The 115,343-nt window shown below is 37.3% G+C and carries 108 protein-coding genes and 4 riboswitches (2 of these 112 only partly in view); of the genes, 98 read left to right on the plus strand and 10 right to left on the minus strand.

Going from position 1 to position 115,343, the window contains the following annotated elements; all coding sequences use genetic code 11:
• Positions 1-165: the start of a tryptophan synthase subunit beta gene (gene trpB, locus KGF86_RS15820; RefSeq protein WP_211742429.1), read on the minus strand. Its footprint begins 1,002 nt before the window's first position; 165 of the gene's 1,167 nt are visible here — the first part of the coding sequence; the start codon lies at positions 163-165; its stop codon lies off the left edge, out of view.
• 118 nt (positions 166-283) lie between these two features.
• On the opposite strand from trpB, the gene KGF86_RS15825 reads away from it, so the two are divergent.
• The 3 genes from KGF86_RS15825 (at position 284) to KGF86_RS15835 (ending at position 1,428) form a co-directional block, all read left to right on the plus strand.
• The gene (locus tag KGF86_RS15825) at positions 284-754 is read left to right on the plus strand and encodes a DUF2691 family protein (protein ID WP_211742430.1); all 471 of its coding nucleotides are present in this window, start codon (positions 284-286) and stop codon (positions 752-754) included.
• Between the two features lie 142 nt (positions 755-896).
• Entirely contained in the window at positions 897-1,055 is a 159-nt protein-coding gene (locus tag KGF86_RS15830; protein ID WP_186870376.1) for a hypothetical protein, read from the plus strand.
• A gap of 13 nt (positions 1,056-1,068) precedes the next feature.
• Positions 1,069-1,428 (plus strand): carboxymuconolactone decarboxylase family protein, encoded by a 360-nt coding sequence (locus KGF86_RS15835; protein ID WP_186870375.1) that lies wholly within the window; start codon positions 1,069-1,071, stop codon positions 1,426-1,428.
• Positions 1,429-1,448: 20 nt separating this feature from the next.
• Here the strand turns inward: KGF86_RS15835 and KGF86_RS15840 are convergent, their stop codons facing one another.
• Together KGF86_RS15840 and KGF86_RS15845 are read right to left on the minus strand one after the other, a co-directional pair.
• Positions 1,449-3,509 carry a thioredoxin domain-containing protein gene (locus KGF86_RS15840; protein WP_186870374.1) on the minus strand — a complete coding sequence of 687 codons (2,061 nt, stop codon included), beginning with the start codon at positions 3,507-3,509 and terminating at the stop codon, positions 1,449-1,451.
• A gap of 705 nt (positions 3,510-4,214) precedes the next feature.
• Positions 4,215-5,219 (minus strand): SEL1-like repeat protein, encoded by a 1,005-nt coding sequence (locus KGF86_RS15845; protein WP_186870373.1) that lies wholly within the window; start codon positions 5,217-5,219, stop codon positions 4,215-4,217.
• Between the two features lie 314 nt (positions 5,220-5,533).
• On the opposite strand from KGF86_RS15845, the gene KGF86_RS15850 reads away from it, so the two are divergent.
• Together KGF86_RS15850 and KGF86_RS15855 are read left to right on the plus strand one after the other, a co-directional pair.
• Positions 5,534-7,027 carry a peptide MFS transporter gene (locus KGF86_RS15850; RefSeq protein WP_186870372.1) on the plus strand — a complete coding sequence of 498 codons (1,494 nt, stop codon included), beginning with the start codon at positions 5,534-5,536 and terminating at the stop codon, positions 7,025-7,027.
• A 194-nt stretch (positions 7,028-7,221) separates the two neighbouring features.
• Positions 7,222-7,977 (plus strand): acyl-[acyl-carrier-protein] thioesterase, encoded by a 756-nt coding sequence (locus KGF86_RS15855; protein ID WP_211742431.1) that lies wholly within the window; start codon positions 7,222-7,224, stop codon positions 7,975-7,977.
• Positions 7,978-8,122: 145 nt separating this feature from the next.
• Here the strand turns inward: KGF86_RS15855 and KGF86_RS15860 are convergent, their stop codons facing one another.
• Complete coding sequence (locus KGF86_RS15860) at positions 8,123-9,883, minus strand: glycoside hydrolase family 13 protein (RefSeq protein WP_211742506.1); 1,761 nt, start codon at positions 9,881-9,883, stop codon at positions 8,123-8,125.
• Positions 9,884-10,293: 410 nt separating this feature from the next.
• On the opposite strand from KGF86_RS15860, the gene KGF86_RS15865 reads away from it, so the two are divergent.
• The 13 genes from KGF86_RS15865 (at position 10,294) to KGF86_RS15925 (ending at position 26,098) form a co-directional block, all read left to right on the plus strand.
• Positions 10,294-11,562, plus strand: coding sequence for an extracellular solute-binding protein (locus tag KGF86_RS15865; RefSeq protein ID WP_186870370.1), 1,269 nt, complete (start codon positions 10,294-10,296; stop codon positions 11,560-11,562).
• Positions 11,563-11,627: 65 nt separating this feature from the next.
• A complete protein-coding gene (locus KGF86_RS15870) occupies positions 11,628-12,935 on the plus strand; it encodes an ABC transporter permease subunit (RefSeq protein WP_186870369.1) in 1,308 nt (435 codons plus the stop codon).
• Between the two features lie 2 nt (positions 12,936-12,937).
• On the plus strand, positions 12,938-13,789 hold the full coding sequence (locus KGF86_RS15875) for a sugar ABC transporter permease (RefSeq protein WP_186870368.1): 852 nt from the start codon (positions 12,938-12,940) through the stop codon (positions 13,787-13,789).
• A gap of 41 nt (positions 13,790-13,830) precedes the next feature.
• Positions 13,831-14,670, plus strand: coding sequence for a DUF1189 family protein (locus KGF86_RS15880; RefSeq protein ID WP_211742432.1), 840 nt, complete (start codon positions 13,831-13,833; stop codon positions 14,668-14,670).
• 47 nt (positions 14,671-14,717) lie between these two features.
• On the plus strand, positions 14,718-17,051 hold the full coding sequence (locus tag KGF86_RS15885) for a glycoside hydrolase family 31 protein (RefSeq protein ID WP_211742433.1): 2,334 nt from the start codon (positions 14,718-14,720) through the stop codon (positions 17,049-17,051).
• A 29-nt stretch (positions 17,052-17,080) separates the two neighbouring features.
• Positions 17,081-18,100, plus strand: a complete 1,020-nt coding sequence (locus tag KGF86_RS15890) for a substrate-binding domain-containing protein (protein ID WP_186870365.1) — start codon at positions 17,081-17,083, stop codon at positions 18,098-18,100.
• Positions 18,101-18,884: 784 nt separating this feature from the next.
• Positions 18,885-20,180 (plus strand): ABC transporter substrate-binding protein, encoded by a 1,296-nt coding sequence (locus tag KGF86_RS15895; RefSeq protein ID WP_186870364.1) that lies wholly within the window; start codon positions 18,885-18,887, stop codon positions 20,178-20,180.
• Positions 20,181-20,424: 244 nt separating this feature from the next.
• The gene (locus KGF86_RS15900) at positions 20,425-21,291 is read left to right on the plus strand and encodes a carbohydrate ABC transporter permease (RefSeq protein ID WP_186870363.1); all 867 of its coding nucleotides are present in this window, start codon (positions 20,425-20,427) and stop codon (positions 21,289-21,291) included.
• A 12-nt stretch (positions 21,292-21,303) separates the two neighbouring features.
• Entirely contained in the window at positions 21,304-22,149 is an 846-nt protein-coding gene (locus tag KGF86_RS15905) for a carbohydrate ABC transporter permease (protein ID WP_186870362.1), read from the plus strand.
• A gap of 14 nt (positions 22,150-22,163) precedes the next feature.
• Positions 22,164-23,330 (plus strand): exo-beta-N-acetylmuramidase NamZ family protein, encoded by a 1,167-nt coding sequence (locus KGF86_RS15910; RefSeq protein WP_186870361.1) that lies wholly within the window; start codon positions 22,164-22,166, stop codon positions 23,328-23,330.
• A gap of 12 nt (positions 23,331-23,342) precedes the next feature.
• Entirely contained in the window at positions 23,343-24,218 is an 876-nt protein-coding gene (murQ, locus tag KGF86_RS15915; protein ID WP_186870360.1) for an N-acetylmuramic acid 6-phosphate etherase, read from the plus strand.
• A gap of 11 nt (positions 24,219-24,229) precedes the next feature.
• Entirely contained in the window at positions 24,230-25,195 is a 966-nt protein-coding gene (locus KGF86_RS15920) for an N-acetylglucosamine kinase (protein ID WP_186870359.1), read from the plus strand.
• Positions 25,196-25,219: 24 nt separating this feature from the next.
• On the plus strand, positions 25,220-26,098 hold the full coding sequence (locus tag KGF86_RS15925) for a MurR/RpiR family transcriptional regulator (RefSeq protein ID WP_186870358.1): 879 nt from the start codon (positions 25,220-25,222) through the stop codon (positions 26,096-26,098).
• A gap of 341 nt (positions 26,099-26,439) precedes the next feature.
• Here the strand turns inward: KGF86_RS15925 and KGF86_RS15930 are convergent, their stop codons facing one another.
• Positions 26,440-28,008, minus strand: coding sequence for a SpoIID/LytB domain-containing protein (locus KGF86_RS15930; protein ID WP_186870357.1), 1,569 nt, complete (start codon positions 28,006-28,008; stop codon positions 26,440-26,442).
• Positions 28,009-28,329: 321 nt separating this feature from the next.
• Here KGF86_RS15930 and KGF86_RS15935 point away from each other — a divergent pair, with 321 nt between their 5' ends.
• The 13 genes from KGF86_RS15935 to KGF86_RS15995 all read left to right on the plus strand — a co-directional run bounded on the left by KGF86_RS15935 (position 28,330) and on the right by KGF86_RS15995 (position 41,542).
• Complete coding sequence (locus KGF86_RS15935; RefSeq protein WP_186870356.1) at positions 28,330-29,046, plus strand: PIG-L deacetylase family protein; 717 nt, start codon at positions 28,330-28,332, stop codon at positions 29,044-29,046.
• A gap of 21 nt (positions 29,047-29,067) precedes the next feature.
• Positions 29,068-30,666, plus strand: coding sequence for a beta-N-acetylhexosaminidase (gene nagZ, locus KGF86_RS15940; protein WP_186870355.1), 1,599 nt, complete (start codon positions 29,068-29,070; stop codon positions 30,664-30,666).
• A 5-nt stretch (positions 30,667-30,671) separates the two neighbouring features.
• Positions 30,672-31,862 (plus strand): anhydro-N-acetylmuramic acid kinase, encoded by a 1,191-nt coding sequence (locus KGF86_RS15945; protein ID WP_186870354.1) that lies wholly within the window; start codon positions 30,672-30,674, stop codon positions 31,860-31,862.
• A gap of 70 nt (positions 31,863-31,932) precedes the next feature.
• The gene (locus KGF86_RS15950) at positions 31,933-33,291 is read left to right on the plus strand and encodes an extracellular solute-binding protein (protein ID WP_246521626.1); all 1,359 of its coding nucleotides are present in this window, start codon (positions 31,933-31,935) and stop codon (positions 33,289-33,291) included.
• Positions 33,292-33,635: 344 nt separating this feature from the next.
• The gene (locus tag KGF86_RS15955) at positions 33,636-34,553 is read left to right on the plus strand and encodes a carbohydrate ABC transporter permease (RefSeq protein WP_246521628.1); all 918 of its coding nucleotides are present in this window, start codon (positions 33,636-33,638) and stop codon (positions 34,551-34,553) included.
• Positions 34,554-34,565: 12 nt separating this feature from the next.
• Positions 34,566-35,531 (plus strand): carbohydrate ABC transporter permease, encoded by a 966-nt coding sequence (locus KGF86_RS15960; RefSeq protein WP_186870353.1) that lies wholly within the window; start codon positions 34,566-34,568, stop codon positions 35,529-35,531.
• 128 nt (positions 35,532-35,659) lie between these two features.
• Complete coding sequence (gene murQ, locus KGF86_RS15965) at positions 35,660-36,577, plus strand: N-acetylmuramic acid 6-phosphate etherase (protein WP_425516498.1); 918 nt, start codon at positions 35,660-35,662, stop codon at positions 36,575-36,577.
• Positions 36,578-37,525 (plus strand): GNAT family N-acetyltransferase, encoded by a 948-nt coding sequence (locus tag KGF86_RS15970; RefSeq protein ID WP_186870351.1) that lies wholly within the window; start codon positions 36,578-36,580, stop codon positions 37,523-37,525.
• Positions 37,526-37,571: 46 nt separating this feature from the next.
• Positions 37,572-38,414, plus strand: a complete 843-nt coding sequence (locus KGF86_RS15975) for a MurR/RpiR family transcriptional regulator (protein WP_246521630.1) — start codon at positions 37,572-37,574, stop codon at positions 38,412-38,414.
• Positions 38,415-38,689: 275 nt separating this feature from the next.
• On the plus strand, positions 38,690-39,643 hold the full coding sequence (locus KGF86_RS15980; RefSeq protein WP_186870349.1) for a GNAT family N-acetyltransferase: 954 nt from the start codon (positions 38,690-38,692) through the stop codon (positions 39,641-39,643).
• Positions 39,644-39,645: 2 nt separating this feature from the next.
• Complete coding sequence (locus KGF86_RS15985) at positions 39,646-40,695, plus strand: serine hydrolase domain-containing protein (RefSeq protein WP_211742435.1); 1,050 nt, start codon at positions 39,646-39,648, stop codon at positions 40,693-40,695.
• A 15-nt stretch (positions 40,696-40,710) separates the two neighbouring features.
• Positions 40,711-41,259 (plus strand): ribonuclease FAU-1 family protein, encoded by a 549-nt coding sequence (locus KGF86_RS15990; RefSeq protein ID WP_186870347.1) that lies wholly within the window; start codon positions 40,711-40,713, stop codon positions 41,257-41,259.
• Positions 41,260-41,359: 100 nt separating this feature from the next.
• The gene (locus KGF86_RS15995) at positions 41,360-41,542 is read left to right on the plus strand and encodes a hypothetical protein (protein WP_186870501.1); all 183 of its coding nucleotides are present in this window, start codon (positions 41,360-41,362) and stop codon (positions 41,540-41,542) included.
• 232 nt (positions 41,543-41,774) lie between these two features.
• On the opposite strand, the gene KGF86_RS16000 is transcribed toward KGF86_RS15995, so the two are convergent.
• Positions 41,775-42,581 (minus strand): alpha/beta fold hydrolase, encoded by an 807-nt coding sequence (locus KGF86_RS16000; protein ID WP_186870649.1) that lies wholly within the window; start codon positions 42,579-42,581, stop codon positions 41,775-41,777.
• Positions 42,582-42,774: 193 nt separating this feature from the next.
• On the opposite strand from KGF86_RS16000, the gene KGF86_RS16005 reads away from it, so the two are divergent.
• From KGF86_RS16005 to KGF86_RS16120, 24 genes are all read left to right on the plus strand, one after another.
• Positions 42,775-44,103, plus strand: coding sequence for an ABC transporter substrate-binding protein (locus tag KGF86_RS16005; RefSeq protein ID WP_211742436.1), 1,329 nt, complete (start codon positions 42,775-42,777; stop codon positions 44,101-44,103).
• 64 nt (positions 44,104-44,167) lie between these two features.
• Complete coding sequence (locus tag KGF86_RS16010) at positions 44,168-45,061, plus strand: carbohydrate ABC transporter permease (protein ID WP_186870659.1); 894 nt, start codon at positions 44,168-44,170, stop codon at positions 45,059-45,061.
• A 17-nt stretch (positions 45,062-45,078) separates the two neighbouring features.
• A complete protein-coding gene (locus tag KGF86_RS16015) occupies positions 45,079-45,921 on the plus strand; it encodes a carbohydrate ABC transporter permease (protein ID WP_211742437.1) in 843 nt (280 codons plus the stop codon).
• Between the two features lie 736 nt (positions 45,922-46,657).
• Positions 46,658-47,734: an ABC transporter ATP-binding protein gene (locus KGF86_RS16020; RefSeq protein ID WP_186870646.1), complete on the plus strand. Its 1,077-nt coding sequence runs from the start codon at positions 46,658-46,660 to the stop codon at positions 47,732-47,734.
• Positions 47,735-47,770: 36 nt separating this feature from the next.
• Positions 47,771-48,841, plus strand: a complete 1,071-nt coding sequence (locus tag KGF86_RS16025; protein ID WP_211742439.1) for an ABC transporter substrate-binding protein — start codon at positions 47,771-47,773, stop codon at positions 48,839-48,841.
• A 158-nt stretch (positions 48,842-48,999) separates the two neighbouring features.
• Positions 49,000-49,791 carry an ABC transporter permease subunit gene (locus KGF86_RS16030; RefSeq protein WP_186870644.1) on the plus strand — a complete coding sequence of 264 codons (792 nt, stop codon included), beginning with the start codon at positions 49,000-49,002 and terminating at the stop codon, positions 49,789-49,791.
• Complete coding sequence (locus KGF86_RS16035; protein WP_186870643.1) at positions 49,784-50,635, plus strand: ABC transporter permease; 852 nt, start codon at positions 49,784-49,786, stop codon at positions 50,633-50,635. The genes KGF86_RS16030 and KGF86_RS16035 overlap by 8 nt, the downstream gene beginning before the upstream one ends.
• 163 nt (positions 50,636-50,798) lie before the next feature.
• Positions 50,799-50,884: riboswitch (cyclic di-GMP riboswitch) on the plus strand.
• Between the two features lie 203 nt (positions 50,885-51,087).
• Positions 51,088-51,648 carry a PilZ domain-containing protein gene (locus KGF86_RS16040; RefSeq protein ID WP_186870642.1) on the plus strand — a complete coding sequence of 187 codons (561 nt, stop codon included), beginning with the start codon at positions 51,088-51,090 and terminating at the stop codon, positions 51,646-51,648.
• 245 nt (positions 51,649-51,893) lie between these two features.
• Positions 51,894-52,730, plus strand: coding sequence for a flagellin Hag (hag, locus tag KGF86_RS16045; RefSeq protein ID WP_186870641.1), 837 nt, complete (start codon positions 51,894-51,896; stop codon positions 52,728-52,730).
• Positions 52,731-52,905: 175 nt separating this feature from the next.
• A complete protein-coding gene (locus KGF86_RS16050; protein WP_186870640.1) occupies positions 52,906-55,434 on the plus strand; it encodes a YheC/YheD family protein in 2,529 nt (842 codons plus the stop codon).
• Positions 55,435-55,699: 265 nt separating this feature from the next.
• A riboswitch (cyclic di-GMP riboswitch) is annotated at positions 55,700-55,785 on the plus strand.
• Positions 55,786-55,862: 77 nt separating this feature from the next.
• Entirely contained in the window at positions 55,863-56,654 is a 792-nt protein-coding gene (motA, locus tag KGF86_RS16055) for a flagellar motor stator protein MotA (protein ID WP_211742440.1), read from the plus strand.
• Entirely contained in the window at positions 56,641-57,399 is a 759-nt protein-coding gene (motB, locus tag KGF86_RS16060) for a flagellar motor protein MotB (RefSeq protein WP_211742441.1), read from the plus strand. The genes motA and motB overlap by 14 nt, the downstream gene beginning before the upstream one ends.
• 26 nt (positions 57,400-57,425) lie before the next feature.
• Entirely contained in the window at positions 57,426-59,120 is a 1,695-nt protein-coding gene (locus KGF86_RS16065; RefSeq protein WP_211742442.1) for a methyl-accepting chemotaxis protein, read from the plus strand.
• 140 nt (positions 59,121-59,260) lie between these two features.
• Positions 59,261-59,346, plus strand: a riboswitch (cyclic di-GMP riboswitch).
• Positions 59,347-59,465: 119 nt separating this feature from the next.
• Entirely contained in the window at positions 59,466-60,098 is a 633-nt protein-coding gene (locus KGF86_RS16070) for a response regulator transcription factor (protein ID WP_211742443.1), read from the plus strand.
• A 260-nt stretch (positions 60,099-60,358) separates the two neighbouring features.
• Positions 60,359-60,892: a sigma-70 family RNA polymerase sigma factor gene (locus KGF86_RS16075; RefSeq protein WP_246521632.1), complete on the plus strand. Its 534-nt coding sequence runs from the start codon at positions 60,359-60,361 to the stop codon at positions 60,890-60,892.
• Positions 60,873-62,201: a DUF4179 domain-containing protein gene (locus KGF86_RS16080; protein WP_211742444.1), complete on the plus strand. Its 1,329-nt coding sequence runs from the start codon at positions 60,873-60,875 to the stop codon at positions 62,199-62,201. The genes KGF86_RS16075 and KGF86_RS16080 overlap by 20 nt, the downstream gene beginning before the upstream one ends.
• A 314-nt stretch (positions 62,202-62,515) precedes the next feature.
• Positions 62,516-63,715 carry a CynX/NimT family MFS transporter gene (locus tag KGF86_RS16085; RefSeq protein WP_281413793.1) on the plus strand — a complete coding sequence of 400 codons (1,200 nt, stop codon included), beginning with the start codon at positions 62,516-62,518 and terminating at the stop codon, positions 63,713-63,715.
• Positions 63,716-63,736: 21 nt separating this feature from the next.
• Positions 63,737-64,336: a pyroglutamyl-peptidase I gene (locus KGF86_RS16090; RefSeq protein ID WP_186870634.1), complete on the plus strand. Its 600-nt coding sequence runs from the start codon at positions 63,737-63,739 to the stop codon at positions 64,334-64,336.
• Positions 64,337-64,651: 315 nt separating this feature from the next.
• The gene (locus tag KGF86_RS16095) at positions 64,652-65,839 is read left to right on the plus strand and encodes an MDR family MFS transporter (protein WP_211742445.1); all 1,188 of its coding nucleotides are present in this window, start codon (positions 64,652-64,654) and stop codon (positions 65,837-65,839) included.
• 12 nt (positions 65,840-65,851) lie between these two features.
• Positions 65,852-66,589, plus strand: coding sequence for a Cof-type HAD-IIB family hydrolase (locus KGF86_RS16100; protein WP_211742446.1), 738 nt, complete (start codon positions 65,852-65,854; stop codon positions 66,587-66,589).
• 137 nt (positions 66,590-66,726) lie between these two features.
• Positions 66,727-66,909 carry a cold-shock protein gene (locus KGF86_RS16105; protein ID WP_186870631.1) on the plus strand — a complete coding sequence of 61 codons (183 nt, stop codon included), beginning with the start codon at positions 66,727-66,729 and terminating at the stop codon, positions 66,907-66,909.
• Positions 66,910-67,047: 138 nt separating this feature from the next.
• Positions 67,048-68,094 (plus strand): hypothetical protein, encoded by a 1,047-nt coding sequence (locus KGF86_RS16110; RefSeq protein ID WP_211742447.1) that lies wholly within the window; start codon positions 67,048-67,050, stop codon positions 68,092-68,094.
• Between the two features lie 170 nt (positions 68,095-68,264).
• Complete coding sequence (locus KGF86_RS16115) at positions 68,265-68,702, plus strand: IDEAL domain-containing protein (RefSeq protein WP_186870629.1); 438 nt, start codon at positions 68,265-68,267, stop codon at positions 68,700-68,702.
• Between the two features lie 145 nt (positions 68,703-68,847).
• Positions 68,848-69,282 carry an IDEAL domain-containing protein gene (locus tag KGF86_RS16120; RefSeq protein WP_186870628.1) on the plus strand — a complete coding sequence of 145 codons (435 nt, stop codon included), beginning with the start codon at positions 68,848-68,850 and terminating at the stop codon, positions 69,280-69,282.
• 417 nt (positions 69,283-69,699) lie between these two features.
• Here KGF86_RS16120 and KGF86_RS16125 read toward each other — a convergent pair whose 3' ends face one another.
• Both KGF86_RS16125 and KGF86_RS16130 read right to left on the minus strand, forming a co-directional pair.
• On the minus strand, positions 69,700-71,721 hold the full coding sequence (locus KGF86_RS16125) for a penicillin-binding transpeptidase domain-containing protein (RefSeq protein ID WP_186870627.1): 2,022 nt from the start codon (positions 71,719-71,721) through the stop codon (positions 69,700-69,702).
• Positions 71,722-71,824: 103 nt separating this feature from the next.
• A complete protein-coding gene (locus KGF86_RS16130; protein ID WP_425516499.1) occupies positions 71,825-72,769 on the minus strand; it encodes an LCP family glycopolymer transferase in 945 nt (314 codons plus the stop codon).
• Between the two features lie 648 nt (positions 72,770-73,417).
• On the opposite strand from KGF86_RS16130, the gene KGF86_RS16135 reads away from it, so the two are divergent.
• From KGF86_RS16135 to nagB, 10 genes are all read left to right on the plus strand, one after another.
• The gene (locus KGF86_RS16135; protein ID WP_211742448.1) at positions 73,418-74,119 is read left to right on the plus strand and encodes a TasA family protein; all 702 of its coding nucleotides are present in this window, start codon (positions 73,418-73,420) and stop codon (positions 74,117-74,119) included.
• Positions 74,120-74,243: 124 nt separating this feature from the next.
• Positions 74,244-75,047: an amyloid fiber anchoring/assembly protein TapA gene (gene tapA / locus KGF86_RS16140; RefSeq protein ID WP_186870624.1), complete on the plus strand. Its 804-nt coding sequence runs from the start codon at positions 74,244-74,246 to the stop codon at positions 75,045-75,047.
• Complete coding sequence (gene sipW, locus KGF86_RS16145; RefSeq protein ID WP_186870623.1) at positions 75,048-75,635, plus strand: signal peptidase I SipW; 588 nt, start codon at positions 75,048-75,050, stop codon at positions 75,633-75,635.
• A 37-nt stretch (positions 75,636-75,672) separates the two neighbouring features.
• Positions 75,673-76,368: an LPXTG cell wall anchor domain-containing protein gene (locus KGF86_RS16150; protein ID WP_186870622.1), complete on the plus strand. Its 696-nt coding sequence runs from the start codon at positions 75,673-75,675 to the stop codon at positions 76,366-76,368.
• Positions 76,369-76,503: 135 nt separating this feature from the next.
• Positions 76,504-76,579, plus strand: a riboswitch (cyclic di-GMP riboswitch).
• Between the two features lie 30 nt (positions 76,580-76,609).
• Complete coding sequence (locus KGF86_RS16155; RefSeq protein WP_246521669.1) at positions 76,610-76,720, plus strand: anti-repressor SinI family protein; 111 nt, start codon at positions 76,610-76,612, stop codon at positions 76,718-76,720.
• Positions 76,721-76,801: 81 nt separating this feature from the next.
• Positions 76,802-77,128, plus strand: coding sequence for a helix-turn-helix domain-containing protein (locus KGF86_RS16160; protein WP_186870620.1), 327 nt, complete (start codon positions 76,802-76,804; stop codon positions 77,126-77,128).
• Positions 77,129-77,207: 79 nt separating this feature from the next.
• Positions 77,208-77,696 carry a VanZ family protein gene (locus tag KGF86_RS16165; protein WP_343221470.1) on the plus strand — a complete coding sequence of 163 codons (489 nt, stop codon included), beginning with the start codon at positions 77,208-77,210 and terminating at the stop codon, positions 77,694-77,696.
• A gap of 82 nt (positions 77,697-77,778) precedes the next feature.
• Positions 77,779-77,934 (plus strand): hypothetical protein, encoded by a 156-nt coding sequence (locus tag KGF86_RS16170; RefSeq protein WP_186870618.1) that lies wholly within the window; start codon positions 77,779-77,781, stop codon positions 77,932-77,934.
• A 125-nt stretch (positions 77,935-78,059) separates the two neighbouring features.
• Entirely contained in the window at positions 78,060-79,238 is a 1,179-nt protein-coding gene (gene nagA, locus KGF86_RS16175) for an N-acetylglucosamine-6-phosphate deacetylase (protein ID WP_186870617.1), read from the plus strand.
• 1 nt (position 79,239) lies between these two features.
• Complete coding sequence (nagB, locus tag KGF86_RS16180) at positions 79,240-79,995, plus strand: glucosamine-6-phosphate deaminase (RefSeq protein WP_186870616.1); 756 nt, start codon at positions 79,240-79,242, stop codon at positions 79,993-79,995.
• A 14-nt stretch (positions 79,996-80,009) separates the two neighbouring features.
• On the opposite strand, the gene KGF86_RS16185 is transcribed toward nagB, so the two are convergent.
• Positions 80,010-80,660: a YigZ family protein gene (locus tag KGF86_RS16185; protein ID WP_186870615.1), complete on the minus strand. Its 651-nt coding sequence runs from the start codon at positions 80,658-80,660 to the stop codon at positions 80,010-80,012.
• A gap of 191 nt (positions 80,661-80,851) precedes the next feature.
• Here KGF86_RS16185 and KGF86_RS16190 point away from each other — a divergent pair, with 191 nt between their 5' ends.
• The 27 genes from KGF86_RS16190 to KGF86_RS16320 all read left to right on the plus strand — a co-directional run bounded on the left by KGF86_RS16190 (position 80,852) and on the right by KGF86_RS16320 (position 106,742).
• Positions 80,852-81,994, plus strand: a complete 1,143-nt coding sequence (locus KGF86_RS16190) for a sensor histidine kinase (protein ID WP_186870614.1) — start codon at positions 80,852-80,854, stop codon at positions 81,992-81,994.
• A 74-nt stretch (positions 81,995-82,068) separates the two neighbouring features.
• Positions 82,069-82,764 (plus strand): response regulator, encoded by a 696-nt coding sequence (locus KGF86_RS16195; RefSeq protein ID WP_211742449.1) that lies wholly within the window; start codon positions 82,069-82,071, stop codon positions 82,762-82,764.
• Between the two features lie 297 nt (positions 82,765-83,061).
• The gene (locus KGF86_RS16200) at positions 83,062-83,904 is read left to right on the plus strand and encodes a DegV family protein (protein ID WP_186870612.1); all 843 of its coding nucleotides are present in this window, start codon (positions 83,062-83,064) and stop codon (positions 83,902-83,904) included.
• 322 nt (positions 83,905-84,226) lie between these two features.
• Positions 84,227-85,354: an ATP-dependent helicase ComFA gene (locus KGF86_RS16205; RefSeq protein ID WP_246521634.1), complete on the plus strand. Its 1,128-nt coding sequence runs from the start codon at positions 84,227-84,229 to the stop codon at positions 85,352-85,354.
• A 3-nt stretch (positions 85,355-85,357) separates the two neighbouring features.
• Positions 85,358-86,038, plus strand: coding sequence for a ComF family protein (locus KGF86_RS16210; protein ID WP_186870610.1), 681 nt, complete (start codon positions 85,358-85,360; stop codon positions 86,036-86,038).
• Positions 86,039-86,053: 15 nt separating this feature from the next.
• On the plus strand, positions 86,054-86,506 hold the full coding sequence (locus KGF86_RS16215; RefSeq protein WP_343221471.1) for a TIGR03826 family flagellar region protein: 453 nt from the start codon (positions 86,054-86,056) through the stop codon (positions 86,504-86,506).
• Between the two features lie 74 nt (positions 86,507-86,580).
• A complete protein-coding gene (gene flgM, locus KGF86_RS16220) occupies positions 86,581-86,844 on the plus strand; it encodes a flagellar biosynthesis anti-sigma factor FlgM (RefSeq protein ID WP_186870609.1) in 264 nt (87 codons plus the stop codon).
• Positions 86,845-86,860: 16 nt separating this feature from the next.
• On the plus strand, positions 86,861-87,349 hold the full coding sequence (locus tag KGF86_RS16225) for a flagellar protein FlgN (protein WP_211742451.1): 489 nt from the start codon (positions 86,861-86,863) through the stop codon (positions 87,347-87,349).
• Between the two features lie 28 nt (positions 87,350-87,377).
• Positions 87,378-88,850 (plus strand): flagellar hook-associated protein FlgK, encoded by a 1,473-nt coding sequence (flgK, locus tag KGF86_RS16230; protein WP_186870607.1) that lies wholly within the window; start codon positions 87,378-87,380, stop codon positions 88,848-88,850.
• Positions 88,851-88,859: 9 nt separating this feature from the next.
• On the plus strand, positions 88,860-89,744 hold the full coding sequence (flgL, locus tag KGF86_RS16235; RefSeq protein ID WP_186870606.1) for a flagellar hook-associated protein FlgL: 885 nt from the start codon (positions 88,860-88,862) through the stop codon (positions 89,742-89,744).
• 103 nt (positions 89,745-89,847) lie between these two features.
• Positions 89,848-90,423 (plus strand): DUF6470 family protein, encoded by a 576-nt coding sequence (locus tag KGF86_RS16240; protein ID WP_186870605.1) that lies wholly within the window; start codon positions 89,848-89,850, stop codon positions 90,421-90,423.
• 6 nt (positions 90,424-90,429) lie between these two features.
• The gene (fliW, locus tag KGF86_RS16245; protein ID WP_343221472.1) at positions 90,430-90,882 is read left to right on the plus strand and encodes a flagellar assembly protein FliW; all 453 of its coding nucleotides are present in this window, start codon (positions 90,430-90,432) and stop codon (positions 90,880-90,882) included.
• Between the two features lie 2 nt (positions 90,883-90,884).
• Complete coding sequence (csrA, locus tag KGF86_RS16250; RefSeq protein WP_186870603.1) at positions 90,885-91,112, plus strand: carbon storage regulator CsrA; 228 nt, start codon at positions 90,885-90,887, stop codon at positions 91,110-91,112.
• Positions 91,113-91,179: 67 nt separating this feature from the next.
• A complete protein-coding gene (gene flaG, locus KGF86_RS16255) occupies positions 91,180-91,527 on the plus strand; it encodes a flagellar protein FlaG (protein WP_186870602.1) in 348 nt (115 codons plus the stop codon).
• A 15-nt stretch (positions 91,528-91,542) separates the two neighbouring features.
• Positions 91,543-93,075, plus strand: coding sequence for a flagellar hook-associated protein 2 (locus KGF86_RS16260; RefSeq protein ID WP_246521636.1), 1,533 nt, complete (start codon positions 91,543-91,545; stop codon positions 93,073-93,075).
• 29 nt (positions 93,076-93,104) lie between these two features.
• Positions 93,105-93,506 (plus strand): flagellar export chaperone FliS, encoded by a 402-nt coding sequence (gene fliS, locus KGF86_RS16265; protein ID WP_186870601.1) that lies wholly within the window; start codon positions 93,105-93,107, stop codon positions 93,504-93,506.
• A complete protein-coding gene (gene fliT / locus KGF86_RS16270) occupies positions 93,506-93,859 on the plus strand; it encodes a flagellar protein FliT (RefSeq protein ID WP_211742453.1) in 354 nt (117 codons plus the stop codon). Before fliS ends, fliT begins: the two co-directional genes overlap by 1 nt.
• 201 nt (positions 93,860-94,060) lie before the next feature.
• Positions 94,061-94,609: a ribosome hibernation-promoting factor, HPF/YfiA family gene (gene hpf / locus KGF86_RS16275; protein ID WP_186870599.1), complete on the plus strand. Its 549-nt coding sequence runs from the start codon at positions 94,061-94,063 to the stop codon at positions 94,607-94,609.
• 262 nt (positions 94,610-94,871) lie between these two features.
• Positions 94,872-97,385: a preprotein translocase subunit SecA gene (gene secA, locus KGF86_RS16280; RefSeq protein WP_186870598.1), complete on the plus strand. Its 2,514-nt coding sequence runs from the start codon at positions 94,872-94,874 to the stop codon at positions 97,383-97,385.
• Positions 97,386-97,475: 90 nt separating this feature from the next.
• A protein-coding gene (gene prfB, locus KGF86_RS16285) for a peptide chain release factor 2 (RefSeq protein ID WP_246521637.1) occupies positions 97,476-98,574 on the plus strand; the annotation gives its coding sequence in 2 pieces (ribosomal slippage) (positions 97,476-97,538 and positions 97,540-98,574; 1,098 coding nt in all).
• 162 nt (positions 98,575-98,736) lie between these two features.
• Positions 98,737-99,090: a c-type cytochrome gene (locus KGF86_RS16290; RefSeq protein ID WP_186870596.1), complete on the plus strand. Its 354-nt coding sequence runs from the start codon at positions 98,737-98,739 to the stop codon at positions 99,088-99,090.
• A gap of 680 nt (positions 99,091-99,770) precedes the next feature.
• Positions 99,771-100,457 (plus strand): cell division ATP-binding protein FtsE, encoded by a 687-nt coding sequence (ftsE, locus tag KGF86_RS16295; protein ID WP_186870595.1) that lies wholly within the window; start codon positions 99,771-99,773, stop codon positions 100,455-100,457.
• Positions 100,447-101,340, plus strand: coding sequence for a permease-like cell division protein FtsX (ftsX, locus tag KGF86_RS16300; RefSeq protein ID WP_186870594.1), 894 nt, complete (start codon positions 100,447-100,449; stop codon positions 101,338-101,340). Before ftsE ends, ftsX begins: the two co-directional genes overlap by 11 nt.
• A 114-nt stretch (positions 101,341-101,454) precedes the next feature.
• Positions 101,455-102,801, plus strand: coding sequence for a murein hydrolase activator EnvC family protein (locus KGF86_RS16305; protein ID WP_211742454.1), 1,347 nt, complete (start codon positions 101,455-101,457; stop codon positions 102,799-102,801).
• A 189-nt stretch (positions 102,802-102,990) separates the two neighbouring features.
• On the plus strand, positions 102,991-104,466 hold the full coding sequence (locus KGF86_RS16310) for a S41 family peptidase (protein ID WP_186870592.1): 1,476 nt from the start codon (positions 102,991-102,993) through the stop codon (positions 104,464-104,466).
• A 419-nt stretch (positions 104,467-104,885) separates the two neighbouring features.
• Positions 104,886-106,055: a PDZ domain-containing protein gene (locus tag KGF86_RS16315; protein ID WP_211742455.1), complete on the plus strand. Its 1,170-nt coding sequence runs from the start codon at positions 104,886-104,888 to the stop codon at positions 106,053-106,055.
• 138 nt (positions 106,056-106,193) lie between these two features.
• Entirely contained in the window at positions 106,194-106,742 is a 549-nt protein-coding gene (locus KGF86_RS16320; protein ID WP_186870590.1) for a YkoP family protein, read from the plus strand.
• Here the strand turns inward: KGF86_RS16320 and KGF86_RS16325 are convergent.
• The gene (locus tag KGF86_RS16325) at positions 106,735-107,550 is read right to left on the minus strand and encodes a metallophosphoesterase (RefSeq protein ID WP_211742456.1); all 816 of its coding nucleotides are present in this window, start codon (positions 107,548-107,550) and stop codon (positions 106,735-106,737) included. The genes KGF86_RS16320 and KGF86_RS16325 overlap by 8 nt on opposite strands.
• A 97-nt stretch (positions 107,551-107,647) precedes the next feature.
• Here KGF86_RS16325 and KGF86_RS16330 point away from each other — a divergent pair, with 97 nt between their 5' ends.
• The 6 genes from KGF86_RS16330 to bshB2 all read left to right on the plus strand — a co-directional run.
• Positions 107,648-108,754: an MGDG synthase family glycosyltransferase gene (locus KGF86_RS16330; RefSeq protein WP_246521639.1), complete on the plus strand. Its 1,107-nt coding sequence runs from the start codon at positions 107,648-107,650 to the stop codon at positions 108,752-108,754.
• A 134-nt stretch (positions 108,755-108,888) separates the two neighbouring features.
• Entirely contained in the window at positions 108,889-109,086 is a 198-nt protein-coding gene (locus tag KGF86_RS16335; protein ID WP_211742457.1) for a helix-turn-helix transcriptional regulator, read from the plus strand.
• A 382-nt stretch (positions 109,087-109,468) separates the two neighbouring features.
• Positions 109,469-111,454: an excinuclease ABC subunit UvrB gene (gene uvrB, locus KGF86_RS16340; protein WP_186870587.1), complete on the plus strand. Its 1,986-nt coding sequence runs from the start codon at positions 109,469-109,471 to the stop codon at positions 111,452-111,454.
• A 7-nt stretch (positions 111,455-111,461) separates the two neighbouring features.
• Positions 111,462-114,338, plus strand: coding sequence for an excinuclease ABC subunit UvrA (uvrA, locus tag KGF86_RS16345; RefSeq protein ID WP_211742458.1), 2,877 nt, complete (start codon positions 111,462-111,464; stop codon positions 114,336-114,338).
• A gap of 170 nt (positions 114,339-114,508) precedes the next feature.
• On the plus strand, positions 114,509-114,862 hold the full coding sequence (locus KGF86_RS16350; RefSeq protein WP_186870585.1) for a YojF family protein: 354 nt from the start codon (positions 114,509-114,511) through the stop codon (positions 114,860-114,862).
• Between the two features lie 27 nt (positions 114,863-114,889).
• On the plus strand, positions 114,890-115,343 hold the 5' portion of the coding sequence (bshB2, locus tag KGF86_RS16355; RefSeq protein WP_211742459.1) for a bacillithiol biosynthesis deacetylase BshB2. It continues 218 nt past the right edge of the window; only the first 454 of its 672 coding nucleotides appear in the window; it begins with the start codon at positions 114,890-114,892; its stop codon lies off the right edge, out of view.

Consider the following 115,343-nt stretch of genomic DNA (forward strand, 5'->3'; position numbering starts at 1 on the left):
ATACTCCCTAAGATAGAACCGGAATTCCCTTTGAAATTCTGGATCATCCTTGTACTTCTCGAATTCCAGTGCTAAATGATCTAACACCTTCTGCAAATCTTCAGGGATGAAGCTACCTCCAAATTCACCATAAAATCCTGTCTCCACTACACTCTGCTCTCTCATCTCTCTAAACTCTCCTCTATTCTATTTTTTTGTATTCTATTCAGAATACTTGCTCATTATTGTAACATAAAAGTGGGCCAACACCAATAAGCATTTAGTTCGAAAGGGGGGCGTTACATTGGAAAAGATAGGTCTATTTTTTCGGGTACCAAATACGTACGGAAAAGTACTATCAGATCTGTTAGGTAGTTTATTAGAAGAAGATAAGTATATATGGAGAAAAGGGAATCATATAGAAATATTGTTTTCTGACGATTTTAATTCTGAAATGAAAAATATAGAGAGGCTAAAGACGCTGAATAATGATCAAATGAAAAGATATGTTTCGTTTGGAAGTTACTATCCCATAATAGCTACATTTTCCGGATATTTAACGAATGGAGAAATTGGTAGTTCAATATTAAATGGGAAAGAATTCTTGAATTCACCTTGCAATGTGTTAATTAGTATTGTAGATACTACAGAAGTGACATTTCTATCAAAGGATAATGATGTTATTACAGATATGGAGAAAAAATACTTTCAATATAATTTCTCTGATCTTAGATATATGGATGTAGAGGATTGTGTAAAGTTACGTTTCGATTAGTTCTATCATCAAATGTTGCTGCTACTAAAGTATAAAATCTTTTATCGACAGTCTATTTTTGCTTAACACTAAATGGGAGGATTGACAATTTATTTGTTGGGTATTGGATGCATTGTAAAATAACGGTGTAAGAGGGGGACTAGTGGACGCTATTAATTTCTTTCTAATTGGTATAACAGTTGTCTTTGTGGCAGAGAGGACAGAAGTGTCGAATAGAAAACAGCTTTATAAATTAATTAATTTAACGACTATGCTGATTGTTTTCGTTCATACTAACAGTAGACTTTCAAATCTGGAATAATGGAGATGATCAAATGGAAGCAAGAAATCTTACAGAAGAGGCTTTAATAGACTATAAAGAAGGAATAGGCATGTTCACGAAAAAGATGCCAAAGCTAGCCGAATTATATAATGCTTTTACAGAAGAATGCTTCAAAGAAGGTGCGTTATCTAAAAAGCATAAACAATTAATTGCATTAGCAGTTAGTTTATACGCACAGGATGAGTATTGTATGATCTATCATACAAAAGGTTGCCTGGATCAAGGATGTACAGAAGAGGAAATCCTAGAGGCAATTGGTGTTACGGCTGCCTTTGGTGGCGGAGCAGCAATGAGCCAAGCGGTTACCCTTGTACAAGATAGTATTCAAGATTTAAATCAGTTAAAACAATAAGAGGTGCACTTGCACCTCTTTTACTTTGTAGTGATCGAATCTAGAGCGATGTCCATATTGTTTGTTGGCTGCTGACAGGCAAAATTCTCACATACATATACAGTTGTTTGTCCATTTAGTGTTTTATATTCTGCTGCAAATGGAGCAATATTTCTAAATTGTTCTGGTTCATTTGCTACTAGTAATGCTATCTCCGGTATAAAACGATCATGGAGTAATTGTAAGAGTTTAGCTCTGGAAGAATCAGATTCACCTAGAACAACAACTTCTTTTGACGGATTCTCAGTAAGTAGTACGCTTTGGAGAAAGAATACCCCAGCAGAAGGTTGTCTGGTGATATCTTCATAAAAGGTGGAGGACATCTCCGCTACTCTATCTAAGTAACTTGTTTCTCCAGTTAGGCTCCCCATTTGGACGAGCATTAGTGCTGCAACGCTATTTCCAGAAGGAGTTGCCCCGTCATAAATTTCTTTATCATTCGAGATTAGCTGTTCATTATTTTTACCACTAAAGAAGAACCCACCATCTTGCTTGTCCCAAAATAAATCAATCATTACATCCAGTTGATGTTTTCCTTTGGATAGATATTCTAGGTTGAAATCAACTTGATACAATTCTAAATATGCCCAAACTAAATAGGCATAATCATCTAGATAAGCATGGTATTTTGTTTCCCCATCACGATAGCGGGCCATGAGCTTATCGCCCTCATAGAGCTTTTTCTCTACAAATGAAATTGCTGTTTTCGCCATATCTAAATATTGATTGTTTTGAAATACTCTACTAGCCTTGGCTAAGCCAGCAATCATCATAGCATTCCATGAGGTTAGTATTTTATCATCTACATGTGGATAGACACGTTTCTCCCGTTCTTGGAGGAGCTTTTGTCTTGCTTCTTCCAGTTGTGTTTCTAAAGCTTCTACTGTTATATCATATTCTTCTGCTACACTTTGAAGACTCGAGCGAATTAGATTCGGGATATTCTTTCCTTCAAAGTTACCATAAGGAGTGATACCGTAAGCGGTCGTATAAATATCTCCTAAATCCTCCCCGAGAATGTCAAATATCTCTTCATCGTCCCAAACATAATACTTACCTTCTACCCCTTCCGAGTCAGCATCAATAGCGGAGTAAAAAGCACCTTCCGTACTCATCATTTCCCGTTTCACAAAATCGATAATTTGCTCGGCAATTTTTCTATAAAACGGTTTCTTTGTTACTTGATAACATTCGGTATAGGCGATGAGTAGAAGCGCATTATCATATAACATTTTCTCAAAATGAGGTACAAGCCACTTTTCATCTGTTGAATATCGAGCAAAACCAAAACCTATGTGATCCCATATCCCACCGGCAGCCATGTTTTGCAAGCTACTTTCCACCATTTTTAAAGCAGCCGTTTTCCCAGTAAAATGATAATAACGGAGTAAAAATAGTAAATTCTGTGGCTGCGGAAACTTAGGTGCTTCAAAGAACCCACCATAATTAAAGTCAAACCCTCTTCCTAACTGCTGATAGGCCTGATCAGCTGCTTCTTTTGTTAAACGATGTTCGCTTTTGGCACGAGTAGAGCTATCTAAGGCTTGTTTCACACTTTCGGTTACCTCAGAAATGTGCTCAGGATCTGAGGTATATTTGATATGCAGTTGTTCTAATGCTTCTAATAAACCAGGTCTCCCGTACTTGCTTTCTTTAGGAAAATAAGTTCCCGCATAAAACGGTACTTTTTCTGGAGTCATAAAAATCGTAAGTGGCCATCCACCATGACCAGCCATCATTTGACATACCTTCATATAAATAGAATCCACATCTGGGCGTTCCTCACGATCCACCTTAATGGAAATATAATGCTCATTTAATATTTGTGCTACTTCCTCATCCTCAAATGATTCATGAGCCATGACATGGCACCAATGACATGTGCTATAGCCGATAGATAGAAAGATTGGTTTATTTTCTTGTTTTGCTTTTTCAAATGCCTCATCACCCCAAGGGTACCAGTTTACGGGGTTGTAGGCATGTTGTAGTAGGTAAGGTGATTTTTCGTTAATCAAGTAGTTAGGATTAGTATTTTCTTGCATGGAATCCGCCTTTCATTCATTCTTGTTTTAAGTATATCCTATGTGCGCGATTGGTACACGGAAAGTAAATGAATAGTCTTGGTTGGGAATATGACATTATTTCTGGGGAGGGTAAGAGAGATTTTTTCCTTTAATGAGGAAAGGTAAAGGGATGAGAAGGTAGATAGAATGTCCGTTCCCTTACTGGGGTGGAATATCGGAAAAGGGTAACAGAGAGCGGTTATCAGTTCCCTTACTGGGGTGGAGTATCGGAAAAGGGTAACAGAGAGGAGTTGTCAGTGCCGTTACTGGGGTGGAATAGGGAAAAAAGGTAACAGAGAGAGGTTATCAGTTCCCTTACCGGGTAGGAAAAGCGGAAGAAGGTAACAGAGAACAGTCATCAGTGCCCTTAATGGGTAGGAAAAGCGGAAGAAGGTAACAGAGAGCAGTTGGTCAGTGCCCTTACTGGGATGGAATAGTGGAAAAAGGTAACAGAGAAGCGTCATCAGTGCCCTTACTGGGATGGAATAGCGAAAAAAGGTAACAGAAGCTTATAGCGGGGGATTGTCTTGTATAAAATCTCTCCCGCCAGAATAAGAAAAACTAACACATTCACGAAAGGAAGTATGTGTTAGTTTTTCATTCATAATCGGCTCATTTTATCGTTCTAATCTATTTTGTTATACAAGAAAGACAATAGAACATATTGTCATTCATCAAAGGTAATTATAATCCTTTCAGTCTCTCCTTAGCTTGTTCATCTCCTTTTAACGCCGCTTTTTGGTACCAGATTCTTGCCTTCTTTATGTTCATAGGAGTTCCGATTCCGTTCTCATAGCATAGTCCGAGATTAAATTCCCCATAGGAATCGCCTTGTTCTGCCGCCATTATATACCAAGAAATCGCCTCTTCGCCTTTTCCATTTTCTACTGCCTCATGACCTAGGCGGTTTGCTGCATAAACATCGCCAGCTAGGGCAGATTTCGTAAACCATGCTTTGGATTGTTCTAAATCAATATCTGTTCCGACACCATTTTCATACATATAACCTAATGTATACATCGCCTCAGGTACTCCATGTTCTGCCGCTTTTTTGAATAGTTTAAGAGCCCTCTTATTATCCTTTTCAACATATTCACCACGTAAGTACATATCGGCATAATTGTTAATCGCATCTGGATAGCCTTTTTCGGCTGCCTCTTTATAGCATAAAAATGTCTTCTCTAAATCCTTTTTCACTACCTTACCCATGTAATAATAATTACCTAGCCAATAGAGGGCTTCAGGACTTCCAGCTTGAGCAGCGATATTAAACCACGGAAAAGCCCATTCGTTCCGTTCTATTAGTCTGTACAAATGCCCGAGCTGAACCTGTGCCTCTTGAACCCCATTTGCTGCTTCGCTATAAAGGGAAACCGCTTCATCTAATTCCTCATCTTCCATATAAATAATGGACTCTTCATCTGAAGGCATCACTATTTCCATGACAATTGTCCGCAAATCTTGAATAACCATCGGTTTCGTTTCTTCTTGTATAGAGGATACATGATGCAATTGCTTGTACAACATATAGATATCATCTGGTAATTCTATATTAGGAGAAATACATTCGTTTAATATTTGCTGTATCTCAACGATAGGGTTGTTCCTAAATGCTATATTTTGCAAATTATGTGCCGTATAGGTAAAGCCTTTGTTCAATAATTCTCTCTGTAATTCCTGCTTGTCCACCGAAAAGACACCTTTCTACAATTCATTTTTATAGAGTATCTCATATTTCATGTTTAGAATCACGTATTACAATTGTAGGGAACAATTAATATGATTACCATATTTTACTATACGAAAAAAAGTAAAACGTTATAATATCGGTGTGTTAATCGATTACATTAAAATGATTGGCTATTTTACTATTTTTTAGAACAATTTCATTTCATTAAAACCCCTTTACGTCAATACTAATTTGTCCTAAAATGTTTAAGTCGACTTCGAAATAGTTTTCAGTTTATTTAAGAAATTTAAAAACATCAGGAGGCTTTTCATCAATGAAAAAACTAGATAGAGATGCCATTCTAAAGACCATTCCTCAGAAGGGATTTTTCGGGCATCCAAAAGGTTTATCGACGCTATTTTTCACTGAGTTCTGGGAACGTTTTTCCTATTACGGAATGCGTGCTATCCTACTATTTTATATGTATTATGAGGTTTCCGACGGTGGACTTGGTATCGATCAAACAACAGCTAATTCCATTATGGCGATATATGGCTCACTTGTTTATATGTCCGGTATCATTGGTGGTTGGATTGCTGATAGAATATTAGGTACTGCACGGACTGTTTTCCATGGTGGAGTACTTATTATGATTGGTCATATTATTCTTGCTCTACCATTTGGAGCACCTGGTCTATTCGTATCCATGGGATTCATTATCATCGGTACTGGTCTACTTAAACCGAATGTCGGTGGTATGGTTGGGGATCTATACAGTAAGACAGACCCACGTCGTGATTCAGGATTTAGTATTTATTATATGGGAATTAACATGGGTGCATTTATTGCGCCATATATTGTAGGAACATTAGGGGAAGGTGTTAGCTTCCACTTAGGATTTGGTGTTGCTGCAGTAGGGATGTTAGTTGGACTAATTGTATATGTTGTAACACGTAAGAAATATCTAGGTTTAGCAGGTACAATTGTTCCTAATCCATTGAAGAAAGAAGAAAAGGGTCGCCTATTATCTATTATCTTAACGGTCATAGTGATATTAGGTATAGTTGGCTGGTTAGGTATAAACGGTGGTTGGCTAACTGTTGATCGCGTTATTTTCTCTATTAGTATTCTTGGGGTTATTATTCCGACTGCATATTTTATCTTTATGTTCCGCAGTCCTAAAACAACTTCAGAGGAAAAGTCACGCTTACTTGCTTATATCCCTTTGTTCGTTGCCGCAATGATGTTCTGGGCAATCCAAGAACAGGGATCAACCATTCTTGCAACCTATGCTAATGAGCGTACCGATTTGAACTTCCTCGGAATTGAATTGAAAGCATCATGGTTCCAGTCACTTAATCCATTATTCATTATCATGTTTGCTCCTTTATTCGCAGGCATGTGGACAAAATTAGGAGATAGACAACCATCTGTTGCACAGAAATTCTCGTTTGGATTAGTTTTTGCAGGATTATCCTTTATTGTGATGATGTTCCCTGCTTACTTCAACGGAACCGAATCATTAGTAAGTCCTTTATGGTTAGTACTAAGTTTCTTCCTAGTAGTATTAGGTGAATTACTATTATCACCAGTTGGGTTATCTGCATCAACGAAACTTGCTCCAGCTGCCTTTGCTGCACAAATGATGAGTTTATGGAACCTTTCCAACTCATCAGCACAAGCAATCAATGCACAGGTCGTGAAATTTTACTCAACTGAAACAGAAGTTATGTACTTCGGTGTTATTGGTGGTATTGCTATTCTATTGGGTATTATTCTATATTTGTTCTCTCCTAAGCTGAAAGAATTTATGAGAGGGTTAAACTAGTAATGAAAGAGCTGATACGTGAATGGATACCGTTCCATTTACGTATCAGCTCTTTTGGGTATAAGAAGCTAATCCACTAACTGTAAAATGGAGGGGGAATAGGGTACAAGTGAAAGATAGAATGCCATGGCCCACTTTCTCAACCAGTTTATGGTAATCTATTGATAGGGAAATTATTTAGGAGAGCGATAAACATGCAACCAACAATTCGATATAAGAAAAACTACCATGTAGACTTAAGCGATGTCGATTTTCAAAAGGAATTAAGGCTAAGTGCATTATTTGGGTATTTTCAAGATATAGCAAATTTAGCAGCTGAGAATCTGGGAGTAGGAATCAATCAACTATTGGAAAAGTATGGTGTAGCATTTGTAATAATGCGAATTCGGGTTGATATGATCCGTAATCCAATATTAGACGAGGAGATTACGATTGAAACGTGGCCACTGAGGCCAGGGAAGCTCGAGTTTGAACGGGATTATCTGGTCCGTGACCAAAATGGTGAAGTGATTGCCCGTGCTGTATCTGTCTGGGTTATTATGGACTTGAAAAAGCGTCGTTTAAAACGAAGTGAAGCAATTAATTTAGATTACCCGGAATATACGGAGGATAGAGCAATTAACATAACGTTAGGGAAGATAAAAGCATCAGCGAATCTAGAAGATGTTTATCAGAAAACGATTGGCTATAGTGATATTGATTTTAATGGACATTTGAATAATGCCAAATATGTCGATTTTATTATGGATTGCTTCTCTTTAGAGGATCTTCATACCTATCCTATTCGTTCGATTGAGGTGAATTATTTAAATGAAGTCTTACCTGGTGATAGACTTGTTTTAAAGAAAGATTCTACTAATAAGTCGAATCATACATTTTTCGTAGATGGTGTTCGCGAATCGGATGAAAAGATTGTTTTTCGTTCTAAAGTGATCGTAGAGGGAAAATAAACATATGTGAGTGTTGATAGCTAACCAAGTACCAGGTAACAATTCACCGGCAATGGGATTTAGTCTAACGACACTAATTAGCAATATAATAGCAAAGAAAAGTACCCGAATACCTTATGGCATATATTCGGGTACTTTTCATCCTCTATGATAATTCGAAAATACGAAAACTTAGTGGGCTAACATGAATCGTTGAACCTAAAGTGAATTCTTTCTTCTGGTCACTTTCTATATCCCACTCCTGAATGGTAGCCATATTCAACGCATCACTAGAGACTTCGACGGGATTTAGACTATTATTGATAATAAATCGTAAACAAGTATCCTGATTGAATTTCTCATAAATGATATAGTTCTTTTCGTTATTAACATCGATGAAGCGGATATCTGCATGGTTCCCAAAGACTGGCTCGGTTCTACGCCATTTTAATAAAGATCGGACGTATTCAAATAAGTCTCTATCCTGCTTTTTCTCATCCCATTCCATACAACTACGACAGCCAGGATCCTGTCCTCCGTCCATTCCAATTTCGTCACCATAATAAATACATGGAGATCCTATGAAGCTTAATTGGAATAAGTACAAGAGTTTAACTCGGTCACGATTTCCATTAGCGAGTGTTAGAATACGTGGTGTATCATGGCTATCCAATAGGTTAAACGCTACCTCATTTACATTTTTAGGGTACATATGAAGCACTTTTACAATTGAATCGGCAAAATCTTGTGCAGAAATACAATCCTTTGCTAGGAAATCGATTGCACTATTTGTGAATGGGTAATTCATAACGGCATCGAATTGATCTCCTTGCAACCATGGCATCGAATCATGCCAAATTTCACCTAGAATATAGGCATCCGGCTTCACACTTTTTACAGCCTTGCGAAACTCCCGCCAAAATGCATGGTCTACCTCATTCGCTACATCTAAACGCCATCCATCGATATCAAATTCCTCCACCCAGTAACGAGCTACATCTAGTAAATAGGCTTTAACCTGAGGGTTTTCTGTATCAAGCTTTGGCATGGAAGGAACAAACCCAAATGTATCATAATTCGGTCTAGGTTCAGTCACAACTGGGAAGTTCCATAGATGAAACCAGTTCGTATACTTAGATTCCTCTTGCTGTGTTAAGACATCCTGAAATGGAGGAAAATAATAGCCACTATGGTTAAATACAGCATCTAGCATGACACGGATTCCTCGCTTATGACATGCTTGGACAAGGCGACGGAATGTTTCTTTGTCTCCAAATTGTGGGTCTATTTCCATATAATCAATCGTGTCATATTTGTGATTGGAGTATGCTTTGAAAATAGGCGTAAAATAGATTCCGGTAATGCCTAATTCCTCCAAATGATCTAAATGATTGATGACTCCTTGGAAATCCCCGCCGAAAAAGTTAGATGGAGTCGGGTCAGTACTCCCCCATGGTAATGTACCTTCTGGATTAATAGACGGATCCCCGTTTCCAAATCGCTCAGGAAATATTTGGTACCAGACTGTATCTTTAACCCACGCTGGTGCTTGAAATACATCAATATTATTTACATAAGGGAAACAGAAATAATTCGCGATGTCAGTTGGAGCAGAGGTGAAGAAGCCTCCTTCCATATAATATAAAGTCTCGTTTGAATCAGAGCATTTGAATCCGTAACGCATACGGTGAAATTCAGGCTTAACTGCAATTACCCAATAATCATAAAGAGAGGTCGAACCTGATTTGGTCATAGGTTTAGTAATAGTTTGCCAACTCCCATCTACCCAATCATATGGATCACCAAATAAGAGTTCAACAGAATACATATCATCCTTTTTCGTTTGCAACATGATGTGTAGTGTATCGTTGTCATAGGCATAGGCGTAATTGTTTTTTGGTCTGTGAAAAATGGCTTCCTTAATCATCACAATTCTCCTTTTCATAAAAATAACCCCGTTTACTTTTATTTGTAAACGGGGTTGTTGTTTAATAACAAAGCATTGCCCTTAAATTTATACTATTAATCTACTGTAAGCGTTTTATAAAGTCAAATAAAATTTGAAACGTAAAGTAGTTGTAAAAAAATTTAAAGAAAAAATTATGAAAACGATTGCATAAAAAATAAAATAAGGGTACAATTTCATTGTAAGGTTGCGCAAACGTTTTCACTGTACCAAGTAAACAATTTTAGAAGGGGGCAATATTAGTTTGTAATAAAGTGGACTTTTATTTGTCTGATGCATTACCTTACAAGATAAATAGATATTGCGTTTTACAAAAATAATAATCTATTGGTTACGTGATAACCAAAAATGAAAGAGAGGACTTGTAAATTATGAAAATCAAATGGAAGAATCTTGCTTTTGTAGCAATGTTAACGAGTTTACTTGTATTAGCTGCATGTGGAGGCGGAGATAAAGATGGTGATAACTCTAGTTCTGAGAAGGATGGCGGCAGTAGTGCTGGTACATTAGAAATTGGTGTAGAGGATGGATATATTGATTATGTAAAATCAATCGTTCCGGCATTTGAAGAAGAGACAGGAATTAAAGTAAAAGTAACAGAAAGAGATTTATTCGAAACATTGGAAGCCCTTCCATTGGATGGACCTGCTGGAATAGCTCCTGATGTTATGGTTGCCCCTTATGACAGAGTTGGTAACTTAGGTCAACAAGGTCATTTAGCGGAGTACACGTTTCCTGATGATGGTCGCTATGATGACTTAGATAAACAACAGGTTACGATTGACGGCAAAATTTACGGTGCTCCATTCGTAATTGAGTCACTAGTACTCTACTACAATAAAGATTTAGTTGATCAAGCTCCTCAAACATTTGCAGATTTAGAAGCGTTAGCAGAGGATGATCGTTTCGCTTTTTCTTCGGAATCTGGAAGAACAACAGCATTTTTAGCTAATTGGTTAGATTTCTATAGCACATACGGATTACTTTCTGCTTACGGTGGTTATGTATTCGGTGACAATGGTTCTGATCCATCTGATATTGGACTAAATACAGAAGGTGCCATTGAAGGTATTGAATATGCAACAGAATGGTTCAACAAATGGCCACAAGGGATGTTAGATTCTACAACAGCAGGTAACTTTATTGATGAACAATTCACAACTGGTAAAGCTGCTGCTATTATCGGTGGACCATGGTCCGCTTCCAACTATAATGAAGCTGGTATAAATTATGGTGTTTCCATGATTCCTACATTACCCAATGGTGAAGAATATCAACCATTTGCTGGTGGTAAAGCTTGGATTGCAAGCAACTATGCTAAAGACCCTGAAGCTGCACAAAAATGGTTAGACTTTGTGACTAACCAAGAAAATCAACAAAAGCTATATGATGATAAAGGTGAGGTACCAGCGAATCAAATGACAAGAGCAACAGTTGCAGAAGCTGGAGATGAGCTGACTGCTGCGGTGATTAACCAATATAATAATGCAATTCCTATGCCAAATATTCCTCAAATGGCTGAAGTTTGGACAGGTGCAGAAACATTAATGTTTGATGCTGCTTCTGGTAACAAAACTGCAGAAGAATCAGCAAATGATGCGGTAGACGTTATTAGTGAAAATATCTCTCAAAAATACTAATAATGTAATCTAATTGGCAGAGATCAGCTCTCTGCCAAAGTTTATTTAAAAGGGAGTGAGAACTGGTGGATTATACAGAAACAGATGGCAAACAACGCATTAGAAAAGCAACATTACTCTCGATCATTCCTGGTATAGGACAAATGTATAACAAACAGATGTTTAAAGGGATAGCCTTTCTTGCCATATTTGTTTTATTTATTATAGAAATGATTAATTTTGGTGCAGAAGCGCTAGTAGGCTTAGTAACACTAGGTAGTACTGCTGGTACAGACCATTCACTGTTTATGTTAATTGAAGGTTCACTGCAACTATTAATTCTTCTGCTATTTATACTTTTTTACGTAATTAATTTAAATGATGCTAGAAAAGTTGCAAGATTATGGGCTGAGGGCAAGAAAGTAAATACTAAGACGAAAACCATTCTAACGAATATGGTGGATAAAGGTTTTCCATATTTATTTACTATACCTGCTTATATCGCGATGATATTTGCAATTGTATTTCCGGTATTAGTTACCATATTTATCGCTTTTACAAACTATGATTTCTATCATATTCCACCAGCTAAGCTAATTGACTGGGTTGGTTTTTCTAACTTTACCGATATATTTTTCTTAAGCTCTTATCGGGATACTTTTTTTGCAGTTTTTGGATGGACTGTAATATGGACCTTAGCAGCAACCACACTACAAATCGTAATTGGTATTTTTACAGCGCTTGTATTAAACCAGAAATTCATTAAATTCAAGCGTGTATTCGGTATTATTTTCTTATTACCGTGGGCAGTACCAGCATTTATTACGATTATGAGTTTTTCCAATATGTTCAATGATAGTATTGGCGCCATTAATACACAAGTTATTCCGCTAATCGATGCCTTAGTACCTTTTGTTGAGATCGGAAGTCTTCCATGGAAGACAGATCCATTTTTCACTAAAATAGCTATCATCTTAGTTCAAGGGTGGCTTGGATTTCCGTTTATTTATGTACTTGTATCTGGTATTTTACAATCCATTCCGGAAGAACAGTATGAAGCTGCACGAATTGATGGGGCTGGTATGATACAGCGCTTTAAACATATTACGATGCCAGCAATATTTACGATTGCTGCTCCAATTTTTATTACACAGTATACCGGTAACTTCAATAACTTCTCGATGATTTATCTATTTAATGAGGGAGGACCTGGAAGTATAGGAGCTGGTGCCGGTTCAACCGATATTCTTATTTCATGGATTTATAAGCTGACAACAGGAACATCTCCACAGTATTCGATTGCTTCTGCTGTGACATTGTTTATTTCCTTATTTGTCATTATTATTTCGTTAATTGTCTTTAAGAAAACGAGAGCATTTGAAATGGAGGATTAGATATGAGCAGAATAATGAAATCGCAAAAAACCTCCCGGATCATCAACAAAATATTCACTTATTTTTATTTAATCCTATTAGCGGTAATCATCATTTATCCGCTACTTATTACAGCAAGTTCTGCTTTTAAAGCTGGTAACGTAACTGCATTTAATTTAAACTTTAATGCGGAATGGACACTAGTCAATTTCCAAAGACTATTTACAGAAACGTTATATGGTAGTTGGTATGTAAATACATTAATCATTGCTTTCGTGACCATGATTGTTCAGGTTACCTTTATTACACTGGCAGGTTACGTCTATAGTAGATATCGTTTCGTTGGTCGGAAGAAGAGTTTGCTCTTTTTCTTAATTATACAAATGGTTCCAACGACTGCAGCGTTAACTGCTTTCTATGTTATGGCGTTATTGATGGGAGCTTTAGATCAAAGCTGGTTCTTAATGTTCCTATATATTGGTGGTGGTATTCCGATGAACACCTGGTTAATGAAAGGATATTTCGATACAGTTCCATATGATTTAGACGAATCAGCAAAACTGGATGGTGCGGGCCACTTCCGCATTTTCGCCCAAATCGTACTACCATTGGTTAAACCGATGATTGCTGTGCAATCATTATGGGCCTTTATGACACCGTTCGGTGAGTACATGTTAGCGAAGTTCTTACTACGAACGCCAGAAAACTATACGGTTGCAATTGGTTTACAGACATTTATTAACAACCCACAAAATCAAAAGGTAGCTCTATTTGCAGCGGGTGCGATTTTAATCGCTATTCCTATCACCATATTATTCTTCATGCTGCAAAAACATTTCGTTGCTGGGTTAACATCAGGTGGTACCAAAGGATAGTCCTAGGTGAAAACAGAATCTCTGAAGGAATGAAGTGAACAATGAAAAAAGATATATTTCCAATCAATTATTTTAAAAGCATTATATCGCCGAAGCGCGTGTTTACTGGTAGAAAACAACTGAATTGGTTTCAAATCATCATTGTCTTATTATTTTTGAATGGATTGATGATGATTCCGTTATCCATTAATATAGCGAAAATGGAATCCTATCCTGTAGAAGAGACCTATCCAAATGCCTTTTCGTTACTAAATGAAGCTGTGATTGGTGAGTTGCAGGATGCAGCATATGCACAAGGTCAACTGACTTTGCCAAATAGGTTTTTAGTAGAAAATGAACATGGAATAGTTGGGGGAAATATATCCACTTCTGATGAAGAGCATGCTTTAAAAGCAGAAAATGCACTGATTTTTCAAGAGGAAGAAATTATTATAAAGGACCAGGAAAATCCAGTAACATCGGTAAGGTATACGAATGATTTTGCCATTGAAGAGATAACGACGGTTCAGATGTTAAAGGACGAACTGTCAAGACAATGGTTTATTCAAAATAAAGGTTTCATTGTTGGCAGTCTATTATTATCTTTATTTAATTTATTGCTTGTAAGTATTGTCGTTATAAGCTTAGGATCTTCTATCTTTGTTTATCTTACGAAGAAAGGACAGATATCTACGATTCGAACGTATAAAGAATCGGTGAATTTAATTGTGAATACGTTAGGAATGCCGACAGTAGTGGCTTTGATCCTTGGTTTAATTCATTTTAATATTATTACGATGATTATGATACAAACATTCGGTTTTATTATGATGCTACTTTTCGTATTTATGAAAACTCGCTTCAGTGATGAGGTCGTAGCACAACTGGGGAACAACAGATGACCGGTTATGAATGATTACTTAACATTATATTTTTAGGAGGTACATCCATGCTTCAAGATACAAGCTTTGCCATACACCCAGGAAAAGAAAAAAAGGATGGGGCAGTCGTCTACCGTGATATTGGAAACGTAGATTCTTATTCAACAAGCTCTGATGGATATTTATTTTCTTGTCGTAACGGATTTGTTCACATACAGTTTTATACGGATTCAATCGTTCGCATAATCATGAACCCAGAGGATAAACCGTTATTGACTAATTCCAAGGCGGTAGTTGGACAACCTCAAGATGTAGCGATTGAAGAAGTGAATACAGAAGACACCCTATTACTTCGTACAGATAAACTGGTACTTCGTATAACGAAGTCACCATTTCGTTTAACGATAGAAGATACGACCGGTAGGGTAATCGTATCCGAGGACAAACACGGTATGGCTTTCCGAGAAAACGGTGAAGTAATAGCCTTTAAAGAAATGTATGATCACGATCACTTCTATGGCTTTGGTGAAAAGTCAGGGCATTTAGATAAACGTGGTGAAAAATTAGAAATGTGGAATACCGATGTGTATGCACCGCATAATCCAGAAACGAATGCACTTTACGAGTCCATTCCTTATTTTATGACACTTCGAGATGGGAAGGCTCATGGGATTTTCCTTGATAATACGTTTAAAACATACTTTGATATGCAATCATCGGAGGAATACTATTCCTTCTCGGCAGAGGGTGGGCAGCTAGACTATTATGTAATGGCTGGACCTCATCCAAAAACAGTACTTGAGCAATATACCTTTTTAACAGGTAGAATGCCACTACCGCCAAAGTGGTCACTCGGCTATCACCAGTCTCGTTATAGCTATGAAACAGAAAAGGAAGTTAGAGAACTTGCGAAAACATTTATTGAAAAAAATATACCAATAGATGTTATTCATTTAGATATTCATTATATGAATGGGTACCGGGTATTTACCTTTGATAAAGAAAGATTCCCTAATCCTAAACAGCTAATTGCCGATTTAAAAGAAATGGGTATTCGTGTTGTGCCGATTGTTGATCCAGGTGTTAAAAAGGATTCTGAATATCAGATTTATCAAGAGGGTGTCTTAGAGGACAATTTCTGTAAGTATATCGAAGGCGATATTTACTATGGTGATGTTTGGCCAGGAGTGAGTGCTTTCCCTGATTTCACAGAGGAAAGGGTTCGTAAATGGTGGGGGGATAAGCATGCCTTCTATACCTCCATCGGGATAGAGGGAATCTGGAATGATATGAACGAGCCGGCAGTGTTTAATGAAACGAAAACAATGGATTTAACCGTTATGCACCGTAATGATGGGAATCCGACTACCCACCGAGAACTACACAATGTGTATGGGCTATTAATGGGGAAAGCAACCTATGAAGGAATGAAAGAGCAGCTAAATGGTAAACGTCCATTCCTATTAACTCGTGCTGGTTATGCTGGTGTACAGCGTTATGGCTCTGTGTGGACAGGTGACAATCGAAGCTTTTGGGAGCATTTACAAATGTCTTTACCAATGGTGATGAATTTAGGCTTATCTGGCGTTCCATTTACTGGTCCTGATGTTGGTGGTTTTGCCCATGATACAAATGCAGAATTATTAACGCGCTGGACACAGGTCGGGGCATTTACACCATTCTTCCGTAACCATTCAGCAATTGGTTTCCGTTATCAAGAACCATGGCAATTCGGTGAGAAATATGAAACCATTATGAAAAAATATATTCAAATGCGTTATCAATGGATGCCGCAGCTCTACTCACTATTCTATCAAGCTAGTAAAGAAGGGTTACCAGTGATGCGACCATTATTAATGGAGTATCCAGAGGATGAGAAAACCTATAACTTGAATGACCAATTCATGATAGGAGATAACGTTATTATGGCACCAATTTTAAATCCTTCTGTAACAGATCGAGTGGTCTATCTTCCTAAAGGTGAATGGATAGAATATACTACTAAAGAATCCTATGAAGGGGAAAGGGTGCACCTTATACATGCAGAATTAGAGGATTTACCAGTCTTTGTTCGTAAAGGTACAGCCCTGATGCAAGGTGAATGGAGCTTCAATCACGATAAACAAACAAAGACGCTTACGATGAAAGTAGCTCCATCTGATTTGGAAGAGAAGTATTCCTTCACATTCTATGATGATGATGGTGAAACATTTGCTTATGAAGCCTTAGAATTTGTTAAAATGACGTTTGATATTCAATCTTTTGCCGATAAAGTAGATATCCAGGTGGTCTCAAAAGAAGGAAATTATCAGCCTGCATATAATGAAATAAAGGTAGAACTAATCGGTACAGATCGTACGATATTCGTTAATGGGAAACCAAGTAGTATAATTAAACTATAAAATTACGTTCAGAGGTAGAGGTGGGAAGAGTGGTAACAATTAAAGATGTAGCAAAAGTTAGTGGGGTTTCCCCCTCTACAGTTTCTCGTGTTATTGCCAATAACCCAAGAATAAGTGAAGACACAAAGAAGAAAGTCCGTAAAGCAATGAAAGAGTTAGGCTATCACCCCAATGTAAATGCTCGGAATTTAGTCGCAAAATCGACTAAAGCAATAGGGGTTATTATGCCATCTTCTGCAAATGTAGCTTTACAAAACCCCTTTTTTCCAGAAATTTTAAGAGGAATTGGCTCGGTTATTCATGAAGCGGAGTATTCCATGTATCTATCAACAGGGGAGACAGAAAAAGAGATTCTAAGTGAAGTTCAGCGAATGGTGTACGGTAGCTATGTGGATGGTGTTATTCTTCTTTATTCCCGTATTAATGATAAGGTTACCAATTTTTTAAGGGAGCAAGGGTTTCCATTTGTTATGGTTGGTAAGCCCCAAGAGCATGATACCGAAATAACCCACGTCGATAATGATAACGTTAGAGCAGGAAAAGAGATCACGCAGCATTTAATAGATATGGGGCATGAGAAGATTGGATTTATCGGTGGTTCTAGAGATTTACTAGTTACACGTGACCGTGAAAGTGGCTATGTCGCTGCTTTAGAAAAGGCAGGAATTCAGGAGTGTGAAGGCTATAAAATTCATACGGAATTTCTAAAATCTGGTGGACGAGAAGCTGTAGAGCATCTAATGTCTTTATCAACACCACCGTCCGGCTTAGTAGTTAGTGACGATTTAATAAGTTTAGGGATTTTAAGTATGCTAGAGAGCTACGGTTTACGAGTCCCACAGGATATTTCATTAGTAAGCTTTAACAATGTCTATCTTTCCGAAATCACAAGACCGGCACTTACAACGGTTGACATTCAAATCTATACACTAGGTGCGCAATCAGCTAAGGCGCTTATTGAAAAAACATTAAATAAAAATGAGCCCGCCAAACGAATCATTATTCCATATGAAATTGTTTATCGGGACTCGGTTAGTCAGCTATCTTAAGGGAATTCCTTAGGATAGCTTTTTTTAGTAGGAAAGAATGGCGTCTGGTCTATTTCCTTGTGTGGGGAAACAAAGGAAAAAGGTAATCGAGGAGTTTGCTCGGAGCCCTTTTTGGTGAGGAACAAGGAGAAAGGTAACAGAGGGAGGTTGTCAGTGCCCTAAATGAGGAAGGAAAGCGGTAAAAGGGCACAGAGGGAGGTTATCAGTGCCCTAAATGAGGAAGGAAAGCGGAAAAAGGTAACAGAGAGAGGTTGTCAGTGCCCTAAATGAGGAAGGAAAGCGGAAAAAGGGCACAGAGAGAAAGCCTCAGTTCCCTAAATGGAAAGGAAGGGAGTTTGCTCGGAGCCCTTTTTTGGTGGAGAACAGGGAGAAAAGGTAACAGATAGAGCTTCTCCGTGCCCCAAATTAGAAAGGAAAAGAAGAAAATGTAACAGAGAAATCCCCCTCGTGCTCCTTTGGATGGGAGTCAGATAACCGCCCTCTATACAAAGAAAAAGCTTCTAAAAAATCATTTCAATATAATGAAAGATTGATAAAACAGATAGACTTCGAATATAGCCAATTATTATATAAAGGTTCTTATATAATCTAATTTAATCTATCATGAATGAAATATTATTTCAAAAATACAGTTTGACTATTGGAATAATATTTAATATAATGGGTTATGTTTGAAAGGGTTTTCAATTTTGCGTTGAAAAGCGTTCTATCGAGATTAAATAGTAGATTGGTAGATTATCCACTATTTAATACAAATTTGATATGGATCAAAGGGGGAAAAAGCATGAAGAAGAAATTAGGTTTCTTAGCCTTTTTGCTGGCTATGTCTATGGTGGTTTTAGCTGCATGTGGAAATGATGACAGTGCCTCAGACAAGAGTGGGGATTCAGATGGTGAGCAAATTACACTTGAATTTTGGACGATGCAATTGCAACCAACATTCACCGATTACATTAATGGTATTATTGAAGACTTCGAAGCAGAAAATCCAAACATAAAAATCGATTGGCTAGATGTACCGGCTGCAGATCTAGATAAGAAAATTCTTTCAGCGGTAAGTACAGACACAGCGCCTGATGTTGTCAACTTGAATCCGACATTTGCATCTCAGCTTGCAGAACTTGATGCACTTGTTAATATGGAAGAAGCTGTATCTGAAGATGATAAAGCATTATATGTAAAAGGTGCTTGGGAAGCAAACCAAATTGGCGATGTTACATTTGCGATTCCTTGGTATCTATCAACTTCTGTTACATTAAACAATAAACAAATATTTGAAGAAGCAGGACTTGATCCTGAAAAACCAGCAACTACGTATGAAGAAGCAGCAGAATATGCCAAAATCATTAAAGATGAAACAGGAAAGTATGGATATTTCCCATCTCTTGACCTATCTTTAGTTCTACAGCATATGGTTATGATGGGTGCTGAATTAACGAATGAAGATGGAACAGAAGCAGCTTTCAATACTCCAGAAGGTCTTTATGCTTTTGAATATTTCACTGATTTATATAACGAAGGACTAATCCCGCGTGAAGCATTAACTGGCGATCAACGTGCTACAATCGATATGTACCAAGCTGGACAAGTAGCATTCTTTGATGGATCTCAGTTCATCGTACAGGTTAAAGAAAATGCACCTGAAATCTATGAAAATACATTACCTTCTGAAGCAATTACAGGTAAATCTGGCAAGAAAACCATGTCCGTACAAAACGTGGTTGTACCAAAACAAACTAAAAATCAAGAGGCAGCAGTTAAATTTGCATTATTCTTAACGAATGGTGAAAACCAATTAGAATTCTCCAAATTAACACCAATTCTACCATCAAATGTAGAATCGTTAGCTGATCCTTACTTTACAGAAGCTGATGATGATGCGGAGCCTACGGATTTAGTGCGTATTGTATCAGCATCACAATTAGAAAGTGCTGAACTATTAGTTCCTCCAATGAACAATTATACGGAATTAAGACAAGCGATGTATGATGCTATTTCAGCTGCGATGCTTGGTGAGATGACTCCACAAGAAGCACTGGATAAAGCAGAAGCAGAGTGGAATGAGATTTTAGCACAATAACTTAACAAGGGAGGGGATTATCCCCTCTCTATTAGTTTAGTAAGTAGAAATTTTCCGATCTGGATAAGAACAAATTACGAGGTTAGGACGCATCGAAAAAGCTGTGCATAAGAAACGAATGATGCATGATATTTCCGGTTCGGGGGCAATGTTATTCATTCGGTTTTTCTTTTAATCGAAACAGTTGTGTTCTAAACTTAACTGTTTTAAATATAGAACCGCTTAAGAGAACGGGGTGGAATCCTTGAGAACGAATAAGCTTACACCATATTTATTTTTATTACCTGGCTGTCTTATATTAGGAGCATTTATTTTCTATCCAATGCTACAGGCGATTTGGTTGAGTTTTACTGATTATAATATGATAACGGAAGCGTCATTTGTAAAGTTTGATAACTATCAAAATCTTTTCCAAGATGCATTATTTTGGAAAACATTAACGAATACCTTGATTTACTTAGTAGGGGTAGTACCTGCATTAGTTGTCATTCCGATATTTTTAGCTGTACTAGTCAATCAAAAATTAAAAGGGATTGCTTTTTTCCGTAGTGCCTACTATATCCCTGTTGTAACATCTTTAGTAGTCGCAGGTATTGCTTGGGACTGGGTGTATAAAGAAAATGGGCTACTTAATTATGTACTTGAACTATTGAATATAATTACTGAACCTATTCCTTGGTTAACTTCAACCCAGACTGCTTTATTTGCCGTCATGGTGGTGACGGTGTGGAAAGGTTTAGGTTACTATATGATTATTTACTTAGCTGGCTTGCAATCTATTCCAGAGAGTTTATACGAAGCAGCTGATATTGATGGGGCAAACTGGTGGCAGAAGATGACGCGTGTAACTATTCCAATGCTGATGCCATTTGTTCTTATCGTTACGATTATGTCTTCCATTGCGGCGATGAAAGTGTTTGAAGAAATTTATGTGATGACAGGTGGCGGACCGCTACATAGCTCGGAAACGTTAGTGTTTTATATTTACACACAAGCATTTGAGCGTCTGAACATGGGCTATGCTAGTGCTGCAGGCGTAATTTTATTCTTATTAACCTTAGTATTCTCACTCATTAACTTAAAAGTTATGGGTAAGGATAATTCGGAATAAGGGGGAATCATGATGGCGAAACAATCAAACTCATCTAGAAAAGCAGTTAAAAAGATATCCTCATATATTCTTTTAGTATTAATCACGCTCTTTATGATTGGTCCATTTCTATGGTTACTGTCCACTGCATTAAAATCAGGTAGTGAAAATATCTTCCAATATCCACCGAAATTATTACCGGAAGAACCTACTTTAGCAAACTTCGGTAAGGTGTTAGATGTTTTCCCTTTTTGGAGATATTTATTGAATAGTGTCATTGTAGCAGTATTAACGGTTATATTGAACGTATTATTCTGTTCCCTAGCAGCATATCCATTAGCAAGAATGAATTTTAAAGGAAAAAATATCATATTCATTCTTATTATTGCAACGATGATGATTCCTTTCCAGCTATTAATGATTCCGGTATATGTTATTTCCTTAAAGCTTGGACTTCAAAATACGTATTTAGGAATGGTTTTACCACATGTGACAACTGCTTTCGGTGTATTCCTAATGAGACAAGCATTTATGACTGTTCCGAATTCATTGGATGAATCAGCAAGAATGGATGGTGCAAATAGCTTCCAAATCTGGTACCGGATATTAATACCACTGGTTAAACCTTCGATTGTCACATTGACCATTTTTACATTTGTTTCGGCTTGGGGTGACTTCCTATGGCCATTAATCATAGTGAATGATCAGAATATGTTTACATTACCACTTGGTTTAAATATGTTATCTGGCACATTTACATCTGATTGGCGATTAATTGCCGCTGGTGCAATCATCTCGATGATTCCAATTATTACGATTTTCCTTCTGTTACAACGATTCTTTATTAGTGGGGCAATGAAAGGTGCAGTTAAAGGATAAGAGGGGGGAAGCAAATGAAGCTTGGCTTAGAAGTTTTTTTAGAAAAATATACGAAAGATTATAGTACGGAAAGAATTGGTCTATTAACGAATTTAACTGGTGTAAATCACCAACTAGAATCAACAATTGACTTGTTCTATTCACATCAACATTTAAACTTAACTGCGTTGTTCGGACCGGAGCACGGTTTACGTGGTGAGGTTCAAGAAGGAAAGCTAATTGATTCGAGTGTTGATCCATATACAGGTGTTCCAATTCATAGTCTTTATAATAAGGATAAGAAGCCTAATGTCGAGATGTTAAAAGACGTGGATGTTGTCTTTTGCGATTTACAGGATATCGGGACGAGATATTATACCTTTATTTATTCTATGGCAAACACGATGCAAATTTGTGGTCAAGAAGAGAAAAAGGTTGTCGTTCTTGATCGCCCGAACCCAATTAATGGTATAGACGTAGAAGGAAATCTAGTTCAAGACGCGTTTCGCTCCTTTGTTGGTAAGTTTCCGATTCCGGTGCGCCATGGAATGACTATTGGCGAGTTAGCAAGGTTATTTAAACATGAATTTAATATAGCATGTGACTTAGAAGTCATTCCGATGGAGGGCTGGAATAGAGAACAGTACTTTGATCAGACAGATTTATACTGGGTCTCCCCAACCCCGAATACAACAACAATTGATATGTGTATGCTCTATCCTGGTACTTGTTTAATAGAAGGAACGAACATATCGGAAGGTAGAGGAACGACGAAACCGTTTGAAGTGATTGGCGCGCCCTTTATTGATGGAAGGAAGCTTGCTGAAGCATTGAAATCTCTATCATTACCAGGTGTACAGTTTAGACCGGCAGTTTTTAAACCAATGTATCAAAAGTTTGCCGGTGAAGTATGTGAAGGAATCCAGGTTCATATTTCTAATAAAGATACACTTTCCGCTTTTGATATTGGAATTTCCATATTAGAAACCATTTATCGTCTTTATCCAGAGCAAATGACGTTTATTCAAGCAGGGGAACAGAACCGTTATTTCATCGATTTATTAGCTGGAACAGATCAGTTAAGAAAACAGATTATACAAGGGGATACGACGGATTTTCGTGAACAACTACCAACCGCAGTACAACAATTTATGGCAATGAGAGAGAATTATTTATTATATCCAACAAACGATATGGCATAAGGAAGTGGTAATATGGCACTAGAATTAGATACAATGTCGGTCGATCAATTATTAACTGCAATGAATGAGCAAGATAAACAAGTGCCATTAGCGGTGGAAAAAGCACTCCCTCAAATAAAACCGGTGATTGATGCTTGTGTCGAGGCAATTAAGAATGGTGGAAAGGTAATCTATATGGGAGCAGGTACCAGTGGTAGACTCGGTGTACTAGATGCATCCGAATGCCCTCCTACATTTGGTGTAAAAGCAGACGTCTTTATCGGGATGATTGCAGGCGGGGAGCAGGCAATTCGATATGCAGTAGAAAATGCTGAAGATGATAAGGTTCAGGGAGCTTTAGAAATAGAAATGCACGCTACGGAAAAGGATGTCCTAATTGGGATAGCAGCAAGTGGTAAAACACCATATGTTATCGGTGGAATCCAGAAAGCGAAAGAAATGGGGATACATACAGTAGGGATAGTCTGTAAACCCAATTCTGAAATAGCATCCCTTGTTGATAGCCCAATCGAATTACTGGTAGGCGAAGAAATTCTCCGGGGTTCAACTAGATTAAAGTCTGGTACAGCCCAGAAGTTAGCTTTGAATATGATTTCCACGATTACGATGATTCGCTTAGGCAAGGTTTATGGAAATTATATGGTTGATGTACAAGCATCCAATGATAAATTGCGAAAGCGGACGATTAGTATTATATGTGACATTACAAGTGTAGAGGAAGAGGTTGCTAGAGAAGCCCTTGTGGCTTGTGGGAATAAATTGAAAGGAGCTGTCTTAGTATGCAAATACCATATATCTGCTACCGAAGCATTACAGATTCTAAAAGATTACGAGGAAAATCTAAGAGATTCAATGGAATATTTGGATGCCATAAGCGCTGTATATTAGGGTGATGAGAGATGGAGTATGTAATTGGGATTGATGGTGGAGGAACAAAAACACAAGTCGTCTTAACCGATATGGAGGGGAGAGTAGTATCCCATACACAATATGGTTCTACGAATCCTAATGCCGTTTCAAAGAGTGAACTAATCGATACGTTTCAAACAATTTTTCATGATCTCCAGCAAAGTGTACCAGATGTCGTACGTAACGTATCGACTATATTTGCAGGGATATCAGGAGCTGGTAGTCAGCAATCCGCATCGCTAGTAACGGAAGTAATTCAATCCACTCTTCCATCAGATGTAAAAGTTAAAGTAGAACCTGATTCGGTCAATGCATTATACGCTGGTACTTATGGGAAGCCTGGAATCGTGCAAATATCAGGGACTGGTTCCATCACATTTGGAGTAAATGAGAATAACCAACATGGCCGTGTTGGTGGTTGGGGATATTTACTAGGTGATGAAGGCAGTGGTTATGATTTAGGAAGAAAAGGGATTATGGCAGTATTACAACATGAAGATGGTCGGGGACCAAGTACGATGCTAAAGGATATACTCTTCTCCTATTTTCAAGTTACTTCTGGTCGAGAGCTTATTGATCAAATCTACCATTCCCGAGCACCTAGAATGACTATAGCACAAGTATCCAAGCTAGTTTTCCAAGCCTACGAGGCCGGTGATGCTGTGGTGGCAACTATGATGCAGCATGTAGCAAAGGAAATTAGCCATAGTATTAAAACACTAGACCAGAAGCTTTTTACTACTAATAATGAATTAGAGGTCATTTTATGTGGTGGATTATTTTCTAATCGAATGATTTTACCACCTTTATTAGAATTGGAGTTTAAAAGCTATTCTAAACCAGTCTCTTTTATATTACCAGAACTTCTACCAGTCGCAGGCTCAATTATTGGTGCATTACTAGAAAATAAGCAAACAATTTCTACTAGCATCATAGATAATCTCCGTAAGATGTGAATGTCGAAAAGGCAGGTGTAAAGGATGGCCAATTTAAAAGGTGGATTAACGATTATCAAAGAAATGGTAAAGAGTCTACCAAATTCAGAACGAAAGATTGCAGAATACATTTTAAACCATCCTAGAGAAGCGGTTTTATTAACAGCCCAAGCACTAGGGAAGAATAGTGAAACGAGTGGTGCTGCGGTAATTCGACTTTGTAAGTCACTTGGATTTAATGGGTTTCAGGAATTAAAGCTACGCGTTGCCGGTGATCTTCAGGAAGATAGCCAGAGCGAATTTCGTGATATTGAACCGAAGGAAGATTATGAGAAGATTATTGAAAAAGTTACCTCTAATACCATTCAGGCGATTAAGGATACAGTCAATATGATCCATTTTGACCAACTAAAAGAAGCAGTCCATACGATAATCCATGCTAATTCGATTACGTTTATCGGGTTCGGGGCATCCTTTATCACCGCAAAAGATGCAGAGCAAAAATTTATTCGAATTAATAAACAAGTTCATGCATTTTCCGATATTCATATGGCATCTACGGCTATCGCGAATAAGGGCTCACATGATGTGGTAGTTGGGATTTCTTTTTCTGGTAATACGGTGGAGGTTGCGAAGCTGTTAGATCTTGCTAAATCAAGGAATGTGAGGACGATAAGTATTACGAAGTATGGCAATTCCATGTTAACGAGTCATGCGGATATTAATTTATTTACATCAACTGCTAAAGAGGCAGTTAATCGAAGTGGAGCTACATCATCAAGAATTGCCCAACTCCATTTAATTGATATTCTATTTATGTGTGTGGCCTCAGAGGAATATGAAAAGACGGTTGGATACTTGGATTCCACAAGAGAAGCAGCAAGTTATGTTAAGCGACAGTTAAATGGGAAGCGAAGAGATTAACTGACGTTTTTCTTTAATAATGAAGAGAGGATGGGACAAAAGATTTACCTTAAAGGAAAAAACGAATGATGAGCTACGACCACGCTCCGGAAGTATACCTCGCTTTCACTTCCAGTACAGGGGCGACATCTGCTCGATAGAACCATCGCAGTGTCTACCTTGCCGCCGGACGGCTGGTGAGCCTCCTCGTGCTACTTCTTTAGGGGTCTCAACCTTGCCCTTTCCTCCCGCAGGAGTCTACCTATATTTCCGGAGCTAGTATCGTATATTACTCGGTTTTACATTTAATTCTTTTAGTTTTGTCCCAGTCTCCACCTTATAGTAATTTTTTATAAGCTTTTTTAATAGATTTCTTCCAATTCAATACCTTGATAGTAATGCTTCAAGATTTCGTCGTACGTAAATCCTTTAGTAGCCATACCCATTGCGCCTGTTTGTGATAGACCAACACCATGGCCCCAGCCTCCGCCATATACTTCAAACCCAATGACCTCTTTTGTTCTTTTTTCCTTTACTGGTTCGATGTAAAATAGCGTACTTAATAAAACACTCTTTGCTCCAGCATTATTAAAATACTGCAGAGCCCAACGAATACGATCTTTATATTCATAGAAGGTTCCATTTTCAGTTACAAATTCAATTTCTAGTACTCTACCGGAATTAGCTCGTTCTAACACATTAATTTCATAGACCTGCCCGACATCTGTACTGAAATAGTCACTTAATACTTGGCTGATCTCCTCACTTGTCCATTCAAAATACCAACGATGGTATCTGGACCAATCGGATTCGAAATCTCCATTTCGCTGTGCCCTAAGGGATTTCGGATTAGCACTGTTTTTGAAGACATTCAAATTAGGTACATTATCTAATGCTTTACCACGCTGGGAATCTGGTACGCCACGAAGGTAAGGAATTGGGTCAGAGTTCCATACATCTTCATTATTGGCTGTATGTCCACCACTAGTAGAATGATAGACGGCATCAATTAATTCTCCATTATAGGTTGCCACAATCCCCGCTGTTTCTTGAACTGCTTGAGTAGAAATTGGGTGCTCTACATCATATCCACCGTATACTTGGTCAGAAGTAGTTGGTAATAAATCATACCCGTCTGCACTACGCTTTCCAAGCCCTCTAATCGCATAAGTTCTAGCAGCTACTGCCTGAGCCTTTTGCGCTTCTAATTCCCCATATGGATTTGGTGGGAGCTCTCGTGGTACTACTCCATATAAATATTCTTCTAAAGGTAATTCATTAATTCCCGCTAACGTACCTGCACTGTTGAATCCGACCTCACCAATTCCACGATATTGACTACCATTGATTTTCACGATACCATTTTCGGAACTAATTTGTACCGCATTAGAAACAAGAGCCTCAACGTCATCTGCAACAATGCGAATTTGTGTTTCTCCAGACGATTCGGTAATCAAGCGCCAATAGGAATCACTTCCGGCAAACCCTTCCGTAATCATTTGCTGACGAAATGTTTCTCGATCTCCCCAGCTAGCATCCTGCGGGAACTTTCCGATTAATAGACGCCATCCACCATTATAGTCCTCGACAAACGTATCATATCCTGCAGCTTCGGCTCTGTTTAACCAATCCTGCATATATGGAACACTCGTTGTCCAAGAAGTTTGCAAACGATAATTCGTTTCGATTGTTCCAGACGAAGCTAATTCCACACGAACCTCATCATTTTCACCAGTATACATCACTTCACCTGTTTCTTTATCCGTAATGGTGAAGCCTTGATTGCTTCCGATGTTAACCGATTCAGCTGTCGGCACAACCCCAATCCGAATCATCTGGGTGTTGCTTTCTGCAAAACTAGTAATCCCACCTGAAAAAATTCCAGAAAAAGCTAATAAACTAATCAATAATACCATAGCTAGTTTCTTCAACCATTCCACCTCCATTTTAATGAAATAAAACGCTTACAATATAACTATTCAACAAATAGACCAAGAATCCTCTTTCACTTTTGTAGGCAAAAAGAACCTTTTTCATTGTTCTAATAGGTCTGTCGGCATAATAGAAATGAAATATGATGACATTTTTAATAAAAAAATCATGAATTACTATTTTAAAGTGATTATTTTCATGTATAATAAAAGTAGTTTTTAAAGGGATATAACATTAATTCTATTTTAAATTATTTATCTATTTTGAAATGTAAGCGATATCAAAAGCTGGCACTATATTTCTGAAATGAGGTGTGAAAGATGAGTGAGAAAATTCATCTAATGGTAGTTGGAGCACATTGTGGCGATGCGGAAATTCAAGCAGGTGCAATTGCTTATAAATATGCAAAGGCAGGGCATGACGTAACATTTTTACATTTAACCGCTGGAGAGAAGGGGAATCCACCTCATATTTCTGTAGAGGACTATCGAGAGCAGAAAATGAAGGAGGCAGAAAAGGCTGCAGCAATACTCGGTGGGAAAAGTATTACCCTTGATTATAAGGATGCAGAACTAAATGAGGAGGATGAAACGATAACTAGGGTTGCGAAAATATTTCGAGAGTTAAAGCCAACTATCGTGATAACCCATTGGGAAAATAGTATGCATCCAGACCATGCACGTTGCCCACGAATTGTTCAAGCTGCATGGCTGAAAGCTGCGCTGGCTGGATTTGATATAGATGGATTACCACCTCATTCGTTAACTAGAATGTTTCATAGTGAGAATTGGGAAGACATGGAAGGGTATATACCGGATGTTTATGTGGATGTTTCCGATGAATTTGATACGTATTTAGAGGCATTATCCCAATATTGGTTCATCATGAATTCTAGTGATTTTCGCTATTACGATTACTATAAAGCTCTAGGTACGATGCGTGGTTGTTTAGCTAGAACAATCTATGCCCAAACATTGAAGTATCCAGTTGGTGCGAACATTCGAAAAGGAATTGCAATCCCAGGTTTTGAATTATAACGGAATGTGGAGTGATACATAATGACAGAAACACTACAAGAAAAAATTGGTCAACTCATGGTGTTTGGATTTAAAGGAAAAACCGCAACACCAGAGATAAAGAAGCTTATTCGTGAACGACATATTGGTGGAATTATCCTTTTTGGAAGGAATATAGGAACAACAGAGGAAGTTTTAGCCCTGACGACAGAACTGCAACGCGAAGCTAAAAAAGCAGGACATAAAAAGCCACTCCTAATTTGTATTGATCAAGAAAATGGAGTTGTGCGTAGACTTGGTGAAGGAGCAACAATACTTCCTGGTGCTATGCTGCTTGGGGCAACTGGACGAAGTGAAAATGCCTATATTACTGGCCTGCTTACTGGGCGGGAATTAAAAGCATTAGGCATCAATTGGAATCTAGCTCCTGTACTAGATGTGAACAATAATCCAGATAACCCAGTTATCGGTGTTCGATCATTTGGTGAAAAGGCGGAACTTGTTTCAGCGTTTGGAAAGCAAGCGGTTAAAGGAATGCAGGATGCTGGTGTCATTACGACATTAAAGCATTTCCCAGGACATGGAGATACGAATGTGGATTCTCATCTTGATTTGCCCACTATCTCCCACCCTATAGGACGACTCAAGGAAATCGAATTAAAACCATTTGTAGATGTAATCGAGCAAGGGGCAGATACGATTATGTCCGCACATGTGTATTTTCCAGCTATTGAAAATCAAGAAAATGTACCAGCAACTCTTTCTAGGAAGGTAATTACTGGATTGCTGCGTGAAGAATTAGGATTTAACGGTGTTGTGACAACAGACTGTATGGAAATGAATGCAATCTCAGAAGGAATTGGAACAGCAGAAGGAGCAGTTGAAGCCCTAAAGGCTGGAGTCGATTTAATCATGATTTCACACTTGCAATCTAGGCAATATGAAGCCTTAAGTCTAATAGAGGAAGCAGTTAAAACGGGGGATATCGCAGAGGAAATCATCGAACAGGCATATAACCGCGTGATGGTTTTAAAGCATAACTACTTATCTTGGAATGATATTTCATTGGATGCTAAACCGATTGTCTCAAAGGATGTGGGAGCTAAACTACATGAGGTTGAAGCATATGAAATTTATAAGCAAGGGATTACCATGGTGAAAAATGATAATCAGATTCCCCTACATCTAGAAAGTACAGATCGAGTTTTAGTAGTATATGCAACGAACAGCTACGCCATGCAAGTTGAGGATAAGCGATATTCGACGTTTAGTCTAGGAGAAGCGGTAGCGAAGCTCCATGAAAACACCGAAGTAATCGAGCTTTCTAATCCTCCGACCGATGAGGAAATCACCCGTGTAAAGGAGATAGCTAAAGACTTTGAAGCAGTGATTGTCGGTACGCTATCTGTTAAGGAGAATGATCAGCAAGTGAAGATGGTGGAAGCATTGGTTAAGGAAAATGAGAGTGTAATTGTTATTGCTACAAGAAGTCCTTATGATACTGCTTATTTGCCAGATGTGCCAGCCTATATAGCAACCTATGAATTTACCAATCCTGCCCTACAAACAGCGGCAGAAGCAGTGTTTGGTAAAGTTAAAGTGAAAGGGAAATTACCAGTTACCCTGCCACAGAGGGGGTGAAAACGATGCTTTTAGACAATAGTTTTACATATGGTGTCGGTATCATGTCAGGAACTTCCCTAGATGGAATTGATGTTGCTGTCGTTAAAATATCAGAAGAAAACGATTCAGTACATATAGAATTGGAACACTTTGATACGGTACCGTACTCCAATGAGGTAAAGCAAGTAATTCTCGACCTTTGTGATCCAATTACTGCTAGTATTCAACTGATTTCTAGCATGAATATGTTATTAGGAAAATTGTATGCAGAAGCGGCTTTAAAGGCTATAGATGATTCCGGCTTACGATTAGCGGATATTAGCTTTATCAGTTCCCATGGTCAAACGATATTCCACCAGCCAGATCCTATTGATGCTGCAGGGGAGCTAGTTGCTTCAACCTTACAAATTGGTGATATTAGCACGATTGCTGAGCTAACCGGAATTACTTCTGTAGGTGATTTTCGTACAAGAGATATGGCAGTAGGTGGGCAAGGTGCTCCTTTAGTACCATATGCTGATTATCTATTATTCCGTAGTCAGGCAATTGGTAGAGTACTAGTGAATATCGGTGGAATAGCTAACCTTACAATACTGCCAAAAAATAGTGCTCCGTCTCAGGTGAAAGCATATGACACTGGACCTGGAAATATGATAATCGACTATTTTGCTAGAAGAATGACGAATGGTGAATGGTTTTATGATAAAAATGGAGAGCTCGCTGCTAACGGATCCGTTAATCACACATGGTTGGATATTTTATTACAAGAGCCCTACTATAAAATCCCTCCACCGAAGTCAACGGGGAGAGAGCTATTTGGGGAAGAATACGCAATTAAACTCTGGAATGATGCGGATAAATTATCGATTAATCTAGCTGATCGAATTGCTACGATTACGAAGCTAACGGCGGTAACACTTACAAATGATATTAAACGACATATCGAACCTGATGGAATTCGTGAAGTATTTATAAGTGGTGGAGGTAGCTACAATCCTATTTTAATGAAAGAAATACGAAATGGGTTACCTGACCATGTTCAGTTAAGGAAGATGGATGAGATTGGTATGCCTGCTGATGCCAAGGAAGCGATGATTTTTGCTTTATTAGGTTATCAGTGTTTGAAACAAAGAACCAATAATTTTCCTCCAGCTACTGGAGCTAAGCGCGAAGTCGTCATGGGGAAAGTAGCCTGGGGCACGTTAAGGGGGTGAATTACTTTTAAGCAATCATAATCATTATCTAACTACTTATTTTTAAAATTATGTTAGGGGGAAGTAAACCATGAAAGGTAAAATGAAGTTTTTTTCATTAATGTTACTAGCATTAGCGTTTGTACTAGTGCTAAGTGCATGTGGTAACAACTCAGACGGAGATACAGATGAAGATGGTAATTGGACTGGAACCATCACGATTTGGGATGGTCCTCGTTGGGCTGAAGAAGGGGATACATCAGGTGAAGAAGGTAAGGGTAATCAATACTTCTGGTTAGAAGGAAAAATTAAAGAATTTGAAGATGCAAATCCAGGAGTGAAAATTGAGCTTATTCAAGTACCTTGGGCTGAAATGCCTGATAAGCTAGGCGTTAATATTGCTGGTCAATCTTGGCCGGATATTGCACCAGTTGATATTAGTGGTAGTGCTGTAAGTATTGATCATATTGACCAAGGTGTCATTGAATCGTTAGATGATTTATTTACAGAGGAAGAGAAAAGCGATTTCTATGAAAATGCATTAGAGGCTTATACGTTTGATGGAAAAATGTATGGCATACCGAATTCATTAACGGTTCACTCTATGCTACTTAACTTAGAATTATTTGAAGAAGCTGGTGTTGAAGCACCTGAAAACGGTGAATGGACATGGGAAGAGTTTTTGGAAGCAGCAGAAAAATTAACCTTTGACCGTGATGGAGATGGAACAATTGATGTATATGGTTTCTCTACTTATATCCTACCTGGATATTATGAAGCTTGGCCATTCTTCTACATTAATGGTGGTCAACCTCTAAGTGATGACTTATCGGAATTCACATTTGACTCACCTGAAGCAATTGAAGCAATTCAACAGCTTGCTGATTTAAAACTAGTAAATGAAGCAGCACCTGTATCCATGGGTGGTGCTGATGTAGGTGGTACATTCCAAGCTTGGGCAAGTGAAGAACAACGTACCGTAGCAATGCAACCTTGGGCGACTTGGGCCATTACATCTGCCCAAACAACATACCCAACTGATTTTATGGTAGCAAACTACCCAACTGGTACGACAGGTGAACCGGTCACAATCGGTGGTGTTGGCGGCTGGACTATGTTTAAGCAAGAGAGTGAAGAGAAGAAAAAAGTTGTGGGAGAGTTCATGAAGTTTATCTCTACTACAGATGAGCAATATTTAATGTCTAAATCATATGGTATTTTCCCTGCTCGTATTAGTGCAGCAGAAATGAATCCATTTGAAGATAATGAGCAAATGGCTCGCGCACAAGAGATGTCTTCCCAAGTGGTGATGCTTCCACGTCATCCAGAATGGAAGAAAATCGATGAAATCATCCAACGTGAATTACAGCTCGTATTTAACGGAGAGAAAACAGCTGAAGAAGCGATGGCAACCGCCAAACCAGAAGTTGAAGCATTGTTAGGTGAATAATTGATAATCTGGTAGACTTTGGAGATTTAAGCTTTCGAAGTCTACCGGATTTTATTCAGTAGATTGGAAAGTTAATATGATTGACTGAGCTCTTTTTGAGGGGATGCGGCAGGGAAAGGTAACAGATAGAGCGTGTCAAAGCCGTTTTTAAGGGAATGAAGCAGAAAAAGGTAACAGATAAAGCAACTGTGCTCTTTTTATGTTAATTAACGAATCATCGTTACTTTACTAAGAATAGTGAGAAAGAGGTAATCATCAACATTCAACTAGTAAAAACACGAATATAAAAGAATGCTTGAGGAGATTTTGCTACATATTCCAGGAGACAGCAGGGAGGGAGAATTTTGGAATTATCAGGACGTTTTAAAAATGCTGGTAAGAGTATAAAAAGAACAGGTAAATTGATGCGTAAGAACTATGCAGCCTATCTCTTTTTACTCCCGAAATTGATTCTATTTACATTGTTTATTGCCATACCCGTAGTTTGGGCATTTGTTTTATCATTTGAGGAATATCGCATAATGGATGCTAACAATTGGGTTTGGTTCGATAATTATAAAAAAGTATTTGAAAGTGATGCATTTAAGCAGGCATTACTTAATACAACCATTTATACCGTAGTCACGGTGCCTTTTAACGTCATTACAGCATTAATTGCTGCAACCTTAATACATTCGTTAGGCAAATTTGCACAGAATTTCTTCCGTGCAGCATTTTATTTACCAACTGTTACGTCGATGGTTATTATCGCAATGGTATGGCGTTGGATGTATAACTATGAATTTGGACTATTTAATCATGTGATGGGATGGTTTGGTATGGAACCGATTAACTGGTTAGGGCAAACCAATTCCGCATTATGGGCAATCATAATTATGCAAATGTTAATTCCTTTTGGAGTTGGAATTATTCTATATATGGCTTCGATGAGCTCCATATCAGACTCGTTATACGAAGCTGCGACAATAGATGGTGCCAATGCATTTCAGAAATGGATCAAGATTACCATTCCAATGCTAACACCGTCGACAGTATACTTAACTCTTTTAAGTACGATTGGATCTTTCCAAGTGTTTACCCAGATTATCCTCATGACCGGTGGCGGACCAGGGTATGCCACAGAAACATTAGTACACTTAATCTATAAAACTGGTTTTAGAGACTTTGAATTTGGATTGGCTGCGGCACAATCAGTCGTGCTATTCTTTATTATTTTTATCATCTCTGTACTTCAATACAAAGTCTTAAATCGGAAAAGTTAGGAGGGGAAATACTTGAAGAAGCGATTTACACTCAATAAATTGATAGTCTATGTTTTATTATCTGTAGCAGCAGTTATTTCCCTTTTACCATTGTATTGGGTATTTAGTACATCGTTACAGCTTAAAAGCTATCAGGATGAAGAGCTAGACCGTCCAACATCGTACGTCAATGCAAACCCACCGAAGATGTATCCTGTTGGTATACCGGAATACTTCGAGCACTGGGGAAAGGCAAGAGAAGCTAAAAAAGCTGGAGATGCGGAAAAAGAAGCATACCACCGTGATATTATGTCCCATATTATCAGTGATACTTTTTCTGGCTTTACAAACTTATTTAGTAAAAATCAAATGGGATGGTGGTTCTTCAATAGTTTATATATTGGTATAGTGGTTACTATCGGGATTCTCTTATTGGACTCTATGGCCGGCTATGTGCTCGCCAAGAAGAGGTTTCCTGGGCGAAATCTCATATTCTGGCTTATCATATCCACGATGATGATTCCATCGCAGGTAACACTAGTACCAATGTTCATTATGGTTCGTGATTTAGGATTAATGGACACCCATTGGGCGCTAATTTTACCAGACTTATCCATGGTATTTGGTGTATTCCTTATGCGACAATTTATGCTCTCCATTCCAGATGAGCTAATTGAAGCAGCCAAGATTGATGGGGCGAGTGAATGGAGAACGTATTGGAAAATTGTATTACCACTAGCAAGGCCAGGACTAGCTGCACTTGGCATCTTTACATTTATGAACGTTTGGAACTCATTCTTATGGCCAATTATCGTATTAAACAGTGCTAAACTATACACATTACCAGTAGGTTTGAAAACATTACAGGATGCAAACTTAGCAGACTTCAAGCTACTGATGAGTGGTGCGGCCATAGCAGCAATACCAATGATCATCGTATTTCTTATCTTCCAACGTCACTTTGTAAAAGGATTGACTTTGGGCGGAGTGAAGGAGTAGTAAAATTGGTTTAGCTTAGGGTACTGGTAGGTTTGGTGATGAGTAACTGTTATTCGGAAACATCAATCCCTAATCTATGAAACCAATGCTACGGAAATTAAAATGAAACTTAATAGGATGGTATGCGAATGAATAAGTTATCAGCTTTGGTTACAGAAATGAGAAATGAGAATTCGATGACGATTGATAATATGTCTACATCGGAGATTCTGTCGGTTATTAATAAGGAAGATTTGAAAGTAGCTCTGGCAGTTCAACAGGTATTACCTGATATAGAGATGGCAGTAGAGAGAATCTACCAAGCATTAAAAAATGGCGGAAGATTGTTTTATGTTGGAGCGGGTACAAGTGGTAGGCTTGGAATATTAGATGCAGTGGAATGCCCACCTACCTATAGCACACCACCAGAGCTAGTTCAAGCTGTCATGGCTGGGGGAGCAAAGGCGATTGAAAAAGCGGTTGAAGGTGCCGAGGATAGTGAAGAACTGGGTGCCAATGACCTAGCAGAACGCGAGCTAACGGAGCTTGATATCGTTGTCGGAATTGCTGCTAGTGGCCGTACGCCATATGTTGCTGGTGCTTTGAAGTATGCACAGAAGATTGGTGCAGCAACCGTTAGCTTGACAAGCAATAAGCAGGCTGTCATCAGTCAATTTGCAGATGTGAAAATAGAAGTAGAGACCGGTCCTGAGGTCATTACAGGTTCAACGAGAATGAAGGCGGCTACTGCACATAAGTTAATCTTAAATATGCTTACGACTACTACCATGATTAAAATTGGTAAGGTATATGAAAATCTCATGGTTGATGTAAAGGTAAGTAATCAGAAATTAAGAGAAAGAGCGATTAACATCGTTTCAACGATTACAGGTGCCTCCTACGAAAAGGCTAAGGAAACATTGACACAATCGAATAATGAAGTAAAGCCTGCTATTGTAATGATCAAGGCAAATACAACGTTAGACGAGGCAAAGAGAGCGATACAACAAGCTAATGGATTTGTTCGAAAGGCGATTGACATTGCAGAAGCCAAAGGAGGAGTATAATTGATAACCTATCGTAGCTACCAATCTGGTGATGAGGTACAAATCGTACATGTATGGAATAATAGTCTAGGTAAAGACCCCATTACCCCGAAACGATTCCGTCATCTTGTATTACTCGATGCGAACTTTGACCCGAATGGTCTACGGTTAGCATTTGACGGCGAAACGTTAGTTGGTTGTATTTACGGATTAAGAAGATTGCTTCCTATGATTGGTACAGAACTGGAGGAGGAAAATGGCTGGATTACCTTTTTCTTTGTAGACCCGGATTACGAGCAGCAAGGAATTGGGTCGGAGCTAATGAAGCAGGTGGAGGAATTCTTTCAGGCGAATAATCGCAAAAGTATTTTCTTTGCATCGTATGCCCCGAACTATATTTTGCCCGGATTAGATGAGAAAACCTATCCAGGAGGCTATGCATTTTTACAAAAACTTGGGTTTAAAACACTCTATTCTCCAGTGGCGATGGACCGTAGTCTGTTAGATTTTCAATTGTCAGATGACATCAAACAATTGAAAAGAGAACGTGAAGTGGAAGGCTTTACGATTTCCATTGCACAGGATAAAGATGTTTATGAAGTCATTCAGTTTGCAAATCAACTGTTTAATCCGGATTGGGGAAGGGCTATCCGCGAAGGATTGAAAGAAGTTGTGCCACTAGAGCGTTTATTAATTGCGCGATACCATGATCAATTGGTAGGCTTTTGTTTATATGGGGGATATGAAGGAATACCAGAACGGTTCGGACCATTTGGTGTAGACCCCTCTATGCAAGGAAAAGGACTTGGGAAGCTATTGCTTCATGAGTGCTTATTTCAAATGAAAGCAGAAGGGCTTCATCATGCCTGGTTCCTATGGACTGGGGAGAAAAGCTCTGCAGGATATTTATATTTAAAAACAGGGTTTAACATTACACGTCAGTTCCATGTGATGAAGAAAGATATATAAAAGAAAGAGAGTTGATCGCATGTCATATATGACTGGAGGTTTAACCATGCTAACGGAGATGTTGCCGATGTTACCTCCCTCGGAGAAAAAGATAGCTACCTATATTATTGGACACCCTGAAGAGGCGATCAATTTGACAGCGCAGGAATTAGGTAAACGAAGTAATACAAGTGGAGCTGCTGTCATTCGGCTCTGTAAATCACTAGACTTAAAAGGTTTTCAAGACCTGAAGTTTCGAATCGCAGGGGATTTACAAAAAACAACTGATGAGGGCTTTCGCGATATTAAGCCAAACGAAAGCCTACAATCTATTATTGATAAAATGACAATTAACAGTATCCAAACGATTAAGGAAACGACAGAGCTACTACGGATTGATGAAGTGGAGAAGGCGGTAGAGTTATTGTTGAATGCCAAGAAAATTCACTTTGTTGGTGTTGGAGCATCTGGAATCATTGCCAAGGATGCCGAGCAGAAGTTTCTTCGAATCAATAAAACAGTTCATGCCTTTTCCGATACCCATATGGCAGCAACATTAGTAGCGAATGGTAATGAGGATGAAGTAGTGGTTGGAATCTCATTCTCTGGTGAAACCCAGGAAGTGGCTAAAGTATTAGAGCTTGCTAAACAGAAAAAGATGAAGACGATCAGTATTACGAGATATGGTAGCTCAAAGGTGACCGAACAAGCTGATATTAGACTGTATACATCAGCAACAAGAGAACCAACCTTCCGTAGTGGTGCCACATCGTCACGAATTGGTCAATTGCAAGTAATTGATATTTTATTCATGCGGGTAGCGACCTTGAAATACGAGGAAACGGTAAACTATATTGATGTCACGAGAGATGCAATTGATTTTATTACAGCAAACAGTAAGAAAAGGTAGGATAAATGAGCTGACTCCAAATGGGTTGGCTTATTTTTGCAGATAGGGAAGTAGAAGAATCTTCCCCCTGCATAAGAAAAGCTACTACATTCGCTAAAGGACAGCGAATGCTGAGTTTTTCTAAATAGCATAAATTTAAAGTGTCTAGCTCCGGAAGTCGAGATACTAAGATCTCTATCTCCGCAAGATCAGGATTACCGTGCTTCTGGTTTAAGTCTAGTCCGTATATCGCAAAACGAGCGCCCTGCGCTTTTTTAATTTAAGGAGGTCATGATATGCACTATCTTCCTTGGGATGAAGCAAGATTGGATCAACTGGTAGCATTATGGAATCAAGAACTCGGAGCTCATTATCCGATGCGTACAGAATTATTTAGACAAAATAGCTTCCTAGATGTCAATGTTTCCTATGAATGCTCTAGAATGGTTGTGGATGAGGCAAATCGGGTAATTGGGTTTATGGTAGTGAAGTATATGAAAGAGAAAACAGAAGTAAGTATGCGTGATGATCTGGGCTGGATTCAAGCCATCATCGTTGATTCTGCCTATCGAAATCGCGGAATTGGGACACAGCTACTAAATCATACGGAAGCTCACTTCAAACAAATAGGTCTAAAGGAAATTTTGCTAGGACGAGATATGTATCATTACTTTCCCGGCATACCTAGTGAGCTAGCAGAAACAGTGGATTGGTTTGAAAAAAGAGGGTATCAGCATCAAGGAACAGAAGTAGACTTAAGCAAATCCTTTACCGATTCTGAAACAGTACAAATGCCAACTATTCCAAATCTAGAATTTAGCATTCTCCAAGAAGCGGAAAAAGAAGATTTCCTTCAATTTCTACACCATTGTTTTCCTGGCAGATGGGAACATGAGGCAATTCACTATTTCCAAAAAGGTGGAACAGGTCGTGAGTTTGTTGTGGAAAAGGAAAATGGGCAGATAATCGGATTTTGCCGAATTAATGATGCCGAGTCCCCTATTATAATGGGAAATATAAATTGGACACCACTATTTCCAGGGAAAGTCGGAGGGATTGGTCCCCTTGGAGTCGATGCCAAGAAAAGAAAAAGTGGCTATGGTATAGCAGTTGTTCAAGCCGGGATTGCGTTTCTACGGGCTAGAGGGGTTAACCAAATGGTTATTGATTGGACTGGATTGGTCGATTTCTACCGAAAGCTCGGCTTTGACGTATGGAAAAGCTATCAATCCTATAAAAAGGAGATGTGATTATGCATGCTAAAGTACTAGATTTTTTGCAAAAGGAAATTGAATTACAGCATATACCAGGTGCGGTTATTCATGTTTCCTATAAGGGAAAGGTCATCATGCAGGAGGCGGTAGGTAACCGTGTTGTCTATCCAGAAAAAGCTCCTATGCAACTAGATACGGTATTTGACCTTGCCTCTCTAACCAAAGTTGTAGCCACATTACCAGGTATCCTGAAACTAATGGACGACGGGGAAATTCGGTTGGATGACCGAGTATCCTTTTTCTTACCTGAGTTTGCTAAGGAAGGGAAGGACCATATAACATTACGTCATTTACTCACGCACACTTCTGGTCTACCAGCACATGTGGAATACTTCAAAGAGAAGCTTGGCAAAGAACAAGTAATCGAGCGTATTTACCAACAATCTTTAGTCTATCCAACAGGGGAAAAGGTTGTATACAGTGACCTTGGATTAATTATGTTATATCAGGTGATGGAGAAAGTAACCGGTGAGTTATTTGAAACATTTGTAGGGCGTGAAATTTTTACCCCATTAGAAATGGATGAAACAGGATTTAATCCAAGTTTTAGTGAAGAAAGGTATGCAGTTACGGAATATAATGAGACGTTAAAAGCGCATAAATCTGGTATTGTACATGATGATAACACCGAATATATGGGCGGAGTTAGTGGTCATGCAGGATTATTTGCGCCAGTGGGTGATTTAGTTAAATTTGCACAAATGATAGAAAATAATGGTGTATTTAATGGTAAGCAATTGCTCTCTGAGACAGCTATACAGTTATCACGGAAAAATTATACAGCTTTTGATGAAGAATATCGTGGTTTGGGCTGGATGTTAAAAGGTCCAACCTATGCACCTTGTGGTGATTATTTCTCTGATGCTTCCTTTGGCCATACTGGGTTTACTGGTACTAGTATCTGGTTTGACCCGGCGGTAGATCTATCTGTCATCCTATTAACCAATCGAGTGCATTTTGGTAGGAAACCAGCTATTCTTCGCTTACGCCCAAGATTATATAATATCATTCGTAGTTATTTTTCATAGAGAGGGAGTAGTAGGATGCTGAAACGGCGATATGGGGATCGATCCAATTGGGCACGGATAATTGAACGTAGGTTTGCACAACAATATGTAGAGGATGAGCAATTTACTGGATATATGACATTACTCGATATGATCAAGGTCAGTGAACCATTAATTATTCGCTATGGAGAAGAAGAAAGATGTATTGTTGATGATGGCTATCAATGGCTATTTCAATTTCCCGAGAATCAGCATCATACAGTAACAACGACATTTAATTCGGCGGGAGAAATTGTCCAATGGTACATAGATATTTGCGTAGCAACAGGAGTGGAGAATGGTGTTCCTTGGATGGATGATTTGTTCCTGGATATCGTGATTTTACCAACGGGTCAAGTGAGAGTATTAGATGAGGATGAATTGGATGAAGCATTGACAAATGGCGTGATTACTAAGGCCCTATATGAATTGGCATGGAATGAAGTAAATCAGTTGTTGACGTTAATAGAGCGAAATGAATTTGGATTACTGGAGTTAGCCCAAAAACATAGGGAAGTATTAGAAGAGAAATTAGAGAAGCCATAGGGGATTAAGTTGTCTATTAGGTGAACTGTTTTAACAAAAAGAATTTTCAATTTAATTTATGGTAGAATGAAGTATGAACATTTAATAGAAGGAGTGAAAAATGGAAATGGTGGAAGCGATAGGCATTTTTGGCGGTTTTTTATCTTTAATCTTTGCATTGATCCCTATTGCACTTGCGGTTTTCGTATTAATTTGGTTGTACCAGATGAAAGTAAATAGTGACGTGCAAGTGAAACAGAATCAGGAGATTATTAGGTTGTTAGAAGAGGTTAGGAATAAATGAGTTTAGAGGCTGGGACAAAAGAATTTATTTTAAAGGAAAAACTGAATAGTGAGCAAGGACCCCGCTCCGGAAATATACTTAGCTTTCCGCGGGCGGCTGCCTTAGACTCCTCGTGCTACTTCTTTAGGGGTCTCACCTATGCCTATCCTCCCGCAGGAGTCTACGTATATTTCCGAATCTAGTATCGGTTTTACTTTTAATTCTTTTAGTTAAGTCCCAGCCTCACCTAATGCTATTGGATAAATTCATCTAGTATTGTATTGAATTTTTGATGATGCTCCCAGAACATCATATGTCCCCCTAATACTTCTAGTTGTGTTTGTGGTACATGTTTTTTCATGAAGTTTGTTGCAGTATCAGACCAATGCTCGGCAATTACTGTTAAAGTAGGTAACGATTTGCTAGCAATTGATGCTTCCGCTAGATAGTTGGAGAACATTCCCGATGCAAATAGATTCCCTGCTATGTAGTAAGGTGTTTTCATTGATTGCTCGACTAGCCAAGTTAATTCATCCTCCTTAAGCTCCCGCTGAATCATGACCCCAGTAGCATAGGCAATGATAAAATCTCGCTGCCCTTTTGGTGTACGTAATGAATTATTATATATAGCTGCAATATCATCCAGTGCTCCTTCTACCCAATCCTCCGTATCGATAGACAATGATTTTGGTGGCATATCGATTAATACGAGAGACTTTATTCCTTCTGCCCCATATTGCTTCATATACTCCCATATGGTTAAACAACCAAACGACCACCCGACTAAGGTTACATGATGTAATTGTAGGTGCTCCAATACTTTCCGTAAATCTGTTCCGTGTGTTACATAATCATTTCCATGTACGGTTATGGTTGATTTTCCATGACTCCTTGGATCCATCACAATAACACGATGATAATTGGAAAAGTAGGCTACTTGCTTTTCAAACACTTCTGTAGTGAATGTAAATCCTGGAATAAAAACGATAGGATCTCCTTCACCAACATCTTGAACAAAAAGCTCAACACCTGAATCTACCTCAATATACTTACCAGGCATTTAATCCCTCCTTAATTCCTTTTTTAAAACTATATTCCAAAAAGGCTTTAAAAGAACTACACAGGATAGGTACAAGATTTTTTCTAGCATTTATTTAAAAGTTGTACATATATTTGTAAGAAAAGTAGGGCAAATTGTATGCGTTTACCATTGCCCAAACTTTTTACAAGAATGCATAAAAGGGGGGCAATGTATGAAATTGCGAAGTCGTTCTTGGTTAGTCCTGTTGCAATGTGTTTTGATGGGGGCGTTTATTGTCGCTTGTTCTGATGATGGCGACACAGGTACGAATACTGGTCAAGGCGGTGAAATTGCTGGTGATTTAGAAATTCAATATTTTGTCGGTGGGTATGGCGATTCATGGTGGAAGGAAGTAATTTCTGATTTTAAAGATGCCTATCCTGATGTCAATGTTATTGAACATGCTGGTCCAACGATTAATGATGAAATGCGCTCCAGATGGGTATCCAATAACCCTCCTGATGTCGTATATATTGATGGTGCTGGATCGAGTGAAACCCAAATGGTAGAAGACGGACAGTTGATGAATTTAACCGCATGGCTAGAGGGAATCGAACTAGAAGGTGGAGATAAATTATTGGATAGCTTTATTGTGAAGCCTGCTACCTATGATGGAGAAATTTATTCCTTACCATTAGTATTTGATACTTGGGGTACGTGGTATGATAAAGCATTATTTGAGGAAAAAGGTTATACAGTTCCAGCTAATTTCGATGAATTTATGGAATCAATGAGTGAGATAAAGGCTGGAGAGGGAATTGACCCGTTTGTGACCACAGGGCAACATCCATATTACTTCCTACGTGGGATGCTTTATCCTGCTTTTGCAGCAGCCGGTGGCGAGCAATTATTAGCGGATGTCATTACTGGAAAAGAAGGCGCATGGTCAAGTGAGCAAGTATTAGCGATTATGAAACGTGTCGAGCAAATGGCGACAGAAGGGATGTTTGACTCTGGGCTAGGTGCATTGAATCATACCCAGTCACAAATGAACTTCTTACTACATGAAAATGCATTTATCCCAGTTGGGTTCTGGTTGCCGAATGAGATGAGAAATGATATTCCTGATGGATTCGAATTTGGTTTTATCCCATCCCCAATGAATGCTTCTGGTGAGAAATATGCCATTGTACCAGATTTACGTCCATTAGCAATTGCAGAGGAAGCAGCTAATCCAGAAGCTGCAAAAGCGTTTGTTGCGTTTGTGTTTACAAGAGAATATGCGAGCTCCTTCTCCGAGCATACTGGAGCGATCATGAACTTAAATGGTGTTGATCTAACACAGAATGAGAATGTTCCAGAATACTTAATGGATGCCAATGCAATGATTAATGACCCCAATGTAGTAGAAATCTATGAAAAACCACATCCAATGAGTGCTGATTTAGAAACACCTATCGGGAATGCCTTAATATCTCTCATGCTTGGAAATATGACTGCTGAAGAATTCGTTGCAGAAGCAGAAAAAGCTGCTTCCGAATATCGTGCAGGATTAGAATAAGTTACGATGGACTGCTTCTCCCTATCCAGAGGAGCAGTCCATATGATAGGAAATGAGTGATCGGATGGTACAATCTAAAAAGCAAAAATATTGGTTTTTGGCATTTTGTTTAATTCCTACATTTATTCTTTTTGCCGTTTTCACCCTATATCCGTTATTTAGTGGCCTTTATTATTCATTTTTTGATTGGTCTGGGTCGTCTAGTAATAAGGAATTTATTGGTTTCAGTAACTATGTAAAGCTATTTCATGATGCTGTCATCCCAGATACAATTGTCCATGATTATTTTTTAGTTGTGACGAAGATTATCGGAATCATGGTTCTGGCCATGTTCTTCGCAGTAGCACTAACACAATTAAAAATTATAGAAGCACCCTTTTACCGAATTGTGTTCTTCTTTCCTAATATCATGTCTGTTGTCGTAATCGGGATATTGTGGATGTTTATTTATAATCCTAGTTTAGGTCTTGTTAATTCCGGACTAGAGTTTTTAGGGCTAGAAAAATGGGCAAGACCATGGCTAGGTGATGAGAAGTGGGCATTACCGAGTTTGGTTTTTCCAGCTGTGTGGGCAGGAATTGGACTTTTCATGCTGATGCTGATGGGTGGTATTGCGAATATCTCGAAAAGCTATTACGAAGCGGCTAAAATTGATGGAGCTACCGAATGGCAGCAATTTTGGAAAATTACATTGCCACTAGTTTGGCCACAAATCAAAGTTTCGATTTTATATATTGTAATAACGACATTAAACGGCTCCTTTATTCTTGTACAAGTTATGACAGGTGGAGGTCCAAATAATGCGACCCATGTGATGGGCTCCTATTTGTATCAGCAGGCATTCAAACAATACAACTTTGGATACGGAGCAACGATTGGTGTCATGATACTTGTTTTATCGTTAATCACCGTATTATTATTGCAATTTTTGATGCGCAGGGAAAAAGTAGAATATTAGTTAAGGAGGGATGAGCAATGAAGCGAAGTGTAGGGCAACTATTAGGTAGGGCAGGTATTAGAATTCCACTTATACTATGGACTATTGCTGTTTTGTATCCGATATTTTGGATGTTTTTAGGATCGTTTAAATCCAATGCAGAAATCTATCGTAACCCATGGGGATGGCCAGATACGTTAAACTTTAGTAACTATGTGCAAGCATGGACAAATTACAATATTGATGTGAGTGTATGGAATAGTTTACTGGTTACCGTAATAGGAGCAGCTCTTACTTTGATATTAGCAATTCCTACAGCCTATGCAATAGAACGAATTAATTTTCGTGGGAGTAGGGTTTTATTTACCTTGTATATTTCAGCCATGATGATTCCAATGGTGTTAGGCTGGATTCCGCTATTCTTCCTGTTAGCCCAATTAAATCTATTGGATAATATATTTGGCCTGGCGATCGTGTATGCTGTGAGCCAATTACCATTTAGCATTTTTGTCCTCACGAGCTTTATGAGTACCATCCCAAAATCATTAGAAGAGTCTGCCGCGATAGACGGACTTTCTCCTTATGGCATCCTATTTAAAATCGTTACACCACTTACGATGTCAGGCATTATTACCGTTACCATTATGAACTGTATCCAGTTTTGGAATGAATACTTCATGGCGCTAATCTTCTTACAGACTAATACTAATTACACGCTAGCCCTAGCAATCGACTACATAAGCAATGAAGCCCAGTACACCAACGCATGGGGAACCCTATTTGCCAGTCTAGTAATAGCAATAGTTCCAGTAATTGTACTCTATTCTATCTTCCAGAGAAGGATTGCTAAGGGAATGACAGAAGGGGCGATAAAGGGGTAGGTAGTGAGTACATCTCAACTTAGATTGGGGGTATTGTAGCGTGAATGGGACGCAGCTATATTCCGAAAGGTCGCATCCCCCCGCGTCCCGGTCCTATCTATTTCTCGAAAGGTCGCATCATCGCGTGCTCCAGTCCTATCTAAATTCCGAAAGGTCGCATCTTCCCGCGTCCCGGTCCTATCTCCTTCTCAAAAGGTTACATCAAATCGCACCCCGAGCCCATCCCCCTCCCCAAAAGGCAACTTCCCTCCCTCATGAATAAATTAATACAACCTCCAAAAAGAAAAATATAATTAATTACAGCAAAACTATTGAATTACCTAGTAAAAACTGCTATATTTTTTTTAGCATAAATCGACTTTTGAAAGATTATTGTAAAAAGTGATATGCACTACCTATGTTACATACATTAATGGGGAAGGACAGAACGCTTACTTTTATAGGAAGAAATGTTGTCGATTAATTAAGTAATTTTATATAGGTTTACCGAAACAGTACGCACCCAACGGGGAAGGAAAAAGTCTAATTGTAGACACCTTTACCTGGTAGAGAAGGGTGTATTTTTAATGCCAAAAATTATGACTGATTGTCAGTCTTCCCCCAAATACCATGCTTAAAAGTGAAGAAGCGTAGTGTTTCGTATACTTATAAGCTGGAGGGAAAAAGTAAATAGTATGGCAGAGTCTCGTGGCATTATGGGGGACTGTCCCCCCTCAGTTAGAAAAAGGAGGGATGCATGTTGGGTGTTCAAATGGTGCAATTGGAAAATGTAACAAAAGAATTTGATGATACTAATGTGGTAGATAATCTAAATCTAGACATTAGAGCTGGGGAATTTCTAACATTGCTAGGGCCATCTGGGTGTGGTAAGACGACTACACTTCGAATGATTGCTGGCTTTGAAAAGCCAACTACAGGTAAGATTCTATTAAATGGTAAGCAAGTAGATGAAATGGAGCCCTATAAACGGGAAGTTAATACCGTGTTTCAAAGCTATTCCCTTTTCCCACATATGAGTGTGTTTGATAATGTAGCATTTGGTTTGAAGATGAAAAAGGTTGGTAAGGAAGAGATTAAAGAGCGTGTCACTAAAGCGCTTAAGCTTGTCCAACTGGAAGAATACGGAAATCGTAAGCCGAAACAATTAAGTGGTGGACAACAACAACGGATTGCAATTGCACGGGCAATTGTGAATAATCCAAAGGTACTTTTATTAGATGAACCGCTTGGAGCACTAGATTTAAAGCTACGAAAACAAATGCAGCTAGAATTAAAGCATCTCCAACAAACATTAAACATTACGTTTATTTATGTAACCCACGATCAAGAGGAAGCATTAACCATGTCTGACCGAATCGTGGTTATGAATAAAGGGAAAATCGAGCAGATTGGTCTGCCATATGAAATATACGAAAGACCACAAACACGTTTTGTGGCAGATTTTATTGGTCAAACTAATATTATCGAAGGTACTGTTCGTGGAATTAATGGTGAAATGGCGGAGATGGAGTACGCCAATAAACCGATTACAATTCCGAATACCGCTCATGTGACGAAGGATGAGGAAGTCATTATTTCTGTACGTCCTGAAAAATTAAAAATTAGCAGTACACCGATTGAAGGATTGAATAATGTAAAAGGTACCTTCAAGGAAAAAATCTATGTTGGCTCAGTGACGAAAATCGTAGTAACCATGCCAAACGGTGAGGATCTGACGGTTAATGAATCCCATGATAATATTGATGAATTAACCAATACTAATGATATCTATGTCAGCTGGAGCCCTAATAATTCGGTTGTTTTAAAAAAATAACATAAATTAAAATGAAGAGATTGGAGATGGGAAAGATTGAAAAAGTCTTTTGTATTTGCACTATTTAGTTTGTTGATTGTATTATTTCTAGCAGCTTGTGGATCTAATGGTGATTCGGATAATGCAGGTGGAGAGCAGGAATTAAGTGATGAACTAATCGTATTTAACTGGAGTGAATACATTCCCCAAGAAGTTATTGATGGTTTTGAAGAAGAGTATGGTGTAGATGTTGTATATTCTACCTACAATTCAAACCATGAAATGCTGACAAAAGTACAAAGCGGTACGGTTGCTTATGACCTAGTATTTCCTTCCGATTATTATGTGAAGCAAATGGTAGATAATGACTTATTGCTAGAAATAAATTTCGATAACATACCAAATTATGAGAATATCGCAAATGCATGGCGAAACATGCCGTTTGATGCTGAAAATAAATTCTCCGTTCCATTTATGTATGGATATGACGGAATTATATATAACAAGAAATACATTAAAGAAGCCCCTACTAGCTGGGAAGATTTATGGAACCCTGAATATGCAGGGAAATTAGTACTACTAGAAGAATCCAAAGAAGTTTCCAACATGGTACAACAATTATTAGGTAATGACATGAATGATCCAACAGAAGCACAATTAGAGGAAGGCTTCGAAAGAGTAAAAGAAATTATGCCAAATGTATTAGCATTTGATGCTGCACCATCCAGCCGTTTTGTTAGAGAAGAAGCATGGATTGGTCATGGTTATTCCGGATCAGCTGCTACGGCATGGTTAAAAAATGAAGACATTGACTTTGTTCTGCCGGAAGAAGGCGGCGTTGTTTGGTTAGATGCAATGGTAATTCCAAAAACATCAAAAAATAAATATACTGCTGAGGTATTTATTGACTACCTACTACGTCCAGAGGTAAGTGTTAAACTATCTGAATTTATTCCTTATGGAAATCCAAATGAGGCGGCTGTTGAGATATTACCAGATGAAATTAAAAATAGCCCTGGCTTAAACTTCCCTGACGAAGTAATTGAGCGTACGGAGTGGAATTTACCACTAGATTCAGATCGGACGCAATATATGAATCGATTGTTCCAAGAAGCAAAGGTTGAATAATGAAGTAAATAAAGAGGCTGTCAAAAGGCTCGGGGTCCCTCATAACATGATGAGGGACTATCCCCTTATAGACAACCTCTTCTCCTATGTCTAGTTTTTAGGCGCCAGAAACATACACATTTATAGTGTTTTATCTCTTTGGAAGGTAGGTGGAACATGTGAGACCAAGAACGAAGAAACTATTATTTTCGTTTTCCCTACTCGTCTTTTTATTCTTTTATATTCCAATTATGTTCGTTATTATCTATTCATTTAATGATTCTAAATTAGGAACAGTTTGGACAGGATTTACGTTAGATTGGTATAGCTCTATCTTTCAAAATCATCAACTGATTAATGCAACGATGAATAGTCTATATCTAGCAGTAATTTCAACTGTTATTGCAACCATTTTAGGGACGCTAGCAGCATTAGCGCTATATCGTTATACATTTATCGGGAAAAAGGCTGTTGAGTTTCTATTCTATATTCCAGTCGTCATTCCGGATATTGTCGTTGCGGTAGCTTTACTTGCCATTTATGGGATTCTAAATGTCTCGTTAGGATTAAATACAGCGATACCAGGACATGTGGCTATAACAATTTCGTATGTTATGCTTGTTGTACTAGCAAGACTTTCTTCCTTTGATAGTTCATTAGAGGAAGCGGCAAAAGACCTAGGGGCTAATGAGTGGCAAACCTTTTGGAAGGTTACCTTTCCATTAATCTTTCCGGGTATATTAGCTGGCGGATTGCTAGCTTTTACGATTTCGTTGGATGAATTTGTTATTTCGTTCTTTACACTAGGACCAGGTGATAATACATTACCAGTACTCGTCTATTCGATGGTTCGATTAGGTGTATCACCTGAAGTAAACGTACTTTCTACGATAATTATCGTAATCATGTTTATCGTGGTCACCATTGTTGGGCTAAATATGCGAAAGAAAGGGGATATGAGAAATGATTAGAAATTTTAAAAAGGCTTATTTATTGTTATCCCCTAGCTTATTTTGGCTAACCTTATTCTTAGTTATCCCAGTCATATTTATTGCAGTGATCAGCTTCACTACAAATGGTGATTTTGGTGGAATTATTTATGAATTTAGCTTAAAAGCCTATTCTTCTGCTTTTAGCTCGCTTTATGCAAAAGTGATTTGGCAATCGGTATGGTGGGCACTGATAGCAACGATCGTTTGTTTATTCATTGCTTACCCATTTGCCTATTTTATAGCTAATGCTGGTAAGTGGAAAAATTTATTGCTACTGCTTGTCATGGTACCGTTTTGGACCAATTTATTGATTCGTTTGTATGCATGGATTATTTTAATGAATAATCAAGGTGTCATTAATAATGTATTAATAGATTTAGGCTTTATTAAGGAGCCGCTTGCACTAATGTATTCACCAGGTGGCGTCATTCTTGGATTAGTTTACGGATTCCTTCCATTTATGATCTTACCGATATACTCCTCCATCGAGCAGTTAGATAAAACATACTTGGAGGCATCGGAGGATTTAGGGGCAGGACCGGTAAAAACTTTCCTAAATGTTACATTACCATTAACATTCCCTGGTATTTTGGCTGGCTTTATTATCACATTTGTACCAGCAATTAGTGTATTTGTTGTTACCGACTTATTTACTGGTGGTAAGCTATTAATGGTTGGGAATGTCATTCGTGATGCATTCTTAGTTGAAATGAATTGGCAGCTTGGTGCAGCACTTTCTTTATTACTGATGATTTTAGTGCTGTTATCCTTGTTGATATTTATGCGATTTACCAATCGGAAGGATCGGAAGTTTTTAGTATAAGATAGTGATAGCAAAAAGTGTGCTTCGGCACGCTTTTTTTAATTAGTTTTGTTAGGACTTTTGGATTAATTGTTTGTAATGAGATAGGTGTAATGTACTATTCGGTTGAAAAATGTCGAATTATGGAAAGTCTTCTAGTATAATAGGACCAACTATAGAGGTTTTACGAAAAAGGCAAACTTATCCGAAAGGGAAGGACGCAAAGCCGAGGGCCTAAAGCACTATTGTTATGGCAGCCTAGCTACCGGAGAAAACTGGGACTAGAGTATGATAGGAGGACCTTTTCTTTGGTTCTCCTTTTAATTAGCAGATGGGAAGAATAAACAGCTTTCCCGCCAGCATAGAAAAACGAACATATTCGTTAAAGGGCAACCAAATGAGCGTTTTTCTAATGTGATAGTGGACCTAGGTATTTTCGAAAACCTACTTATTTATATAAGGAGGTGTTTGAAATGGATGATAAAGTTTGGATTTCTATTCTAATGGTTGTTGTTTTTCTATTCATATTGCTATTATTCTTTCTTATTAAACAGGTAATTAAAAAGTATCAGCCTAAAGATAACACTACTATAGATAGGAACGAAGTAGAGAACCATCCTACTTTAACTAGTGTAACTCTAAGCGGAAATGACCAGGTAAGTGTAGAGGGTATCACCTGTTTTGTTGAATTTCTCGATGTAGATAATGAGAAATTGAATCCGAATTTTATACAGGGTGTTTTAAAAAATGTTAGTCTTGACGGTGTAACGTTTGTGTGTGATGTTGAATATCCGATAATCGATGATATGACCATAAAGATTCGTTTTTCCCTAAAGGATACGGTGTTTATTTTGAAAGGAAGAATCATTCGGAAGGAATTATATCAGGAAAGTGATCGATTTGGATATAGAGTAGTATTTACAAATTCGTATGAGGAAGACCGAGAATTATTACATCAGATACTAGAAAAGATATTGGTGGAGAAGCGAAAAAAGTTGAAATCTAATCGAGGATGTGGGGAGTCTATGGTCTAGTACCATGGGCTTTTTTGTTGATTGGAATGGAGTGAACTACAAAAAAGAATAATTTTTTTTAAAAAAAGATTAAACATCTATTTTTCATGCCGATATAATAGGTACAACATCATGATGATGTAAAAAATGTTTTGGCCAAACATTTTACTTTACTAAGTTAATAACTCTAATAGGAGTTGTTATAGATGCGAGCCATATGGATGTGACTCGCAAAATAAAAACAAAATACATGGAGGTATGTAAACATGATTATCAATCACAATATTTCTGCATTAAATGCACACCGTCAATTAGGTGTAAACACAGGAGCTACTCAAAACTCTTTAGAAAAACTATCTTCTGGTCTTCGTATCAACCGTGCTGGAGATGATGCTGCAGGTCTAGCAATCTCTGAAAAAATGCGTGGACAAATTCGCGGTTTAGAAATGGCATCTAAGAATGCTCAAGATGGTATTTCTTTAATCCAAACTGCTGAAGGTGCTTTAACTGAAACTCATTCAATTTTACAACGTATGCGTGAGTTAACTGTACAAGCGGGTAACCTTGGAACTCAAGAAAGTGATGATTTATCTGCAATCCAAGATGAAATCACTGCACTTATTGAAGAAATTGATGGAATTGCTGAGCGTACTCAGTTTAACGGTAAAGGCTTACTAGATGGATCTTTTGCTGCAGGTGAAAGCGAATTAGTATTCCAAATCGGTGCTAATCAAAACCAAAACCTTGTTGTAAACATTAATGATATGGGTGCTGAAGCATTAGAAGTAAAAGATATTGATGTATCTAGCTTTACAGAAAGCTCACATTTTGATGCTGCTGTAGGTAAAATTGATGCTGCTATCAAATCTGTTTCTGAACAACGTTCTGGTCTTGGTGCAGTTCAAAATCGTCTTGAGCACACAATCAACAACCTAGGTGCTTCTCAAGAAAACCTAACTGCTGCTGAATCTCGTATCCGTGACGTTGATATGGCTAAAGAAATGATGGAATTCACTAAGAATAACATCCTAACTCAAGCAGCACAATCAATGTTAGCTCAAGCTAACCAACAACCTCAAGGTGTATTACAATTACTTCGTTAATTAGTAGATTTTAGAGGTTTATAATAAAAAAATTGGCGTACCAGATAATAATTGGTACGCCAATTTTTTATTGTTATACTCCGTTTAAATCCTCGCCTTATTCCCTAAACAAATTATTATTTAATCCGATATTAATATTATGTAATTTACAACCTATATTAAAGGAGTTTCATCTATGACCAAGTTAGAAGAAAATACTATTTTTCAGGTAAAAAATATTATAGATACATTAATTGAAGCAACTAGTCACTTTTCAAAATTAGTTAAACAGAAGGAATTAAACCAATGTATCTTCATGTTTAGTTCAATCGTAGATGGTGTTACTGCTATTGAGAAAGTAACAGCTAACTCTAATTTAACATTAGGACAAAAGGAAAAAAAGAAAATTGAAAATACATTATTATTAATTGCTCAAGAGTTAGAGACAAATAATTTAATAAAAATTGCTGAAATAATACAGTTTTCATTAATGCCTCTCTTAAAACAATGGCAAAAAGAATTTGAAGTAGATGAGATCGGTTTACTAAATAAAGATATTACTATCGGTGTCTATTTAAGTGAATCTAACCCAAGAATTGCTTATCCTAAACCTAGAATTGATGCTTTAGTTGAGGAAGCAGAGAAACAGGGAGTAACCCTATTATTCTTTTCCTCATCAGGTGTTAACATGGATGCTAAGCAAGTTACGGGAGAAGTATTCCAAAATGGAAAGTGGCAAGAGGTTACTTCTTCTTTTCCAAATGTCATTCATAACATAGGAATAGCATCTCGAGAGCGACAAACTATTACGGAAAGGAAGTTGCGAAGAGAGGTTCCTTTTACTAGTTTTGGAGTTGGAAACAAATTTTATTTACCAAAAATAGTAGTGGAAAATAGGAAGTTTGCAGAGCTACTAGTCCCTTTTAAAATAATTACTGATGAAGATAGAATATTAGAGTTTTTAAATGAAAATCAAAAAGGTGTATTAAAACCTATAATGGGTAGACAAGGTCTCTTTATATATTATGTAGAAAAGAACGGTAATCACTTTATAATTCACGAAGATAAGAAAGAACGGATCCTAGGAAAAGAAAAATTCACCATGTGGATTCAAGACGTTATTCTAAAGAACAAAAATAGCTATATGATTCAAAAATATATTCATGCTCGTACTAATGCTGGTGAACCATTTGATATTCGAGCTCATGTTCAAAAGAATAATGAAGGAAAGTGGCAGATAACCAAAATCTATCCGCGCATAGGTAATAAGAAAAGTATTTTGAGTAATATCAGTCGAGGTGGTAGAACTCAAGAACTTGACGTTTTTTTGACGAACGAGTATGGTGCAAAGGGTAAACAGTATGCGGAAGAACTAAGGAAGCTTTCTCTAGATATAACGTATCATTTAGATAAACTCTATGGTTTGGTTTTAGATGAGTTAGGATTAGATTTAGCCATTGATAAAAACGGCCGTTTTTGGCTTCATGAAGTAAATAATGGACCACAATCCACCTATCATGAGAAAGAAAGAGCTATTAATACAATCGGTTACGCAATTTATATTGCTAAGAATGGAATATTCCTAACCAATAGTTTTCAAAAGCAAAGTAAAAGTATAGGGAATTTTGATTCCCGAAACTCGAATCTAGAATGGGCGGAACTAGATAATCGAGTAAGTATTGGAATGTTAGTTCAGGAAAATGAGATAAATAATTTAACGATTGCTTGTGCGTATGTTGCAAAGTATGAAAATGTACACTTTTTTTATTTTACTCCTAAGGATATAGATTATGATGAAATGTGTATAAGAGGATACTTTTATCAAAATAAAGAATGGGTACCTATGATTGTAAATTATCCTGATGTAATTTATGATCGTTTACGAGCAAGAGGAATTGAGGGCTTTCATACAGTTTATGAAGAACTAGAGGGAATTCCATTTACTAATCAATTCTATGGAAATTCGATTAGTAAACTAGAAGTTTATGATAAATTAAGTGCAATAGAACAACTTAGTGATATTATGATTCCTTATCAAAAAGTTAATCGATTGAAAGATATATTCCATTACATTCAAGAGTACGGTTCAGTAATCTTAAAACCGGAAGTAGGTTCATTTGCAAAAGGTGTACGCTATATTGAAAAATTGAATATTGATAGATATAGAGTGGCTGATGGAGAAAATGTTAATGAACTGAGTGAATTATCATTATCGAAGTATATAAGAGACGTTATTAAAAAAGGCACTTTTATTGTACAAAAGTATATAGAAACAAGAACAAAAGAAGGTAATCCGTTTGATATCCGTGTCCATATGATGAAGGATGGAAATGGAGAATGGTCATTTGTTAATAAACACCCTAGAATTGGTACTAATTATGCAACTATTACAGTCTTTAGAAGTGGTGGATATGTTGGAGAGTTAGTAGCTTTCTTAAATAGGAATTATTCTCAAGATAAGTCGAGTATCCTTGTAAGTAAAATTGAGGAAAGAGCTCTAAATATTGCGAGTGAATTTGATGCCCTGTACGAAAACAAAATAAGTGAATTAGGTATCGACTTAGCAATAGACAAGGATTTAAATATATATCTAATTGAAGTTAATGTTAATAAACCTGGGATTGTGTATTATGAATTCGAAGTTGCTAAGCACGCCATTCCGTATGCTAAATATTTATCTCAAAAGAATTCAACTAACAATCAAAAGAAAATGGAAACTTTTTGAAAGTGATATTATTTACTAATAATCTCTTGGATAATAAGTAAAGTGTAAGGTCGGGGATGTATAGATGTTCAAAAGAGATTATATTTAAGGACTCTAGTTTCTAGAGTCCTTCTATTTTACAGCTAAAAACATAGTTGTTATTAAATAAATGACTTTATATACGGCTGAAATAAATTATTATAAATTACTATAATACCCCTTTACTTCTAAAATGTAATGGCCGATATATACAATAGAGAAAAACTTTAATCTCACACATAATCCAAATCGACAAAGGCAAACTTACTGAAAAGTAAGGACGCAAAGCCATGGGTCTAAGGTCTAGTAGACTAAGATTGCCAGGTTACCAAGTATAGAATCTATAACATTCTATTTGGCTATTCTTTCTAGAAGAATAGCTTTTTTAATTCACATATGGAGGTCTACACATGGATAAATCATCATTAATAGGAATTATACTAGGGATCCTTGCAGTTGGGGTCGGAATGGTACTGAAGGGTGTTGGTCTTGGAGCATTGATAAATCCTGCTGCCATTCTCATTATTCTTGTAGGAACAGCAGCTTCTGTCATTATTGCCTTCCCAACCAGAACACTGAAAAGAATACCAGCACTCTTCAAGATTCTATTTACCGAAAGGAAAGAACAAAGTGCAGAAGAATTAATTGATACATTCTCTGATATGGCTGATATAGCTAGAAAGGAAGGGATTTTATCTTTAGAAAGTCAATTGGATAAAATTGAAGATCCATTTTTAGCGTCAGGATTACAGCTTGCAGTGGATGGGCAAACTCCGGAATTTATCCGAGATGTCATGATGGAGAAAATTGATGCCATGGAAAAACGCCATGAAGAAGGTGCAGCTATTTTTTCTCAAGCTGGTACATATGCTCCAACACTGGGGGTACTTGGTGCAGTGGTAGGTTTAATAGCAGCTCTAGCGGATATGTCTGATATTGAAGCACTAGGAAAGGCAATCTCTGCAGCGTTTATCGCAACATTACTTGGTATTTTTACTGGATATGTCATGTGGCATCCATTTGCCAATAAACTGAAGGCAAAGTCAAAGCATGAAGTAGAAATTAAAGAAATCATGATTGAAGGTATTGTATCGATTACAGTTGGGGAGTCATCAAAAGTTCTAAGGGATAAGCTTGGTTCTTATCTAACGACAAAAGAATTAGAACGATTAAATCAGGAGCCGAAAAATGAAGAAGAATAAACGGAAAAAAGCGGAACATCATGTTGATGAATCGTGGTTACTCCCTTACTCTGATTTATTAACATTACTTGTTGCCTTGTTTATTGTCTTATTTGCTATGAGTGAGATAGATGTGAAGAAATATGAGGAACTGTCTACTTTCTTTAGAAGCGAGTTTTCCAGCGGGGATAAAGGGATAATGGAACATCCTGTTCCTTCTCCTGAGCTGAAAGAACAACAAGAAGTGGAAGAACAAAATCAGAATCATAAAGATGGTCAACATGAGCTGCAAAATTTACAAGAGCTTCAAAAGAGAATCGATGCCTATATCCAAGAAAATGGTCTGTCGGAGTCACTTGGTACCAATCTATCTGGTGAAGGATTAATGATCACGATCAAGAATGATATTTCCTTCGAGCCAGGTAGTGCAGAGGTTAATCAGGGCGGGATAAAGATTGCGAATGAGATATCGCGTCTGTTATATACAGATCCCCCTCATCAAGTAGTCATTAGTGGCCATACGGATGATGTTCCAATGAACAATGAACAATTTGGTTCGAATTGGGAGCTAAGTGTTATGCGCGCTGTAAACTTTATGACGTTAATTTTAGATAATGAACAACTCGATCCAGCGAAATTTAGTGCAAAAGGATTCGGGGAGCATCAACCGCTTGTTCCAAATAACAGTGCGGAAAATAGAGCAATAAATAGACGAGTGGAAGTACTAATTTTGCCTAATTACGACATCACAGAACATTTACCATAACACATTATAATTGAGGAGAACGACTAATGAAGAATTTATTTAATTTTAAATCGATACGCACTAGAATATTATTTTTATTTTCCACCGTATTATTTTTTGTTGTAATTTATTCGGCTTTTTCCTTATATTCAATTAATCTAATCAATAAGGAATCCAAAGAAATAGTAAACAAACAGCTAGCCCTACTTATGCTTGATGAGGATATATCCTATGATATGGCAAATCGCTCAGCATTATTAAGAGGATATTTCCTACTGGAGGATGAAAGTCTTCGTCAGCAATTTGAAAATGAAGTAGAGGCAAGTATTGCGTTAGAGAATGAACTGATGGAATTGAGTGATTCAGAAAGCACGAAGGAATTACTTAATAAGAAGTATGAGTGGGGAACATTAACGGATAAGGCACTACAAGCGTATGATCGTGGTGATAAAGAAGCAGCATTACAAATTATGCAAATGGAAGTAATGCCATTAGGAACAGAGATTACCCAAGGATTTGAAGAAGCTACCGAGCATCGTAAAGAGATTATTAATGAACTAGGACAGAATATGGTTAATGATGGTGAATTAATGATGGTTCTGACCATCATATTAAGTATTGCTAGCATCGTTATCGGAACGACATTGGCTATTTTTGCTTCTAATATGATTGCGAAGCGAATAAAGCTGGTTATGGAGAGAATGCAGACCATTTCTGATGGCGATTTAAGCCAGGAAGATTTAATATCCAATGACCGAGATGAAATTGGACAACTTGTTCATATGACGAATAAGATGAGTATGAGCATTCGGGCATTATTAAATCAAATCAAGTATGTATCGACAACCTTAGCTACCCAGAGTACCGAACTAACTCAGTCTACTAACGAAGTGAAAACAGGTGCCGAGCAAATAGCAATGACAATGGAAGAATTAGCTAACGGTACGGAAACACAAGCAGATAGTGCAGGTGAATTATCATCGGCAATGAGTTCATTTGCTGTTCAAGTACAAGAGGCAGATGAAAGTGGCGCAGCAATTGAAACACACTCCAAGAATGTGCTTGACTTAACCAATACGGGAAGAGATTTAATGAAATCTTCAACCACACAAATGCGTAAAGTAGATGAAATTGTTCATGGTGCTGTAGGAAAAGTAGAAGGACTACATGAGCATACGCAAAAAATTACCAATCTAGTATCGATCATTAGGGATGTTGCAGAGCAAACTAATTTACTAGCATTAAACGCTGCAATTGAAGCGGCACGTGCTGGGGAACATGGGAAAGGCTTCGCAGTAGTTGCTGACGAGGTGAGAAAGTTAGCGGAGCAGGTTGCGCTATCGGTAAATGATATAACAGACACGGTAATGAGTATTCAGTCGGAATCAACGCTTGTTACGGAGTCATTACAGGAAGGGTATAAAGAGGTTCAAATTGGTACAGAACAAATTGAATCTACTGGAGATACATTTAGTCAAATTACCGAAGCGGTTTCCAGTATGGTCGAAAACATTTCAACCATTACGAGCAACCTGTCCAGTATTGCTGCGAACAGTCAAGAAATGAACGGATCTATCCAAGAGATTGCAGCTATTTCAGAGGAATCAGCTGCAGGGGTAGAGGAGACGTCAGCTTCTGCAGAACAGGTTAGAGGCTCAATGGAGGAAGTCGCTGATAGCTCCAAAAAACTAGCCACCCTAGCAGAGGAACTGAATGATTTAGTAGGTAATTTTAAATTATAGTAATGGATACTAGACACATTTAGTGGAAAGTGTCTAGTATCTTTTTTTCCTATCATTACATCCTATATTTAATGATATTTTAGTTGCATTTATTACTAGATATGGTTTAACATAACCTTATGTGAATAAATCGAAACACCAACTGATAAAGGCAAACTATCTGAAAGGGTAGGACGCAAAGCTAAGGGTCTAAGGTCGTAATGGCTATGATCGCCTGGTTGCCAAAATGGATTGTATCAATATTTTGGCTATTCTATTATGAATAGTCTTTTTTAATGTGTAATTCATATTTTGGCAATTTCTACCATTTGTAATAGGGAAATAAATTTGATGGGAGAAGTGGCTATGAGTGAAGTAACAATTATTAAAGAGAAAGATCTAGTTCGAGACATTATTGTGGAAAAACTGGAAGAAAGTCTTCCTGAGCATGACTGGAAGGCTATAGGATCTGCGGAATTTAAATCAAAAATGACTTCAATTAAAAGTGATTTAGTCATTATTGATTTAAATACGACTATCGATATTAATGAGGTAATTGATAGGTTTCTAGAAAAGAAAATCCGAATAGCAATTTGGACATCTGATTTAGACAATGACTTGTTACGGGAGCTTTTCCGTTATGGGTTACATGGATATTTCTATAATGGTATGGAATTAAGTGAATTAATTTTTGCTACTAAATCGATGTTAAATGATCAACAATATATTCATCCGAAACTATCAGCAATTCTACTTGATGATTATGTAAAACTAACTAGAAAAGACCCGATTAGACCAGCTGGCATTCTTACCGAACAAGAATGGAAGGTTTTAGAGGAGCTTGGAAAAGGTCTAAACAACTGTAGCATTGCCAAAGAGCTATTTATTTCAACTAGAACAGTGAATAATCATGTAAGCTCTATCTTGAAGAAGCTACATGTATCCGATCGTACCAATGCCGTTATCAAGGCCATTAAAAATAATTGGATAACATTATAATACGTAAGTAGGGGCAGGTTCTCTGAGTAGTAATTTCAGAGAACCTGCCTTTTATATTTGGATGAGGGGTAGGTCTCTTGTCATTTTTAGTAGACTGTTCCTTTAACAGAATATAGACCGGAACACTGCATTAAATAGTGCGGTGTTTTTTATGAAAAAATTAATTGGAACGGTTTTATATAAAGTGATGTCTAATAAATAGCAGTAATTTAAAAATAGTTCTTCATTGTATAGTAAAATAATGGAAGGGAGGAGACAATATGTCTATGTTTAAATCAGAAAAACAAAAGAATCGTGAGCAGTTATTTGAAACATTAATTAAACAAGAGCAGAAAAAGTTATATCGAGTAGCATACTCGTATGTAAAGAATGAACAGACTGCTTTAGATATTGTTCAAGATACCGTTATTAAGGCCTATAAGTCCTTCGATAGATTAAAGAATATCGACTTCTTTTCTACCTGGATTACGAGAATACTGATTAATACTGCATTAGATCATATCAAAAAATCGAAGGATATTATCCCATTAGATGTTGGATGGCTTAATACACAAATTGTCGAGGAAAATCTCACCGTACTGGTGATGGATATCGAAGAGGTGTTTGGAAAACTAAAAGCAAATCAAAAGACCTTATTATTACTTCGATTCTATTATGGCTATTCCATACCAGAGATTGCGGATATTTTGGAGAAGCCAGAGGGGACCGTGAAATCCCAACTACATAGAACATTACAAATTGTGAAGAAAAAATTAGCACATGGAGGAGATGTATATGGAGAAGCTGCGAGGTGAGATTAGTAGAATGGTAGATGGAACACCTATCCCAGAACAAAAGCTTCAAGAAACAGTGCAAGATGCCCTTATCAAGGCACGTAATAAAGAGAAGAAACCATTCTATTTTCCTAAGCAACGAGTCATAGCCACTATTGCGTCTATCTTTGTATTAGCTTTTGGTTTATTGTTGTTAAGTAATGATCTAGAACTAGCAAGTGGTGAAAATCCAAATACGACATCTATTATGTATCAGCAAAGTGACGATGGATTAAAAAGAATGGTTACAGAGGGTCGTTCCCAAAGAATAGATCAGGAAGTAGTGGATCAAGGGATTAAGGTAAGGCTAGAAGAAGGGTATATGGATAATCACCAATTAGCAATTTCTTATGAGGTTCATCCGGAGAAAGAGAATGAAATCCTATTTAATGAATGGTTCATTGATTTTGAATTACTTGTGGATGGTAAATCACACCCTAGTTTATTTCAGATTTCACAACGCGATGTACTCGATACTGGTGGAGTGATTCATTTTAATCAGGTTAAGGATATTGAGCCTAATGCAGAAATAAGTTTACACATCAACAAGGTTAATGATGTAGAAGGAGATTGGTTCTTCCAATTTCATCTAGATAAAGAAATGGAGTTTTTAGTATCCTCGGATTTTGAAGCTAAACAAGATGCATTAGGAAATTCGATGATGATTGGGAATGTAGAATTGTCTCCTTCTACATTAAAGCTAATAGCCTATACAAAACTCAAAGTAGAAGAACCGGAATCAGGATATACAGATTTTAATTATCGTGTAATTGGAATGGGCAAAGAGGGTCATATGTATCTACTAGATAATTATAGTTCCGGCGGCAACACTCCTAAAGTAGGCAAAGTAAATAGGTTTAATGACGTCCTGGAAATTCCAAGAGGGGTCAATGTATACTCTTATCAAATCATTCCTTATATTACTACATTTCAAGGTGAAGAGTTCATACATGAACATTATATAAGTTTCAAAAGAAATGAGCACCATGTTCCTTTTGCAGAGGGTGAGATTGTAGGCAGTCATTCAGAATTTAAAGTTGAGAGCATTAAACATAAAGAAGATGCAACTATTATAACGTATACAACGGATCAAACTATTCCGGTCTTTCCTTATATTGTGAATAAGGAAAAGGATGAATATATAAATGCTGTTTCTTTTCAATATGATGGGGATAATAAAGTAATCGTAACATATCCAAAGGTTGATATAGATAAGGATACACATTTTATGTTAGATGATGCTACCTACCAGGTGTTTCCTGAGTTAGAAACAAGAATAGATTTAAAGTAAAAAGAAGTGGATGCTAGTTCATCCACTTCTTTTTACGACATATTCCCTGTATTTCCGAGGAAATATTTACATGGCATTAGAATTAAGGTGGATAGATGAGTATAACACAAAGCAGATGATCGAATGAAGGGTATGGTGTAGTGGCTATTCTCATTAAATCCCATCCCAAACAATTACAAAAAATTCCATACTAAAACCCTATGAATAATAACGTATTCTTCACAAAAAGCTAAATTGGCAAGTCTCCTCCTTTTTCTTCTTTTAATGGATTATGCTATAGTAGTGACAGTAATATATTGGAAGGGGCATGAGAATTGGAATTGCATCATCAAGAGGCTAACAACAATCAGTTATACAAATTTTTAGTAGTAGCAGGAATCATCATCGTTGCTTTTAATCTCCGGCCTGCTATCACATCTGTTGGACCACTTATGAGTACCATTCGAGATGATGTAGGATTATCGAATTGGAGTGTAGGGTTATTAACAAGCTTACCATTAATCGCTTTTGCCTTTATGTCACCAATTGCTGCAAGGCTAGGTAATCGATTTACCAATGAGAAAGTCATTTTATGGGGGCTTATTTTTTTATTAGCTGGAATAGCGGTCCGTTCCGTGTCATTAATAGGCTTGATATTTCTAGGAACATTGCTAGTTGGGGTTGGTATATCGGTTTGTAATGTTCTATTACCAGGAGTCGTTAAGGATAAATTTCCATTAAAGGTAGGTTTAATGACTAGTGTCTATTCAACTGCAATGGGGATATTTGCTGCAACGGCATCTGGAGTAAGTGTTCCGTTAGCAAATGGTATCGGATTAGGATGGAAAGTTGCTCTTAGTGTGTGGGCTACCCCTGCAGTGCTAGGGATTATTATTTGGATTTATTTATCTAATAAAAGCCGTCATGCTACGCCCGAAACCGAGTTTATAACGGGTACAGATACGAATGTTTGGAAGTCTGCTTTAGCTTGGCAAATTGCAGCATATATGGGATTACAGTCATTTTTATTTTATGTGACAATCTCGTGGTTACCAGAAATTCTACATTCTCATGGCATGAGTATGGAGACGGCTGGATGGTTACTATCCTATACACAATTTGTCGGTCTTCCGGCTAGTTTCTTAGTACCAGTGCTGGCAGCTAAATTTGCTTCACAGCGATTAATTGTATTGGTTATGGGAATCTGTTCTATGGTAGGTTTTACAGGATTGTTATTAGGTACCAATAATATCCTAATAATAATTAGTATTACATTAATTGGACTTGCATTGAGTGGTACGTTTGCCTTGGCATTAGCCTTCTTAGGAATGAGAGCAAGGGATGCAAAGCAAGCAGCCTCTTTATCTGGAATGGCACAAGCATTAGGGTATATTCTAGCTGCTATTGGTCCAATCTTCATTGGATATTTATTCGACCTTACCCATGCTTGGACAATACCAATCATTTCATTAATGATAGTCGCATTATTAGTTACTGTTTTTGGGTTTGGAGCAGGTAGAGATAAATACGTTTAATAAAACAGGAGAGGTGTTCACATGAAAAAATTATTACTAACTGGATTTGAGGCATTCTTAGAATTTCCTATTAATCCAACTACGGAAATTGCAAACCAGTTAAATGGGGAACTAATTGGGGATTATGAAATTATTGGTGAGGTGCTATCGGTTGATTTTCATAAATCTGGTAACCAGTTATTAGAATTAATTGAGAAGCATCAACCGAATGCAGTTGTATCCTTAGGGCTTGCAGCTGGTAGAAATTGTATTACTCCAGAAAGAATTGCGATTAACTGTAATGATGGTCCAGTCGATAATAATGGACATAAGCCAAATGGAGAAAAAATCTTTGTGGATGGTCCAGATGGGTACTTTTCTAAACTTCCCATCTATCAAATGGTTGCCAAGCTAGAAGAAGCAGGCTATCCAGCCAAAATTTCTAATACAGCAGGTGCCTACCTTTGTAATAATGTCATGTATCATGGACTTCATTATTTAAAGCAAAAAGGATTAGAGCAGCCATCAGGGTTTATCCACATCCCAGCATCACACAACTTAGCCGTAAAGAAGAACATGCCAAGCTGGTCACAACAAGACTTAACAGAGGCGGTTAAAGTAGCAATAAGTTGTATCCAATAAACATTGTCAATAAAATTATGAACAGTCAGGCAAGGTTTGACATGATGGTTTAAGCATGATCAAAGGTTAAGGAATCAGATTATAAGCGATACATAAGTAGCTAGAATATACCGGCCCACTGTATATGAAAAAGAAAGATATGCCTAATAGGGGACTTAGAAAACGTTAGACAAAGCTTGATATATTCTAGCTATGGATTTATTACCAAAAAAGTCCTAGACAAGAAAATTATTTACATTATCTTCATTGCTTTCATCAACTAAATATATTAAAATTACGTAGTTGACGAGAAAAATAGATTGCGAGTTGATGAGTATGCCAAAATACATTTGGCTTTTAGCAATAGCTACAACCATTAGTGTAACTGGTGGTTCTTTTTTATGGCCACTTAATACTATATACATGCATAATGAATTAGGAAGAAGCTTAGCATTTGCGGGCTTTATTTTAATGTTTAATCAGGGAGCTAACATTGTCGGTAACCTAGTTGGAGGAGTATTATTTGATAGATTTAGTGCTTATAAAACGATTCTACTAGGGACGTTATTATCAGCGAGCTCATCGATCTTCTTAGCGTTTAATCATGATATTATATCGTATTCTATCTGTCTTCTTTTAATTGGACTTGGATCAGGAATTACATGGCCAGTCATGTTTGCCATGGCAGGATCTGTATGGCCAGAAGGTGGAAGACGTGCATTTAATGCGATTTATGTTGCCCAAAATCTTGGGGTCGCACTTGGAGCGACAATTGGTGGGTATGTAGCAAGTATTTCATTTGATTATATTTTCATTGCGAATGCAGCCCTATTTATCGTATTTACTTTTATTGTTTTCTTTGCATTTAAAGGAATGGATGAAGAAAGAAATCGACATATGCATACTAATGTAATCGAGCAAAGTGGAAAGATTAAAGATAAATCCACTTTTACTGCATTAATTATTTTAAGTGTTGGGTTCTTTGTTACCTGGTTCGCTTATAGCCAGTGGCAGTCTACCATTGCATCATACACACAGGATATCGGTATTCCATTAGAACAATACAGTTCGCTTTGGGCCATTAATGGTTTCCTAATCGTGTTAGGTCAGCCTTTATTAAAGCTATTTACCGATAGAATTACTTCACCTAGAAAACATATTTATGTTGGGGCTGTTATCTTTTTAGGATCATATCTTATCGCGATGTATGCTGAAGCATTTACTATGTTTGCTGTAGCTATGGTAATATTGACTATAGCGGAGATGCTAATTTGGCCTGCCATTCCAACCTTGGCAAATGAACTAGCACCACAAGGTCGTGCTGGATTTTATCAAGGATTTATCAACAGTGTTGCGGCTGCAGGTAGAATGCTTGGACCATTCTTAGGTGGTTTAGTTGTTGATTACTTTAATATTCAGGTGCTGTTTTATGGATTAATTGTGATGTTATTAATTCCATTCTTCACTACAAAACTATACGATCGAGGAATCAAGCCCGAGCAAGCATTAAAAAAAGAAGCATAAAGGGGTTTTTAGATGTCTGATATTAAGTTAATTGCATTAGATATGGATGGTACGTTATTGAATAAGGTTCATGAGGTTGATGTTCGTACGAAAGAGGCGATACAACAAGCACTTACAAAAGGTGTCCATGTTGTCTTAAGTACGGGACGATCACTTGGTACCTGCTATCCGTATGCAGAGGAACTAGGCCTGACATCGTATTTAGTCACTTGTAATGGTGGCGAGATTTGGACAATGAAAAAGGAATTACTGGAGCAACATTTATTAGAAACGGAAGTCGTAGAAAAAATATGGAATTTAGGTGAAGGACTAGGTCTCCATATGTGGATGACTTCTACAGAAGGATTTTTCATTGGAGAACGTCCAGATAATTTATACGACTATCAATGGTTGAAATTTGGTGTAGACTCAGAAAACCCGGATAAATTAGCTCAAGTAGTGAAAGAACTATCCTATTTTGCTGACCTTGAGATTACCAATTCATTACCAACTAACATTGAAATTAATCCCAAAGGTGTTAGCAAAGCAAAAGCGCTACATCGTGTTTGTAACGAAATCGGGATTACGATAGATAACGTAATGGCATGTGGAGACAGCTTGAACGATATTAAAATGATTCAAGAAGCAGGTTTCGGTGTAGCAATGGGAAATGCACAAGAAGCAATTAAAAAAGTAGCAAATTACGTAACCGATACGAACGTAAATCATGGTGTAGCAAAAGCAATTGAAAAGTTTGTCCTAGAAGATTAAGACATATAACGTAATTCCTTACGAATAGGTTAGTTATTCAATTCTTGTTACTGGTGGGTAAGTAAATCCAAGGTCCCTTTCTTTGTGTTTCGAAAAGAGGTATAATAGAAATACAACGCCTGAAAGGGGATGCTGTAATGTCTTTTTCAAGAGGACCAAAAGAGCCAGTCCCGGAAGTTGAAACAAATGTATGGGCATGTACTAGCGAGGATTGTAATGGCTGGATGAGAGAATCATTTAGCTTTGACAAAGAACCAGAATGTCCATTATGCCAATCAAACATGACAACAGAAGTACGTGTATTACCAGAAGTTAAATAGAAATAAATAGCGTTAAAGAACTTAAAGAACACTCTCGATTGATTCGGGAGTGTTTCCTTAGGTTATTTGTTTCATTCACCAAGACAACTGCCTATACATACATTAAAGTACAAAACAAAAGTCAAAGGATGTGTTATTTTGACAAGCAAAATTGGGTACTACGTCAGTGGAAACACAGCAGAAGGCTTTGTAAACTTTTTGTCAACCAACACTTCTGATTTTCATCATCATATCATACTAAAACACCCCTCCTATTCACTCAAAACAGCTATTATAAAGGAAATCATAAACCAATATGAGGAAGATCATCATATCGAGGTACTTTATAGCTCAATAGGTAAAGAATTCTTAGAAGGAGTTATCATACGTGATAAGAAAGTAGCTATCGTGGATGAAAGAATAGCTAGTGCAGACTTACCTAGTTCCTTCGAATTAAACCTTGCCCTTTTTACAGGAATGGATGCTAGCCAAGATTTTGCATCGGAGCATGAAGCAATTGATACTTTCATTCAAAATGCCTACCGAGATTTTGAAGCTGGACTGAAAATTCATGACGATTTAGAAGAAGTCTATATAAAAGAAATGGACTTTGCAAAGGCGAATCAACTTGCAACAGAATTTATTGCTTCTCTTTTAAAGGGTGTTTCAAAACAAGAAAAGGAATCCAAAGTATACCATCGCTTGTTTGGCACTAATACCAAAGATGGCGTAGTGAATGTTGTTCCAGAACTTTTACGTCCGTTATCTAAAAAGAATTATATTAAAGGCCGTGCTGGCACAGGTAAATCTACCTTTATGAAGAAAATCATGTCTGCTTGCTTAGCGCATGGTTTTGACGTGGAGCTTTATCACTGTAGCTTCGACCCTAATAGTATTGATATGGTGCTAGTTCGAGAGCTAGATTTTTGTATTTTTGATAGTACAGACCCACATGAGTTTTTTCCACATGGACCTGGAGAAGAGACAATAGATATGTATGAAAAAGCAGTAACGCCGGGGACAGATGAGAAATATACAAAGGTCATTCATGATTTAAATACGCGTTACAAAGCTTATATGAAAAAAGGTGTTGTCAACCTGCAAGAAGCCGGTGAATTATTAGGGAAGCTTGAACAACAATATGACCTAACCAATCTAGAAATGGAAAAGATAAAATCGTTTATTATTGGAAAAATTATTGAATAATGATTGGTCCTGTGAGTATACTGTCATTACTCGCAGGACTTTTAGCTTATAAGAGGGAAATTAGAATCAAATTTAATTAATCCCATAATATCCTCTTGTTTTTTCTTGTAAAATCATGTAAAATGAATTAACTGAAAATTATGATTTGAAAAATATTGGGAGGTGGGAATGTGATATCTGTAAAGATGCTCAAGCCTTATTATATAAAGGCTGATGATGAGTTTGTTCGTATAATTTTAGCGTATCAATATTTTTCAGTCAGTATTAATAAACATGTCTACCAATTTATCCCTGTTGAAGCTAAAGAGATTCGCATCAACCGCAAAACACGAAGAGTGGAAAATGTTGAAAGTCGTTTTGCTTTTCAAAAGGGCAAGGAGATTATTTATATGACAATGACAGAACTTATAACACTTCCCGATTTTCTAACCCAATTACACCATATTGCAAAGCCTTATTATGAAGAAGTTCATGAAATGGACGAAATTGCGAGTGAAAATAGATTGATATTAGAAGAATTAGAAAAGTATAATTTAAAACGCTTAATCGATAAGGCCCTTGATGAGCGTGATGAGAAAATGTTTCGCGAATTAGTGAAATTGTTATAAATCAAAAGGAGCATGACTTACTACCTATGATAGATAGGAAGGCATGCTCCTTTTGATTTATTTTGATAAAAAAGTGTTTAAAAGTTTATTTATCGGGTACTAAACAAATAAGATTTTTCTATTATGAAGCATTGGGGGAATGACAATGGTAAGTGTAAAGTTATTAAAGCCCTATTGTATAAAAACGGATTTAGAAAATATATACGTCTATTTGGATGAAGAACACTTCACGATTTCTATACAGAATGAAGTGTATCAATTTATCCCTGAACAGTCTAAACAATTCATTATCAATCGTAGAACGAAAAAAATTGAGAATCTGGATGCGACTTTTGCATTTAAGAAGGATGATAACGTATTTTATTTAACGATGAGTGAACTAATCAATATTCCAGATTTTCTAATTAAGCTCTACTTTATCACAAAACCTCATATTGAATATGTTCAAACAGAAAATATAAATGAAGATATTGATGTTATTATGGATCAACTAGTACAACAAAATATTAAACGATTAATTGATAAAGCATTAGATGAACGCAATGAAGAAGCATTTTATGATTTAATTGCATTATTATAAAAGGTTAATAAAACAGTGAAGCATTTTAATCTTAAATAAATAATAATGATGTAAATTCTTATAAAGGGGAAGGGAAAAAGATTTATCTTAAAGGCAAATACGAATAATGAGCAAGCCCCCTGTACTGGAAATATCGTTGCGGTTACTTTCAGTATAGGGGGTGGTATCTGCTCAAAAAATCCACCGAAGTGTCTATCAGGCTGCTACTTCTTAGTAGCCATGCACCGAAAAAACCTTCTAAGTAGTATTGTTAATAGACTAGAGGTACATCTAAGGCCTCAAGCTTTCCTTATTCATCCCACTTTCGTCTACGTATATTTTTAGGAGCTAGTAGATGTTCGTATTTACATCCATTACGTTTACTTTTTTTGTCCCATTCTCTAATTCATTCGTAGGAAGCGCCATTTTTACAAGTTTCTATTCTTTAATAGCTTCCAATACATCCGTAACCTTCTGTACAACTAATCCGCTTGCTCCGAGATCTTGAACCTTCTCCATCATCATTGCGATGATGATGTCCTGATCCTCTGTTGGATAACCAACAAACCAGCCATTTTGCTCGCCATTTTCCTCATCTAAGGTTAATTTTAATTCTGCCGTTCCAGTTTTCCCAGAGATAGGGAATGAAGCATTTTTCGCATAGCCAGCCGTTCCATCTGTAACTACATTTCGCAATGTTTCTTGCACGATAGTAGCTTGTTCTGGTGATAGTAGACCTTCTTTCCAAACTTGATTCGGTTCTTCCTCCATTAATAAAATTGGTTTGATCATATTGCCATTATTTAAAAAGCTCGTATACATCGTGGCTAAATGAAGGACACTTGCTTCAACCTCACCTTGACCATAGCTTGTGTTTGCTACTAATACTTCATCATCTAACGTTCCAGAAGTTGAAATGGTTGAAGTAGATATTGGGAAATTAATTGGTAGCTGTTCGCCAAAACCGAACTGTTCGAGTCCCTTTACTAGTTGATCACCACCCATTTCAACACCTTTCATTGCAAAGTAAATATTATCTGAAAGAGCCATGGCTTTCATTAAGTCAACTGGGTTAGCTTCGGACACACGAGTTACTTCATAATTGCCCCAAGATTCACCCTTACCCCAAGATAGCCCCTTAATCTCGAGTTCCTCCTCAGGTTTAATCGTGCCATTTTGTAAACCAATAGCTGCTGTGACTGGCTTTATAACAGAGCCTGGTGCATATGTCGCATTAAAGCGATTAAATAAAGGTTGCTCTGGGTTGTCTTGAAGTGCTTCCCAATCGCTTTGAGAAATGCCATAGACTAGTTTATTTGGATCAAAGGATGGGCTACTTACCAATGCTAAAGTTTCCCCGGTTTTAGGGTGGATAGCAGCCGCCGTTCCCGGTGCATCATCCAAAGAGTTAAATAATTCCTCTTGGACCGTAATATCAAGGGTTGTTTGAATATTTTTTCCGTCCTCTACTGGTTTCATGGCTAATGTGGCAACCTCTTTTTCATCCTCTGTAACGTAAATCTTAACCCCTTTCTCGCCTTTTAGTTCATCTTCGAAACGTCTCTCTAAACCAGTAGAACCAATCATATCATTTTCTGTATATCGCTCAGGGTCTTTCTCTTCTAATTCTTCAGCTGTTATTTTTCTCACATACCCTACAACATGTGCCGCCGCTTTGCCTAAAGGATATATACGCCCTGTTGTTTGCTGTGTCATTACGCCATCCATTTGCCATAATTGGTCTAGCAAAGCTTGATCGGATTCTTGCACCTTTTTTCCAATTGGGACGAACAAATCCGGCTGAACCCAGCTCTCATTAAGAGCATTATCAATGGATGCAACAGAAATATTCAATAGGGAAGCAAGCTTTTTTTTACTTGCTTCAGGATTATCACCCAATTGCCCAGGAACAATCCCAACCTCATATACAATTCCATTTAGAGCTAATGGGAGTCTGTTACGGTCTAGAATATCTCCTCTCTTTGGCTCAGTAGTAGATATTCGAATCTCTCCACCATCTTTGATTTCCGGGAAAATAAAACCAGGATTCCAATCGATAAACCAATTCTTCTCTTCTTCTTCCCCAGCTTGCTTTAACGTTACTTCATAGTCAAATTCAATTGGACCAGCCATTGACGTCAAACTTGCTGAAAATGGTATCGTTGCCGTACCTTCTTCCAAAGCTTGTTTTATCTTTTCATCAGATAGTTTTTCATAATGTAATTGTATTTCTGTAATGTGTAAGTCTTGGTATATTTTTTCATAGCGGTCTATGTATTGGTCTGTATGATATGCTTGCTTAGCTTCCTCTGTAAGCATATCATACATACTGGAGAAGCTTTGCTCCTCCCAAAGTTTAAAATAGTCATCAAGTCTGTCATGAGGTGTTACTTTATCCTCGGAACATCCAGCTAATATCAAAGCTAGAAATAATGCAAAGGTAATAAAGAAGCGTTTCATAACTAATCCCCCTACTATCTGTAAGTGTTTTTTTCTCTCTTTGTATTATATCATCGATATAAAAGAAAAAGTCACACTGAATTCATCAGGTGACTTATTTTCTTTAGTTCGCTTCCATATGATCTTTTATCTCAGTTGAAATCCTACTGAATTCTGCTTCCGGTACTATATAGTACCAAATTCCTCCAATGATTTGGCCGCTACCAGAAATCTCCATTGTGTCGATGTTCGCTCTAGTGCCGAGATAGTTGGTGAATAATGCTTGCATGTTTTTCATTTGCAAATCGGTATTGACATTATTACCTACAATATCGAGAATCTCACCGACTTTTGTTATACTTGAAAAACTTGCAGCCTCATTCATTGCAGCAGTTACGATAGCGCGTTGTCTTTCATTCCGCCCCATATCTCCACGTGGGTCACTTTTTCTCATCCGAATGTAAGCTAATGCTTCTTTACCATTTAAACGAATATTACCTTCTTCAAAGTGAAAGCCATCCTGTGTAAAATTTATATGATTATCGATGGTTACGCCACCTAAAGCATCTACCCCAAGCTCAAAGCCTTCCATATTTATTTTACCGTAGAAGTGTACTGGAAGATCGAAGGCTTCTTCAACGGTTTGAACAGATAATTCAACCCCACCAAATGCATAGGCGTGATTGATTTTATCCATTCCTCGGCCAGGAATGTTGACATAAGTGTCTCTTGGAATACTAAGCATTTTCATCGAATCGGTCTTCGGATTTAATGACATGAGAATCATGGTATCGGAGCGACCTCTGTCACCTTCACGTTCATCTACACCTAGAAGTAAAATGTTGATTGATTTTTTGTCTTTGAAAATGCTATTAATCTCTTCTTGCCTTTTAGGGTCTTTATCACGATCCAATGGTTCATGCATGGTATTAACTGTGTCGTGTATCTTATCCCATACATACCATGCAAATCCCCCACCGGCTAGTAGAAGGAAAAGAAGTATCCCACCGACCCAGTATAACCATTTCCGTCTTTTCTTTTGTTTGAGTTCTTTCCTTGATTCCGCCACTGTCATTCTCCTTAATTGTTAACTATTGGAAATATTATATCGAATCCTGTCATTTTAGTCTATTGCAAAATAGGATTTATTACTCATTATTTTTCGCTAATGGAATTGTGTTAATCATATAGCGGTTTAGTTCCTCCAAAAAGAAACACAACGATTAGCAGTAGTTAGCAGCAATATTCACTTATCTCAGTTGGCTTTCGAACACTTACCCACAAAATTCGTGTTTGTTATTTCATATAAGAATACTCCTTCCATAATCTTATCTTTATAATATTACACATACTATAAAGATAGGCATACATAATAGTAATCCAAATTGTTCTTTATAAAGTAAATATAATACGTTAAAAAGTACGTAATTATAAGGAATCTAAAGAAATATAAAGATAATCCAACAAAAACGTTCTTTATAGTGAATATTTGCCGAAATTTGAGGTTTTCATATCTAAGTAAATTATCCTATACTCCAATTAGGTTGTTCTTTATTAGGAACGAAATGAGTCTTATTGAAGAACGATTGTGTTTAACTGGTTAAATACATATGGAAAGAGAATGATTATAAAACTCTTTCCCGACACTTTTAAATTTGCGCAGATTTAAAGGTGAATTGTTCTGTAATTAGAATTTAAATTAGGGAGATGAACGAGGATGAGTATGAAGAAAAAGTTAGGTATGGGCATTACATCAGCTGTATTAGGTATTGCATTAATCGGTGGAGGAACGTTTGCATACTTTAGTGATACTGCAGCGCAAACGAACACGTTTGCTTCCGGTACAATTCAACTTGATGTTGATCCGACTGTACAAGTAGAAATGGATAATCTTAAGCCTGGAGACTGGATGCCAAGATCTTTTGAATTACAAAACAATGGAACGCTTGATATTAAGTATGTTGACTTAAAGACAGAATATGCGGTTACAAGAAATGGTGAGGCTGTTAGTAATGACTTAGCAGATGCATATGCAGAACAACTTTATGTGCAATTCTTAAAAAATACTTCTGGGGATGCGGATTATGAAGTGTTGTTTGAAGTAAGTTTAAAAGACCTTCGTGATTTAACACCAGAAGATTTAGCAACAAAAGTAAATCTTGAAAACATTATGGTTGAAGAAGGGTATAGATATTGGGAATGGATTATTTGGCCAGTCTTTGGCAAATGGATAACAGTTGATCCAGTATTTGATGATGTACCGGAGGAAGTATATGGTATTGAAGCTGGCGATAAAGCTAACTTTGATGTTCAATTCCGTTTCAATGATACTGGTGTGGCACAAAATGAACTACAAAATCTAGACTTAGAGCTTACTTGGACATTCGAAGGTTACCAAACTGACGGAGAAGAAAAGTAATTTTAATATGAACAAGGAAAGGTGAGAATCCTCACCTTTCCATTCCTTATTTATTAACTATCCTGGTTAATCGAAGTCTTGGAATAACGATGATAGTTAATAAGGGGGAGATAGGGGGGAGAAAATGAGACAGTCACGAGTAGCTAAGTATCGGAAAAAACATAGAAAATTAATCATTATCATGCAATTATTAGCTATCCTATATGCTTCTATCGCATCATTATCGCTCGTTACCTCAACTACAACGGCTTATTTTAGCTATACAAGTCCTAAGGTGACGACTACCATTTCTACAGCAAGTGACTGGTGGGATGGAAGTGAATTAGCATTCCTTGATAATGCAACAGATGTTGTACATAGCTGTCCACCAGTTGAAATAGAAGTACAGATCAAGAATATTGGACACGGTGACATGACAGGGGCAACAGAATACAAAGTATTTTATTCTGAACAAAAAGGTAACCCTGAGAAACTTGGCAAAGAAATTGCAAATGGACTGATACAACCATTAAATGCCGGTGAAGAAATAAGCCTTACATATACTGCAACAGAAGAAGGTTGGTATCAATTCATGGCGTATCAGCTACCAGGCTTTCAAGAAAATGAAGAGAATAGAACGGAAATATGGAGCAATAAAGTAAAGGTACAATGCCCGCCAAAAGATAAAAAACACGAAGAAGATTCTGCTATCAATGAGAAAGAAGCGAGTGAAAATGAACCTAAAGAGGAAGAAATAGTAGAAGAGCAGACCGTCATACAACCAGAAGAAGAGAATGAAGATGAAAATAAGGCTAGCACGAAAAAAGATAATGCTAATGAAATAAATGGGGTAGAGGAAAATCCAGTTGAACAAAATGAATCTGTTCATTCAGAGAGTGAACCGATGGAAGAAGACACTGTGAATTCATCTGAGGAAGGAGAAAATTAAATGAATTTAAAAACAGTCGCAAAATGGACTGGTAATTTACTTACGTATGTCATGATGGCTGTATTAATCTTTCTAGCGGTTACGGTTGTTGCAACGAAAGCTTCAGGGGGAGAACCAGAAATTCTAGGCTATCAATTAAAAACGGTATTATCGGGATCAATGGAGCCAGAATTCAATACAGGTTCTATTATCGCAGTGGAGCCTGGTGGAGACATGACTCGCTTTCAATCGGGGGATGTTATCACATTCGTGGAAGAAGATGGAAAGTTAATTACCCATAGGGTTATAGAGGTAGTAAATAGTGGAGAACATGTTATGTATCGAACAAAGGGAGATAATAATGCTTCCCCAGATAGTAGCTTAGTACTTTCTGATAACGTTGTTGCCCAGTATACAGGCTTCACTATTCCTTATTTAGGATATGTCGTTAACTTTGCACAATCCCAAAATGGAGCATTTTTACTATTAATACCAGGATTCATCCTAATCGTGTATGCCGGTTTCACTATATGGCAAGCAGTTCGAGAACTAGAGGCTACGAATAAAGAACTAGCTAAACAAATAAATGAAAATAGTACGGTATCTTAATATGATTTTGATAGTTTTGCCTTAAGGGGGCGATGAATTGAAGCGGCTAATGTTGGTTAGTTTGGCATTCGTTATCGGGTTTTTTATACTACATGATCCTTTATTAACGATGGCCGATAATTCCAATGCAACAATTAATGAAAAAGCAGAAATAGCTATCTCGCTTTCACCTAGTGATATGCTTTTTAATGTGAATAATATGAAACCAGGAGACTGGGCACCAAGAACACTTACGGTTATGAATGACGGGAAAAATGATTTTCACTATCAGATAAGCATTACCAATGAAGGGGAAGCGAAACTATTTAATGAACTTCTCATCGAAATGGAAGGGGAGGAAGGGATACTATATGAAGGTAAATTAGCAGAATTGGAAACGTTACCGAAGAGATTTCTTGCTGCTAACACATACGAAGAAATAGACATCACCGTTCGTTTTCCGGAGCATCTTGGTAATGAGTTTCAAGGGTTAGCTGTTCTTTTTAACATGTCGTTTGTAGCAGAGGCAGCTAATAGCACCCCTGGTACAGGTGATTCCGATGGTGAAGATAATAGCAAAACAGACAAAGATGTAAAGCATGTGGGAGGTAAAATAAACGATGGAGATAACACAGCAGGATCTCCACTTCCTAAGACAGCAACAAATATGTTTCATTATTTATTAATTGGTACCTGTTTACTTCTAGCTGGGTTAATCATTTACATTATTTCTAGAAGATTGAAAAAAGCGTGAATGAGGAGAGTGTAGCATATCGAAAAAAGTAATATGATTGGTTTGAACCTCCTACAAAACTAGTTTCATTCTGACAAAACAAGACATACATAAAGTACTAGTTCTTTAGTATAATAGATTTAGTAATAAATTCCATCTATACAAAGGCAACCTCATTGAGAGATGGGGACGCAAAGTCACAGGTCCAATACTGGATGGCTGGATTGCATAGATAAGTATGGGGGACGGGAATTTGAATAAAATGATCGGTTTAGACTATGAGTGGATTTTGTTAATTAAGGAGGCAAAAAAACAGGGGATGACCGTAGAAGAAATACGACTATTTCTAGCGGAAGCAAAGCACCATGCATAATTCTTTTGTTGTATTTTTGTACTTAATATAGAACTGCTCACCTGTTTGTGATATAATTTCGCTTGAAAGAGGTGAGTCGAATTGATCGGAGAAAAAATCAAACAATTACGCAAAGAAAAGAAAATGTCTATATCTGAACTAGCAGAAAAAGCAAATGTTGCCAAGTCTTACTTAAGTTCAATCGAACGTAACCTCCAATCCAATCCATCTATACAATTCATCGAGAAAATTAGTGCGGTTCTAGGTGTATCTGTGAATGAATTAATTAATACTAAAGACTCCATAGAATTGGAAGATTTAGACGGAGAATGGCTAGAAATCGTGAAAGAAGCGATGGAATCTGGTGTATCGAAAGAAGATTTTAAGAGTTTCCTTGAATTTAATAAATGGAGAAAAAATAATAATTAGGAACCGTAGATTATACTGCGGTTTTTTTATTTGTTATGATATAGTAATATAAGTGATTTTGGACAAGTATGGTGGAATGATGAATCGTAAACTATTTTATTGGTTTCTGCCAATCATATGGATGGCTGTCATTTTCTTTTCTTCTGCGACCCCTTATGAAAAACAGGATATGAAACCATTACTAGCGAGCATTATTGATTTTTCTATTTTAGAACCGTATTTTAGTTGGGTTTCATTTATATATAATCAATCAGAGGTAAGCATTGCTGCACTTGGTGTAGAAGGATTTATCGAATTTTTCATTCGTAAAGGGGCGCATTTCGGTGCATTTTTCTTATTGATGATTCTGTTTTGTATAGCATTCCGAAAGACCGTACAATGGAATTTACATAAAATTCTAGTTGTCTCATTTGGATTGACGATTGCATATGCTATTATGGATGAATTACATCAAGGCTTAACACCAAACAGAACGCCTTTTTATGGAGATGTAGTAATTGACGGATTTGGAGCTAGCGTGGCATACTTCTTTCTACTAATCCGGTACAAAAAATGGAAAAAAATATAAAATTTAATAATTATAGTAAAAATGTTATAGATTTCATGGTATACTAGTTTTTAAATTAAATCATAGTCAAGGCGGTAATTTCATGGTTGAGCGTGAGTTTTTTAAGAACATGATGAAAAAGGTAATCGATGATACAGAAAAAAATAAAATCCGTTCCTCTGAAGAATTAATTCAAACATTAATTAAAGAATTGAATGATCAACGAGAATTAAATCAAAATAAACGTATAATAAATTAACACTAGAGCTATTTCCTTTTAGAGGGAATGGCTTTTTTCTTGTTTAGACTAGCTATTCCATAACTGGACAATAGTACTACCATATGATAATTTGAGATTGTAGTTAGCGAAGGGTAGGGGCATAAATGGATCATACAGCACTATTGATAAAAAATGTAACCGTATTCTTAGAGAACACTAGAATTCCTAATGGAAGTCTTGTCATTGAAAAAGGAAAAATAAGCGAGATCTATCAAGAAAATGAAAAGCCTAAGCGTTATCCAAGTCAGTTTAAAATTATCGATGGGGAAGGGCTATATGCTGTTCCGGGCTTTATTGACGGCCACATTCACGGTGCGAATGGGGCAGACGTAATGGATGGAACAGAAGAGGCATTAGATACCATTGCAGAAGTACTACCGAAAGAAGGGACAACTAGTTTCCTTGCAACGACGATTACCCAGGCAGAAGAACAAATTGAACAGGCACTACGTACGGTTGCGGATTATCAACCTAAAGAGAATTGTGCTGAAATAATCGGGATTCATCTGGAAGGACCTTTTATAGAAGAAAGTAAGAAAGGCGCACAGCCTCTTGAGCATATTAGTAGACCAGATAGTGCTCTTTTTGACAAATGGCAGAAGCTTTCTAATCATATGATTAAAACGATTACGATGGCACCGGAACTTGATCCAGAGGGATCGTTTATCCGCCATTTAGCAAATCAAGGTGTCAATATATCAGCAGGACATACTGCGATTGATTTTAAAGGTATGAAAGAAGCGGTATCCAATGGGGTTAAGCAAGTTACACATTTATGCAATGCCATGACTGGGATTCATCATCGGGATATTGGTGTTGTAGGAGCAGCATTTCTGTTAGAAGAAATACGAGCAGAACTAATTGCTGATGGCATACATGTCGTTCCTGAAATGTTAGAAGTAATCTATCAAAATATGGGTAGTGATCGGATAATACTAATTACAGATGCCATGCGGGCAAAATGCTTACATGCTGGTACATATGAACTTGGCGGTCAAACAGTTTTAGTAGATGAGCAACGAGCTGTACTCGAAGATGGAACACTAGCAGGTAGTATTTTGAAGATGAATCATGGTGTTAAACAAATGTTGAATATACAGGATGTTTGTGTTGAGGATGTCATTAAAATGACGAGCACGAATCCAGCAAAACAACTGGGAGTATACGACCGGAAAGGAAGTATCGCTAAAGGGAAAGATGCAGACATTTTATTAATTGATGAGAACTTTACGATAAACTATACACTTTGCCGTGGAAAGATAGCATACAAAGGAGACGAGTGATATGAACATCATATCTGCCAAGGATTATCAGGATATAAGTTTGAAAGCTAGTGAATTTGTAATTCAAACTATTAAAGAGTTGGACAAGCCAGTATTAGGGCTTGCGACTGGCTCTACGCCAGAAGGACTGTATAAATGCCTGATTGATCGAAATAATGAGAAACAAGTTTCTTTCCAAGAAGTGACCACATTTAACTTGGATGAATATGTTGGGCTAACAGCAAATCATCCGAATAGTTATCGCTATTATATGAATGAAAAACTGTTTCAGCATATTGATATTTCTATAGAGAATACGCATATTCCAAATGGTTCTGCCAAGGATTTAGAAAAAGAATGTGTAGCTTACGAGGAATTAATTCAGCAGCACAATTGTATTGACTTACAAATTCTAGGGATAGGTCATAACGGACATATTGGGTTTAATGAACCAGGAACATCGTTTACTACTCGAACCCATTTAGTTGAATTAGCGGAGACGACTCGTAAAGCCAATGCCCGTTTCTTCAATTCATGGGAAGAAGTACCATCACAAGCGATTACGACTGGAATTGGTACGATTATGGATAGTAAACAGATTTTATTACTAGTATCTGGTGAGGATAAAGCTGAAGCATTGAACCGATTGTTAGATGGAGAAATTTCTGAAGAATTTCCAGCGTCCGTATTGAAAGAACATCCGAATGTTACCGTAATTGCAGATGAAGCAGCTTTATCAAAAGTACAAAGGAATAAAAAAACTTGGCGTCATGATTGAAACGCCAAGTTTTTCTATTCCTTTGTACTTTCAACCTCAATTTCCACATACTTTTCGCCAATAGCTTGTATGACAGCTTGTCCGTTCGTTAAATCTGTCATCCACTTTTGAAAGGCAGTTTCCAGACCATCTTCTACATAGACAATAAATTCTATATTCTCCAGATAATGTATCGTCTCTAACATATGTTCAGAATTCCGTAATTCATTTTCAAGCTTTCCAAGTAAGGCATAATCGACAGTGATAGAGATCCCTTTCATTAATTGTCTTTTAATAATTCCAACTGCTTTAATCGCTTCTGAGGTTGAACTGCCGTAAGCGCGGATTAGTCCACCTGCACCAAGCTTAATTCCACCGAAATATCTCGTGACGACTACTGCAGTGTCCTTAAGATTCTGTTTTTTTAGGACTTCTAGCATAGGCACTCCAGCTGTCCCGCTCGGTTCACCATCATCGTTTGCCTTTTGGATATGGTCATGCTCACCGATTATATATGCAGAACAATTATGTGTTGCATCATGATACTTCTTCTTCATTTCCTGAATAAAGCTCTGGGCTTCTTCTTCTGTTTCAACACGTTTAATCGTGCCTATAAATCTTGATTTTTGAATAACGATTTCATGGGATCCGCCATCTTTATTCACAGTATAATAGTTCGTTAACACAGGAATAAATCCTCCTCCTAGTTGCATTTTAGTCTAATATAAGGAAAAAATATGTTTGAGTAAAGAAATGTTTGGGTATATGTTACTAGGGTAAATGCAAATAATTAATCATTTTTATAAAAACTTTCCAAATAACCCTATAAAAAAAGATTTTTAGCACGTATAATTATACCATAGGTTGGTGAGTGCTGATGGCAGTGAAAACTAGGGAAAAAGCTTTAGATTATATTCTCAACGAAATGGTAGATGTAGTTGAGAACAGTAAGGATGAGGTTTTTCACATAAGTGAGGAGGCTCGTACGGAGTATGAACGATTGCTTCGAGATTTGGAGTACACCAAGGCTAAAGTATTACGTTACATAGATGAAGGTGACAAATTAGAGCAAAATGTTCGGTACTCGAGAAAGCGTTTATCAGAAGTCAGTAAATACTTTGACCGCTATTCTGAAGATGAGATTCGAGAAGTATATGAATCGACACATGAACTTCAGACAAAACTAGCCATGCTTCGTCAAGAGGAAAAAGGACTACGTGAAAAGCGTGATGAGTTGGAGAGAAGACTGCAAAACATTGATCATACGATTAAGCGTGCAGAAAATCTTGCCAACAAAATATCTGTCATACTCACATATTTAACAGATGACTTCAGGCAAGTAAACGAAATGATAGAAGAGGCTAAGGAAAAACAGGAATTTAGTTTAAGAATCATTGAAGCACAAGAGGAAGAAAGAAAACGAATTTCTAGGGAAATTCATGATGGACCTGCACAAATGCTTGCTAATATTCTCTTACGCTCTGAATTAGTTGATCGTACCTTCCGTGAAGGAAGTACAGATGATGCTTTAGAAGAGATACGAAGCTTACGTAAAATGGTTCGTTCATCACTTTATGAGGTTCGTCGTATTATTTATGATTTGCGGCCAATGGCTCTTGATGACTTAGGTCTTATTCCTACGATTAAAAAATATATAACGACTACATCGGAGTACAACAATATTAATATTGAATTTACATCGATTGGTGAAGTGAAACGAATTAATCAGAAGTATGAGATAGCAGTGTTTAGATTAGCACAAGAAGCAATACAAAATGCTGTAAAACACGCGGAAGCAACCTTAATCTCTGTTAAAATCGAAATATGTACTAGAAATTTAAATTTAATCGTAACAGATAATGGAAAAGGCTTCGATCCTTCTATAAAACGAGATAAGTCATTTGGTTTAATGGGAATGAAAGAGCGTGTTGAGATGTTTGATGGAGTAATGGATATTATATCAACCATCGGAAAAGGTACAAAAATAGTTATTCAAGTACCCATGGAAGGGCTCTTTTAAAATAAATATTATAGAAATTGTCTATCAGATAAACGTAATAGGGGATAATATTACGTAATGGGGAGGAAGAGACAATGAGTTTAGAAAAAAATGTTAGTATCGTCTTAATTGATGATCATAAGTTATTTCGTGAAGGGGTTAAACGTATTTTAGAATTTGAACCATCATTTAATGTATTAGCTGAGGGTGATGATGGTGCAATGGCAACTAAACTAGTGCAAGAATATAATCCTGATGTAATATTAATGGATATCAACATGCCAAACATGAATGGTGTACAGGCTACCGCTGAATTAGTACGTAATTATCCTAAATCAAAAGTAATTATCTTATCGATTCATGATGATGAAAGCTATGTAACACATGCGCTGAAAACAGGTGCACAAGGATATCTATTAAAAGAGATGGACTCTAATTCTCTAATTGAAGCGATTAAGGTTGTTAGTGAAGGCGGATCTTATTTACACCCGAAAGTAACCCATAACCTCGTACAAGAATATCGTCGACTAGCAAAGGAGAACGTGGCTGTTGGTATAGGTGGAAGTCGAGTTGAATATCATCGCCCATTACACTTGCTTACTAAACGTGAGTGTGAAGTACTGCAGCTCTTAGCAGATGGTAAAAGTAACCGCGCTGTTGCGGAAGCGTTATATATTAGTGAAAAAACGGTTAAGAACCATGTAAGTAACATTCTTCAAAAAATGAATGTAAATGATAGAACCCAAGCGGTAGTATCTGCAATAAGAAAAGGCTGGGTTGAAGTATTATAATTTTTCCTGAAATAGATCCTTGATGTTCATAATGTCAAGGGTCTTTTATTGTGTAGAGATGTTGGATAACCGATATATGGTTTACGACCAAATAGCGGGCGTATTGTCACGAATAACGCTATATTTTTCCAATGGTTAGATACAGATTTATCTACACTGCTATGCTAATTTGGTATATTTTTTGTACTATAGTTAAGTATACACATATCTTGGTGCATTTTTTATTACATTCATGTAGAATATAAGAAGCACACATTTTGTACAATGAAAATAAATAAATGGAGAGGAAGGGAAGAAATGAAGGTTGCTGTAATGACAGACAGCACTGCATATATTCCAAAGGATATGCGTGACGCTTACGGAATACATATGATTCCGCTAAGTGTGAACTTTGGGGATGAAACATATCAAGAGGAAATTGATATTTCAACAGAAGAATTTTATCGAAAGATTAAAGATGTAAAAGAACTTCCAACTACTTCTCAGCCTGCTATTGGTCTGATTACGGAAAAATTAGAAGAACTAAGTAAAGAGTTTGATGCGGTGATATCGGTTCATTTATCTAGTGGTATTAGTGGTACTTACCAAGCGGTAGTAAGTGCTGGGGATATGGTAGATGGAATCGATGTTTATGCCTTTGATTCTGAAATTAGTTGTATGGCTCAAGGTTTCTATGCAATAGAAGCGGCTGAAATGGCAAAAGAAAATAAGTCACCAGAAGCAATCATGAATCGTTTAAATGAAATGAAGGAAACAATGCATGGATTCTTTATGGTGGATGATCTTACCAATCTACATCGTGGCGGTAGACTTAACGGAGCACAAGCACTTGTTGGTAGCCTTCTACAAGTTAAACCGGTCCTACACTTTGTTGATAAGATTATTGTTCCTTTTGAAAAAATTCGCACCCGTAAAAAAGCACTGAATCGTATCTTAGGTATGTTAGAGGAAGATGCGAAGGAAGACAAGGTAGCGAAAGTTGTGTTTGTTCATGCAAATGACGAACAAGCTGCTATTGATTTAAAAGAAGATTTTAACGAGAAATACCCCAATACGGAAGCCTTAATTAGCTACTTCGGACCTGTAATTGGTACGCATGTTGGTGAAGGGGCAATTGGAGTATGCTGGTACTATAAATAAGCAATCATTTTATTTTTATATTCATGGCTGTCAGGATATCTGGCAGTCTATCCTTTAAAGGAAAGTGAGTGAGGATATGACGTTCAAAATCGAATCTTCCAAACAGCCTTCTGATATATATCAATACGCTGGTAAATTACTTCTCCAATCGGAACTTCCCGCTGATGCTAACCCCCAACTGTTTACACAAATCCCATCTATAACGAGAAAGCTTCTATTTTTTACATGTATGCGCTGTGGAAATCAGAAGCACTCCTTATTTGGCAAGATACCCTGTGCTAATTGTAATGAGACACATCTTTACTGTAGGAATTGTATTCAAATGGGTAGAGTGATGGAATGTGAAGCGTTATATTATTATTCTGGTGAAGAGCCAACTTGGACTAACTATCCTTCGCCAATGACCTGGCAGGGGGAACTTACTCCTGCTCAACAACAGGCTTCTAGTAAACTAGTACAAGCTATTCAGGATGGAATGGAAGCGTATTTAGTTTGGGCGGTTTGTGGATCTGGAAAGACCGAAATGCTTTTTGAGGCTATTGAAAAAGGATTACAGCTTGGAAAAAGGATTTGTATTGCCACTCCTCGTGCTGATGTTGTCCGTGAATTAAAACCACGAATCCAATCCGCTTTTCAAGAAGTACCAATCCAAGCCTTATATGGTGGAAGTGATGAGAAAGAAGGATCCACACAACTCATTATTGCGACAACCCATCAGCTATTACGCTATCATAAAACCTTCGATATCATAATTATTGATGAAATTGACGCTTTCCCATACCATAATGACCCCACCCTTTCTTTTGCAGTAAATCGGGCAAAGAAATCGACTAGTACTACGGTATATTTAACCGCGACTCCAAGACAAGACCTTCATCTTCGCATTGCACGTAAACATCTCCCACATACGTTTGTTCCGATTCGCTATCATGGCCACCCACTACCTGTTCCACAGCTGGTCATAAGTTATTCCTTGAAAAAAACATTGAAGAAAAATAAGTTACCTAAATCATTAATGAAATGGATGAACCATAGAGAAAATCCTAAACGGCAAATGCTAATATTCGTTCCAACCATCCAGCTTGCGGAGAACTTATCGACCATGTTGAAGGAAATGAAGAATTTACCTTTCCAATTAATTGATTCTGTTCATTCGGATGATGAGGAAAGAATAGAGAAGATTAATCAATTCAGAAATCGAGAAATTGATCTATTAATTACCACAACCATATTAGAACGAGGTGTTACTTTTCCATCTGTAGATGTGATGGTATTGGATGCGGGACATACGGTATTTGATGAAGCTGCATTAGTTCAAATAGCTGGTAGGGCAGGAAGAAGTGCAGATGATCCATCCGGAGAAGTAATATTCTTGCATGAAGGGAAAACAGATGCAATGGTTCAGGCCGTCCAATCTATTAAACAAATGAATAAAAGAGGGGGATTTTAGAGGATGAATTGTTTATGTTGTCACGAAGAAATAATCATAGAAATGGACTGGGCTAATTTTTTGTTTCCGCCAAAGCCTAGCCTGATTTGTGATATTTGTAAACGGCAAATGACGCTCCTTGGTGGAAATCGGTGTTTACGGTGTAGTCGGGTAACAGAAGCTAAAATATGTGATGATTGCTTGCGATGGGAAACGTATTATGGTGGGCATGATGTACTCGAATTTAATTATTCTGTCTATACGTATTCCACATTTATGCAAGTTATAATAGCAAAATGGAAATACCGAGGAGATTATGAGCTCGGTACTATATTTGAAGATTCCTATTCCACATACTTCCATAAAGCATTTGCTTCGATTAAAGATGCTGTTATAATTCCAATTCCATTGAGTATGGAAAGACTCCAAGAGAGATGTTTTAATCAAGCAGAAATGTTAGCCTCATTTCTAACCCCTAAGAAAATGAATATCCTGTCCAGAACCCACGGTGAAAAACAATCCAAAAAGTCTCGTAAAGAAAGAATTTATTCTGAAAATCCATTTATATTACAGCAAAAACTAAACAATCCTATTATTCTTGTCGATGATATATATACAACAGGTACTACGTTACGTCATGCAGCCAAGTTATTGAAAGATGCCGGATGTCCCGAAGTATATTCTTATACGTTAATTCGTGGATAGATGGAATAGTATGGTATGATAATGTTAAGAGGAGAAATGATTGAAATGGCTGAATTAACCAACTGTACAAAATGTGGCAAAGTATTTGTAAAAAATCTTCGAGACATTTGTCAAGATTGCTATAAGGAAGAGGAAGCCGCATTTAAGAAAGTATATGAATTTCTAAAAAAGCAAAAAAATAGAGAATCTACATTACGAGAAGTGGTGGAAGCAACAGGGGTAGAGGAAACATTAATAACGAAATTTATTAAGGAAAAAAGACTACGTACGACTATGTTTCCAAAGCTCGGATACCCATGTGAAAGATGTGGAGCACCCATTACAACTGGTAAAATTTGTTCATCATGTTCCAATGAACTTCATAAGGAACTGAATAAAATAGAAAAAGTTGAAAAGGTAGCAGAGCGGAATAAAGAATCGAAATCAAAGGAAAACATTTACTATACATTAGATAAACATCACAGATAAGACTTTACTTAATAGGTAATGTGCCGATATATATAGTAAGTATCAATCGAACGGATAATTAGTGAGGTGATCTTATGAAAATAACTGGACCAAATCAAACGAATTTTAACCCGTACAAGAATCAAATCCAACAGCATATGGATATGAAGAAATCCGCTAAGCCACAAGATCAATTGCAGATTTCATCACAAGCTAAGCAATTACAGGAAAATACAAAAGTAAATGCTGAGCGTGAAGCATATGTACAAGAAATAAAGAATCGTGTTGAATCAGGAGAATATACCATCAATTTTGAAAAAACAGCACAAAAAATGATCGATTTCTGGTCGAAGCAATAAGAGGAGGACTCACCAAGTGTCCGTACAAGCAATTATTGAAAAGCTAGAAAAGTTAATAGTGACTCACGAACAGTTGTTAGACCTATCAAAGGAAAAAACAGCTATCGTTAAAGAAGGCAATGTAGAAAATTTGCAAACTGTATTAATAAAGGAACGTAAAATCCTACAGCAAATCACCCAACTAGAAGAGAGTCGGCAGAAAGAAGTTGAGGACTGGTTTGCGAATCATCGCCTAACCAACGAAGAAGCTACCGTTACTAATTTAGTTAATCAACTAAGTAATAATGAAGAGAGGAAAGCGATTGAAGAAAGTGCTGTTCGCTTAACAGAAACTATCGTGAATTTAAAGCAACAGGAACAATTGAACATGGCACTAATTCAACAGTCTATGCAGTTTGTTCAGCTTTCCATTGATTTATTGAGTCCATCGCTAAAAAACTTGAATTATGGAAAAGAGCAAGAGCAATCACAGATCAATCGCTCGGTCTTTGATTCAAAAGCATAAGAAAAAATGATAGAAAAGGAGAAATGAAATGAGTACATTCCACGGCTTGGAAATGGCGAAAAGAGCGCTATTTACCCAACAATCCGCTTTATATACAACTGGTCATAATATTTCAAACGCGAATACAGAAGGTTATTCGAGACAACGTGTTAATTTTGAGACGTTGCCAGGCTATCCAAGTGGCTCACTCAATCGTCCACAAATACCTGGCCAGCTTGGACAAGGTGTACAAGCTGGGTCAGTGGAACGTATTCGTGATAGATTCTTAGATCTTCAATTTCGTTCAGAAAACAGCAAAGCTAGCTATTGGGAAACAATGTCCGAATCCCTTTATCGTGTGGAAAGCCTTCTAAATGAACCATCAGAAAGCGGTTTATCTAGTACGATGGACAAGTTTTGGGAATCATTACAGATTTTAGCTGGTAGTCCAGAAAATTCTGGTGCTAGGTCAGTTGTCGTACAACGTGGCCTTGCGGTAGCAGACATGTTTAACTACTTAAGGGAAAATTTAACAAAAATGGAGGCTGATGTTAGTAATCAGATTGAAGTAACAATTGGTGATGCTAACTCACTTCTTCGTCAAATAAGTCGAATTAATGATCAAATTAAAGAGCTTGAGCCACATGGCTATGTAACAAATGACTTATATGATCAACGTGATAACTTAATTGATAAATTATCCGGTATAGTGAATATAAAGGTTCATCGAGTTCCGAGTTCAGAAAGTGCCTTGGATATTGCGGAAGGGATAACTAAAATTGAACTTTTACAAGATAATGGACAGTCTTATCCAACTCCTATTTATCTTTTAGAACCTGGTGAAGAACCAGTACAATTTGGCCTAAATGATGAGAATGAAATAACACTAAATGGTGCTCCAGTAGAACTTCCTTCAGGTTCATTAAAAGCATTAAATGATGTACTAGGAAAAAATAATTCAGATGAGAACACGGTATCATTTGCAACACTTCTTAAGCAGCTTGATGAATTGGCTCAAACTTTTGTTGAGAAGTTTAATGAACAGCATGCTCAAGGTAAAGATATGAATGGTCAAGATGGAATGGATTTCTTCCAATATAGTGAAGATGGTGTCATGACAGTAGTTGCTAGTTTAGTAGATGACCCTAATTTAGTAGCAGCTAGTTCAAATGGAGATAGCGGAAATGGAGCTAATGCATTACAATTATCAAAAATGTTTGATCTTGTATATAATGATGATCCTTTAATTGGAAATGGAAAATCGATCAAGAGCTTTTACCAAGGTATGATTGGTAATTTAGGGGTAGCAGCACAGGAAGCAAATCGGATGGCAAAAAATACGGTAATCCTTCGTTCTCAAGTGGAAGAACAACGAATGTCAGTAAGTTCTGTTTCACTTGATGAGGAAATGACGAATATGATTAAATTTCAACATGCGTATAACGCAGCTGCTAGAAGTATGACAGCAGTGGATGAAATTTTAGATCGAATTATTAATAATATGGGAATTGTAGGAAGGTAGGAATGTGAAATGCGTGTAACACAATCAATGTTATCCAATAATATGCTACGTAATTTATCGAATAGTTACGCTAATATGGGAACCTATATGGATCAATTGACTACTGGTAAAAAAATCAACCGACCTTCTGATGATCCTGTTGTTGCGGTAAAAGGGATGGACTATCGTACCCAGTTATTACAAGTTGAACAGTTCCAACGAAATACAGGTGAAGTACATAACTGGATGGACAATACCGACGCTGCACTAGATCAGGCAACAAAAGCACTTCAACGCATTCGGGAACTAGCTGTTCAAGCTAGTAATGATACGTATGATGATGCAGAAAGAATGAACATAAAAGCGGAAGTTGAACAACTTAAGCAACATCTGGTTGATATTGCCAATACAAGTGTTAATGGTAAATATATATTTAATGGAACGAAAACAGATGTTAAACCAATTGAAGATCCTACTAATATAACGGACATTGATTCTAGTCCAGTAAATATTGAAGTATCTACTGGTATTGTCATTAAAGCAAATGTAAATGCTAATGAAATCTTTGGAAGTGAAGCGTTTAGTAGAATAGATGAATTAATAAATGCTCTAGGTGGGGAAGATGGAACTATCGATCAGGCAGCGATTGAATCCAGTATTGGTTCTATTGATGAGAATATTGATAATGTTCTAAATGCTCGTGCGGATTTAGGGGCTAGAATGAATCGCTTAGATCTAATCGAAAACCGTCTCAGTGCTCAAAAGATTTCTGCTACACAAATGATGTCAAAAAATGAAGATATCGATTTTGAGGAAGTAATTATGAAGCTTATTACACAAGAAAGTATTCACCGTGCAGCATTATCAACAGGTTCTAGAGTCATTCAACCAACATTAATTGATTTTCTAAGGTAAACAAGCCCTAACCCGAATAAGGGTTTAGGGTTTTCTTTTTTGATAATGCCAATAATCTATTTCGTTTACGGTGCTAAATTTTTTAAAATGAGGGAGGATTGGAATGGAATTACCACAAATTAGGATGCAATCACAAATGGCTAGAATCAGTATGATGACACAGCCTGCTAAGCAAGAAATTCGCCAACCGAAAGCAGACTTGTTTATACAACAACCACATGCCGAGCTATCGATGAGAACAATTCCGTCCAAGCTCACGATAGATCAAACTCAAGCCTGGGCAGATATGAACCTTAAATCAGCCCCTCAATCGATTGAGGAATTCGCTCAGTTGGGCATGCAGGGGGCGCAAGAAGGAACGGCTAGAAGAGCAACTCAAGGCACGGAACTGATGAAAATAGAAAATAACAATAATCCTATCGTTAGTCAAGCAGTTCAAAATGCTTATCGACCACAACGTCCATTAGGTATTCAGTTTATACCATCCGTATTCTCGGTTAAAATTAACTATCAGCCTTCAGAGGTAGAAATTGACATTAAACCAAACAAGCCGATTATCGAAACTCAAGTAAACAAACCGGAATTAAACTATACACCTGGTTCTGTTGATGTCTCGCTAGACCAGTATGCAGAACTAGACATCGATTTTATAAATCTATTTCCAACTGATAAACAATAGGAAAGGGTGGTTGACTTGAAGATTCCAACCAAATATCTTGGTGATGTGGTAATTGAGAAAGAACAAATTATACAATTTCAATCTGGTATCCCTGGATTTGTAGAAGAGAAGGAATTTGTACTACTAAATATCCCAGGTAATCCAGTGTTTCAGTTTTTACAATCAGTAAAGTCTGAAACACTTGCATTTGTCGTCACGAATCCGTATCAATTTTATAGTGAATATACATTTGAATTGGATGATTCTACTATAGAAGCTTTAGAAATACACAGTGAAGAGGATGTTTTAATAGCATCTATCGTAACCTTAAAGGCTCCCTTTGAGTCTAGTACCATTAACCTTAAAGCGCCAGTCCTTATTAATCAGAGAAAGATGCTTGGTAAACAGTATATATTGAATACAGATAAATATGAAAGCAAGGCATCCATTAAACCTACTACAGCTGGAAAAGGGGTGTAGTGATGCTAGTACTAACACGGAAGCGAAATGAAGCGATTCAAATTGGTGATAATATAGAGATTACAGTGTTAGCAATTGAAGGGGATCAAATTAAGCTTGGCGTTACTGCTCCGAAATCTGTAGAAATACATCGCAAGGAGATTTATATAGAAATACAGAATCAGAATAATGAAGCAGCCAATGTATCAACGGATTTGCTCAATCTACTAAGTAAGAAAAATGATTCATAATCTATTGCTAAACATTTATTCTATTTAAACCGATATAAGAAGAAATATTTGTAAGGAGTTGCAGAGGATGCGAGTAGAATCTGTATCAGTTGGAACAAAATCCTTGCAAAGCAGTGAAAACAACCATAGAAAACTAGCAGAATCTAATACTGTTGTGCAAGAACTAAATGTAAAAATGAAACCAGAACCCACTAAGAAACAGATAGAAACAGCAGTGGAAAAATTAAATGATTTTGTTGAACCATTAAAAACTAGTCTCAAGTTTCAATTCCATGAAGAATTGAATGAATATTATGTTACCGTTGTTGATCCAAACACAGATGAAGTGATCAAAGAAATTCCACCTAAAAAGATATTGGATATGTATGCAGCAATGGGAGAGTATATGGGTTTTTTAATTGATAAGAAGATATAAAAGGGGTGAAACGCAATGAATAATATGCGTATTGGTGGTTTAGCATCAGGGATAAATACGGATGATATTATACAAAAAATGATGTCGGCAGAGAGAATGCCATTAGATAAAATGCAGCAGGACCGAACATTGTTAGAATGGCAACGTGATGGGTATCGTGAAATCTATCAAAAGCTTTACCAAATGGATCAATTGATCTTTGATATGAAATTAAGTAGTACATATAAATCAAAAGCAGTAAGTTCTTCTAATAGTGGTGTGGTAACCGCTACGGCTACATCCGGTACGATGGAAGGGTCATATAATATTACAGTGTCGCAATTGGCTTCTAGTGCTATTAATAGAAGTACAAGTAGCATTGTGAAAGCTGGTGAAACGTTTGATCCATCTAAGCCACTTGGAGAACAAGTGGATAAGCTTGCTAGCACAATTGAATTTGGTAAAGATTTTTCATTTTTTACATTTGATGAGAATGGTAACGAGATTCCGCATACTTTTTCGATTTCAGAAACCGACTCATTAAATGACGTTTTGAAACGTATAACGAATGATGATAACAATGTGAGAGCGTTCTACGATGCCACCGCTAAACAAGTCATTCTGGAAACAACCCGAACTGGAAACTACAATAATCAGGGGCCTGAAATCGTATTTGATAGTGGATCAAACTCATTTTTTTCTACTACACTAGGAATCAATGTTGAGAATGAACAAGGTGGTACAGATGCTAAGTTTACCTATAATGGACTTGATTTTGAATCAAAAGATAATTCCTATGAATTTAATGGTTTAACGTTAACATTAAAAGGTGTTTCAAAAGAAGGGGAAAGTACTTCTCTTACGGTAGAAAATGACATCGATGCGGCTTTCGACTCTATCATGAATTTTGTCGACAAGTATAATGAAATTGTAGATTTAATAAACAAATCGCAAACAGAAGAACGTTTTCGTGATTACAAGCCGCTGACAGAAGCTCAAAAGGCAGAAATGGATGATCGGCAAATCGAGCTTTGGGAGGAAAAGGCTAAGAGTGGTATTCTTCGTGGGGACTCTATCTTAACCTCAGGCTTACATTCTATGAGACAGACTTGGTATACTAATGTTCAAACAGGTGGAGAAATTACATCATTAACGCAAATCGGTATATCAACAACAGCGGACTATATGAATGGTGGAAAGCTTCAAGTTAATGAAGAAGAATTGAAGAAAGCTTTACGAGAAGACCCAGATGGTGTATTTAAGTTATTTTCAAATTCTACTTCTTCTAAGGATGACCCTAGTCGTGGCTTAATTAACCGATTAGAAGACTCTATTGAGTCGACGATGAAGCGTGTTGAAGAACGGGCAGGTAAAACAACAAGCACATTAGAAAACTACTCCCTAGGAAAACGAATTAAGGATTTAAATACAAGAATATCTGATTTTGAGAAACGTCTCGTGTCGATTGAGAGTCGTTATTGGAGACAATTCAGCGCTATGGAACAAGCAATTGCTCGATTGAATAATCAATCAATGCAACTGTTATCTCAATTCGGCGGTGGAATGTGATCAAATTCTAATAAAAGGAGTTCTACCTTATGGCTTTAAATAAACCATATCAAGCATATCAGAATAATGCTGTTAATACTGCCTCGGGCGGTGAATTAACGCTTATGCTTTATAATGGCTGCCTTAAATTTATTAAACAAGCAACGAAGGATATACAAGCTAATAATATAGAAGCAAAAAATACAAATATTCAAAAGGCGCAAAGAATCATTCAAGAACTAATGGTAACTCTTGATCAAGAAGTGGAAATCTCTCAACAAATAATGCCTTTATATGACTACATCCATCATCGCCTTATGGAGGCAAATTTAAAAAATGATGTTAGTATTTTGCAAGAAGTAGAAGGATTTGTGGTTGATTTTAGAGATACTTGGAAACAGGTCATCTTAAAAACTAGACAAAAACAACATGCACAAGGTGAACATGTATAATGAATCGCGTACAACCGATCTACGAAATTACAGTTAAAATGCAGCAGCTACTAGCTAACGACGTAACCTCCAATGATAGAGAGGCTATCATTGAGGGGATAAACAGCCTCCTTTTACAAAGAGGAAGTTATATGGAGGAAGCGAAAGAGCCTTTTACGAAAGAGGAGCTGGAAATGGGAAAGAAGCTTCTGCCTTTGAATAAGGAAGTTCAAGAAAAGATGGATCTTTTATTCCAAGGATTGAAGGTGGAAATGAAACAAGTGAAGAAACAAAAGAATTCAAATCGCCAATATACCAATCCATATGATAAGGTACAAACGATGGATGGCATGTTTATGGATAAGCGCAAATAATAGATTAGCTTCCGGATTTTATTCTGGAAGCTATTTTTTTAATTAACTGTAAATCTAGTGTAAACCGCATGAGACTAGGTCTTTAAAGGGGATTATCCATATATGAAACTGCTAGGTTTACAAAAAAGGACATGTTTAGGCAGGAATTTTAAGGGAAAGTATAGTATACTATATACAAAGGTATAAAAGGAGTGACACTTTATGAAATTCAACATTCGCGGTGAGAATCTTACGGTAACCGAAGCAATTCGAGAGTACGTAGAAAAGAAGATTGGTAAGCTTGAAAAGTATTTTGAGAGCCCCTTAACATCAGATGTACATGTGAATTTAAGTGTCTACAACAACAAACAGCGTATTGAGGTTACAATTCCAATGACTAGTTTATTATTAAGAGCTGAAGTAGAGCATCTTGATCTATACGCTGCAATTGATTTAGTGGTTGATAAGTTAGAAAGACAAATTCGTAAATATAAAACAAAAGTAAATCGTAAATTCCGTCAAAATGGCGCTCCGAAGTTTGTAGCGACTAATTTGGCTGAAAAGTTAGACGAAGTAGAAGACTCCGATGAAATTGAAATTGTAAAAACAAAACGATTTGATTTAAAACCAATGGATTCTGAAGAAGCGGTATTACAAATGGATATGTTAGGACACGCATTCTATGTGTTCCAGAATGCTGTAACAGGTGATACTAACGTGGTGTACCGTCGTAAAGATGGCAAGTATGGTTTAATCGAACCAAATCATTAATATAAATAATCCCTACAGGCGATCCCTTCAGTGGGTCGCCTTTTATCTTTTTTAGAGGGATGGTGCTAACCCATAGGTATGTAGTTGGCATATGCAATTAAGTAGTGTTATTATTTATTATATATAATAAATAAAAATTATAGTAGATGAAGGAATAAAATGAATGGTGAACCTATTATCATATTTTTATGATAAAAGGTAAATAGTGTTGTTGAATGTGTAACACACGTCTGGTTCACTATGAGGATTGAGGAGCGTAACGATGGCAGGTTTTCTAAAAAAAATATTTGATGGGAATAAAAAACAATTAAATCGAATCCAACGTATTGTTGATCAAATTGAATCATTGGAACCTGATATTGAGAAATTATCAGATAGTGCTTTACAACAGAAGACAGAGGAATTTAAATCACGCTATGCCAATGGAGAAAGCTTAGATGACTTATTGGTTGAAGCGTATGCTGTAGTTCGTGAAGCATCAAAACGTGTTCTTAACATGCGTCCATTCCCTGTTCAGTTAATGGGAGCAATTGTATTGCATGAAGGGAATATCGCAGAGATGAAAACAGGGGAAGGTAAGACACTAGCTTCCACTATGCCAGCATATTTGAATGCTATCTCTGGCAAAGGTGTTCATGTCATTACCGTGAACGATTATTTGGCAGATCGTGACTCGAAGCAAATGGGGCAATTATTTGAATTCTTAGGATTAACAGTGGGATTGAATACAAATGGTTTATCCAAAGAAGAAAAGCGAGAAGCGTATTTAGCCGACATTACTTATGGTACGAATAACGAATTTGGCTTTGATTACTTAAGAGATAATATGGTTCTGTATAAGGAGCAAATGGTTCAACGTCCTTTAAATTTCGCAATTATTGATGAGGTCGATTCGATTTTAATTGATGAAGCAAGAACACCATTAATTATTTCCGGATCTGCTCAAAAGTCAGCATCCTTATACACACAAGCAAATGCATTTGTTGCCACCTTAAAGCGTGATGAGGATTATACGTACGATGAGAAAACAAAAGGAACACAGCTTACGGAAGAAGGAATTAATAAAGCGGAAAGCTACTTCCATGTGGAGAATCTATTTGATTTAAATCATGTAACTTTAACACATCACATTGGACAGGCATTACGTGCACATGTTGCGATGCATCGGGATACAGATTATGTAGTAGAAGATGGCGAAGTAGTAATAGTAGACCAATTTACTGGACGTCTTATGAAGGGCCGTCGTTATAGTGATGGATTGCACCAAGCGATTGAGGCGAAGGAAGGCTTAAAGATACAGAATGAAAGTATGACTTTAGCGTCCATCACCTTCCAGAACTATTTCCGCATGTATAATAAGCTTGCTGGTATGACAGGTACTGCTAAAACAGAGGAAGAAGAATTCCGTAGCATCTATAACATGTATGTGGTTGAAATTCCTACTAATAAACCAATCGCTCGTACTGATCACCCGGATAAGATTTACAAGACGGTCAATGGTAAATTTAAAGCTGTTGTCGAGGATATTAAAGAGCGTCATAAAGCTGGACAACCAGTACTAGTTGGTACAGTAGCGGTTGAAACGTCTGAGTTAATTTCTCAGTATTTGAAAAAAGCTGGTGTTAAACACAATGTTTTAAACGCGAAAAACCATTTCCGTGAAGCAGAAATCATCGAACAAGCTGGACAAAAGGGTGCCGTTACAATTGCAACGAACATGGCCGGCCGTGGTACAGATATTAAGCTTGGTGAGGGTGTATTAGAGCTTGGCGGATTAGCTGTAATAGGAACAGAGCGCCATGAATCAAGACGTATTGATAACCAGTTACGTGGACGTTCTGGTCGTCAAGGAGACCCTGGTATGTCGCAGTTCTATCTATCGATGGAAGATGAATTGATGCGCCGATTTGGATCAGATAATCTAAGAAATATGATGGATAAGATGGGGATGGATGATGATCAACCTATTGTGAATAAATTCGTATCACGAGCTGTCGAATCCGCACAAAAACGTGTAGAAGGTAATAACTATGATGCACGTAAGAATGTTTTATCATATGATGATGTATTAAGGGAACAGCGTGAGATTATTTACAAACAACGTTTTGAAGTTATCGATGCGAAGGGTAATGAATTACGTACCATTATTGAGAATATGATAAGTTCTTCATTAGAACGTGTTGTTAATACTCATACACAAGATGATGAAGAAGATAAATGGGATTTACAAGCTATTGTTGAGTACGTACAGGGTAACTTGTTAGAACAGGATTCCTTATCCGTAGACGATCTGAAAGGGCTAGAAACAGAAGAAATTCATGCATTAATTATGGATAAAGTTCGCGCCCGTTATGATCAGAAAGAAGAAGAGCTTGATGAAGAACAGATGCGTGAATTTGAAAAAGTTATTCTTTTAAGAACAGTAGATACGAAGTGGATGGACCACATTGACCAAATGGATCAGCTTCGTCAAGGTATTCATTTACGTGCATACGGTCAGAATGATCCATTACGTGAATATCAATTAGAAGGATTTGCCATGTTTGAGGCAATGGTAGAAAGTATCGAGGATGAAGTTGCCCGTTATATTATGAAAGCTGAAATACGAGATAACCTAAAGCGACAAGCAGTAGTGAAAAACACCCAAGCAGTATCAGGCGGCGGTGAAGAAAAGAAAAAAGTCCGCAAACCATATGTGAAAAAAGAAACGGTAGGCAGAAACGATCCATGTCCATGCGGCAGTGGTAAAAAATATAAAAACTGCCACGGAAAATAAACTATCTAAAGCGGTCTGACCCCAACCGGAGTCAGACCGTTTTGAGGGTATTAATTAATTGGATATAACAAATTTTTTAGAGGTGACATGATGGAATTTAGTGAAATTAGAAACGAACTTGATCAAATCAATAACCGCATAGCGGAATTTAGGGGGTCTCTTTGACTTAGATGTCAAAAAGGCACGAATACAAGAATTAGAACATGACATGACCGCTCCTGGATTCTGGGATGACCAAAACGCAGCCCAAACAGTGATTAACGAGGCAAACGGTTTAAAGAACTTTGTAAATAGCTTCGAAGGGATAAACAATCGCTATGAAGACCTAGAAGTAACCTACGAACTAGCAAAAGAAGAAAATGATGCTGAGTTATTAACGGAATTAGAAGAGGAACTTAGCTCCTTAAAAAAAGATATCAATGACTTCGAATTACAAATGTTATTAAGTGAGCCATATGATGCCAACAATGCAATCCTAGAACTGCATCCAGGTGCTGGGGGAACAGAATCACAGGACTGGGCAAGCATGCTACTCCGTATGTATCAGCGTTGGGCGGAACAGCATAATTTTTCCGTTGAAACAATTGACTATCTTCCTGGTGAAGAGGCTGGGGTAAAAAGTGTTACCTTATTAATTAAGGGACATAATGCTTATGGTTACCTAAAGGCGGAAAAAGGGGTACATCGCCTAGTACGTATTTCACCATTTGATTCCTCCGGTCGTAGGCATACATCATTCGTATCATGTGATGTAACACCAGAAATGAATGATGATGTAGACATTGAAATCCGTTCGGAAGATATTAAGGTGGATACGTATCGTGCAAGTGGTGCTGGAGGACAGCATATTAATACAACAGACTCTGCTGTACGTATTACCCATATTCCAACGAATACTATAGTTACTTGTCAAAATGAACGTTCACAAATTAAAAACCGTGAAGCAGCAATGAAAATGTTAAAATCAAAGCTTTACCAATTAGAAATTGAAAAGCAACAGCAGGAGTTAGCAGCAATTCGTGGAGAGCAAAAAGAGATTGGTTGGGGAAGTCAAATTCGCTCTTATGTATTCCATCCATATTCCATGGTGAAAGACCATCGTACAAATATGGAAACGGGTAATACACAGTCCGTTATGGATGGCGAAATCGATTTGTTTATTGATGCTTATTTACGTTCACAATTATAAATAGATTACATTATTAATTTCTTAAAATTGTCAAAAACTGGCGTGAAACTAGATGAATATTCATCTTTAGCCAAAATGTGGCAATTTTGTGGCTGGTATATTTAACTAGAAGGGATATACTAAATGATGTATAGATATTCCAATGATTGGGGGATTTTTAATATGAAAAAATGGTTATTCGCAATATTATTTGGAACAGTATTCGTACTTGGTGCATGTGGTGGAGAAAATGAAGCAGATGATAATGGTGCAGTAAATGATTCAGGTCAAACGGATGGTGGTGAAGCTGTAGCCTCCGCAGAAGATATTTATCAAGCAAACTGTGCAGCTTGTCATGGTGCTAATCTTGCAGGTGGTGCTGGTGTTGATTTAACACAAATTGGCGCAGAATTTTCATCCGAAGAATTACAAGATATCATTGCTAACGGTACAAATGGTAGAATGCCTGGTTTTGCGAATAAGCTTTCAGATGAAGAAATTCAACATCTATCTGATTGGCTAGCAGAGAAGAAATAAATTGATAATGAAAATAGCAAAGCTTAAGCTGAATGATGAGATTCAGTTTAAGCTTTTTTTGTTGTTTAGAACGGCACTTTTACTGGGGGTGGTGATGGAGAGAGTATCAGTGCCTTTTTCGTGAGGAAGAGGGTAATTAGGTAACAGAGGGACAATGTCAGTGCCCTTTTTCGCGACAGAGAGGGTAAAAAGGTAACAGAGAGATAAAGTCAGTGCCCTTTTTCGCGAGGGAGAGGGTAAAAAGGTAACAGAGGAATAGAGACAGTGCCCTTTATCGGGAGGAAGAAGGTAAAAAGGTAACAGAGAGATAAAGTCAGTGCCCTTTATCGGTGGGGTGAGAGTAAAAAGGTAACAGAGAGATAGAGTCAGTGCCCTTTCTCGGAATGAAGAGGGTAAAAAGGTAACAGAGGGATAGAGTCAGTGCCCTTTTTCGGAAGGAAGAGGGTAAAAAGGTAACAGAGAGGGGCTATCGGTGCTCTTTTGGTTTTGATATCCTACTTTATACCTATAAAAAAGTATGTTTCTTGTCATAATCCTACAATATTCCCAGATTTTTCACCTCTGAAATATAAATGTAATATTTTTTTGTCAAAAAAAGTTGTTGATTGATGTTATAATGTAAAAGAATCTTGTACAATATAAGTCTTTTTGACTAACTATAATAATAAAGGTGATTATAAATGATATTAATGAAGGATTTATATAAAACGTATGATAACGGTGTGACAGCTTTAAATGGAATTAATGTCGAAATTGATCAAGGTGAATTCGTATACATAGTCGGACCATCCGGCGCAGGGAAATCATCTTTTATTAAACTTATGTATCGTGAGATAAAACCGACAAAGGGACAAATTTTTATAAACAATAAAGACGTCAGTGAAGTAAAAGAAAAGGAAGTACCACTACTCCGACGAAATATCGGTGTTATCTTCCAGGATTTCCGCTTGCTTCCTAAATTATCAATCTATGAAAATGTTGCGTTTGCACTAGAGGTAATAGAGGAATCTCCTCGTAATATTCGAAAACGTGTAATGGAAGTATTGGATTTAGTAGGGTTAAAAAATAAAGCCCGCTTCTATCCGAGTGAATTATCTGGTGGAGAGCAGCAACGTGTTTCCATTGCTAGAGCAATTGTAAACCACCCCAAAATTGTTATTGCTGATGAACCGACTGGTAACTTAGATCCAGAAACATCATGGGAAATTATGCGAGTGTTCGAGCAAATTAATAATAGTGGGACAACCATTATCATGGCAACCCATAGTAAGGAAATCGTAAATACAATTAAAAAACGTGTTATTGCAATTGAAGATGGCGAAATTGTAAGAGACGAGCAACGAGGTGAATACGGCTATGAAAGCTAGAACTATCAAAAGACATTTTCGTGAGGGTGCAAAAAACATATATCGTAACGGCTGGATGACTGTAGCCTCGGTCGGAGCAGTAACGGTTACGTTACTTTTAGTAGGTGCATTTTTAGGTTTAATCTTAAACCTTAATCATATGGCAAAAAAAGTTGAAGAAGATGTCGTTGTGAAGGTCCTCATTGATTTAGCTGCAGATGATGAACAAGTAATTGCATTAGGAAAAGAGATAGAAAAAATCCCTGGGGTAGCAAGTGTAGTGTTTTCATCTAAAGATGATGAACTTAATAGCTTGATTGATAGCATGGGTGAAGGTGGAGATGTTTGGGGTGGATTTAAATCAGATAACCCATTAAACCATGCTTATATTGTGAAGGCTGATGAACCACAGGAGACGACAGGTATTGCAAAAACTATTGCCGAACTTGATGGAGTAGATTCTGTTACGTACGGTGAAGACGTCGCACAAAATCTCTTTAAATTTACCGATTATGCTAGAACAATAGGTATTATTCTAATCGCTGGTCTTGTATTAACAGCTATCTTCTTAATTTCCAATACGATTAAATTAACTATCATGGCAAGAAGTAGAGAAATTGGAATTATGAAGTTAGTAGGGGCGACGAATGGATTTATTCGCGGGCCATTTTTCATAGAAGGATTATTACTAGGTGTACTAGGATCAATCATCCCTATTTCTGCAGTCTTAGGTGGATATAAATGGATTGAATCTAGTATAACTACGGTGCAGACAATCGGATTTGTAGAAGTATTACCATTTAATCCCTTCGCATGGCAATTAGCGCTCATTATTCTAGTGATAGGTGCTGGAATTGGAATGTGGGGAAGTCTGATGAGTGTACGCAAATTCTTGAAAGTTTAATAGTGCTTTGAACAGTGTGGAAAAGGCAAAGGAAGGTCCTATACCTTTTCCACAATAAATTATACATACGGAAATAATAGTTTTCTAGATTACTTGGTAACAGGGGGAAGATCAATGAAAAAAAAGTTAGCACTAACTGGTTTACTGATTGGACTGTTCGCCATTGTGTCCGTCTTGATTGATGAAAACCAGGTTTTCGCTCAAACGAAAGAGGAGCTCCAGCAAGAAATCGAGGAACTTGAGAAGGAACAATTGCAACTAAAAGAACAGAAAGAAGAAGTACAAACGAATAAAAGTGATACAGAAGAGAAAATCCAAGAAAATTTAAATAAGCAGGATACAGTTCAAGGTCAAATCGATTCTATTGAACAGGATCTAGCAAATACTGAGGAAGCTATTTCTACCAAACAGGGTGAAATCGATACTACTAACAATGAGATTTATGAACTTACGAATACGATTGATGATTTAACTAATCAAATTGAACAGTTAGAAGTTGAGATTGATATATTACTAGACCGTATCGAGGAACGGGAAGCATTACTAGTAGACCGTCTTCGCTCTATTCAAAAGAATGGTGGTCCTATAAAGTATTTAGAAGTCATTCTCGGGTCTAAAAGCTTTTCCGATTTTATTTCAAGAGCAGCAGCTGTAAATATCATGATGGACCAAGATAAAACGATTATTGAATCATTAGAAAAAGACAAGGCTGATGTTGAAACTAAAAAAGTAACGGTTCAAGAGAACAAGAAAGAAATCGAAGCAAAACGAAGTGATGTTGAACAGAAAAAGGTAGCATTAGAAGGCCAAAAGAGAGAACTAGTTGCATTACAAAGTCAACTAGATGAACAAAAGTCAGAAAGAAAGCGTCTGCTAGCACAACTGGAGAAAGAGCATGAAGAGTTAGAGGAATTCATGTTTACGTTGGAAGATGAACAAGCAATGATTCGTAAACAAGAAGAGGCCGTAGCGAAAGCAAAAGAGGTCGCAGAAAATAACCTTAGCCAGTTATCAAGCCCTGAAACAGGAGCGGTAAATAGTTCTTCCTTCATTTGGCCAGCTTCAGGAAGGCTTTCATCTCAGTGGGGCCAGCGTGTTGATCCAATTACTGGACAAGTAAGCTATCATCTTGGAATTGATATTGCAGCCCCTACTGGTACACCGATTTATGCTGCTACAAATGGTGTTGCCGTAAGAGGTAACTTATCTGACACGTATGGAAACCATATATTAATTGTTACGAAGATTGATGGAGTTGATTATACAACGCTATATGGCCATTTAAATGGTTTTGCCGTTGAAGATGGAGCAGTCGTAGAACAAGGTCAGTTAATTGGTTATATGGGTTCAACTGGTCGTTCCACAGGTCCACATTTACACTTTGAAGTGCATAAAGGTGGATGGATAGGCTTCTATCCTCCTAACACGAATAATGTAAATCCTATGGATTATTTACCATAAGCGTATAGGTTAGGAGCATTACACATGAGGTGTAATGCTTTTTTCTTGTCTTCTTAAATAAAAAGTTTGGCGTTAATACGCTTTTTCGATATGATTATAGAATAAGTAGGTTTGAATCTTAACGATAATAATTTCGTTTTTGGTGTTTAAGATAACTACCTAACATATAACTAATACTGGGGTGATATCATGAAATTGAATAAAGTACATATTGTGCTTATACTGGTTGGGGCCTTATTTCTAGGTTTTATTGGAGCATATGTGGGAGCTTCTATTGCACAAGCAGGTGAAAAAGAATCGATTATCTCTGAGAATAATCTTGATGGTGATAAACAAGATGAAGCTAGTGGGGCAAAGGAAAATAATGAGCTACCAGCTCAATGGTCTAAAGTGGCTCAAGCTTATCATTTGATAAAAGATAATTACTTAGAGGGAGCTGAAGAGCAGCAACTAATTGAGGGTGCGATTCAAGGAATGCTTGCGACACTAGGTGATCCATACAGCTCCTATATGGATATTGAAACAATGGAGCAATTTAATGAACAAATTGAATCCTCTTTTGAAGGCATTGGTGCTGAGGTTAGTATGGTTAATGGAATGGTGACGATTGTATCGCCTATTAAAGATTCCCCAGCGGAAAAGGTAGGACTTCGACCAAACGACCAAGTTCTAGAGGTAGATGGAGAATCATTAGAAGGACTTGATTTAAATGAGGCAGTTGCCAAGATCCGTGGGGAAAAAGGAACAGAAGTGGTCTTAACCATTTTGCGACAGGGCACGACTGAACCTTTCCAAATTACCATTGTTCGTGACACCATCCCTATCGAAACCGTTTATTCTGAAATGAAAACTGTTGATGGTAAGAAAACAGGGCTAATTGAAATTACTAATTTTGCTGAAACAACTGCAGAAGATTTTGAATCACAGCTTAAAGCATTAGAGGACGATGGAATGGAAGGATTAGTTATTGATGTACGTGGGAATCCTGGTGGACTCTTAAATTCTGTTGAAGAGATCCTAGATTTATTTGTTCCAAAGGATATTCCATATATTCAAATTGAAGATCAAAGTGGAAATAAAACACCTTATTACTCTACATTAGATAAGAAAAAGGATTATCCAATCTCAGTTTTAGTAGACGAAGGTAGTGCATCGGCTTCTGAAATTTTAGCTGTGGCGATGAAAGAAATTGGTTATGATGTCGTTGGAACTAATAGTTTCGGAAAAGGTACAGTGCAGCAAGCCGTTCCATTAGGTGATGGAAGTACAGTAAAATTAACCTTCTTCAAATGGTTGTCACCAAAAGGAACATGGATTCACGAAACAGGTGTTGAGCCAACTGTGAAAGTGGAACAACCGAAATATTATTTTACAACCCCAATACAAGTAACAGATGAGCCTTTATCGTTTGATCACTCTGGAAGCCAAATTGAAAATATTCAAATCATGCTGGATGGTTTAGGCTATGAATTAGACAGAACAGACGGTTACTTCAGTAAGGAAACTGAAGAAGCAGTTAAAGCCTTCCAAAAGGATCATGATTTAACGGTTACAGGAGAAGTAGACCAAGAAACAGCTGGAACACTGGAATCGAGCATTATTGAAAAAATCCGCAGTGGTGAAGATGATTTACAATTAGAAAAAGCATTAGAAGTGGTACATTAATTATTACACCAAGGCTTTGACACCATGAAGAAATAAATGTAAAACCCGAATGATGCATGAGATTAGCTCCGGAAATATAATTAGACTCCTGCGGGAAGATAGAGCGCGCTTGAGACCTAGTGATGCAGCTCTGTCTCTACTAGCAATTCTACGTAGCAGGCTCCCTTCGAGGGGGCATTCCATGGTCACTAGCGACCATGGAATGAGCGTATATTTTCGGAGCAGGTTTGTGCTAATCATTCGGTTTTCTTATACCTTCTATACGTGTGTCCAAGTCTTGTTATATTCTACATCATTATGTTTTCAACACTCTTGTAAAATTAATACGGTAAAAGCAGGAAAAAAACCGACAAATGACGAATATATAAGGTTATAATTAACTTATTAAGAGGAACTGTAGATTGGGAAGGTGAACACAAATGTTACAGGATTGGTTATTGGAATTTGGTAAAGGAATTGGAAAAATCTTTCTCAATCCACTTTTATATTGGTCTATTGTATTCATTACGTTAGTAGGCATAAGAAGAATCAAGCAGGAAAGAAGAGATTTTGGAACTAAGGTATTCGATATCTTCTCGGAGTGGAAGGGAACGATTGGGTTTTCGATTTTTATCGGACTATTTTATTCAGTTTTAACAATAGCAATAGGTATGGTAGTTACATATGATGTGCTTATCATTCTAAGTATCGTTACGATTCTATTAAGTCTTACATTACGTTTTTCTTTCCTTTCCCCAAGTTACACCTTTGGGATTACCTTTTTTGTCTTGATGTTATTTCCTTTAGTAGCGGATAACGTTACGTTTCTCCCTAGCTTAGGGGAGGTTAATTATTCAGTAATTGCCATTTTATTAGCATTATTTTTATTTGTAGAAGCACATTTCCTAAGTAGAATTAAGATCTATGAGACATACCTTGGATTAGAAAAAGGAGCTCGGGGTAGTTGGATTGGTAAGCATTTAATTAAGAAGTTTTCCATTATCCCGTTTTTTGCTTTAGTACCTGCTGGACTAATCGAACCATTTGCACCCTATTGGCCATTTCTGTCTATCGGTGGGGAGAATTATGCTTTAGTCCTGATACCAGTTGTTTTAGGGTTTGAATTTGTGGTGCGAGGCAGTATGCCATATAAGACAGCGAACTGGATTGCGCTACAGTTATTAGCCCTAGCTGTACTTGTACTAGCTATCGCAATAGGTAGTATCTTCTTACCGTGGTTAACGATTGTTGCTGTAATCATAGCAATCATTGGAAGGGAAGTTCTTAACTACCGACATCGCTCAAAAGATAATGCGAGAAGCTATTATTTCAATCATACGAACGATGGATTAAAAGTTCTTGGTGTTATCCCTGGCTCTCCAGCTGACCGTTTACAAATTCTAATTGGAGAGACCGTAATGAAAGTAAATGGTAATCGAATCCAAAGTGAAGATGATCTTTATGAAGCACTACAACAGACAGGCTCTTTCTTTAAGGTGGAATTACTTGATCACAATGGTGAAGTTCGTTTTATTCAAAGTGCCATGTACGAAGGTGATCACCATGAACTAGGGTTACTATTCGCAGGAGAGCCATATCGAACAAACTAATATAGAAGACCGTATCCATAGTGGGTACGGTTTTTTGTGTAAAGAGAATAGATAAAAAGTCTAGGTAGCACTAATAATTTTATTAATTTTCATCCAAACTAAGAAGGCAAAATATGTACAGGAAGGATAATTGTATGGATGAAAAGCTATCTATTAGGGTTCTGGAATGTATTTGATCCGCTGTATTATTCCTTTACTAGATTGCGCTATGTAAAGGATCAGGAACAGAATCGAACGGTATTTCGTGTACGACTTACTCGATATAAAGGAAGACGTACGATATTAAAGGACGGTACTATAATTAATAAAAATGACCTGCTAATTAAGATTCACCTTCATAATGTGAAAATCATGAATGATTTGTATGCAGAAAAAAGTGACACAAAGCGTGCTGTATACATTTACCATCTGGTCAAACGGGCTATGCCACTTTTGGCAGACTATGTAAAACATCATAAGCGTTATGATGAGTTAAAGGGAATAATAGGAATTACTACCCTACATAAAGGTACAAAGCGATTAGGTTTCGATAATGTGTTTATCCATAATCCATTATATAGAAATTATAAAAAAATAACCTTTACTCCAATTAATTATTTGGCTAGCTCATCCAATCATGAAAATCCCATGTACTTATTCATGTCAAAGGATGAGCTAGTTAATAGATATGGAACTAAAGTTAAATAGCAACGTCATGGAGAGTGATTTCAGGGCGGCTGCCCACCCGAATGTTTACACCTGTTTGGCCTAATCCTTCACTAATATAAAAAGGGGAATCATTATGGCTATGCAATCCTTTTATCATATTTAAACGTGGTAGTTTCCCCATTTTCACTAAGTGGTATGCTTTTGGATAAAGGATTTGTCCACCATGGAAATGCCCTGCTAATAAATAATCAAATGGATAATCATCCATTTCGAGAACTACGTTTGGATCATGAGTCAGGACAATTTTAAGACCTTCTTTCACCTGACGATACGATTCTTCCAAGTCGCTTCGATTTGTTGAGTAATCATCAATTCCGATTATATTAATCTTTTGACCGTTTATAGTAATTGTTTTAGAGCTATTTTGCATTACGATACAACCGTATTGTGTAAGAATCGATTTTAAATCTGATAAATTCTGCCCTTTTAGGACATAATCATGGTTACCAAGTACAGCGTAGATACCATGTTTTGGCTTCATTTTTTGTAGAACCTCAAGATATGGTATTAACTTGGGTAGGGTACGTTTTCTATCAAGAAAATCCCCAGTTAGTGCAATGATATCCGGTTGTTCATGCTGTAGATTCGCAGCTAGTTGACTTGGTGTAATAGAGATATTTTCAAGGTGAAGGTCAGACAAGTGTAGGATGGATAAATTAGAATGATTTGTTCGATGTTTAGTGGAGATTTGTATTTTATTTATTTGGATATCTTTCGTATTTAGGTTTGCTTTATATATGAGAAAGCCAATAATGATTAATAATAGTGCAGAAATAATATATGTCATATGAATTCCTCCCCGAAAATGATTATAACATGGTTAAACGATTAGATTCATTGGTAAATCAAGGGATTCATTTGAACGTTATGATAGGGTGAATATATTGGATACGAAATCAAAGAGCGAAGCATTATTACTACCATTTATGCAAATTCCGACTGGGCATCATCATGTTGCTGACGCAGTGATAGAGGAATTGGAGCGTGCTGTCAAATCAATCAACTGTGAAAAGGTGGATATTTTATCGTATAGTTTTGGAAAAGTAGAACGACTCGTCTCTGCTACGTATTTAAATTGGATTAAAATGGTCCCAAAAGCGTACGATGTGCTTTATAATCGACTTGCTGTAAAAAATCAAACAAAACGATCTAGACAGCGCTTATATGAAGCGATGTTCATAGCGTTTTTTAAGAAATTAATGAAAGAAACAGAACCAAGAATTTTATTCTGTACACACTGTCTTCCTTCCAATATTGCTAGTGTTTTAAAGCAAAAAGGAAAGTTACATGCAATTACAGTGAATGTGTATACCGATTTCTTTATTAACCGTGTATGGGGTATTGCTGGTATTGATTATCATATCGTTCCATCCATAACGGTCAAGAAATTTTTATTAGATTTAGGTGTAGACGAGGAGAGGATTTTTGTAACAGGAATACCAGTACATCCAGTATTCCGTATTCCTTATCAGAAAAAAAGTAATGGGAAGCTACATGTATTAATTACAGGCGGAAGTTTAGGGATCGCATCAATGGACAAACTAATCCCTAGTCATCCGGAAATAAAATACACGGTTTTATGTGGGCACAATGAAAAGCTTTATCAAGATCTTTCAGAATGGAACCACCCATATGTCCAGCCCATTCGGTATGTGGATAGCAAAGCGAGAATGAATGAGCTATATAATCAAGTTGACGCAGTTATTACCAAGCCTGGAGGGGTAACAATTAGTGAATGCTTAATGAAACGAATCCCAATTTTCACTTGTAATGCCTTACCTGGTCAAGAAAAAGTAAATGAAATGGAATTAGCTAAATTAGGCATCGTTAATCAAATAAACCCATTCGAAAGAAGTATCGAGTTGCAAGTGAAGGAATTTTTCCAGGATAACAAAAGACAACTTATGTACGAGGAAAATCTAAACTTATATCATGAATATGTAGAAAGAAATTCGTTGTCTGAAATATTATTAACTATTTGTAAGGCATAGAGTTTAGTCGTGTCTATAATTTTATTAGGTAGACGAAAGGGGTGTAAAGAATATTTTACATCCTTTTCGTCTGTTTTTATAATAAGGATGTAAAAACTATTTGACATATAGTCGAATATGAAGGTGAAAATAAGATGAGAAATCGAATTAAAGAATTTCGGGAAAAAATGAATCTTTCTCAAGGAAAGGTTGCAGACTTATGCAATGTTAGTAGGCAGACAATTAATGCAATTGAAAACGACAAATATGATCCTAGCTTACAATTGGCATTTGATTTAGCGAGTGTATTAGGAGTTAAGGTTGATGAATTATTTATAAGTGAAAGGAAGTAACATACTAGTTTCGTTAGTTATAATTCCTGTGGTGCTATTTGTATGAGTTTTATAGACCTCTTGATAATGAATGGGAAAAGCTATTAAGTAAAAGTCTACACCTTGACCTAGCTTATCGGAAGCCATTCCCTGATATAATATTTATATAGCTTAAAAGAACCCGAACTACTTAGATTTCAATTCATGACTTCTTAGCGTAGGTCGGGTTTTTTATAGAAAAAAATCAATTATACGATGTACCTTGTCTAATTTCTTGAATACTTAGGGAAAAATAGTTAGTATGTATATATAGCAAAAAAAACGAATGTTAGTTCGCATTTTATGGTGATATATAGTGGTAGAATATGGTACACTGAAATAAGGTTAAGGACGGAGGGAGACAATGGAACTTAATAAGTTCGAACTGGTTTCAAAATATGAGCCAAAGGGAGACCAACCAAATGCTATAAAAGAATTAGTAGAGAAGGTGCTTGCAGGGCAGCGCCATCAAACATTGCTAGGAGCAACAGGTACGGGTAAGACGTTTACCGTATCCAATGTGGTTAAAGAGATTAACCGTCCAACATTAGTCATTGCTCATAATAAAACATTGGCTGGTCAATTATATAGTGAGTTTAAGGAGTTTTTTCCGAATAATGCAGTGGAGTATTTTGTAAGCTATTATGATTATTATCAACCAGAGGCATATGTCCCTTCCACCGATACATTTATTGAGAAAGATGCCAGTATAAATGATGAAATTGACAAACTACGTCACTCGGCGACATCAGCCCTTTTTGAACGAAATGATGTGTTAATTGTGGCGAGTGTATCTTGTATATATGGATTAGGTAATCCAGAAGAATATAGTGCACAAGTGTTATCACTTCGTATGGGAATGGAAAAAGACCGTGACCAATTACTTAGAGACTTAGTCAATATACAATATGCACGTAATGATATTGATTTCCAGCGTGGAACATTCCGTGTACGAGGAGATTCCGTTGAAATTATTCCCGCTTCACGGGAAGAACATTGTATAAGAATTGAATTTTTTGGTGATGAAATCGATAGAATTCGTGAAGTTGATGCTTTAACCGGTGAAATTATTGGTGATCGTGAACATGTTGCCATTTTTCCAGCATCCCACTTCGTAACTCGCGAGGAAAAATTGAAGCTAGCGATTGCTAATATTGAGAAAGAATTGGAAGAACGTCTTGAAGAGTTACGTGGACAGAATAAGCTTTTAGAAGCACAACGACTCGAACAACGAACTAATTACGATTTAGAAATGATGCGTGAGATGGGCTTTTGTTCGGGGATAGAGAACTATTCAAGACATCTAACATTACGAGAAGCAGGTGCCACACCGTATACACTACTAGATTATTTTCCTAAAGATTTCTTAGTTGTCGTGGATGAATCCCATGTAACCTTACCACAAATTCGTGGTATGTATAACGGTGACCAGGCAAGAAAGCAAGTCCTTGTGGATCATGGATTTCGCTTGCCGTCCGCTTTAGATAATCGTCCATTGAAGTTCGAGGAGTTTGATAATAAAGTAAATCAAATTATCTTTGTATCAGCGACACCTGGTCCTTATGAATTAGAACATACTCCTAAGATGACCGAGCAGATTATTCGACCTACTGGTTTACTAGATCCGAAAGTCGAGGTTCGTCCAATTGATGGACAAATCGATGATTTAATTGCGGAGATAAATACTCGTACAGAGAAGAATGAACGCGTATTAGTGACAACATTAACGAAGAAAATGTCAGAGGACTTAACCGATTATCTCAAAGAAATTGGAATTAAAGTGGCATATTTGCATAGTGAAATTAAAACCCTTGAACGAATTGAAGTAATCCGAGATCTTCGTGTAGGTAAATATGATGTTCTTATAGGAATTAACTTACTTCGAGAAGGGTTAGATATTCCAGAAGTTTCATTGGTGGCTATTTTAGATGCGGATAAAGAAGGATTCCTACGCTCAGAGCGCTCCCTAATCCAAACTATGGGTCGTGCTGCACGTAATGCAAATGGCCAAGTGATCATGTATGCGGATAAGATTACTGATTCGATGCAAAAAGCAATCGATGAAACGGAGCGACGCCGTAAAATCCAAATGGAATACAATCAGAAGCATCATATCACACCGACAACTATTAAAAAAGATGTTCGTGATGTTATAAGGGCGACAGTAGCTTCAGAAGATGAGGCAGGCTATGAAACGAAGACAAAGAGCCTAGCCAAATTAACGAAGAAAGAAAGAGAAAAGGTTATCGAAAGTATGGAAAAAGAGATGCGCGAAGCTGCCAAAGCGCTTGATTTTGAAAAGGCTGCTGAATTAAGAGATATACTATTTGAACTTAAAGCGGAAGGATGACCGATGAATGCCAAGTAAAACGATTGATATTAAAGGTGCAAGGGCACACAACTTGAAAAATGTTGATATATCCATACCTAAAAATAAGCTAGTAGTCGTAACTGGTCTATCTGGTTCCGGAAAATCATCGCTAGCCTTTGATACGATTTATGCGGAGGGGCAAAGACGCTATGTGGAGTCATTGTCAGCGTATGCTCGTCAATTTTTAGGACAAATGGAAAAGGCAGATGTGGACACGATTGATGGATTATCTCCAGCCATTGCGATTGATCAAAAAACGACTAGTAGAAATCCACGATCAACGGTTGGGACGGTAACAGAGATCTATGATTATTTACGATTGCTATATGCAAGAATCGGACGTCCAGTTTGTCCTAATCATGGTATCGAGATTTCTTCCCAAACGGTTCAACAAATGGTAGATCGTATTATGGAATACCCGGAGAGAACGAAAATGCAGCTCCTAGCACCTGTTGTATCAGGTAGAAAAGGTGAACATATCAAGGTTTTAGAAAAGCTGAAAAAAGAAGGTTTTGTTCGGATTCGTGTGGATAAAGAGATGCGCGAGGTTACAGAAGATATTAAGTTAGAAAAAAATAAAAAGCATACGATTGAAGTCGTAGTCGATCGTGTCATCGTGAAACCAGGTATCGAAACAAGATTGAGTGATTCGCTTGAAACGGCATTGAACCTAGGAGAAGGTAAAGTAGTAGTTGATGTCATGGGGGAAGAGGAGCTAATCTTTAGTGAGAATCATGCTTGTCCTATCTGTGGTTTTTCTATTGGTGAGCTAGAACCAAGGTTATTCTCTTTCAACAGTCCTTTTGGAGCTTGTCCGACATGTGATGGACTTGGTACGAATCTTGTGGTCGATGTGGATCTAGTTATTCCAGATTGGAATAAAACATTAAATGAACATGCGATTGCTGCATGGGAGCCGGTTAGCTCACAATACTACCCACAGCTTCTCAAAAGTGTTTGTGACCATTTTGATATTGATATGGATATACCGGTAAAAGATATTCCAAAGGAACAGATAGATAAGATTCTTTACGGAAGTGGAAAAGAGAAGATTCATTTCTACTTTAAGAGCGACTTTGGTCATACACGTAATGGTCTAATCGAATTTGAGGGCGTCATCCATAATATTGCACGACGCTATAAAGAATCTTCTTCTGATTATGTTCGTGAAAGTTTAGAGAAGTATATGGCTCAGAAACATTGTCCAACTTGTAAGGGGCATCGTTTAAAAGAAGAGGCATTAGCGGTTAAGGTGAATGGATTGCATATTAGTAATGTCACAGATTTTTCAATTACAGATGCCATGAATTTCTTCCAAGAATTAGAGCTTAGTAAGAAAGAAAAACAGATTGCTAAGCTATTAATTAAGGAAATTAATAATCGTTTAGACTTTTTGAATAATGTCGGACTGGATTATCTCACATTATCCCGTACTGCTGGAACGTTATCCGGTGGGGAGGCACAACGTATTCGGCTTGCTACCCAAATCGGCTCGGCTCTCACAGGGGTTCTTTATGTTCTAGATGAACCATCCATCGGGCTTCACCAACGAGATAATGATAAATTGATTGAGGCATTAAAAGGGATGCGTGACTTAGATAATTCTTTAATTGTTGTAGAGCATGACGAGGATACGATGCTAGCAGCAGATTGGTTAATCGATATTGGTCCAGGTGCTGGTGAGCATGGTGGACAAATCGTGGCTAGCGGTACACCTGAAGAAGTAATAAACAACGAAAAATCTTTAACAGGACAGTATTTATCTGGTAATAAGTATATTCCTGTACCACTTGAGAGAAGAAAGCCGGATAAACGTTTTATAGAAGTAGTAGGAGCGAAGGAAAATAACCTGAAGAATGTATCGGTAAAAATTCCAATAGGTCTATTTAATGTTGTAACTGGTGTTTCAGGTTCAGGGAAAAGCTCATTAGTTAATGAGATTATCTATAAATCATTATCGAGAGAACTGAATCGCAGTAAACAAATACCAGGTGATCATAAGGAAATGAAGGGATTGGAGCATTTAGAGAAAGTAATCAGTATCGACCAATCCCCTATAGGCCGAACACCAAGATCTAATCCAGCAACTTACACGGGAGTATTTGATGATATTCGTGACGTATTTGCTTCTACTAATGAGGCAAAAGTCCGTGGCTATAAAAAAGGGCGTTTTAGCTTCAATGTAAAGGGTGGCCGTTGCGAAGCTTGTAAAGGTGATGGAATCATTAAGATCGAAATGCACTTTTTACCCGATGTATATGTCCCATGTGAAGTGTGCCATGGCAGTCGCTATAATAGGGAGACATTAGAGGTAAAGTATAAAGGAAAAAGCATCGCAGAAGTATTAGACATGACGATTGAAGAAGCATTAGAGTTTTTCAGTAATATACCAAAGATTAAGCGTAAACTCCAGACCATTGTGGATGTTGGGCTAGGATATGTAAGGCTGGGGCAGCCTGCTACAACCTTATCTGGTGGGGAAGCACAGCGGGTTAAGCTGGCTAGTGAGTTGCATCGTCGTTCAAATGGTAAGACGATGTACATTCTTGACGAACCGACAACCGGATTACATGTCGATGATATTAGTAGACTGTTAAAAGTACTTCAGCGCTTAGTCGAAAATGGAGATACGGTTCTTATCATTGAACATAACTTAGATGTAATTAAAACTGCCGATTATCTAATTGACCTTGGACCTGAGGGTGGTGCCGGTGGCGGTCAAATCATTGCAACAGGTACTCCTGAAAAAATTGCCGAACATGAAGCATCCTATACAGGTAACTATTTAAAGCCAGTATTAGAGCGCGATAAGAAAAGGCAAGAACAAGGGTTACAAGCTAAAGAAGAGATGAGTGCAAAATAACGAAAAGCGAAGGATGTCTCGTGAAGGTGGGACGTCCTTTTTATTGTTGCTGAACTAGGATAACTTTTGGACTAAAACCATCATGGATTAATTTGTTCGTAAGCTTTATGTTTTGACGAGACTTGTTCGTTTCGGTAATGTAAAAAGTAGAAATGTAAGGAGGAAGACTGATGAAATCGATTGAGCTTGATAAAGTCCAAGAAAAGCTTGAGAGCTTTGTTGGAAAAGATGTTTATATTCATTTAGAAACAACAAATGGCGCATACGCAAGTCATGTTAATGAGAAAGCATATAATGTTGGTGTTTATATTCGTAATACGAAGGTGCGTTTTAATCAAGCAAAAATTGTTGGTGATGGTAAATCCTATCGTGCTGGTTTGAAGATGGATATCGGTTGGATTTATGCAGAGGGACTGACAGAGTGGACTATGCACGAGGGTGAAAAACTGTTAATGGCAGGCCATGATCGTGAAGGCCGTCTAATGGTTGCATTACAAATTAGTGAAACACCGTTTCATTACTAAATGGTAGGAGAAAGAAGGTTTAACAAAATGGAAAAGCATAAACATGTTGTTGTTATCTATCCACATCCAGATGACGAATCATTCGGAGCAGCTGGGACGATAGTGAATTTTCGTGAACAAGGGGTACCAGTAACTTATCTTTGTGGAACCTTAGGTGAAATGGGACGAAATATGGGAAACCCAACTTTCGCTAACCGTGAAACCCTTCCTGAGATTAGAAAAAAAGAAATTACCGAAGCTTGCAAAGTTTTAGATATGGAATTACGTCTTCTTGGCTACCGGGATAAAACCTTAGAGTACGAGGAGCGTAATGAGGTAGCCCAGCACCTAAAAGGGATTTTAGAAGAAATAGAACCTACACTTGTCATTACCCATTACCCAGATCATGCAGTACACCCTGATCATAATGCACTAGGTGCTGCTGCTGTAGAAGCAGTTCGGTTAATGGATCCAGAAAAGCGTCCTACAGTTTGGGCTCAGG

It is taken from the genome of Ornithinibacillus massiliensis, assembly GCF_018310345.1.
GTDB lineage: Bacteria > Bacillota > Bacilli > Bacillales > Amphibacillaceae > Ornithinibacillus > Ornithinibacillus massiliensis.

What these genes read in the sequence shown, in the direction of transcription:
- KGF86_RS15835 (WP_186870375.1), top strand. Translation starts at nt 1,069, where the DNA reads ATGGAAGCAAGAAATCTTACAGAAGAGGCTTTAATAGACTATAAAGAA.
- KGF86_RS15840 (WP_186870374.1), bottom strand. Translation starts at nt 3,509, where the DNA reads ATGCAAGAAAATACTAATCCTAACTACTTGATTAACGAAAAATCACCT.
- KGF86_RS15850 (WP_186870372.1), top strand. Translation starts at nt 5,534, where the DNA reads ATGAAAAAACTAGATAGAGATGCCATTCTAAAGACCATTCCTCAGAAG.
- KGF86_RS15855 (WP_211742431.1), top strand. Translation starts at nt 7,222, where the DNA reads ATGCAACCAACAATTCGATATAAGAAAAACTACCATGTAGACTTAAGC.
- KGF86_RS15860 (WP_211742506.1), bottom strand. Translation starts at nt 9,883, where the DNA reads ATGATTAAGGAAGCCATTTTTCACAGACCAAAAAACAATTACGCCTAT.
- KGF86_RS15865 (WP_186870370.1), top strand. Translation starts at nt 10,294, where the DNA reads ATGAAAATCAAATGGAAGAATCTTGCTTTTGTAGCAATGTTAACGAGT.
- KGF86_RS15875 (WP_186870368.1), top strand. Translation starts at nt 12,938, where the DNA reads ATGAGCAGAATAATGAAATCGCAAAAAACCTCCCGGATCATCAACAAA.
- KGF86_RS15880 (WP_211742432.1), top strand. Translation starts at nt 13,831, where the DNA reads ATGAAAAAAGATATATTTCCAATCAATTATTTTAAAAGCATTATATCG.
- KGF86_RS15885 (WP_211742433.1), top strand. Translation starts at nt 14,718, where the DNA reads ATGCTTCAAGATACAAGCTTTGCCATACACCCAGGAAAAGAAAAAAAG.
- KGF86_RS15895 (WP_186870364.1), top strand. Translation starts at nt 18,885, where the DNA reads ATGAAGAAGAAATTAGGTTTCTTAGCCTTTTTGCTGGCTATGTCTATG.
- KGF86_RS15905 (WP_186870362.1), top strand. Translation starts at nt 21,304, where the DNA reads ATGGCGAAACAATCAAACTCATCTAGAAAAGCAGTTAAAAAGATATCC.
- KGF86_RS15910 (WP_186870361.1), top strand. Translation starts at nt 22,164, where the DNA reads ATGAAGCTTGGCTTAGAAGTTTTTTTAGAAAAATATACGAAAGATTAT.
- murQ (WP_186870360.1), top strand. Translation starts at nt 23,343, where the DNA reads ATGGCACTAGAATTAGATACAATGTCGGTCGATCAATTATTAACTGCA.
- KGF86_RS15920 (WP_186870359.1), top strand. Translation starts at nt 24,230, where the DNA reads ATGGAGTATGTAATTGGGATTGATGGTGGAGGAACAAAAACACAAGTC.
- KGF86_RS15925 (WP_186870358.1), top strand. Translation starts at nt 25,220, where the DNA reads ATGGCCAATTTAAAAGGTGGATTAACGATTATCAAAGAAATGGTAAAG.
- KGF86_RS15935 (WP_186870356.1), top strand. Translation starts at nt 28,330, where the DNA reads ATGAGTGAGAAAATTCATCTAATGGTAGTTGGAGCACATTGTGGCGAT.
- nagZ (WP_186870355.1), top strand. Translation starts at nt 29,068, where the DNA reads ATGACAGAAACACTACAAGAAAAAATTGGTCAACTCATGGTGTTTGGA.
- KGF86_RS15945 (WP_186870354.1), top strand. Translation starts at nt 30,672, where the DNA reads ATGCTTTTAGACAATAGTTTTACATATGGTGTCGGTATCATGTCAGGA.
- KGF86_RS15950 (WP_246521626.1), top strand. Translation starts at nt 31,933, where the DNA reads ATGAAAGGTAAAATGAAGTTTTTTTCATTAATGTTACTAGCATTAGCG.
- murQ (WP_425516498.1), top strand. Translation starts at nt 35,660, where the DNA reads ATGAATAAGTTATCAGCTTTGGTTACAGAAATGAGAAATGAGAATTCG.
- KGF86_RS15975 (WP_246521630.1), top strand. Translation starts at nt 37,572, where the DNA reads ATGCTAACGGAGATGTTGCCGATGTTACCTCCCTCGGAGAAAAAGATA.
- KGF86_RS15980 (WP_186870349.1), top strand. Translation starts at nt 38,690, where the DNA reads ATGCACTATCTTCCTTGGGATGAAGCAAGATTGGATCAACTGGTAGCA.
- KGF86_RS15985 (WP_211742435.1), top strand. Translation starts at nt 39,646, where the DNA reads ATGCATGCTAAAGTACTAGATTTTTTGCAAAAGGAAATTGAATTACAG.
- KGF86_RS15990 (WP_186870347.1), top strand. Translation starts at nt 40,711, where the DNA reads ATGCTGAAACGGCGATATGGGGATCGATCCAATTGGGCACGGATAATT.
- KGF86_RS15995 (WP_186870501.1), top strand. Translation starts at nt 41,360, where the DNA reads ATGGAAATGGTGGAAGCGATAGGCATTTTTGGCGGTTTTTTATCTTTA.
- KGF86_RS16000 (WP_186870649.1), bottom strand. Translation starts at nt 42,581, where the DNA reads ATGCCTGGTAAGTATATTGAGGTAGATTCAGGTGTTGAGCTTTTTGTT.
- KGF86_RS16005 (WP_211742436.1), top strand. Translation starts at nt 42,775, where the DNA reads ATGAAATTGCGAAGTCGTTCTTGGTTAGTCCTGTTGCAATGTGTTTTG.
- KGF86_RS16010 (WP_186870659.1), top strand. Translation starts at nt 44,168, where the DNA reads ATGGTACAATCTAAAAAGCAAAAATATTGGTTTTTGGCATTTTGTTTA.
- KGF86_RS16015 (WP_211742437.1), top strand. Translation starts at nt 45,079, where the DNA reads ATGAAGCGAAGTGTAGGGCAACTATTAGGTAGGGCAGGTATTAGAATT.
- KGF86_RS16020 (WP_186870646.1), top strand. Translation starts at nt 46,658, where the DNA reads ATGTTGGGTGTTCAAATGGTGCAATTGGAAAATGTAACAAAAGAATTT.
- KGF86_RS16035 (WP_186870643.1), top strand. Translation starts at nt 49,784, where the DNA reads ATGATTAGAAATTTTAAAAAGGCTTATTTATTGTTATCCCCTAGCTTA.
- KGF86_RS16040 (WP_186870642.1), top strand. Translation starts at nt 51,088, where the DNA reads ATGGATGATAAAGTTTGGATTTCTATTCTAATGGTTGTTGTTTTTCTA.
- hag (WP_186870641.1), top strand. Translation starts at nt 51,894, where the DNA reads ATGATTATCAATCACAATATTTCTGCATTAAATGCACACCGTCAATTA.
- KGF86_RS16050 (WP_186870640.1), top strand. Translation starts at nt 52,906, where the DNA reads ATGACCAAGTTAGAAGAAAATACTATTTTTCAGGTAAAAAATATTATA.
- motA (WP_211742440.1), top strand. Translation starts at nt 55,863, where the DNA reads ATGGATAAATCATCATTAATAGGAATTATACTAGGGATCCTTGCAGTT.
- motB (WP_211742441.1), top strand. Translation starts at nt 56,641, where the DNA reads ATGAAGAAGAATAAACGGAAAAAAGCGGAACATCATGTTGATGAATCG.
- KGF86_RS16065 (WP_211742442.1), top strand. Translation starts at nt 57,426, where the DNA reads ATGAAGAATTTATTTAATTTTAAATCGATACGCACTAGAATATTATTT.
- KGF86_RS16070 (WP_211742443.1), top strand. Translation starts at nt 59,466, where the DNA reads ATGAGTGAAGTAACAATTATTAAAGAGAAAGATCTAGTTCGAGACATT.
- KGF86_RS16075 (WP_246521632.1), top strand. Translation starts at nt 60,359, where the DNA reads ATGTCTATGTTTAAATCAGAAAAACAAAAGAATCGTGAGCAGTTATTT.
- KGF86_RS16080 (WP_211742444.1), top strand. Translation starts at nt 60,873, where the DNA reads ATGGAGAAGCTGCGAGGTGAGATTAGTAGAATGGTAGATGGAACACCT.
- KGF86_RS16090 (WP_186870634.1), top strand. Translation starts at nt 63,737, where the DNA reads ATGAAAAAATTATTACTAACTGGATTTGAGGCATTCTTAGAATTTCCT.
- KGF86_RS16095 (WP_211742445.1), top strand. Translation starts at nt 64,652, where the DNA reads ATGCCAAAATACATTTGGCTTTTAGCAATAGCTACAACCATTAGTGTA.
- KGF86_RS16100 (WP_211742446.1), top strand. Translation starts at nt 65,852, where the DNA reads ATGTCTGATATTAAGTTAATTGCATTAGATATGGATGGTACGTTATTG.
- KGF86_RS16105 (WP_186870631.1), top strand. Translation starts at nt 66,727, where the DNA reads ATGTCTTTTTCAAGAGGACCAAAAGAGCCAGTCCCGGAAGTTGAAACA.
- KGF86_RS16120 (WP_186870628.1), top strand. Translation starts at nt 68,848, where the DNA reads ATGGTAAGTGTAAAGTTATTAAAGCCCTATTGTATAAAAACGGATTTA.
- KGF86_RS16125 (WP_186870627.1), bottom strand. Translation starts at nt 71,721, where the DNA reads ATGAAACGCTTCTTTATTACCTTTGCATTATTTCTAGCTTTGATATTA.
- KGF86_RS16135 (WP_211742448.1), top strand. Translation starts at nt 73,418, where the DNA reads ATGAGTATGAAGAAAAAGTTAGGTATGGGCATTACATCAGCTGTATTA.
- tapA (WP_186870624.1), top strand. Translation starts at nt 74,244, where the DNA reads ATGAGACAGTCACGAGTAGCTAAGTATCGGAAAAAACATAGAAAATTA.
- sipW (WP_186870623.1), top strand. Translation starts at nt 75,048, where the DNA reads ATGAATTTAAAAACAGTCGCAAAATGGACTGGTAATTTACTTACGTAT.
- KGF86_RS16155 (WP_246521669.1), top strand. Translation starts at nt 76,610, where the DNA reads ATGATCGGTTTAGACTATGAGTGGATTTTGTTAATTAAGGAGGCAAAA.
- KGF86_RS16165 (WP_343221470.1), top strand. Translation starts at nt 77,208, where the DNA reads ATGAATCGTAAACTATTTTATTGGTTTCTGCCAATCATATGGATGGCT.
- KGF86_RS16170 (WP_186870618.1), top strand. Translation starts at nt 77,779, where the DNA reads ATGGTTGAGCGTGAGTTTTTTAAGAACATGATGAAAAAGGTAATCGAT.
- nagA (WP_186870617.1), top strand. Translation starts at nt 78,060, where the DNA reads ATGGATCATACAGCACTATTGATAAAAAATGTAACCGTATTCTTAGAG.
- nagB (WP_186870616.1), top strand. Translation starts at nt 79,240, where the DNA reads ATGAACATCATATCTGCCAAGGATTATCAGGATATAAGTTTGAAAGCT.
- KGF86_RS16190 (WP_186870614.1), top strand. Translation starts at nt 80,852, where the DNA reads ATGGCAGTGAAAACTAGGGAAAAAGCTTTAGATTATATTCTCAACGAA.
- KGF86_RS16195 (WP_211742449.1), top strand. Translation starts at nt 82,069, where the DNA reads ATGAGTTTAGAAAAAAATGTTAGTATCGTCTTAATTGATGATCATAAG.
- KGF86_RS16200 (WP_186870612.1), top strand. Translation starts at nt 83,062, where the DNA reads ATGAAGGTTGCTGTAATGACAGACAGCACTGCATATATTCCAAAGGAT.
- KGF86_RS16205 (WP_246521634.1), top strand. Translation starts at nt 84,227, where the DNA reads ATGGGTAGAGTGATGGAATGTGAAGCGTTATATTATTATTCTGGTGAA.
- KGF86_RS16210 (WP_186870610.1), top strand. Translation starts at nt 85,358, where the DNA reads ATGAATTGTTTATGTTGTCACGAAGAAATAATCATAGAAATGGACTGG.
- KGF86_RS16215 (WP_343221471.1), top strand. Translation starts at nt 86,054, where the DNA reads ATGATAATGTTAAGAGGAGAAATGATTGAAATGGCTGAATTAACCAAC.
- flgM (WP_186870609.1), top strand. Translation starts at nt 86,581, where the DNA reads ATGAAAATAACTGGACCAAATCAAACGAATTTTAACCCGTACAAGAAT.
- flgK (WP_186870607.1), top strand. Translation starts at nt 87,378, where the DNA reads ATGAGTACATTCCACGGCTTGGAAATGGCGAAAAGAGCGCTATTTACC.
- flgL (WP_186870606.1), top strand. Translation starts at nt 88,860, where the DNA reads ATGCGTGTAACACAATCAATGTTATCCAATAATATGCTACGTAATTTA.
- KGF86_RS16240 (WP_186870605.1), top strand. Translation starts at nt 89,848, where the DNA reads ATGGAATTACCACAAATTAGGATGCAATCACAAATGGCTAGAATCAGT.
- csrA (WP_186870603.1), top strand. Translation starts at nt 90,885, where the DNA reads ATGCTAGTACTAACACGGAAGCGAAATGAAGCGATTCAAATTGGTGAT.
- flaG (WP_186870602.1), top strand. Translation starts at nt 91,180, where the DNA reads ATGCGAGTAGAATCTGTATCAGTTGGAACAAAATCCTTGCAAAGCAGT.
- KGF86_RS16260 (WP_246521636.1), top strand. Translation starts at nt 91,543, where the DNA reads ATGAATAATATGCGTATTGGTGGTTTAGCATCAGGGATAAATACGGAT.
- fliS (WP_186870601.1), top strand. Translation starts at nt 93,105, where the DNA reads ATGGCTTTAAATAAACCATATCAAGCATATCAGAATAATGCTGTTAAT.
- fliT (WP_211742453.1), top strand. Translation starts at nt 93,506, where the DNA reads ATGAATCGCGTACAACCGATCTACGAAATTACAGTTAAAATGCAGCAG.
- hpf (WP_186870599.1), top strand. Translation starts at nt 94,061, where the DNA reads ATGAAATTCAACATTCGCGGTGAGAATCTTACGGTAACCGAAGCAATT.
- secA (WP_186870598.1), top strand. Translation starts at nt 94,872, where the DNA reads ATGGCAGGTTTTCTAAAAAAAATATTTGATGGGAATAAAAAACAATTA.
- KGF86_RS16290 (WP_186870596.1), top strand. Translation starts at nt 98,737, where the DNA reads ATGAAAAAATGGTTATTCGCAATATTATTTGGAACAGTATTCGTACTT.
- ftsE (WP_186870595.1), top strand. Translation starts at nt 99,771, where the DNA reads ATGATATTAATGAAGGATTTATATAAAACGTATGATAACGGTGTGACA.
- ftsX (WP_186870594.1), top strand. Translation starts at nt 100,447, where the DNA reads ATGAAAGCTAGAACTATCAAAAGACATTTTCGTGAGGGTGCAAAAAAC.
- KGF86_RS16305 (WP_211742454.1), top strand. Translation starts at nt 101,455, where the DNA reads ATGAAAAAAAAGTTAGCACTAACTGGTTTACTGATTGGACTGTTCGCC.
- KGF86_RS16310 (WP_186870592.1), top strand. Translation starts at nt 102,991, where the DNA reads ATGAAATTGAATAAAGTACATATTGTGCTTATACTGGTTGGGGCCTTA.
- KGF86_RS16315 (WP_211742455.1), top strand. Translation starts at nt 104,886, where the DNA reads ATGTTACAGGATTGGTTATTGGAATTTGGTAAAGGAATTGGAAAAATC.
- KGF86_RS16320 (WP_186870590.1), top strand. Translation starts at nt 106,194, where the DNA reads ATGAAAAGCTATCTATTAGGGTTCTGGAATGTATTTGATCCGCTGTAT.
- KGF86_RS16325 (WP_211742456.1), bottom strand. Translation starts at nt 107,550, where the DNA reads ATGACATATATTATTTCTGCACTATTATTAATCATTATTGGCTTTCTC.
- KGF86_RS16335 (WP_211742457.1), top strand. Translation starts at nt 108,889, where the DNA reads ATGAGAAATCGAATTAAAGAATTTCGGGAAAAAATGAATCTTTCTCAA.
- uvrB (WP_186870587.1), top strand. Translation starts at nt 109,469, where the DNA reads ATGGAACTTAATAAGTTCGAACTGGTTTCAAAATATGAGCCAAAGGGA.
- uvrA (WP_211742458.1), top strand. Translation starts at nt 111,462, where the DNA reads ATGCCAAGTAAAACGATTGATATTAAAGGTGCAAGGGCACACAACTTG.
- KGF86_RS16350 (WP_186870585.1), top strand. Translation starts at nt 114,509, where the DNA reads ATGAAATCGATTGAGCTTGATAAAGTCCAAGAAAAGCTTGAGAGCTTT.